Below are 109,452 nucleotides of genomic sequence, written 5' to 3' on the forward strand. Positions count from 1 at the left end.
CGAAAGGACGGAACCTTTTGAAGCGCCGGTTGGCGAACTGGAGACGATGCTGGCTTCCTTGTGGGCTGAAATTCTGCAGCTGCCGAAGGTGGGGCGGAACGTCAGCTTCTTTGATATCGGCGGCGACTCGCTGGCGGTTATGGCTGTCCTGTCACACCTCAAGCTGGACTATTTGAGCCTGCGGATGAATGATCTGTACGAGCATACGACGGTTGAGGCTTTGGCCGCTTATATTTCTACGCTGAGCAGCGACGAGGAAGAAGCGGAGGAGTTGATCAGCGAATACAAGGATCTCGCGGAACTGCCTGTATTGCCTAAAGTACAGCTGCTGAATCGGGACGGTCTCGGCTCGGATATTCTGCTGACGGGAGCGACGGGTTATCTGGGCTCGCATTTGCTGTACGAGCTGCTGACGGCTACTGAAGCCCGCATTCATGTGCTGGTTCGTCCTAAAGCCGGCGAAACTGCACGGAGCAGAATTCAAAAGACGCTGGATTCCTATTTTGGCCGCCGTGTATTTGCGGAGCACCAAAGCCGGATTTTGGTGCTGGAGGGCGACCTGGTTCAGGAGAACCTTGGACTTTCGGGCCCAGACCGCGCCCTGATCGCCTCCAAGATCACCTCCATTATTCATGCGGGGGCGGACGTCAGACATTTTGGCAAATCGGAAGAATTCCAGGCTACGAACGTAACCGGGACAGAATCGCTGATGGATTTTGTCTATGAGAATCCTGAGATTCGTTTCCATTACATTTCGACGATCGGCATTCCGGAGGACATGGCGGCAGCCGGCTTATGGGAGGCTGCCTGCGCAAGTCCGGAGCAGTTCTACAGCGTGAAGCTGGAAAGCGTCTATACGCACAGCAAGCTGCTTGCCGAGAAAGTGGTTGCAGATGCGATTCAGCGTGGTTTGCCCTGCTCGATCTACCGGGCCGGCAACCTGTCCTGCCATAGTGAAACCGGGCATTTCCAGACCAACATCAACGAAAATTTCTTCTACCGGATGATAAAAGCGTTCCTGCTGCTGGGCAAAGCCCCTGCGGTTCAGACACACATTGATATCACGCCGGTCGATTTCGCCAGCCGGTTTATGGTCAAGCTGATGCTTCGTCCGCTGCTGGGCGAAATTTACCACATCTGCAACCCGGATCAGCAGCGGTATGAAAGGCTGATCGCCTCTTTGATGGAGCTGGGCTACTCCATTGATCTGCTGCCACAGAAGCAGTTTGAGCGCTGGGTGCTGACAGAAGGGCGCAGCATCAGCGAAGAAGCCGTACAGCTGGCAGTGGCTCTGCTGGAAGGGGACGGAGTGCGGACTACGCCTTACCGTTATTCGAGCGAAACATCGTTCCGCAAGTCCGAAGGCCTGCAGCGGACGCCGGCGTTGGATGAGCTGCTGCGCAAGCTGGTAGATCATGCCGTGAAGCGGGGATATTTCCCTGAAGCACAGAAGTAGAAAGGATAGGAAAGGAAAGGAAAGGAAAGGAAAGGAAAGGACCCCGATTTGGGGTCCTTTCCTATTGAGCCCGAATGGCGGCAAAAGCCGCTTCTACAAACCGTTTGTGTTTCTTGCGCATGTCCTGCTCTTTGGCAGGTTCAAGTCCCCACGTGGACAGCTTGGACGCTGGCCGCAGGGCCGCGCACAAATCCCAGTAGGGCAAATGATCGTAACGGACATCAGGCATGAGCCTTTTATATTCGGCAGTGAACACATCAAGCGCTTCCTGTCCCCATGCCCACAAAACCTCCAGACGGGCACCGGCCAAATCGGTCAGCGGGTCGCCAAGCGCCGCATCCTCCCAATCAATAACCGCTATCAGCCGGTCTCCGCGCCAAAGCGTGTTGCCCGGCCAGTAGTCTCCGTGAAGCAGGACGGTTTTATTCCATTCCGGCAGCGGCCAAACCGTCTCCAGCACCTGACGGATTCCTGCTTCGCCGAGCGACGTGTCCGGCTTAAGGGGATTTTTGGCGAGCAGCTGTGTATAGAGGCTTTCCTGCCTTGGCAGGAAAGAAAAAGTCCCTGATTGTATCGGCAGCTGATGCAGCAAAGCCAATTGTCCAGCCAGCTGGCGGCTGCAGGCGTTCAGATCGGCAGGGTGCCAATCGGTATCGCTTTCTATGTATTGTATGAGGAGATAGGGAGAATCAAGCAAGTCCCGTGAATCATCTACCGCATAAGGCGCAGGTACCGGAAGCTTAGCTTTACGCAGGAAATCCAGCAGGAGGGACTCGTCTTGGGCGATCCGGGGATTTCGGGCCAAGTCGGCAGCCCCGTGCTGGCGGACGATGACTTTGTTCAACTGGCCGTCTGCCTGCCGGAACTCAAGCGCGGTCACCTCGGCGGAAACGCCGCCCTTAAGCGGCCAATGGCGGAGCAGTGTGGATCCGGGAAAATTTTTTTCGATAACCTGCTGATAGGGAGGGGTCTGCATAGGGATATCTCTCCTGCAATTTGATAGTTAAAGTGCTTTAGTTTAGTTCGCGCAGGAGGGGCGGGAATCCTTGTTTGATCTCCCTGCTTTCCAGGTTTATAGTGTTATCAGCAGCGATTATCATATTTGTATCGTACTTGCAGGGCATCATTCGGCAGCAGAAGGGAGTAATAGAACATGAAATATAAGCAGCTTGGGGCAAGCGGATTAAAGGTTTCGGCTCTCGGATTGGGTACCAATGCGTTCGGCAAACGTGCGGACCAGGAGACATCCGTGAACATCATCCATCAGGCTTTGGATAGCGGCGTCAATTTTGTGGATACGGCCAACATCTATGCGGGAACCGCATCGGAGTCGATTATCGGGGAGGCTCTGGCGGGAAGACGGCAAGAGGTGGTTCTGGCGACTAAAGCCGGTTTGATTCGAAATGAAGGACCAAACGGAAGCGGGTCCTCGCGGTTCCACCTGCAGCAGGAGCTTGAGCAGAGCCTGCGCCGGTTGAAGACCGATTACATCGACCTGTACCAGATTCACACCTTCGATCCGAATACTCCTCTGGAAGAAACGCTCCGCACACTGGATGACATGGTTTCTTCGGGGAAAGTCCGCTACATAGGAGCCTCTAATTATGCGGCATGGGAGCTGATGAAGGCGCTGGGCGTCAGTGAACGCAAAGGTTTTGTTCCTTATGTATCCGTGCAGACGAGCTATTCCCTGGCAGACCGCACACCGGAGCAGGAGCTGGTGCCGTTATGCCTGGATCAGGGTGTCGGAATCATTCCTTATTTCCCTTTGGCCGGAGGTATTCTTACCGGAAAATATACGGCCCCGTCGGATACGCCTGCCGGCTCAAGAGCCCAAACCGACCCGAGCTTCCAGCGGTTTCTGGATGAGAAGACGATCGAGCTTGGTCGTCAAGTGGCCAGGCTTGCGGGAGAACTCGGCTGCTCGCCAAGCGCGCTTTCGATTGCCTGGCTGATGGGCCGTCCGGCCGTATCCACCGTTATTGTCGGGGCTACGCGGACTGGACAGCTTGAAGATAATCTCACCAGCTTAGAACTCGAGTTGCCTGATGAGGTGAGAAAGCAATTGGATGAGCTGAGCGCATCTTTTCGTTACGGGGAGGCTTTTGCCGTTTATCGGCTGACTTGATAAAAGTGCTCTGATTTAAGCAGTTTAACTGCACAAAGAATAAGCGATGTTAGGAATCTGAATCTCCCGCTGCGGCTGGGGGGTTCTTTTTTTAGCAGCCGGGAGCAGGCCATGCGAATAGTAAGCTTATGCACATTTCTTCCAAAAGCATAAACAGATTTGACGAAAATGTAAGGGAAGTCCTTCATTCCGGAAAATCTTCTATTATCATCAGGAACAAGAATTGATAGAATCAGAGCAAAATAGAAACAGAGGGAGAGAAACAAAGTGATTTATGGGTTTTTGCTGCTGCTGCTGGCTTGCGGTTTTCAAGGGAGCTTTGGACTCGGGATGAAGAAATACCGGCCTTTTTCCTGGGAAGCTTTCTGGGTGATCTTCTCGGTTGTGGGCATTCTGCTCGTTCCGCTTGGATGGACCTGGCTTGAGGTGCCTGACTTTATGACTTATGTCCGCGAGACGCCGGGCCACGTACTGGCATCAGCCTCATTCTGCGGCCTGCTGTGGGGCGTCAGCTCCATCCTGTTTGGCAAAGCGATCGATAGGGTAGGAGTCTCCTTGACCTACGGCGTCAACATGGGCATTTCGGCGTCTGTCGGTTCGCTGATTCCGCTGCTCATCTTCGGCAATATCCCGGTAGCCCGCTCTTTTGTGGTCCTGCTGATCGGCATGGCGGTAATGCTGGCTGGCGTTGCGGTGATTACAAAGGCGGGGCTTGCCAAGGAGAAAAGTCTGAAGACCGTGCTGCTTGAACAGGTTGGAGACACGGCAAACGCCGGGAAAAAAACTGTCCAAAGGCCTGCTGCTTGCTTCGCTTGCCGGGCTGGGCTCGGCAGCTATGAATATTGGCTTTGCCTATGCCAATCAGACGCTTGAGATCGCGACCCGGCAAGGTGTTGCGGCTACAAGCGCCAGCTTGATCCCTTGGGTTGTAACGTTGTCCGGCGGTTTTGCCGCCAACTTTATTTATGCGGTCTTTCTGCTGATCCGAAACCGCACTTACCGGGATTTAACGGCCAAAGGAGCCGGCAAAGCTTACGGCAAGGCGATCGTGACTGCCCTAATCTGGTTTTGTGCGCTTGGCTTTTATGCGAAAGCTACCGTGCTGCTTGGACCGCTCGGCTCCAGCGTGGGCTGGCTTGCCTTTAACGGTCTCGCTTTGATCGTAAGCAACGCCTGGGGCCTCAAGGATGGAGAATGGAAGGGATTTGCCCAGCCCCGGAAAATGCTGCTCACCGGCAATGCGATCCTGATTGTTTCGTGGATCGTGGTGGGGATTGCAAACGGGCTGGCTTGATAGAGTAAAGAAGCTCTGGCGCGATCATCATGGCTTTTAGCCAAAAGAAATAGACCGTCCCCCTGCTGGGTTACGGTCTATTTCCAGGCCTTAAACCGGAGCCGACCGTCTTTGAAGCGGTCTACGGTGCGGGAGTTAGGCAGCTTCTCTTGAACTTTCTCCCTCATCCAGCCTTCAAGAAATGCAAGCTTGTCTTCAAAATGCGCATAGAACGTGGAGCGATTAGCGGTCGCCCAAGTCGGAATATCTTGTACGGTAATAGAAGAGACATTCTTTTCTTCTCAAGCAATTCCATAAAAGCTTGCATCAATAATTGAGCGTCCGTTTTACGCGGGGGTCGTTTGTCTGAGCAGGTATTAGCTGAGTACAAGAAGCAGGAACCTGAAAGCACCTATCAGTTAAAGCTTTCAATCGTGTTAATTAATTGAACAAGACAACAAAGCTCTCAAACGCGGCTAAGCCGCTTGAGAGCTTTGTTTATCAGGCAGGTACATTTACCTATTAGGCTTTACTGTGAAGGGTAACCAGGTAACCATCGGGGTCGGCAAATGTAAAAGTTCGTCCGAATGGTCCATCTATTGGGGCAGATGTAATCTTCACGCCTGCTGCAATAAGCTTGTCATGGATTTCCTGCGCATCAGGGGCATGAAGCCACAGAGCGACACCAAGTCCAGGCTGAGTACCTGAACCGAGTTCAGTTCCTGGCATTAAGTCGCGAAGGGCAAATGCAATAGGTTTTGTTTCAAAGACTACAGCATGAGGGGGTCCCGCCTGTGAGCGGACGAGGCCGAGATAGTTTTGATAAAATTCCGCAGAAGCTTCAAGATTGCTAACTTGAAGTGAAATGAAATCGGGTCCAATTACTGGCATAATGTTCTCCTTTATATATGGGATTTCTATTCGTGTCTGGAGCTTTTGGCTAAGCGTTGGCAAATCCTCAGTGCGCCACTCGGTTCATTATAAGCTCATGTATAACCTCACTTTCATTAGAGATGTCTTGATTATACAGGCCCCTTCTTGCCAACAGTATGTCAGTAACGGTTTTTCATTTTTTCGATTTCTTCTCTTATGCGGTTTTTGAAGGATTCCGGTTCAGTTACTATGACATCGGCCCCCCAGCCAAGAATCCAACTCAGCAGTTCCTCAGGTTGACGGACGCGAAAAGTGACATGGTATCCATCTTCTTTAGATTCGGCAGTCTCCATATAATAGTTGTTTGCTTCTTCAACCTTATCGCTGATTTCTGAATTAAAAATTGCGCAGACCCGTATGCTGCGGGTATCCTTCGGACGATAGGATTGAAGGTTGAAGTTATCGGGAATCTGAAACGTATCCTCAGTCACGGTAAGATCACTGATTCGGGAGACCCGGAAATGGCGAATATCCTCCCGCAGGTCACAGAAAGCAACTAATAGCCAGCCATTCTGCTCATCATGTGCCAATCCGAACGGCGATACAGTTCGCACATTTACCCGGTTCCCATCAGTCCCAGCAACCCGCTTGTGATAGGTGAAACGAAGTTTCTTGCCCTTCAGCATGGCTTCACGAATGCTTCCCAAGTTTACTTTCTCTCGCATCATTACGGCCATTTCATCTTTTTGGATCAGACTGATGCTCCCTTGTATTCGGTTTGTCTCCTCACGGATGGGGCGAGACAGAATGGCTTCTATTTTTCTGCGGGAAGAATGAGCACTTTTGCGATAAGTTGGATCAAAACGTTTTTCTACGAATTCTGCTCCAAGAAGAAGGGATACTGCTTCTTGGACTGTAAAACTAATGGGTGGAAGAAAAAAACCTTCCATCAAAGAGTATCCTAATCCTGTCTCACCAACTATGGGGACACCCGCTTCACTCAAAGCCTGCATATCACGATAAATCGTTCTTATACTAACTCCCAAGACCTCTGCTAATTCATCGGCTGTCAGCAATTTACTTCGCTGCAATTCCATCACAATTGCTAAAAGACGTTCTGTTTTATTCAATTGAAGCTGCACTCCCTTGTCGGAATTCAACCATTCATACCTTCAGGTATACGCGGCTCCCAATCACGACTCCCTAACCAACAACACACAGCACTCCACATGGCTTGTCTGCGGGAACATATCCACCGGCTGGACCCATTCGACGCTGTAGCCGCCGTCGGCCAGCACTTTGCAGTCCTTCGCGAGTGTAGAAGGATTGCAGGAGACATACACGAAACGTTTGGGCTTCGTGCGCAGCACGGTTTCGAGGAAGACTTCATCAAGACCCGTGCGCGGCGGGTCGGCAATGATGATGTCCGGCGAGAAACCGGACTTGACCCAACGCGGCAGCAGATCCTCAGCACGCCCCGTGTGGAAGGTGGCGTTGCTGCGGCCGTTGCGCTCCGCGTTGGCTTTGGCATCCTGAACGGCCTCCGCGATGGTTTCGATGCCGCGCACCTCGGCGGCGTTTGGCGCGAGCCACAAGCCGATCGTTCCGGTGCCGCAGTAGGCATCGACAACGGTTTCCCGGCCTGTCAGCGCAGCTGCGGCGCGGACGGATTCGTACAGCTTAACCGTCTGAAGCGGATTAAGCTGGAAGAAAGCGCGAGGCGACAGCGTAAAGTCCAGGTCGCCGAGCGATTCCTCGATCGTATCCGAGCCCCAGAGGATACGGGTGTGATCGCCGAAGATCAGCGAGGTATTCCGCGGATTGGCATTTAAGGCAATGCTGGTTGCCTCAGGCAAAGCCAGCCGGATATGTTTGACAAGCTCAGCTTCATTTGGCAACCGGTCCTTGGCAGCCACCAGCGTAACCTGCAGCTGTTTGGACTGAAAGCCCAGCCGCACGACAATGCTGCGAACCAGCCCTTTATTGCTGCGTTCCTGATAAACCGGAATTTGCAGCTCCTGCAGCACGTTGCGGACTTTATCCACCGCGCGGTTCACCTCGGGGTGCTGGATAGGACAGCCGGTAATGTCGATCAGTTCATGCGAGCCTGCCGCGTACAAACCGGCAATAACCCCCTCCTGACGCATACCGAGCTGAAGCTGGGCTTTGTTGCGGTAATCCCAAGGATGGTCCATGCCAAGCATCGGCTTCATCCGGATATTTTCCAGACCCGAATAACGAGAGAAAGCTTCGCGCACCAAATCCTCTTTCGCTTTCAGCTGGCCTTCATAAGACATGTGCTGAATCTGGCAGCCCCCGCAAATGCCAAACACCGGGCAGGGCGCGTCGATGCGGTAGGGGGACCTTTTTTCAATTTCGCCGATTTTGGCTTGTATGAATCGTTCTTCAACCTTGGTGACCACAGCTTTAATCACTTCACCGGGAATCGCGCCTTCAATAAATACCGCCTTTCTGCGGTAATAGCCGACGCCTTCGCCGTTAATGCCCAGCCGTTTGATTGTAATGATCAGCCGGTCGCCGACTTTGACCTCCTCGGCATGCTCGTGCCGGGCAGGCTGGGTCTGCTTGTCCTTGCGGAATTTGGATAGCGAGGAAGCGGCCTGAGCCGCATTGCGGACTTTAGGCTGGGTTTTGCGTTGCTCGTTTCGCGGATTAGGCTGGCCAGGTTTGCCGGCACTTTCCAATTTAGAGGCTGAAGATCGCGTCCCCCGGCTATCCGGTTTGGGTTTACGGAGTCCTGGAGGGTTGTCACGTCCGGATGATGTACGGTTAGATTTAGCGTTAGCTCCCTTGCCGGAAGCGTCTTTCGGTTTCATGGTTCATTTCTCCGTCCTGCTGGATGCAATAGTTTTATAAAGGAATGATACTTTTTTATGCCTGCCCGGTCAATGTTAAGCCCCGCTTGGAAGCCGCCGGTTGGTTGCCCAATCTGGCAAAGCCCGGTAAACTTAACCTAGAAGAAGATTGGTAAGAAGCATAGTATGAAGAAGAGTAAGAGGAATAGCGACTTTCGGAAGGTATTTATTTCAGTCTTGTTAAATGAGGAGTCTTTATTATTATGAACGTTGAACTGCCAACTTTGGATAAAGCGCGGGAACTGCTGCAGAAATATTACGGTTATCCCGACTTCCGGGAAGGCCAAACCCAAATCGTTGAAAGCCTGCTGACCGGCAAAGACACGCTTGGCATTCTGCCGACCGGCGGCGGCAAGTCGATCTGTTACCAGATTCCGGCGCTGCTTGCGCCTGGATTGACGTTGGTCGTGTCTCCGCTGATCTCCCTGATGAAGGACCAGGTGGACGCGCTTACGGCCATGGGCATTCCTGCTGCTTACATTAACAGTACCTTGTCGGGAAAAGAAGTTAACGATCGCATCCGCGCCGCGCGCCGCGGCGATCTGAAGCTGCTGTATGTTGCGCCGGAGCGGCTGGAGCTGGACTGGTTCCGCCAGGAAATGAGCGAGCTGCCGATTTCCTGCGTGGCCGTGGACGAAGCGCATTGCGTCTCCCAGTGGGGCCACGACTTTCGGACAAGCTACCTGGCGGTTTCGCCGTTTGTAGAGAGCCTGCCGGAGCGTCCGGTGGTGGCGGCTTTTACAGCGACGGCGACGCCGGAGGTGACGGAGGATATGGTCCGCCTGCTGCGGCTGGATGATCCGTCTGTCTTCATTACCGGGCTAGGGCGCGACAATCTGGCTATGTCGGTGCTGCGCGGCGAAAATAAACGCGAGTTTATTCTTGAATATGCCCGCACCCATGAAGCGCAAGCCGGCATTATTTATGCTGCTACCCGAAAGGACGTGGACGACCTGCATGACCGGCTGCGTCAGGCCGGTATTGCCGCAGGACGTTATCATGCCGGGATGGGCGACGAGGAACGGGATGCGATGCAGGAAGCTTTCCTGTACGACGACATTCGGGTGATGGTTGCGACCAACGCCTTCGGAATGGGCATCGACAAATCCAATGTCCGTTATGTCATTCATTACAACATGCCTAAGAACATGGAGGCTTATGTTCAGGAAGCCGGACGTGCGGGCCGGGACGGCGAGCCAAGCGAATGTATTTTGCTGTTCAGCGCGCAGGATATTGTGACCCAGAAATTCCTGATCGAGCAGAACCCGCAGGACGATCTGCGCAAGAAAGGCGATTACCGCAAGCTGCAGCAGATGATCGAATACTGCTATACAAACAAATGCCTGCGCTGGGCGATGCTCGATTATTTTGGAGAGAAACATGACCATAAACCTTGCGGCAACTGCAGCTCCTGCCTCGATGACCGCGAGCTGGTGGATATGACGCGCGACGCGCAGATTATTTTCTCCTGCATCCACCGGATGCGGGAGCGGTTTGGGGTGTCGATGGTGGCGTCGGTACTGAAGGGCTCGCAGAACAGGAAAGTGCTGCAATACGGCTTTGACAAGCTGCCAACCTATGCCATGATGCCGCGCCGTACCGAGAAGGAAATCTCCGAGCTGATCAACGAGTTTGTCGCCGAAGGTTATCTGATGCTGACGGAAGGGCAATATCCGGTGGTGCGGCTGACCGCCAAAGCTGCGGAGGTGCTGAAAGGCCAGCGCGAGGTGATGCAGCGAGCGCCGCGTCCCGTGCAGGAGAGCGCTGCCGGCAGACGGCGCAGCAACCGGTACGACCTCAGTCCGTCGGCAGTCAATGAGACGGTGTTCGAGCAGCTGCGCCTGATTCGGCGCGACTTGGCCCAGAAGGAGCATGTGCCTTCCTACATTATTTTCAACGATGCCACCCTGCGTGAAATGAGCGTGATCCAGCCCCAAACCGAGCAGGAGATGCTGCGGATCAAAGGGGTTGGGGAGCTCAAGTTCGGCAAATACGGCAAGCCGTTCCTGGATTTTTTCAAAAATGGGGGGTTAGGGGCCGTGCCGGATGACGATGCTCCTGATGAGATGGACTATCACGGAACGGATCAAGACGGATTCGATTTCTAAAATGGATTGTTTACCCTTAAGAAGAGGTTGTGACCTATGAAAGTTGTGTTATCCACGCTGAATGCTAAATATATTCATACGAATATGGCGATCCGGCTTCTGAAAGCTTACAGCCAGCACGAATTCGACATTGAACTGGCCGAATATACGATCAAAGACCCGGTGATGAACATCGTTTCGGATTTGTACCGCCGTCAGCCGGATGTGATCGGATTCTCCTGTTATATCTGGAATATCGAAGAAACGCTAAAGGTCGTTGAAATTTTGAAAAAGGTTATGCCGGAAACGGAAATCGTGCTCGGCGGGCCGGAGGTTTCTTACGATACCGATTATTGGATGAAGAGAGTGCCGGCCATTGATTTTATTGTTATGGGCGAAGGTGAAGAGACGTTCCACCATCTGCTCCAGACCATTGCAGGGGACCGCAAATTTCATTTCGTCTACGGCCTTGCTTACCGCAAAGGCGATGAAGTCGTGTTGATGCCGGGCCGGCCGAAAGCGGATCTGAACAGTCTGCCCTCCCCGCACCGTTTCCCGGAGGACATTCCGGAGCTAGGCAAAAGAATTGTTTATTTCGAGACCAGCCGGGGCTGCCCATTCAACTGCCAGTTCTGCTTGTCCAGCATCGAGGTCGGTGTCCGGTATTATGATATCGAGCGGGTGAAGGCGGACATTTTGTACCTGATCGCGAACGGAGCCAAGGTCATCAAATTCCTGGACCGGACGTTTAACATCAACCGCAGCTACGCCATGGAAATGTTCCAATTCCTGATCGAGAACCATCAGGGCTGCGTGTTCCAGTTTGAGATTACAGCGGACATCATGCGGCCAGAAGTGATGGATTATTTGGCAGAGAATGCGCCTCCGGGGATTTTTCGTTTCGAGATCGGCGTCCAGTCCACCAACGACCCGACCAACGAGCTGGTCAAACGCAGACAAAATTTCACGAAGCTGTCGCGCACGGTCATGACGATTAAGAACAGCGGCCGCATCGACCAGCATCTCGATTTGATTGCGGGCCTGCCGCTCGAGGATTACGACACGTTCCGCAAGACGTTTAACGACGTGTTTGCCATGGAGCCGGAGGAGCTGCAGCTCGGCTTCCTGAAAATGCTGCGGGGAACCGGGCTGCGTCACGATGCGGACAAATACAATTATGTCTACATGGACAACGCTCCTTACGAAATTTTGAGCAGCGAATGGCTGCCTTTCTCCGATATTGTCCGCTTGAAACGCCTGGAGGATGTACTTGAAAAATACTGGAACGCCCACCGTATGGACCATACGCTGCGCTATTTGATGAAACACGAATTCGATTCGCCGTTCGACTTCTTCCAGGAGTTCGGGAATTACTGGGAGGAGCAGGGCTGGCAGCGGATCGGGCACCAGCTGGAGGATTTGTTCATCCGGCTGGATGCTTTCCTTAAAGTACGGGGTCTGCGGCATCCACAGATCGTAGCCGGTCTGATGAAAGCTGACTATCTGCTGAACCACAAGTACAAACCGCGTAAAATCTGGTGGGAAGACCGGATGCACAAAGAGGAACGGACGGCCCTGTACCACCGCTTGGCCGAGCTGTCCTTAGCCATTTCGGCGGACGGCGCGGCTGGTGCTTCTGGAGCGGGTGCTGATGACGGTCAACGTTCAGGCTGGCCGGGAAGTCTGCGCTTAACCGAACGGGAGCTGCTCAAATTGGGTGTCCTGGAGCGATTGCCGTTCTCCAGCGTGGAGGAAGCGGTCGAACGGGGGCCGGAAGCTGCCGGTCATGAATCCCTGTTAGTGGTGCTGTATCAGCAAAATGAAGATGAGAAGCCGGTTTATTTCTCAGTAGATGCAGGTCTGCTTGCAGCGCAATCCTAGATTGCAAGGGGACGTGCCGAAAAATAAGGCAAGGCATAAAGCCGCTGGAGCCGCAGCATAAGCTGCCGCCCCCAGCGGCTTTTTTTTTGCAGGTCTGGAGCAGATCCTGCACCCAACGCTCGAACAACTTGAAACCTTTGCGATGGTTGCCGAACTCGAGCGGAGCGCCTAGAGCAATCGTTCGAAAGCTGACGGCGCGTGCCACATGAACTTCTTGAGCGATGTCTACACCTATGACTAAGTGATGAATGGTAAAGTTTTCAATGAGTCGAATTTGCTTGTCTTGCGCCTTAAACTTCCAGGGGTACCGACACCAGACTTTCTAATCCTGCATCACGGTGAACAGCCGGATTCCAGCAGCCTTTCTTATCCTGTGTTTGTGAAACCGGCGCGTTCCGGCTCGTCGTACGGCGTAACGAAAGTAAACGGCCCTGATGAATTGGACTCCGCCATTAAAACCGCAAAACAGTATGACAGCAAAATCTTAATTGAACAGGCTATTTCAGGAATTGAGGTTGGCTGTGCCGTGTTAGGAAATGACTCTGACTTGACAGCCGGTGAAGTAGACCAAATTACGTTATCTCACGGTTTCTTTCGTATTCATCAGGAGAGAGAGCCGGAGAAAGGCTCAGAAAACGCCATTTTTACCGTTCCGGCAGAAATTCCGGCAGAGAAACGCATGGAGCTGCAGGAAACGGCAAAAACGATTTATCAAGTGCTGGGCTGTAAGGGGTTAGCTCGCGTAGATTTATTCTTGCAAGAAAACGGGCGGATTGTCCTTAACGAAGTCAACACATTGCCCGGATTTACGTCATACAGCCGTTATCCCCGCATGATGGCTGCGGCGGGCATAACGCTTACCGAGTTGATTGACCGTTTGGTAGAGTTGGCCTTGGAGGGCTATGGGTATGGAAAAGGGATTTGGGTTTATCGATGAGGTCCTTTCCGGCGTTCGATGGGACGCTAAATATGCTACGTGGGATAGTTTTACTGGAAAGCCAGTTGACGGATATGAAGTCAACCGTATAGCGGGTACGATTGAACTGGCGGCAGCGTTGCGGGAAACCAAGAGGCAAGCCGCCGCTCTTGGATACGGCTTGCTTCTTTGAGATGGCTATCGCCCACAGCGTGCGGTGGACTGCTTTCTTCGATGGTCAGAACAGCCAGAAGATGGTCGTACCAAAGAAAGATATTACCCCAATATAAACCGAAGAGATATGATTACAAAAGGATATGTAGCGTCAAAATCAAGCTATAGTCGAGGAAGTGCCATTGATCTCACGCTCTTTCAATTGGACACCGGCGAGCTTGTGCCTATGGGAACCGGCTTTGATTTTATGGACGAGCGTTCGAATCATACCTCAAAGAACGTATCCATTATTGAAGCGCAAAACCGCTGTACATTGAAAACGATCATGGAAAACAGCGGATTTGAGCCATATCCCTACGAATGGTGCACTATGTGCTCAAAAACGAGCCATACCCTGATAGATATTTCGATTTTCTATTGGGGGATTGAGCTGCGGAGGACTTTATTCCTGCAATTCATTAGCTTTCCTTATTCCCTTGGCGGTAGCTTCAGACAATCAAAGTCGCATAAACTGCGGCTTTTTTTGTGTTTGATGCGGGGAAAATGGAGCATAGGCCGGAAAGAAAGTCAGCAGCGCGGGAGAACTTGCCTTTCTACGAAGGGGCAGCTGCTGACAGCCTGCCGGCCTGCCGGTCCAGCCACTGGAGCACATCGCGTATCACTTCTTCTTTGTTGAATTCATGGAACAGCTCATGCCGGGCTCCGGGATAAAGCTTCAAATCCACATGGCGAAGGCCAAGCCGGTTATAATCGGCTGCCAGCCGCTCCACGCCTTTGCCGTTGTGGCCGACCGGATCTTCGGCTCCAGAGAACAAAAATACCGGTTTGTCGACCGGGATTCTCGCCATGTGTTCTGGCCGGTGGATCTCCCGCAGCAAACGGAAGAAGTCGCAGAAGAAACCGGCGCTGCACAGCTCGCCGCAATAGGGATCGGCTACAAACCGGTCGACCTCAGCCGTGTCCCGGGACAGCCAGTCAAACGGAGTGCGGACCGGCTTGAACTGCCGATTGTAGGGACCAAAGACCAGGGCGTTCAGCAGCAGGCTTGGCTTGCGCTCTCCCTGAAGCCGGCATTGCATCGCGGCGAGCTTCTCGCCAAAGGAAAGAAACGGCTGTCTGCCGCAGCTGCCGGTCAGCAGAAATGCGTTATAACGTTCAGGGCCGGTATACATAACCTTTTGCACCAGAAAAGAACCCATGCTGTGGCCAAGCAGAAACACGGGCAGTCCGGGATGCCGTTTGCCGATTTCCTCGCGGAGCAGCAGGATGTCTTTGACCATGCCGTTATGCCCATCTTTGCCGGCATACCCCAGTCCTTCGTATTGATCGGCCGTCCGTCCGTGACCGCGCAAATCTGCGGCATAAACAAGATAACCGTGCCGGACAAGCTCGGCAGCCGTTTCTTCGTAACGTCTGCCCGTTTCGGCCATGCCGTGAACGATTTGCACGATCCCTTTGATGGAAAGGGGAGGAGCGGGGGCAGCAGCCTGTGCCGGCAGACTGCCAGGCTCGGCGCTTCCGGCTTCGGTTGTGCCGTCTGGAGCTGCACCGGCATCAGGGCCGGAAGCAGCGGAAAAATGCTCAGAATCTCCTGAATGTCCGGGTCCCCAATGATACACATAGACGGACTGCAAATCCTCGTTAATGAATGAGAAGGGCTGTTCAGTCACCATGTCCGACATCCTTTCTTAGGTCCAGATTATGGCTGGGCGGGCTGGAAGAACTCGATGCGTTCCCCGTCCGGACCGTTAAAGAAGAAATAACGGCTGCCGTTCGGGAGCTGGTTGATCTGGCTGTCCAGGCCGGACAAACCCAGCTGGGCGATTCTTTCGTATTCCTGTTCGATCTGGCTGACCGTGAAGGCAATATGGTGGACGCGGCCTTCATTGGCCAGCTCTTCCGGAGCCTTTTTATAGACCAGTTCTACCTCGACATTCGTCTGATTAGGAAAGGACATGAAAGCCAGCCGTACCGGAGCTTCGACATCGCCAAGCGTTCCCGCCAGCTTCAGGCCGATCACCCGGCTGTAAAATTCGATTGAATCCTCAAGGGCCGAAACCCGAATTCCGACATGCTCGATTTTGTGTACACTCATTACTGACTCCCCTTTACGGATAATAGAAGGTTAACAACGGCAGAAATAATAATTTAAAAATAAACGCGACCTTCTTTATTTCTTCTCAATCGCGATCAAATAAGGCGCGGCCGCACGCTGCAGCTGCCGGTACATGATCGTCTGCCCGGCGGCAGACGGAAGTTCCCTGGCCCAAGCCTCGACGCGCTCGGCTTCGGCGGCGCCGCCGTCGTGGCCGGGGTAGACGACGGCGGTGATCAGGCCGCGCGGCCGCAGCAGCCCAAGCGAGGCGTCAAGCGCCTCGATCGTGCTGTCCGGCAGCGTAATGACCGCCTTGTCGGCGTCCTCGCTCGGCAGGTAGCCGAGGTTGAACATCACGGCCCCGACCCGGCCGTGATGCCGCGGGTCCAGCGCAGCCGCCATTTCGGCATGGCTGCGCTCCAGCAGAGAGACCGGCGCAAGCCTGGCGCCGGTCTCCCGCGCTTTGGCGAGCCGCTGGGCCGCCAAAGATAACGCTTCGGCTTGGATATCGAAGCCGAAGACTTGTCCCTTGCGGCCGCAGGCTTCCGCAAGGAACAGGGTGTCCGCGCCGGTGCCGACGGTCGCGTCCACCGCGGTGTCGCCGGGCTGGAGCCGCTGCGACACCAGCTGGCGGGCAAAGCTGAGCACGGAGGGGAAACCCATCAGCGTCCCCTCCAGTATTTGCCCTGCCAGGAATCGCGGCTTCGCAGCTCCTTGTCGATGCCGTTCAGCACTTCCCATTTCTTCAGGCTCCACATCGGGCCGATCAGCAGATCGCGCGGCGCATCGCCGGTCAGCCGGTGCACGATCATTTCCGGCGGCAGGAACTCAAGCGTATCAACGATCAGCTTGATGTATTCGTCCTGCTCCAGGAAGCGGAGCAGGCCTGCTTCATATTGCTTGACCATCGGCGTCTTCCGCATCAGATGGAGCAGATGGATTTTAATGCCCTGCACATCCATCTCCGCAACGGCCCGGCCCGTATCCAGCATCATTTCATGCGTCTCCTGGGGGAGACCATAAATGATATGGGCGCAGACCCTGATGCCGCGTTTGCGCAGCTTCTCGACAGCCTCGAGATAACACCGCGTATCGTGGGCCCGGTTGATGAGCTGGGAAGTGGACTCATGCACCGTCTGCAGTCCCATTTCCACCCAGAGATAAGTCCGTTCGTTCAGCTCGGCCAGATAATCGACGACATCGTCAGGCAGGCAGTCCGGCCGGGTAGCGATGGATAAGCCGACAACACCGGGCTGCTCCAGGATCACTTCATAATATTCGCGCAGCTCCTCAACCGGAGCATACGTATTCGTGTAGGCCTGAAAATAGCCGATGTATTTGGCATTCGGCCATTTCTGATGCTGCCGGTCACGGATCGTATTGAACTGCGTCACCAGGTCGTCGCGCCGCCGACCGGCGAAGTCGCCTGAGCCTCTTGCGCTGCAGAACGTGCAGCCGCCTGTCGCGATGGTGCCATCCCGGTTGGGACAGGTGAAGCCGGCGTCCAGCATGACCTTAAATACTTTTTCGCCAAACTGTTCTTTCATTTCGGTATTCCATGTATGAAATCTTTTATCGCTCCATAAAAGCGGAGAGGAGGAAGATAAAGTGCTCATCCAGAAGGCTCCTTTATAGTTCAAAAAAATGAATTCTCCCTGTTTCGCTTTCCGGCATCGGGGGTAATAATGGGAGAACAACTTTCATTGTATCAAAACTTGTGAAAAAAGGGGAATCAAGCTCCCCCGTACTTTCTTGCTTTGCCTCGTTAATTATGCTATTTTATATAAGCGTATTAAAGAGGACGGCTGCAGAGGGAATGGAATTTCCCGCTCTGCATTGTAAATTTCGCATTTTGCTTCCCGGGCGGCTTGCACACCGTAACCGGGCGAAAAGCGGAACCTGACTTTGTTGGACCCCAATTCCAAATATAGAAAAAGGAATCCTTACAGCTGCTACCCAGCGGCTTTCAGGGTTCCTTTTTCATTAGATTAGCCTTTACTTTTCGTCCATTCTTGGGCAAAATATAGTGTCAGGTACTATTAAGAGGAACAAAGAGGAGATTAAAGATGCGTTTACGCGGCAGAAAAGGAATACGTGAAAATCTGGAGGCCCAGCCTGAACTGATCGTGCTGGACCCTCGCGAGTATAAAGGACGCTGGAAAGAAAGATTCGGCAATGACCGCCCGATTTACGTGGAGCTCGGTATGGGCAAAGGTCAGTTTATCAGCGGCATGAGCGTTCGTTATCCGGACGTGAATTTTATCGGTATGGATATGTACGACGAGTTGATCCGCCGGGCAGGGGAGAAAGGCAAAAAGGCCTGGGCCGAGAAGACCGGTCAAAACGTGGAAGACGTCCGGCCGCCGAATCTCAATCTGGCGCTTGGCAATATCGAGTTTATAGAGGAATTTTTTGCACCGGGAGAAATTGAGCGGATTTATTTGAACTTCAGCGACCCGTGGCCCAAAGCGAAACATGGACGCCGCCGGCTGACGCACCCGCGTTTCCTGAACAAATACAAGCAGCTGCTGAACGAAAAAGGCGAAATTCATTTCAAAACCGATTCGCAGACGCTGTTTGAATTTTCGCTGAACGCATTTGCAGCCGTAGGCCTGCAAATGAGCGACATCTCGCTGAATTTGCACCGTGACGGCATCAACGAAAATCATGTTATGACGGAATACGAAAGCAAATTCCATGCCCAGGGCATGAATATTTACCGCTGCGAAGTGAAGGTAGGACAAGCAGCTTTGCGCAATTACGAAGAACATAAGATGGATAGGTTTTAAACGGCACCACTTGGTGCCGGGCTAGAGGGCCGTCTGCGGGGGAGTCCCAGAGACGGCTTTTTTTGTATGCTTGGAATGCCGTTATACCGGCTCGCAAACCAAAAAAGCTGCCGAATGGATCGGCAGCTTCGTGTGCTGGGTTTTATTATGGCGTTTTCTTATAAGAAAACAAATCTCGGCGCCCCTGATTTTGATCAAGCACTTCGATGATGGCGTGGGCGCTTCCGGTTGGATGGTAGCTGTTGATCTGCTCCAGCACCTGCCGGCGTTTCTCGACTACCTGATCGTAATGGTTGATCAGCCGGTCCATCCAGTCCGTAATATCATCTTTGGAGGTGATCGGCGTCCCCCAGCCCTGTGAGGTGAAATATTCGGAGTTTTCTTCCTCCTGGCCCGGCAGCGGCTGATGAAACAGCATCGGAATCCCTTTGGCGAGTCCTTCCGTACAGGTCATGCCGCCCGGCTTGGTTACCAGAAGGTCGGCAAATTCCATCAGCTTATCCACCTCGCGTGTAAAGCCGAGGAGATGGATGTTCGGATGCTGGAATCTGGGATCCTCCTGCATCTTGTTCAGCTGCTTGGTATTGTTGCCGAAGCAGAAAATAATCTGGACTTGGTCCCGGTAACTGGCCAGCAGCGAGTTGACGGTTTCGTCCTTCATGAATCCCCAGCCGCCGCCCATGACCAGCACGGTTGGCAGGTCATGAAGACCGAAGCTGGCCCGGATTTCCTCTTTGCTGTGACGTTCCCAGAAATTCGGATGAACAGGAATTCCTGTCACGCGGATTTTGGCATCATCAACCCCGCGTTCAATCAGCTTTTCCCGGACCTGGTTTGTCGATACCAGATAGCAGTTCACTTCCCGGCTGACCCAGGCCCCATGCACGTCATAATCCGTAATAACGGTGCAGAGCGGAACCTCCATCCCGAGCCGTTTGATCCTGGAGATAACCGCGCTCGGAATCGGATGGGTACAAACGATAACGTCCGGATGCAGCTGCTTGATCAGCTGGGAGGTGTGAGTATAGAAAATCCGGTGAAGCGCTAGCGTCGTAAATTTATTCAGAGACTTCTTATAATTGCTGCGATACATTAGCCGGACGAGCCGCGGCTGCGATGAGACGGTCTTTTTGTATGCAGTTATAATGAAAGGCGCCATTCTAGGGTTAAGGAAGCTGCCCAGCTCCAGCACTTTGGTCTGAACATTCGGCGCAATTTTCCGCAAATTGCTGGAAAGCGCATATGCGGCTTGCGTATGTCCTGCTCCAAACCCTTCCGATAATAGCAATATTCTTTGTTTATGCACTTTAGTTTCACCTTTTCCCGCAAGGTTTTACCATTATATATACATTATCTGCTTTATGGCCATAATGCAACCGTCCCGAAAGCGGTTAAGGTACCAATAACGCCTCCGGCAAGCACATCCGAAGGGTAATGAAGTCCTAAATAAATCCGGGACAACGCTACGGTCAGCGCGATCGGAAGCAGCGGCAGAATGAGCAGGGGGAAAAGAATCATAAACGGTACGGTAACCGAAAAAATAGCTGTTGTATGGCCCGATGGAAAGGAATGATCTTTAAGCGGATTGCGAAAAGTCCGCGCGTCCGGAAGGGCAAGATAAGGCCGCAGTCTCGGATACGTTTTCTTGGCTATAGCCACGGGAATGTGGCTGGCTGCCAGGGCCGTAAGACTCATAAGGGCCGTAGTCCCCCAAACTCTGGGAAGAAAGTACCAGCTGATCAGACAAGCCGAAATCGTAAAGGTAGCTCCGCCAAGGTGAGTCGCATAATAGAGCAGGAAATTCAGAAATTTCCGGTGCAGCCCGGTGTTGATTTTCATAAATAATTTCCGATCCGCTTGATGGAGCTTGGCAAAAAGTCGCGTCAGCATTCACAGCTCCCCCTTTCGTTAGAGGCATTCATTAGCAAATCCCTTTTGTATTTATTTAGGCATATCTGATTTAAATGTATCATATTTTTTAAACCCGGACGGGCTTTTTACATAAAAAGTCTGCGGGAGCCCGGTTTTATGGGGAAGATTGCAGGGCTGATTCAATGTTAGCTGAGGAGTTTAAAATAAATTGAGTTTAATTGTAAACTTTTTGCGCTTTTGTTTCGTAAATATTATTGGCTTATAAAATGGGGTTCCGCGTGATGTAAATTTTGGCTTTCTGAATTTTTGAAAAAAAAAGGAGGGCCGAAGAAATAAAAAGGATTAAAAATGCTGAAAATAAGAAATAAGCAGGGATGAAACCGTGACTGTGATGTTGTGAGAAGCTGTAGAAGGCCAGTTCGGCTGTATTTTGGCAAAACAGGCGCTAATTTGCTTTTGACAAAAAAATCAAAGTCATAGAGAATCGTAATGGCATCTCACTTGCTATGGAAGTTGAAAACATTTCAGAAAGAACTGTAATGAAGGTGGTCAGCGAAATTCGTTTCGCACGCAGAAACAGTGACAACAAATAAAAAAACACTGGATCTAGAGAGAAAAAAACAAAAAACAATTCAACAGGGTTAAAAAAGGGGGCTGCAGAGAATCATGTTCGATGGCATTTTGATTACCCTCCAGATCATTCTGGCGGTGATTGCCGTTTATCAGTTTGTATTCTCATTATTCGGCATGTACAGGAAAAAGCAAAAAACACAGCACGCGCCGGAGAAATCTTTTGCGGTTTTGGTGGCAGCGCATAACGAGGAGCAGGTCGTTGGCGCTCTGATGGAGAATTTGAAGAAGCTGAACTATCCTCGCGAGCTGTATGATGTTTTTGTCATTTGCGACAACTGCACGGACCGTACGGCCGAAATCGTGCGCGAGCATGGCATGCATGCTTGCGTACGGACCAATACCAACCAGCGCGGCAAAGGGTTTGCAATCGAATGGATGCTCAAGAAGCTCTGGGAAATGCCGCGCCAATATGATGCGGTGGTCATGTTTGACGCCGACAATTTGGCGCATCCGGATTTTCTTAAGGAAATGAATAACGATTTATGCGAAGGCGCACGGGTCATCCAGGGCTACATCGACACCAAGAACCCGGAAGACTCATGGATTACGGCTTCTTACGGGATTTCCTACTGGTACGTGAACCGCTTGTGGCAGCTGTCTCGCCACAACCTGCGTATGGCCAACTTCCTTGGCGGTACCGGGATGTGTTTTGAAACCAGCCTGCTTAAGGAAATGGGCTGGGGCGCAACCAGTCTGGTCGAAGACCTGGAGTTCACCATGCGCTGCGTAGACCGCGGCGTTCATCCGGTGTTTAACTATGACGCCAAATTGTTTGATGAGAAACCGTTGTCCTTTAAAGCATCGGCACGCCAGCGTCTGCGCTGGATGCAGGGCCATTTCACCGTGGCTCGCCGTTATTTCTTCCCGCTGCTCTGGAAGAGCATCAAGGAACGCAGCTTGGTCAAAATGGACATGGCGCTGTACGCGGTTAACGTCTACATCGTGCTGCTTACCTTTTTGCTTGCTGCCCTGATTTGGGCCGATCAATCGCTGTTTAACGGACCGCATTTCTCTACGCTGTATTCGTATCTGCCGGTCTGGGCATCGTTTTTTGCTGTCGGGGCAAACGTTGTGACCTTCCTTCTGGCTATGGCTTTGGAGAAGGTAACATTCAAGAAAGTTTATCTGTACCTGATTTTGTTCCCGATTTATCTGATCTCCTGGTATCCGATTACGTTCTATGCCTTCTTCACGCAGAACAACAAGCAGTGGAGCCATACCCAGCATACCCGGGTAGTGCGGCTTGAAGAGGTGCAGAGCAAACAAGGATAAGCTGCCCACGTTTTTCTGGAAAGTTGTTGACACAAGCTTGGGTCATGTGATATATTAATCAAAGTGTTGTGAATAATCAAAAAAGGATTGCAAGAAGAGGCACTGCTTCTCACCTGTCCGACAATTGTTGGCTGGTCTTGATCCGACCAAACTTATGAATTTACATTCATGATGATATGGACGATCAATATTGGGATGCGGGTGTCTGACCCGCATCCCTTTTCATTTATGAAAGCTTGAAAGGCAATTTTAAGCCGCTGTGCGGCCATCCTTTTTGGAGGTGGAGAACTATCAGTAAGGAACATTTGATCAATGACGAGATTCGGGCGAAAGAAGTACGCTTGGTTGGACCGGACGGCGAGCAGATCGGCATCAAACCGATTCGCGAAGCCCAGCAAATGGCTATCGATTTGAACCTGGATTTGGTGAATATTGCGCCAACGGCCAAACCGCCGGTATGCCGGATCATGGATTACGGCAAATTCCGTTATGAGCAGCAGAAGAAAGAGAAAGAAGCCCGCAAGAATCAGAAGATCGTGGACATCAAAGAAGTTTGGTTCCGTGCCAATATCGAGGAACATGATTATCAAACGAAATTGCGCAACGTTATCAAATTTTTGAACGAAGGCGACAAAGTTAAATGCTCTGTACGCTTCCGTGGACGTGAAATCACTCATGCCGATATCGGTCAGAAAATTTTAGAGCGCGTGAAAGCTGAGGTTGCAGAACTGTCCAGCGTTGAACGCCAGCCTAAACTGGAAGGCCGCAGTATGATTATGATTTTGGCGCCTAAGAATTAAGCGCCATATAAACTATGAGGGGGAAGACCTAATGCCTAAAATGAAAACACACAGCAGCCTTAAAGGCCGCTTCAAAATTACGGGAACTGGTAAAGTAAAACGTTACAAAGCCAACAGAAACCACCTTCTGTCCCACAAATCCAAACGCGCTAAACGCGTTTTGGCTAACAGCCCTGTGATGTATTCCGGCGACGTAAGCCGTTTGAAACAAGGTTTGGCTAACCTGAAGTAGTACATTCTTAAACAATTTATTTGGGAGGTTTATCACTATGGCAAGAGTTAAAGGCGGATTCGTCGTTCGTCGTCGTCATAAGAAAATTCTGAAACTTGCAAAAGGTTATTTCGGTTCCAAACACCGCATTTTTAAAACAGCTAAGGAGCAAGTGAACAAATCCCTGCTCTACGCTTACCGTGACCGTCGTCAGAAAAAACGCGATTTCCGCAAATTGTGGATCGTTCGTATCAACGCTGCTGCACGCCAAAACGGCTTGTCCTACAGCAAATTGATGCATGGCCTGAAGCTGGCTGAAGTCAACATCAACCGCAAGATGCTTGCGGATCTGGCTGTTAACGATATCGCCGCTTTCAACTCTTTGGCTACTGTAGCTAAAGAAAAAATCAACGCTTAATTAAGTCTTAAACCAGAAGACGCCCTTAGCAGGGCGTCTTTTTTTATGTTCCGGCTTTTATTTTTATTTGTTGTTTCCCCCGTCAGCCGGGCGTTTATACAATCACCGGGCCTGGCGAGGGAATACGCTGGATAAGAATACAGCAGGAGGAGGGAAACCTGATGAAAGCAAACGGAATTGAATCTCAGGCTAAAAAGCTGATCGGCAAAAAAATCATTGCCTACAAAAAGGACGGCGGTTTTGTCACGGGGACTTTGGTGAGAATCAGCGGCAAACGCCTTTATGTGAAACCTTCAGCCGGCAAAAAGGTCAGAACCAAAGCGATCTTGCCGCTGGCTTTGTTCGACCTGCTTGCGATCGGCACGGCACCATTTGCCGGCGGATTTTATGGAGGATACCCGGGCTATGGTTACGGCGGATACCCGGGGGGATACGGCTACGGTTACGGAGGTTACGGAGGATACCCCGGCTACGGATATCCGGGCGGATTTTTCCTTTAAGTTCAGGGCAATAACCTAAGGTTAACCAGAGATTTCTCCATCTCGTAACACTGCGTTTGAGCGACAAAACGAACGGTCCGGTATCCCAGTTTGCTGTAAAACAGGTGGGCGTGTGTGTTTCCGGCGTCCACCAATACCTTTGAGCGTGAGCAGCCTCTCGAGGCGGCAAAATTTTCGGCTTTGGCCATCAGGGATTTGCCATAACGCTTGTGCTGATGGTTCCGGTCGACGGCAATCATATCGATGTATAGAAGTTCGCCGTGAATCATGAAATGAATAAAGGCTAGCGGGTCGGAATCATAATTGGAAGCTGCGACCAGGGTGACGCCATGTTTCATGCGGCCAGGCAAATCCCGGCGGATTTTATCAATTTCTTTGCTGGACAAATGGCTGTGCGGGACAAGCTCTTTCTCAATCAATCCATAGATGACGGGGTCATCTTGTTTAGGTCTGCGATAACGGATCATATCGCACCCTCCTTCTGCACCCGGGTGAATGTCTTTGTTATCGTATGTTAATGGCCTGTTCGGGGTGACAAATAAAAAAAATAGGTGAGGAGCCCTTGACTTCGCATGTAAGGTGAACATATAATGTTCCTAACCATTTTAACCATTTAAAGCTATAAACCAATGGCTATGAAGAGGACGAAGCTTAAGGGCTCTATGCTCAGAGAGTGGATGGATTTGCTGAGACCACCACCATTATCCCTTACTGCGCGCTCACCTCGGAGCTGTTTTCCTGAAAGGTGTTTCGGTTTGAACGACATTAACCGGACAGTGATTAGGGAGAATCGAGTTGTCCACGTTACGGATGAAGGGTAAGAAAAGTCCAGGCAAAGAACGGGCTTTTGATTACCCGCCAAGACTTGGCATCGCGAGATGCCTTGTGAATTTGGGTGGTACCGCGTAAGGTAAATCAAACCTTTCGCCCCTCTAGCGTAGTAACGCTGGCAGTGGGCGAAAGGTTTTTTTGTTGCTCTAGCCGCCAAGCCTGAGAGGAGGAAACGTAAAGTGAAAACGGAAACTGAGGAATTGAAGTCGACAGAACAATTACGTGAGAAATGGATGAAACCAGAGGTCATTACCGGCTCGGAAATTTTGCTGAGAAGTCTGCTGCTTGAAGGTGTAGAATGCGTCTTTGGATACCCGGGCGGGGCCGTGCTGTACATCTATGATGCACTTTACGGTTTCAGCGATTTCCGCCATTTGCTTACGAGGCACGAACAGGGAGCGATTCATGCGGCCGACGGATATGCGAGAGCAAGCGGCAAGGTGGGCGTTTGTATCGCCACTTCGGGCCCTGGCGCCACCAACCTGGTTACCGGCATTGCAACGGCCTACATGGACTCGGTTCCATTAGTTGTCATTACAGGCAATGTCATTCAGAGCCTGATCGGAACCGATGCTTTCCAGGAAGCCGACATTACGGGCATCACGATGCCGATCACGAAGCACAGCTACCTGGTGCGCGATGCAAAAGAATTGCCGCGTATCATTCACGAGGCCTTTCATATTGCAAACAGCGGCCGGAAAGGGCCGGTGCTGATCGATATTCCGAAAGACGTATCCGCAGCCACCACCTTGTTCGAACCGGCAAAAACGATGAACCTGCGCGGATATAACCCGACAGTAGCCCCAAACCGGCTGCAGCTGGACAAAGTAGCAGCAGCGATCCAGGAAGCAAGCCGGCCTGTAATTCTTGCAGGCGGCGGGGTCGTCTACTCGGGGGGACATGAAGAGTTGCTCCAGTTCGCCGAAACAACGGAAATTCCGGTGACCACAACGCTGCTTGGACTCGGAGGATTTCCGAGCGGCAACCGGCTCTGGATGGGGATGCCGGGTATGCACGGGACCTACACGGCGAACAACGCGATCCAGCAATCGGATCTGCTGATCTGTATTGGTGCCCGTTTTGACGACCGGGTAACCGGCAAGCTTGACGGCTTTGCTCCTAAAGCCAAAATTGTCCACATCGACATTGATCCAGCCGAGATCGGCAAGAACATCCATACGGATATTCCGGTGGTCGGAGATGTCAAAACGGTGTTGGAACAGCTGAATAAACTGGTTAAACGGGCGGACCAGGCCGATAGCTGGAGAGATCAGATTCAGCAGTGGAAAGCAGAGAAGCCTTTCAAATACAAGGATTCCAACGACAGCCTGAAGCCGCAGTGGGTCATTGAAATGCTCAACGAAACGACCCATGGCGAAGCCATTGTAACCACCGACGTCGGACAACATCAAATGTGGGCGGCCCAGTATTACAAGTTCAATCAGCCCCGTTCCTTGATTACCTCGGGCGGCCTGGGCACGATGGGCTTCGGCTTCCCTTCCGCAATCGGAGCACAGATGGCTCATCCAGACCGGCTGGTTATCTCCATCAACGGCGACGGCGGCATGCAGATGTGTTCGCAGGAGCTTGCGATTTGTGCCATTAACAAAATTCCGGTGAAGATCGTAGTCATTAACAACCAGGTGCTCGGCATGGTCCGACAATGGCAGGAGCTGATTTACGACAACCGCTACAGCCACATCGACCTCTCCGGCAGCCCTGACTTTGTGAAGCTGGCTGAAGCTTATGGCGTCAAAGGGCTGCGGGCCACGAACAAGGAAGATGCCCAGGAGGTTTGGCGCGAAGCTTTGGAGACACCGGGACCGGTATTGGTAGAATTCGTGGTGGATAAGCAGGAAAATGTTTATCCGATGGTGCCTCAAGGTTCTACCATTGATCAAATGCTGATGGGGGACTGTGAATAATGACTACAAAACATGCGATCGCCATTCTAGTGAACGATCAGCCAGGTGTATTGCAGCGCGTGTCCGGCCTTTTTGGCCGGCGCGGCTTCAATATCGAAAGCATTACAGTGGGCCAATCGGAAGAGCAGGGGCTTTCCCGCATGGTCATTGTGACCGAGGGAGACGATCAGACGCTGGAGCAAATCGAGAAACAGCTTTACAAGCTGATCGATGTCATTAAAGTCGTTAATCTGAGCTCCAAACCGATGGTGTCCCGGGAGCTGGCCCTGATCAAGGTCAAAGCGGAACCGGCCGAACGTCCCGAAATCAAATCGCTTGCGGATACCTTCCGGGCTGCGGTAGTAGATATCGGAACCCGAAACATGATGATCCAGGTCGTAGGCGACACCGAGAAGGTCGACGCGCTGCTGGAGCTGCTTAAGCCTTACGGCATTCAGGAGTTGTCCCGCACAGGCGTAACAGCGATGACGAGAGGAAACGCATTGTAGGCAGCTTGCTGGTCTAATTACTTTAAATTATTCCATTTATGAATATCCCTGCTCCATGAGCGGGAATTTGAACCGATCTTATGATAACCGCGGCTGCGGGCCGATGCCGGAGGGCTTGGCTTAGAGAGCTAACTAAGGTCGTTTGAAATACCCGCTCATTAGGTTGAAGGGTTCAGCAATAAGACTTCTGCGCAGCCGCGCAGCAGACTAAAACAAACATCATTTTCTAGGAGGAATCATATCATGGCAGTTACTTTGTACTACGAGCAAGATGCAGAACTCAGCGTTTTGAAAGGCAAAACCATCGCAATCATCGGTTATGGCAGTCAAGGCCATGCCCATGCTCAAAACCTTCGCGAAAGCGGACTGAATGTCGTAATCGGCCTGCGTGAGGGCAAATCCTTTGACAAAGCCAAAGAAGACGGCTTCGAAGTATTGTCGGTAGCGGAAGCAACCAGCCGTGCGGATGTGGTTCAAATCCTGATGCCGGATGAAACTCAGGCGTCTGTATACAATAGCGAAATCGCTCCTAACCTGAAAAAAGGCGCGGCGCTAATGTTCGCCCATGGATTTAACGTTCACTTTGGACAAATCGTTCCTTCCAAGGATAATGACGTTCTGCTTGTTGCTCCTAAGTCCCCGGGTCATATGGTGCGTCGTACCTATGTTGACGGTTTTGGTGTACCGGGCCTCATCGCGGTCCACCAGGATGCAACCGGACAAGCCAAAGCGATTGGCCTGGCTTATGCTAAAGGGATCGGCTGTACACGTGCGGGGGTTATCGAAACTTCCTTCCGCGAAGAAACCGAAACCGATCTGTTCGGCGAACAGGCCGTATTGTGCGGCGGCGTAACGGCCCTGATCAAAGCCGGCTTCGAAACACTGACTGAAGCTGGATATGCGCCGGAAATGGCTTACTTCGAGTGCTTGCATGAAATGAAGCTGATCGTTGACCTGATCTATGAAGGCGGCATGGCTACGATGCGCGATTCCATCAGTAATACAGCCGAATACGGCGATTATGTTACCGGTCCTCGCATCGTAACCGACGAAACAAAGAAAGCGATGAAAGAAGTTCTGGCTGATATCCAGCAAGGTAAATTTGCCCGCGACTTCATCCTGGAAAATCAGTCCAACCGCGCATTCCTGACGGCAACTCGCCGTAATGAAGCTGCTCATCCAATCGAAGTGGTGGGTGCCGAGCTTCGCGGATTGATGCATTGGATCAAGAAATAAGACCGTCCCTGCTGGCTGCATAGCCAGGGATATAAAAGAAATGCGGCTCCGCAGATGATCTGTGGATGCCGTATTTTTTTATGGGCGAATCCAATTCAATTAAGGGCCTCTGTCCAGAAGACCAGTCATTCTTCTCGTATAGGCAAATCCTATTAGCTTGATAGCTTCTATATCTTGGTGCAATCCTGCCTTGCTATGTTACAAATAAAGAAGGTGAAAATAACGTGATGAGGAGTGTTGTTCATGTCAGAGGTTAAGAAAATAGCGGTAATTGCCGGGGATGGAATCGGACCGGAGGTTGTCCGGGAAGCGGAGAAGGTGCTGAAACGGACGGAGGAGCTGTTCGGCTACCGTTTCGAGACGGAACACGCTTTGTTCGGCGGTATCGCCATTGACGAGAAAGGAACACCACTTCCGGAAGAAACACTTGAAGTCTGCAAGAAAGCCGATGCGGTTCTGCTCGGAGCCGTCGGCGGTCCGAAATGGGATAACAACCCGAAAGAGCTGCGCCCGGAGACAGGCCTCCTCGGAATCCGCAAAGCGCTGGGGTTGTTCTCGAACCTGCGCCCGGCTGTTGTGTTCGACTGTCTGAAGGATGCTTCCACCCTCAAGCCTGAAGTGCTTGAAGGCACTGACCTGATTGTCGTTCGCGAGTTGACCGGCGGCATCTACTTTGGGGAGAAGTTTCGCCGTGACAGCGAGCAGGGACAGGAAGCTGTGGATACATGCGCTTATAATGTGAGCGAAGTGGAACGGATTGTGCGCCAAGCCTTTGAGATTGCCGGCAAACGCCGTAAAAAGCTTGCATCCGTTGATAAAGCGAACGTGCTGGAAACCTCCCGTTTGTGGCGTGAAGTCGTTAATCGCGTGGCACCGGAATATCCGGATGTTGAACTCGAGCATGTGCTTGTAGATAACTGCGCCATGCAGCTGCTTAGAAGACCTGCAAGCTTTGACGTCATCGTGACGGAAAATATGTTCGGCGACATTTTGAGCGATGAAGCCGCTATGCTCACCGGTTCGATCGGCATGTTGTCTTCCGCTTCGCTGGGCGAAGGAAGTTTTGGTCTTTATGAGCCTGTACACGGCTCTGCTCCGGACATTGCGGGACAGAACAAAGCGAATCCGATCGCAACTATTCTGTCCGTTGCCCTGATGTTCCGGATGACCTTTGGTTATGAGGATGCTGCCGACGCCATCGAGAAAGCGGTCAAGGACGTGCTTGATGCGGGACATCGCACAGGAGATATTGCGGTAGACAAAACCGCGGCCATCGGCACAGACGCGATGGGCGACTTGATTGTAGCGGCTATGACGAGCAAGGCATCCTCGGCAGTCTAATAGCAAAGTTCACAAAAAGTTCGCTAATTATAATAATTCTAAAAAAGAAATCAATATAATCTTGACTTTAAATATGGAGAAATGATACCATCTTTATTGTAAATGATAAAGATTATCATTCAGAAATAAGGGAGCGGATTAACCCGCGCCTTACATATTCTAAAGGAGGATTTTATTCATGGCACAACGTTTGGTTGGAAGACCTGCACCTGATTTTAACATGGAGACTGTATCCGGAGACGGTAAAGAATTTGGACACGTTAAATTGTCCGACTACCGCGGCAAATGGCTGGTATTCTTCTTCTATCCTCTGGACTTCACTTTTGTATGCCCTACGGAAATTACAGCTCTTAGCGAAGCTTACGAGCAATTCAAAGAGCTTGACACTGAAATTCTTGGCGTAAGTATTGACTCTATTCACAGCCACAAGGCTTGGATCAATACTGCCAAAGAGAACAACGGTTTGGGACAATTGAACTTCCCGCTCGCTTCCGACATCACTAAGAAAGTTGCCGAAGATTACGGCGTACTGATCGAAGAAGAAGGCGTAGCGCTGCGCGGCTTGTTCATCATCGATCCAGAAGGCGAATTGAAATACCAAGTGGTTAACCACAATGACGTTGGCCGCAGCGTAGAAGAAACTCTTCGTGTTCTTCAAGCTCTGCAATCCGGCGGATTGTGCCCAATGAACTGGAAACCAGGCGACAAAACTTTGAACGCCTAATCGTTCCTACTATATCGAAGCCCCCTTTTGACGAAAGTCAACAGGGGGTTTTTCACGCTTTTAAATAAATGGACGCAAATTTGACTTAAACGTGGTAAAATGGGTAAAAATCTAACGTGATGAGAGGAATCGCTTCCTAAGTCCGCGAATAAGTTATAGAAATGAATGAACCGATATCAGGAGGGTGATGGGGAATGAGTTTTTGTTGCGGAGCCAGCATGGTGGGGACGAAAGGAACGCTGAAGCATTACCGTACTCAGGTCCACAATGTTCCCCTTTTATTGTGTCCGGTATGCCATCGGGTTGAGGTTCATTATAAGGTAGAAAATGAATACGAAATATTAGCCGAATATGCTCATGCGGATGGGGCACAGGAAATTGACTTTGCCGATTTCGTGTCCGAAGATGATGAATCCATCTTTGTGAACTGCGTAAACGATGAACGTGAAGACCCGCTGGATATCGTCAAACGTCAAATTGACAGCTCGCTGGATCTGTTGACGGTGGCTAAACATATTGGAGACGAGAAATGGGAAAGTGAACTGAAGCGCAGACTGGCTTTCATGAGCAGAAGGAGAGAACGGCTGCAGCATCGTTAGCAACCTCCGGAGACAGAGACGACAGAATATGGCGAAAACAGCTTCCATCGCGGAAGTTGTTTTTTCTTTTTTATGGAAATATTGGACGTATTGGGTGAAAACCTCTTTTTTCGACAGTTTCTCTGATTGACGGGGTCAGACAACCTCTTTATGATTAAATTGTACCAGGAAAACTTTTGCAGGAGAGGATCGGATGTCGGCCTTTTCAAGCATGAAGTTGTTTGCCTAGATGATGAATTTTTGTCCTCATTGATATCATATTCATAGGTATCAGTGGTTTTTTAGCGCTTGGCTTGAAAAGTGTTAGATGGTCTTTGGAAAATGCTCATTTTCACCCTGCAATTCTCCGTTCTGAGATGGAAAAAGCCAAACCGGCAAGAACATCATTCAAGGGAAAAGGAGGATAACAACTTGTTGAGTGATATCGAAGAAACGCTGCTCCAACCAGTCGAACTTTTTGTAGCTGCCCAGCTTAAAAAAAACAAGTATGAAAATGTACTCCAGCACCTGGACAATGGAATTGTTTTATTTAATTGCGACGGACAAATTACTTTCGCCAATTCTTTAATGGCTTCCCTCCTGGAGCTGCGGGCTCAGGACATGATTGGCTGCAATATCCGTCAATTGATTGCCCTGCCTCAATTAAGGCGAAGCAAATGGAAGTGGATCTTGCAAGTTTATCGCGAGATGATGCATAACCATAAAACCAAATTTGAAATCCGGGATGATTATGGCAAATATTGGATGGTTTTGGTGACTTATGCCGAAGATCTGGATGGGGATCTGCTCATCAGCTTTAAAGATATCTCGGATTATAAACGTATTGAAGAGACAGCTTCTCAAAATGATAAATTAGCGATTTTAGGTAAAATCTCCGCTGCGATTGCCCACGAAATTCGCAATCCTCTAACGGCTATCCGCGGTTTTATTCAATTGCTTCGGCCTCATCTGCTTCAGCTTGGCAAAGATGAATACGCCCGGATCATTTTGATGGAGATCGACAGAACCAACGATATCATTCATGAATTTTTGAATTCCTCGAAACCTTCCGCACCCGAGAAAGCGGTGCTCCGACTGTCCTCTCTGCTGAGGCAGACCGTGCTGTTAACGGAAAGCGAAGCTTTGATGAAGGACTGCGAAATATCTTTGCAGTCGGAACAAGAAGAGATGCTGATTGCCATAGATGCGAAACAAATGAAGCAGGTTTTTCTAAACCTGATCAAAAATGCCCTGGACGCCATCGAAGAGATTGACGGGCGGAAAGGCGAAATTCATATCCGTGCCAAGTCGGAAGGTTCGAATGCGATCATCTCCATTCGGGATAATGGAAGCGGCATGGAGCAAGCTAGTTTGAAACGGCTGGCCGATCCTTTTTTTACAACCAAAGAGAAGGGAACCGGATTAGGTTTATCGGAAAGCTACCGCATTATCAAGAATCACGGCGGCTCCATTCAGGTCGAAAGCAGCATTGGAGTCGGAACAACCTTTATTATTTCGCTGCCGCTGGCGAACTAGGCCAAAAAGCCGTTTCAAATGAAACGGTTTTTTTGTTTAAATAAGTAAAGGAAGAGGCATGAATAAATACAGCCAGGATGACAAAAAGGATGGTGCTGAAATGGACGGTAACGTGGCTGAAGTGTTATGGAACAGCGGGGGAATTCCCAAGGAGGCTGAACGAAAGGTCCTTATTTTGTTAGTCACAAAGAAGGGCGTTAAAAGCGGTGAAGTGGAGCCGTGGCTGAAACCTTTTGCCGGAACGCTGCTGCAAAACCGATTGTTCGAGGGGGAGGTCAATCAGACCTTTGTGCTGCCGATGCCGAAGCCGAATCCGGCGGAAACCGTTATTCTTGTCGGCGCCGGCGAAGATCCTCTTACCGCTGAGGAATTAAGATTAAGCGCTGCGTCGGCCGCTCGTACGGCGTTAACCATGCGGCCGGAACAGGTGCTCTTTAAAGTGCCGGTCTCTCTTGGATCACTTACGGTTGAAGGGCGCAATGAAATCGCCGCCCAGGCCCTGACGGAGGGATTTTTGCTGGGAGCTTATCAAAGGCAGAACTATAAGCGTGAGAAGTCCGCTTATGAAGGCATACGCAAAGTTTTCTTTTTCCATGAGGAAGCAGAAGTGGGCTCTGAACAGGAGGAGTGGCAGCAAGGCATCCGCCTGGGCCGGGCCTTTGCGGCAGGAACGATTACGGCCCGGGATTTGACCAATCTGCCGGCAAATTTGCTGACGCCGGAGGACCTGGGGGATGCGGCTGTCGAACTGGCTCAGCGTTACGGACTTGACGTCGAGGTGCTGGATGAAGCCGATCTCCAGGAGAAAGAGATGGGAGGGCTGCTGGCAGTGGGCCAGGGCAGCGTCCATCCCCCTCGGATGATCATAATCAAATATAAAGGAGGCGAGGAGTGGAATGATGTCACCGGCCTGGTCGGCAAAGGGATTACCTTTGATACCGGCGGGATTTCCCTCAAACGGGCTCCGGGCATGGAAGAGATGATCAGCGATATGGGCGGAGCGGCCTCGGTGCTGGGAGTCATGGAGATTCTTGGCATCCTGCGGCCTAAAACAAACGTGATTGCGGTCATCCCCGCAGCGGAGAACATGCCGTCGGGCAGCGCCATGAAACCTGGGGATATTTTGACTACCCGCAGCGGAAGAACGATTGAGATGCAAAATGCCGATGCGGAAGGGAGAATTGTCCTGGCAGACGGGGTGACTTATGCCAAAGAGCAGGGAGCAGAGCGGATTATAGACATTGCGACTTTAACCGGAGCCATTTTGTTTGCGCTTGGCGACGTGGCCACTGGGGCTGTGACGAATGATGATATTCTTCTGCAAAGCTTCATTATGGCCTCAAAGCAAACTGGGGAGAAAGTGTGGCCGCTGCCCAACTATCCGGAATACTGGAATATGCTGAAGAGCAGCGTGGCGGATCTGAACAATCGTCCGGGCAGAAATGCGGCAGCGATTACAGCGGGACTGTTCATCGGCACCTTTGCTGAAGGTCTGCCGTGGATTCATTTGGATATCGCGGGAACAGCTTATTTGAATAAAGAGCGGGGAGTAGATCCGAAGGGAGCTACGGGGGTGATGGTCCGTACGATGGCACAATGGATCCTGCAAAATGGACAGAAATAAACCGAGTTTCTACTATTATAAATAAATGTCTGTAAATGGAGGTTATCTCCTCGCCATACGCCAAGAAATCAAAATGAGGTCTGATCCAAAAGCTCCGCTGCGGAAGCGGGGCTTTTGGTTTAGGTTCCGCAGCCAAGTTGTCCGCCTACATACTTTAAAGCAGCAAATAAACTTCTTTACTTTAACGTTTTGCTTCAAGTAAGATAGAATGGAATACACCCTTCATTCAGGGCTAAAGAAAGGATTCCCGTCCATGAAAAATAATCCCAGCAAAATTGTAGATTGCACGATCCGCGACGGAGGTCTGGTGAACAACTGGGACTTCAGCGTTGAATTTGTTCAGCAGCTGTATGCCGGCCTTAACGAAGCCGGTGTTGATTATATGGAAGTTGGTTATAAGAATTCCCCCAAGCTGCTTAAAGGCGCGGATGGCGCCGGGCCATGGCGCTTCCTGAACGATGACTTCCTTCGCAAAGTGATTCCGCAAAAGGGCAGTACTAAATTATCCGCACTGGTGGATGTAGGCCGGGTGGATGAAGACGACATTTTGCCCCGCAGCGAAAGTTTGCTTGATCTGATCCGTGTTGCTTGTTATGTGAAGGATGTAGACAAGGCGCTTGACTTGATTCAGAAATTCCATGATCTTGGGTATGAAACGACGATTAATATTATGGCCTTATCCGGTGTAATGGAGAAAGAGCTGGTTGAAGCTTTTGACATGATCCGGGAAAGCGTGGTCGATGTTGTGTATATCGTGGACTCCTATGGCAGCCTTGATCATAACGACATGATGTACCTGGTTGAAAAATTCAAAACGCACCTGCCTAACAAACGGCTGGGCGTTCATGCCCATAACAATATGCAGCTGGCCTTCTCCAATACGCTGATTGCAGCGGATCATGGAGTAGAGCTGCTCGATGCTTCGGTTTACGGCATGGGCCGCGCAGCCGGCAACTGTCCGACCGAGCTGCTGGTAACCCATCTCAAGAATACACACTATGAACTTCGTCCAGTGCTGGAAGTACTGGAGAAGCTGCTGGTGCCGCTTCGGGAGAAAGAAGAATGGGGATATTTGCTCCCATACATGATTACCGGAACCTTGAATGAGCACCCGCGTTCAGCGATGGCGGTTCGGGCATCCGAGAATAAGGATGCGGTCGTAGATTTCTACGATAAACTTACGACTCCGGAAGTCAGCTTTCCCAAGGGCTGATAAGCGTTTTAATTACCTTGATCTTGTTCGCTTGCGAGCGGAAGATCAAGGTTTTTTTATTTTACAAAAAGAGAAATCAATTGAAACGAATGGAAGGAAATTGAGTAAAGGATGTGGAATTGTTACAAATATGGTGGTATATCGCCTTCATTTGACAGCAAGTAGGCTAAATCTGTGATCGTATAAATATACATCCGGGAGTTGAAACCGATGCGATTCAGGAAAGAGGAGAAGAAAGCTTTAACCCCATTATTAAACCTGCTTGCCGTTATGGTTGGGCTAGGCTGCTGTGTTTTACTGACGGTGGATGCCTGGAATCAGGAAGACCTGATCCGTCAAACGGAGTGTTTTTTCCTCCTGGTGTCCTGCCTTGTGTTGAGTGGAAAAATAATACGTTCTGACTCTGAACCAAGTGAGACCAACAAGGTCTCTATCCAGAAAGCCGCTAGCAGCAGCAGTTCGGAGGATCCAATCACAGGACTTCCACAGGTTGATGCCTTTCGCTCCGACCTGCAAGCTGGAACTAAAGGAACAACAGGGCTTTGTATTATACATATCAACCGATATCGGGTGCTGAAAGAAATATTAGGTTTTGAATACGGCGAACATTTGTTGCGGGAAGCAAGCCGGAGGATTGCGCTGGCTTGCAGTGATCAGGGGACGCTTTACCGGATTGGTGTGGATGATTTTGCATTCTTAATGAGAAAATATGCAGGCGAGTCCATTCTATCTCAGCTTGCAGAGCAAATTTCGCAACTGGATTTGTCGATCTCGCTGGGGGTCCGCGAATACCCTGTTCCGCTTAGTCTGGGGTTTGCGATTTATCCCTCCGACGCTTCAAACGATGAAGAGCTTGTCCGTCATGCCGAGCTGGCCGCCTATTATGCGAAGGAGCAGGGGCTCAGCTGCTGCAGGTACGCCGAATATATGAGGACTGTAAATCTGAACCGATTCGAGCTGGAGCATGATATGCGAAAGGGGATAGAGCGCGGGGAATTTTTTGTGGAATACCAGCCTCAGGTGAATTTATACACAGGGAAAATGGTCGGGCTCGAAGCGCTGCTCCGCTGGAATCATCCGGTTCGGGGAATCATTCCCCCTTCCGAATTTATTCCGCTGGCTGAAGAAAGCGGGCTGATCGTTCAGCTTGGGGAATGGGTGCTTCGTACAGCCTGCAGGCAAAACAGAAGATGGCAGGATGAAGGCTTTGAACCGGTATCGATGTCCGTGAACCTGTCGGTCAGACAGTTCCGCGATTCCCGGTTCACTGAAATGGTATCTGAAGTGCTGAAGGAGACGGGAATGGACCCCCGGTTTCTGGATCTGGAAATTACGGAGAGCATGACGGTGGATCGGAACTGGGCAATCAGCCAGATCGTAGAATTGAAGCGGATGGGGATTCTGGTCAGTATTGATGACTTCGGAACCGGGTACAGTTCGCTGCATTATTTAAAGACACTGCCTGTTGACCGGATCAAAATAGACCGCTCCTTTCTGGAGAAAATCGTTCAGGACAGCAGCGATGCGGTAATTGTATCGTCCATAGCCGCCATGGCCAACCAACTCAATTTGAAAGTGACGGCCGAAGGCGTAGAGAATAAAGATCAGCTTGAGTTCCTGAAGCGGCAAAACTGTCATGAGGGGCAGGGATATCTGTTCAGCAAGCCGGTCCCTGCCCTCACCCTGGAACAGGACTTCTTAGTCCGAGCTGCCGGATAAGATTGGCCTTCCGTGAGAACGGAAGGTTTTTTATTTGGGGGAGTTAGACAGGGGAAACGGTGCATAGCGAACAAGCAGGTTGGTAAATAATACAGATACCGTTATAGGGATATACCGAACGTAACATGTCAGGTATGTCAAATGAAGGCGGTTTCAGGAAAAAAAGAGCGAATATTCGAATTATTTTAATGATTATTGTGTGGATTTTGCGCTTTGTTGATTGTATAATCTAGTTTGTCCAAAGGAAGTGCCGAAGCAAAGCAAGAATTGACCATCGGTATTTTCAATTTTATAAGGGGGATCACACTCAATGAAGAAAAGTTTCAAACTATCGATCGTACTGCTGCTCGCTCTTACGGTCGTCCTGGCAGGCTGCGGCAATAACAAAAATAATGCCGGCAACTCTGCAAGCAGCGGGGGTTCCAGCTCCAATACGGCTGCTAACGTTAAAATCGGTCTTGTTACCGACGTAGGCGGCGTAAACGACAAATCTTTTAACCAGTCCGCTTGGGAAGGCCTTTCTTCTTTGAGCGATGTCAAATCCGAATATTTGCAAAGTACGAAACCGGACGATTATCAAACCAACCTGAACAAATTCGTTAAAGGCGGCTACGATTTGACTTGGGGGATCGGGATGGACCTTGGCGACGCCGTTGATCAAGTCGCTTCCGAGAATCCGAATGCCAAGCTGGCTATCATCGACGCTACCGTTGACCAGCCAAACGTTAAATCCGTTACTTTCTCTGAGAATGAAGGTTCTTTCCTGGTTGGCGTAGTAGCCGGTATGATGACGAAAACCAATAAAATCGGTTTCGTCGGCGGGTCCCAAATCCCGGTTATCGAACGTTTTGAAGCTGGTTTCAAAGCAGGTATTGCTGCGGTAAATCCAAACGCTCAGCTGCTTGTAAACTACACTGGCGCATTTGATAAACCTGACCTGGGTAAAACAGCTGCCGCTACTTTCTACGACAACGGCGCGGACATCGTGTTCCAGGCTGCCGGCGGTACAGGTACCGGCGTATTCAACGAAGCGACTGCACGTGTGAAATCCGGTCAGAAAGTATGGGTTATCGGCGTAGACAAAGACCAATCTTTGGAATTTGGCGACGACGTAACTTTGACTTCCATGGTGAAACGTGTTGATGAAGCGGTAAAACGTGTAAGCCAGGAAGTGGTTGACGGTACTTTCAAAGGCGGAAGCGAAGTGCTCGGCCTGAAAGAGAACGGCGTAGGCATTGCAGAGACTTCCGAGAAAAATGTTCCTGCGGACGTATTGGCAAAAGTTGAAGAATATAAACAAAAAATCATCAATGGTGAAATCACAGTTCCAACTGAGCCAACCAAATAGTCCATCTGGATTTATAACGGGTTCACACACAAAGAATGAGGCTTGAATTTTGGGCCTAATTGAATACAAGCAGAATTTTCGACAAGGCTGGTTTTTTTAACTGGCCTTGTTGTTACGTTATCGTGTATATTGTTGTATGGGCCAAAGGATGCCTAATCTAAATGAAGGGTGATCTCATGAACGCAGCGACCCCCGTTGTCGAGCTCAAAGGCATTACGAAACGTTTTCCCGGTGTCGTAGCCAATGACTCGATCAGTTTGAAACTGTATAAAGGCGAAATTCATGCATTGCTTGGTGAGAACGGCGCGGGTAAATCCACCTTGATGAATATTGTGTTCGGGTTATATCAACCGGATGAAGGCAGTATTGAAATCAATGGACAACCCGTTATTATAGATAATCCCAACAAAGCGATTGATCTCGGAATCGGGATGGTGCACCAGCATTTCAAGCTGGTTGAGCCTTTTACAGTTACGGAAAATATTATTTTGGGCATGGAGCCAAAGAAAGGGCTCAACCTGGATCACAAGACAGCGGCGGCCCGCATCCAAGAATTATCCGAGCAGTACGGCCTGCGTGTAGACCCTTATGCCAAAATCCACGATATTTCGGTAGGTATGCAGCAGCGCGTAGAAATCTTGAAGACGCTTTACCGCGGCGCTGACATTTTGATTTTTGACGAACCGACCGCCGTATTAACTCCGCAGGAGATTACAGAATTGATGGAGATTATGCGCAAGCTGGTCGCAGAGGGTAAGTCGATTATTCTGATTACGCATAAATTGAAAGAAATTATGCATATTTCCGACACGGTTACGATTATCCGTAGAGGTAAAGTGATCGATACCGTGAAGACGTCCGAAGCGTCGCCAAGTATTCTCGCAGAAAAGATGGTCGGCCGGAACGTGACGTTTAAAGTGGACAAGCGTTCTGCCACGCCAGGAGCTCCTGTATTGGAAGTGCGGGATCTGTTCGTTAAAAATAAAGATGGAGCTATGGCTCTGAATGGCCTGAACTTGAACGTAAAAGCCGGAGAAATTTTGGGGATAGCCGGCGTAGACGGCAACGGCCAAAGTGAATTAATCGAAGCTTTGACCGGTCTTGGCAAAGTGGAGAGCGGTTCAATTCTGCTGAATGGCAAGGAGTTGGCCAATGCTTCTCCGCGGCGGATTAGCGAAAGCGGCGTGGCCCATATTCCGGAGGACCGTCACAAACACGGTCTGGTGCTTGATTTCTCTATGAGCGAGAACATGGTTCTCGAAACTTATTATAAAGAGCCTTACAGCAAAGGCGGATTTTTGAATTACAAGGCGATTAAGGAGCAGGCTCAAAAGCTGATTAATGCCTTTGACGTCCGCACGCCCAGCATTGAAACCAAAGCCCGTTCTTTGTCCGGCGGTAATCAGCAGAAAGCGATTATAGCCCGGGAAATAGACAAAAATCCGGACCTGCTGATTGCGGCTCAGCCAACGCGTGGTCTGGATGTCGGGGCGATCGAGTTTGTGCAAACTCAGCTGATCGCCCAGCGGGACCAAGGCAAAGCGGTTCTGCTCATCTCGTTTGAGCTGGATGAGATTATTAACGTTTCAGACCGGATTGCGGTCATTTATGAAGGGGAAATCGTAGGCGAAGTTCTTCCTGAAGAAACCAATGACCAGGAGCTTGGCCTCATGATGGCGGGCAGCACGGCTGCCGGAGGTGTAAAACATGAATAAAATTTTGAAGGTATTTTCCGGGAGTACGCTCATTTCACTGGTCGCCATCCTGCTGGGCCTGATTGTCGGCGCCATCGTTATGCTGGCCGGCGGATATGATCCTTTCCTGGCTTATCAATCGCTGTTCTCCCAGGTATTTGGCAACACTTACGACTTTGGCGAGACGCTGCGGGAAGTAACGCCGCTTATTTTAACCGGTTTTGCTTTTGCGTTTGCGGCCCGTACCGGTTTGTTTAATATCGGCGGCGAAGGTCAGTTTATTATCGGTATGACTGCAGCAACCGTTATCGGTATTAAAGTCCACGGGCTGCCGGTTTATATTCATGCACCGCTTGCCGTAATCGCCGGCGGTTTGTTCGGCGGACTTTGGGCGGCCATTGTTGGTTACCTGAAAGCCAAACGCGGGGTTAACGAAGTTATTACAAGTATCATGCTGAACTGGATTGCGCTTTATCTGGCCAATTTTATCGTCCGGCATTTCCTGCTTATGGAAGGCAAACAGCGTTCCGAAAATATTTTGCCGACGGCTTCGATTTCCTTCTCCTGGTTGTCCGGCTTGATGAACAACGCCCGGATCCACTGGGGAATGCTGATCGCTGTGCTTTGCGCGTTTTTCTTCTATTATTTTATGTGGAAAACCAAACAGGGCTACGAGCTTCGCGCGGTCGGCAACAATCCGAATGCTGCCCAGTACGCGGGAATGAATGTAGGCCGCAATGTCGTCAAGGCCATGTTTATCAGCGGTATCTTTGCCGGATTAGCCGGCGCTTTCCAAATTCTTGGCGTCTTCCAATATCAAAGCGTCATGTCGGGTTCTCCGGGAACCGGTTTTGACGGAATCGCTGTCGGTTTGATCGGAATGAACAATCCGTTTGGCATTCTGCTCGGCGCCTTTTTGTTCGGTACACTCACTTATGGTTCTGCGGGCATGAGCTTTGGTGCAGGCGTTCCGCCGGAATTGATCCGGATCGTCATCGGTTCGATCATTTTCTTCATCGCAGCCCAAGGCATCGTACGCTGGGTAATCAAGCCGTTCTACTTTAAACGCAAGAAAGAGAAGGTGTTGTAAATGGATTGGGTAACGACACTGGGGCAGTTAATAAATACAACGCTTGTCTTTTCTACAGCGCTTATCTTTGCCGCGCTTGGCGGTATTTTCTCGGAGCGTTCCGGGGTTACGAACCTGGGGCTCGAAGGTTTTATGATGTTCGGCGCGTTTGCTTCGGCTGTCGGCACTTATTATGCCGAGGAAGCCGGCATGGGCGCCGCGTCCCCTTGGATCGGCATGATCGCTGCGCTTGTGCTCGGCGTCATTACTTCCCTGATTCATGCGGTGGCTTCGATCACCTTTAAAGCCGATCAGACGATCAGCGGTATCGTGATCAACTTTCTGGCGGCCGGAGCCACCTTGTACCTGGTTAAGCTGATCTTCGACGGCAACGGCGAAACGCCGCTGTTGACGGAAGTGTTTAACAAGGTTTCGATACCGGGATTGTCCAAAATCCCGATTATCGGCGAAGGTTTGTTCCACAACTATCCGACCACTTATATCGCGATTATCCTGGTGTTTGTCGGGTATTATGTACTGTTCAAAACACCGTTTGGCCTCCGGCTTCGGGCGGTCGGCGAACACCCAAGCGCTGCGGATACAGCCGGGATCAACGTCAACCGGATGCGTTATATCGGCGTTATGATCAGCGGTGGTTTGGCCGCGCTTGGCGGAGCTACCGTCACGTTGACCACAACCAGTACATTTGCGCATAATACGATCTCCGGCCAAGGCTACATCGCAATCGCAGCGATGATCTTTGGCAAGTGGAACCCGCTGGGTGCTTTTGGCGCAGCCGCGTTCTTCGGCTTATCGCAAGCGGTGCGGACGTATGTCACCCTGTTCGACTGGTCCAAGGATATTCCGCAGGAATTTATTTATATGCTGCCATACCTGCTGACGATCATTGTTCTGGTAGCAGCGGTTGGCCGCTCGGCGGCCCCTTCCGCTTTGGGCCAGCCTTACGATCCAAGCAAACGTTAGCTGCATGATCTGAATTTGACCCGCAAAGGCATTTTGCTTTTGCGGGTTTATTTTTCGGGTCAAAGGGTAATGAAAGGCTACAGCCGGTGTAAATAAGGAGGTTATCCAGATGTCCAAGAAGTGGGTAGGCGTATTTGCTGAACCGAAGGATGTGAGGGCAACTATAGATGAACTCAAACAGCATGGCTTTGCGGATGATCAGCTTTCTGTAGTCACTCATTATCAAACGGGAATTCCGATGGATGAGGAGGTTGCTGGTATTCAGGTCTTTGAAATTGGCGGCAGCAATGCGGATCAGGCCTTGAGTCCTTTTACGGGCCTTGACCTTCCGGACAAGGAAGCGGGAATTTACGAGGAGCATATGAAGCAGGGACGGCTTTTATTAATTGCTGATGATCTCGGCCGGGAGACGGGAGAGGTCTATCAGATTTTCCAGCAGCATCATGCTGTTCATTCGAATTACCATGAAGACGGCGAATTAACGGGGGAAGAACGTTTCTATGGTGCGCAGAGCAATGCCGATACCTATTACGGGGACCAGCATGCCTCATTGGGCCAGCAGACCGGTCAGGAGAACAGGCAGGGCCAGCGCTGAGGGATAATGGCGTCTGTTTCGCCATCGGTCAAAAAAGTAAAAAAGCAGACGCTGTCGTCTGCTTTTTTTGTGCTTATTTAATTCCAGCATAATCAGGCTAATGAATGGGAACGAGGAGGGAAGGTTACTGGCCTTCTATATATATAGCTTTCACTCGTCCAACCTGACCGTCCTGAAGACGGACTTTGATGCCGTGCGGATGATTAGGGGAGTTGGTCAAAATATCTTTGACGATCCCTCGCGTCAGTTTGCCTGTCCGCTGATCCTGTTTGAGGACAATATCCACCGTAAGGCCCGGCGTGATGCTGCTTCGTTGGGTTCCGTCCATAGTTCCTCCTGCCGAATAAACCCCGCATCAAGGATGCGAGCGTTAAGATACCTCTTAAGATAACACAGACGACTACAAAAACCCAAATATCCGGCTGATTCGCACAAATTCAACAAAGTTGGTTTTTGCCTGCAGACAATCCTTGCTATCATGCGGGGCATTGCATATAATAATCTATAGTGTTTTGCCGGGCGTCCGGCCTTTTAACCCTATAAATGCTAAGATGGAGACAAGTAAGCAGTACCTCTATACAGGGAGGGAACGCCTTGGATTGAGAGCGTTCCTACAGAGACAGGCTGGCTGAAATTCACTCCGGAGCAGTTCCTTGAACCTGCCTTTAGGATGGGCATCAATAGAGGATACCGGTCACGAGCCGTTATGTCGAAAAGTGAGAGCAGCAGATTTAGTCCAGTCTTCTGGGCGGGAATGTCGATAGCAGCTCTAACAAGGGTGGTACCACGGTCTTTTCGTCCCTTTTCGGGAGAAAAGGCTTTTTTTTGTTTTTCGACCAGAAATTTATCCATTCAGGAGGTTTGACATGAGAGAACGTTTGGAACAGCTGAAACAGGAGGCGCTTGCCGAGCTGAACGGCGTGTTGGATGCCGGTCAGCTGAACGAGCTGAGAGTCAAGTATCTGGGTAAAAAAGGAGCTTTGACCGAAATTTTGCGCGGTATGGGGGCGCTGAGTGCCGAAGAGCGTCCGGTGATCGGACAGGTGGCCAATGAGGTGCGCGGCGCTATCGAAGCGGTCATTGAGGAGAAGCAGCAGAAATTCGAACAGCAGGAAACGGAGCGCCGTTTGGCAGCCGAGAAGCTGGATGTCACGCTGCCGGGCCGTCCGCTGAAGCAGGGTGGCATTCATCCGCTGAACCGGATTATCCAGGAGATTGAGGATATTTTTATCGGCATGGGTTATCAAATTGCAGAAGGTCCTGAAGTAGAAACCGATTATTTCAACTTCGAGGCGCTGAACCTGCCGAAGAACCATCCGGCCCGTGATATGCAGGATTCCTTCTATTTGACGGAAGATCTGCTGATGCGGACGCAGACTTCTCCGGTTCAGGCCCGTACGATGAAAGCGAAGGAAGGCGAGGTGCCGGTTAAGATCATTTGCCCGGGTAAAGTGTACCGCCGTGACGATGATGATGCGACACACTCCTTCCAGTTCCATCAGATCGAAGGTCTGGTCATCGGTAAAAACATCCGGATGAGCGACCTCAAGGGCACGCTGCTCCAGTTCAGTCAAAAGATGTTTGGACCAAACACGGAAATCCGTCTTCGTCCGAGCTTCTTCCCTTTCACCGAACCAAGTATTGAAGTCGATGTAACGTGCGTGAAATGCGGCGGCAAAGGCTGCCGGGTTTGTAAGCATTCGGGCTGGCTTGAGATTCTGGGCAGTGGAATGGTTCATCCGCGTGTACTTGAAATGGGCGGCTACGATCCGGAGCAATATACCGGTTTTGCGTTTGGTATGGGAGTAGAGCGGATTGCCATGCTGAAATACGGCGTGGACGACATTCGTCATTTCTATAACAACGACATTCGTTTCCTGGAACAATTCGCACGTCATTAATCGTAAAGTCCAAAGCCTAAAGGAGATGTGAACGATGAAAGTATCAACCTCTTGGTTGTCTGATTATATATCGCTTGAAAATGTAGATATCAACGAGCTTGCCGAGCAGATTACACGTTCCGGCATCGAGATCGACAGCGTGGAATCCGTAAATAAAGGCGTTACCAAAGTAGTAGTGGGTTATGTCAAAACCAAAGAGAAACATCCCGACGCGGACAAGTTGAACATTGTAACTGTAGATGCCGGACAGGAAGAAGAACTTCAAATCGTATGCGGGGCTAAAAATATCGACGCCGGTCAGAAAGTGCCGATTGCGCTTGTCGGAGCCAAACTGCCCGGCGGACTGGAGATCAAGAAAGCCAAGCTGCGCGGCGTACCTTCCCAAGGTATGGTTTGCTCGGCCAAGGAACTTGGCCTGAACGACAAGCTCCTGCCGAAAGATCAACAGGAAGGAATTCTGGTGCTGCCTCCGGAGACGCAGATTGGAACTCCGATTGAACAGGTGCTGGATCTGAACAATCAAATTTTGGACTTTGACCTGACACCGAACCGCTCGGACTGCCTCAGTATGCTGGGTGCGGCTTATGAAGTCGGCGCGATTTTGGCCCGTGAGATTAAGCTGCCGGAAGCCAACATTGTAGAGAATTCAGCTAAAGCTGCGGATTCCATTTCCGTAAAAATAAGCAATCCCGAGTTCTGCAGCCATTTTGCGGTTCGTGTCATTTCCAACGTCAAGATCGGCCGTTCCCCGCAGTGGATGCAGAATCGCTTGATGGCGGCCGGCATTCGTCCGATCAACAACGTGGTTGATGTAACCAACTATGTCATGCTGGAATATGGCCAGCCGCTCCATGCTTATGATGCAGACCGTATAGCAGGCAGCCAGATTGAAGTACGCGTATCCCGCGAAGGGGAAACGATTGAAACGTTGGACGGACAAGAACGCAAGCTCCCTGCGGGTGCTCTGCTGATCACCGATGCGGAGAAGCCGATTGGCCTTGCAGGCGTTATGGGCGGAGCCAACTCCGAGGTAACCGAGGACACGGTGAATATCGTGCTCGAAGCGGCCAAATTTGATGGTGGTGTGGTTCGCAAGCTTTCCCGTCTGTTTGGACTTCGTTCTGAAGCCTCCCAGCGTTTTGAGAAGGAAGTGGATCCGAACCGGGTCATTCCTGCACTTAACCGGGCTGCAGCGCTGATCGCCGAGCTTGCCGGCTGTACCGTACAGCATGGCATTGTCGAAAGCGGCGGTGAAGAAGTTAAGCCACTTGTGATTCCTTTGTCCCTGGCGAAATTGAATCAGTTCCTGGGCACTGACATTTCGACCTTGGAAGTGAAAACGATCCTGTCCCGGCTGCATTTCGAATCCGGGGATCTGCCAAATAACACACTTGAGGTGAAGGTGCCGACTCGCCGCGGCGATATTACCCGCGATGTGGATTTGATTGAAGAGGTGGCCCGTTTGTACGGCTACGACAAAATTCCGACAACGTTGATCGAAGGGCCGACCACGCAAGGCGGATATACGAAATCCCAGCTGCTGCGCCGGAGCATCCGTACGATGCTGACGAGCGGCGGCTTGCAGGAGGTTCTTTCTTACTCCTTCGCCAACCGGGAAGCGGAGACTCTGTTCCCGACTTTGCGAGAGAGCCGTCATTCCGTGAAGCTGGCTATGCCGATGAGCGAAGACCGCAGCATCCTGCGCACCAGTCTGATTCCTCAGCTGATGGACGTTGCCAGCTTTAACCGCAACCGCAAGCAGGATAATCTGGCTTTGTTCGAAATCGGCTCGGTGTTCCAAAGTGAAGAAGAAAAGTTGACCGTACAGCCGAAAGAAATCCTAATGCTCGGCTTGCTGATGGCTGGTCTGCGTCAGGAGAAGCAGTGGAACCTGAATCCGGATAAAGTAGACTTCTACGATCTGAAAGGCGCTGTCGAAAGCGTGTTTGCTTATCTGGGGCTGGAAGGAAAGATCTCCTATGAAGCGGATGGTCCTGAAGGCTTCCACCCGGGACGTTCGGCCTCTATTTACCTGGAGAATAATCAGGTTAAAGAACGTATCGGCGTGCTCGGGCAAATTCACCCTGACATTCAGCGCAGCAAGGAACTGGACGATACGTACGTGGCCGAGATCAAGCTTGAACCTCTGTTTGCTGCGGAGAGCCCGGCGATCGAATATCGTGACCTGCCAAGATTTCCTTCCGTTCAGCGCGATATCGCGGTGGTTGTGGATCAAAGCGTGACGGCCGCGGAGCTGCTCAAGTCCATCCAGGATAATACGGGCGAACTGCTTGAGCATGTACACGTCTTTGACATCTTCACCGGCAGCAAGCTTGGAGAGGGGAAAAAGAGCGTTGCCTTGTCCCTGGTCTACCGTCACATGGAGCGTACGCTTACCGATGAGGAGATTGCAGAAGTGCACGGACGAGCGGTAGCCGCGCTGGAGCAAACTTTCGGAGCAGAATTAAGAAAATAGCAGGAATTGGGGAAACCGCATCGAATCCTTTTTAAAGAAGAGATTCATGCGGTTTTTTCTTAGGTTGAATCCTCTTTCGCTAACCTTATAAAATGAGAAGAGACGGCCCGGCCGTTTCCAGTTCTAAATGTGTGCATCAATGACATCAATGAATAAACAGAAGAACGAAGGAGGCACAGCGCATTGGCTAAATCCGAACGAATTAGTGTTGCGGTTGAGATTTATGGAACATCCTATAAAATTGTCGGCAGTAACCCCGAATATATGAAAAAGATCGCCAGTCACGTTGATGATCGTATGCGTGCCTTGGCTAAAGCCCATCAGCATCTTGATATACCCCGTCTGGCTGTGTTAACCGCTGTTCACATGGCGGAAGAAGCGGTTCAGAGCGATGAGATTCAGCTTCAGCTTTCAGAGGTTCTGGAGAGCAGGGAAGCGTTGAAGCAAGAGCTGGCTTCGCTTCAGGAGAATGCGGTCAAACAGCAGGAGCGTTATGTGAATCTGCAGGAGGAACGTTCCCGCCTGAAGGCGGAGGTTTCGGAAGCAGCCGAGCAAATATCCAAGCTGGAAAGCAGCCTGAAGCAGCTTGAAGCTCAGGGAGAGGAGAAGCAGGCAGCCGCCGCGGATGCCGAGAAGCAAATTGGCGACCTTAAGAGTGCCAAAGGACGTGTTGAAGTCCAGTTGAAGGCCGTTCAGGACGAACTGGCGCAAGCCAAAGAGAAGCTGGCTGTGCTGAGCCGCCAGCTCGAGGAGGCCCGCAAGCAGGAGACGCTGGTTCGCAGCGAAGAGAAGCGGCTTAAAGAAGAGTTGGCCAAAGTACAGCAGCAGCACAAGGAGAAGCTGGGCCAGCTCGAGAATCAGCAGAAGGATAAAATCCTGTTGCTTGATAACCAGCATAAGCAGGAACGGGCCAAATTGGAGCAGCAGTACAAAGCCCAACTGGAGAATCTGGAGAAACAGCTTAAGGAAACGGAGGCCCATCTGGCTGCTTCCCAAGAGGAGAAAAGCAAGCTGAAGCAGCAGCTCGAAGGAGCAGGAAGACGTGAAGAGCAGCTGTCGCTGGAATCTGCGCAGGCTGCTAAAGAAGCTGAAACCTGGAAAGCCCGGGCGGAAAGCCGCTCCCAGGAGATTGAACGGCTGGAGCTAAGTTTGCAGCAGGCATCGGAGCATAATGAAACGCTGGAACAAGGTTTGTCTTCTTATCAGGAAGAGATTCAGTCGCTGAAAGAGCAGCTTGCCAAAGGGGAAACCGACCTGGAGCAGGCGCTTGCCGAAATCGAAACGATGATGGACGGCCGCAAAGAGCTGGCAGCCGAGCGGGACCGCCTGGCTGAAGCACAGCTGCAGTTAAAGGCTGAAGCCAATCGGCGGACCGAAGAACTGCAGCAGGTTCTGAAGGACATGGAGTCGCTTAAGGATGACCGGCAGCAGCTCCAAGGCGAACGGGAAGAGCTGCTGGGCAAGCTGGAATCGCTGCAAAAGGATCTGGATCAGCATGCGGATGAGCTGCGCCAGGCATTAAACCAAATTGATTCGATGATGAATGAACGCCGCAAATGGATGGCGGATCAGGAGCAGTGGAAGGAAGAACAGGCAACTCTGGAACTGGCGGCTTCGGAGCGTGAAGAGAAGCTGCAGCAGGTTTACGGGGAAATGAATCGCCTGATGGACGAGCTGGAAGAAGCGAAGCTGGCGGCTGAACGTGTCGGCGAACAAGCGGTAGCAGAACGTCAGCAAGCCGAAGAATACCTCCGCCAGCTCGATGAGCTGCGGGAGGAGATGCAAGTCCTCAAAGACCATCTGCAGGAGCAGAAACGGGAAACGGAAGAATATGCGGCTCTGGTTGATGAACGCGAAGCCGAACTTTCATCGGAGAAGGAGCAGTCCGCACGTCTGCGCGGACTGTATGAGGAAGCCGAGGAAAGAGAACGCCGGCGTGACGAAGCGGAGCAGGAGCTGCGGCGGCAGATTGCGCAGTGGCAGCAGGAAGCCGCTGCAGGGCAGGAGCAAACAGCCGAACTCAGCGAGAAAGCGGCAGCCTCGGAAGCAGAGAAAGTCAAACTTCAGGATCAGCTTGCGATGATTGGCGAACAGTTTGAAGTGATTTCGCACGAATACCGGCTGCTTCTGGCCGAAAGAGAGCTTGATCTGGAACGCTCCAGCAAACGGGAGGAAGAGCTGGAAAGCTTGAAAGTAGAGTATGCGAAGCTGCAAAGAGAATATAACGAGTGGATTGAGCTGCTAGAACAGGATCAGTTGTCTTAAAGGCAAAAGAACCAAGCCTGCAGAGAGAATGCATGTCAGGCTTGGTTCTTTTGTTTCTTATATTTGGTCGTTTCTCTTATTGGTTTATTCGACGATAACTTGGGCTTTCATAGCTTTATGCCCGGGACCGCAGGGTATGGAGCAGGACATTTCATATTCGCCGGCCTTATCAGGCGTAATAACGGTTGATGGTTGGGCCTGATCCAGTTTGACGCCCAGCTCGGGAATACGGAGACCGTGGTTTCCATCTTCATTATCAAGGGTAATTTGCACCGGAACGCCTGCTTTTAAGTGATAGACCTTCTGGTCAAATTCATAATTTACGGCTTTGACGACTAATTGGGTTTCCGCTTCGGGAACCGGCTTGTTCGCTTCCTCGTTATTGGCCTGGCCGGATTCGCGGGTGCAGGCGGCAAGAATCAGCAGCAGAGCTCCCGCAATCAGGGAGAACATCCTTTTTTTCATTTCGTAGAAAACACCTCTTCCGGAATTTGCATCCTCTTTATTTTAGACGTTCTTGGTATAGAAATACACCTCTAATATACGGTATAATAGCGATGGTTCATGTTTGAAAGTTGGATGACGGCACGGTAGCTCGTTAAGAAATCGGGATAGCGGTGCTTTTTTCGTTTATATAGCTGTATTTCTATGGACTTCTACCTATTTCACTAAAAGGTTAAAGTAGGCGATTTATATTCTCGGAATTTCTAAAATTAAATATGATTCTTGGTCGTGGAACCGCAAGATTATGATTTGTTACTGGGTGACCGCGATCCTGCTGTTTGTATCGGAGGGAGTATCCTGGCTTACCCCTTACAATGCTGGTGGAGTCGGGTTATGGGAAACCCGGCATGAGGTATGGATTTATGTGGATTTGTCCATCCTGGTGCTGCTTGGCGCTACGGAGCTGTGGCTTAAGCGCGAGAGAAAGGTATATTTGAAGCGGGCGGTGCTGCTCTGCGGAATTCTGCTCAGCTATGAGCTTTATTTTTTGCTGGATCCGGTGGTGCATGGTTCGGAAATTATTTTGATGATGCCGCTGCTTATTTCTTTGGTTTATTTTGAAAGGAATCTGCTTCGGGCTTTCTCGCTTTTGAATATTCTGATCTACATGCTGATAACGATTGTTCCGGCTGCGATCCGTTTGACGGCTTTTAACACTGCCGATTTCCTGCTTGTTATGACCCTGCTGATTATCGGCACTTTTCTGGGCCAAGGCGTCATTACCCGCTCTATAGAGATGCGTAAAGCGGTTGAAAATCTCGCCAAATCCGAACAGAAGCTGATTGTGGAGAAAGCGATATCCGATAAGCTCCTGAAGATGGATGCATTGACGGGGCTGTACAATCATAAAACCTTTCATGAGTATATGGAGAATTTAATCCATCATTCGGAGGCCAATGGCGTTTCCGTCCACTTGGCGATTCTCGACATTGACAATTTCAAAACCATCAACGATACCTTTGGTCATTGGGTTGGCGATATTGTACTGAAAGAAGTGGCGAGAAATATTACGGAGCTGATCCGTCCGAACGATTTTGCCGCCCGGTACGGGGGAGAAGAATTCGCGTTGATTTTTGCAGATACCACATCCGAGCAGGCTGAAGCCTGTTGTGAAGCGATCAGGGCTGCTGTTGAGCGAATGGCCATTCCTCAACTGGAGGAGCGGAATATAACCATTAGCTCGGGGTTATTCCATTATCTCCCTGGCGATGGCAAAGAGAAGCTGTTCCGAAATGCAGATTCCGCTTTATATCAGGCTAAACGTTCCGGCAAAAACCGGGTAGTGGTTTATCAGGAACAGGTGCAGCTGCTGGTTCCGCAAATCTGATTGGTGCAAAAGAAACCCCTGGCCGAGCGGGCCAGGGGTTTCACCTTGAGGCTTGCAGGTTATTTTCTGTCTCTTGCCGCGTTAAATGGCGTGGCAATCGGAATGAAGAGGTCAATAATCCCGATAACCAGGGCTGCAAGCAATGCGCCGATAAAGGATACGCTAACGTTGGTAACAACGAACTGCGCAAGCCAGATCACAACGGCGCTGACGATGAAACCTACAATTCCTCGTCCAAACGGTGTGACTCTTTTGCCGAAAATCCCTTCAATAATCCAGCCCAGCAGAGCAATAACCAAGGCAAGCAGAAGGGCGCTGCCAAAAGAACCAACAGTAAATTGGGGCACCAGCCAACCTACTACGAGAAGGACCAGTGCGGATACGATAAACCGGACAACGTGTCCAAGGAAATGCATAAGAAAATCGTCTCCTTTCCTGATGTCGTATATCGGTTATAGCATGGTCGAATCACGTAAAAGTTATGTATCGGATGAAATGGTGTTTTAAACCTTGCTTTGTTTATAATAAATATAACCGGAAATAAACCTAAAGCCTTGTTTGGCGGGTTTATTTCCTGTGACGAGAGGAGCTGCAGGTTCTTGAATCCAAAAGTATTGAAGACGATGGAATACCATAAAATTATAGATGCGCTTGCTCATTTTACCGGAACGGAGCTTGGCCGTGATCTGGCCAAGGAACTCGAGCCCTCCATCGATCTGGATCATGTTAAACGTCTGCTTCAAGCAACGGATGAAGCTTTTAAGGTCGACAGGCTGAAGGGAGCCCCGCCGTTTGGCGGCATTGTCAATATGATGCCCGCAGCCAAACGTGCCCGAATCGGCGGGACGCTGAGTCCGCATGAGCTGCATGGAATCGCATCCACCCTGTTCGGGGCACGCCGGGTACGGCGCCATCTGGCCGCCCTGCACGAAGAGGACCCGATTCCGCTGCTGTTTGAATTAACGGAGAATCTGAGCGATCAGAAGCCGCTTGAAGATGCCATCAAACGCTGCATCGACGATAACGCGGAGGTGGTGGATACAGCCAGCCCGGCTTTGGCGCAAATTCGCCGCGAGCTGCGGGGAGGCGAAGGCCGGATCCGCGAGAAGCTGGATTCGATGATCAGGTCCTCCAACGTGTCAAAAATGCTGCAGGATCAGCTGATCACGATCCGGAACGACCGCTTTGTCATCCCGGTCAAAGCGGAATACCGTTCTTATTTTGGCGGGATTGTTCATGATCAATCCGGTTCAGGAGCTACACTGTTTATTGAACCGGAATCCATTGTAGCTATGAACAATAAGCTGCGTGAAACACGGCTGGCCGAGGAACGCGAGATTGAAGTGATTTTGCAGAAGCTGACGGCCCTTGTGGGCGAGCAGTCCGAGCTTTTGTATTACGATTGCGAAGTCTTGGCCGAGCTGGATTTTATTTTTGCCAAAGCCAAACTTGCCCGTGAAATGAAAGCAACCCTGCCGCTGATGAATGACCGGGGATTTCTGAAGCTGAAGAAGGGACGCCACCCGCTGATCGCTATGGATAAGGTGGTTCCGTTAGATGTCGAGCTGGGGAATCAGTACACCTCGATCATTGTTACCGGACCGAATACGGGCGGTAAGACGGTATCCCTGAAGACGATTGGTCTGCTGAGCCTGATGGCCATGTCCGGTCTGTTTATCCCCGCCGAGGATGGAAGCCAGCTGTGTGTCTTTGATGCCATTTATGCGGATATCGGGGACGAGCAGAGTATTGAGCAGAACCTCAGTACCTTCTCCAGCCATATGACGAATATCATCAACATCTTGAATGAAATGTCTCCAAAAAGTCTGGTTCTGCTGGATGAGCTTGGCGCAGGCACGGACCCGGCGGAAGGCTCTGCGCTTGCCATCGCAATCCTGGATTATATTCATTCCTTGGGCTGCCGCATGGTAGCAACAACCCATTACAGCGAACTGAAGGCTTATGCTTATGAACGTAAAGGCGTTATCAATGCCAGCATGGAATTTGATGTGAATACGCTTAGTCCGACTTACCGTCTTCTGATCGGGGTGCCGGGACGAAGCAACGCCTTTGCAATTGCGGAACGGTTGGGCTTGTCGTCCTCTATTCTGGATTTTGCCCGTGGCGAAGTGAAGGAAGACGACCTGCGGGTAGAAAATATGATCGCTTCCCTGGAGCAGAACCGTTTAAGCGCTGAACGGGATCGGGATAAGGCTGAGAAGCTGCGGGCCGAGATGGAAGAGCTGCGTCGCAAATACGAGCAGGAGCTTGAGAAGCTTGAGGAGTCGCGGGATAAACGGATTGAGAAGGCTGAGAACGATGCCAGGGCCATTGTGGAGAAGGCTCGTAATGAAGCCCAAACAATCATTGATGATCTGCGGAAGCTGGCGCTGGAGGAAGGGGCTTCGGTTAAGGAGCATAAGCTGATTGCTGCCCGCAAAGCGCTGGACGACGCAGCCCCTGCGCAGCGCAAGAAAGCCCCGGCAGTACGCAAAGCGCTCAAGCAGCGGCAGATCGGTCCTGGAGATGAAGTTCGGGTATACAGTCTGAATCAGAAGGGTCATGTGGTAGAACTGGCTGGCAAGGAAGCTGTCGTTCAGCTTGGGATCATGAAGATGAAGGTCAGCCTGGACGATCTTGAGCTGGTTCAGCAGGAGCAAACGGCCAAGACGCCTCAGCGCGTCGTAACGAACGTTAAACGGACCAAAGACGATTCGGTGCGGACTGAACTCGATCTTCGCGGAGCCAATCTGGAAGAGGCGCTGATCGAGGTGGACCGTTTCCTGGATGAAGCTTTCCTGGCTAACCTGGGGCAGGTCTACATCATTCACGGCAAAGGAACCGGAGTGCTGCGCAGCGGCATGCAGGAATACTTGCGCAGACATAAGCATATAAAGAGCTATCGGCTGGGCAATTATGGAGAAGGCGGCTCCGGGGTTACGGTTGCCGAGCTTAAATAAGCCGTAAGGGGGGAACTGCGCTGGACACGATCGATCAGCTGCTGGCCTTTCCGTTTGGACATACCGTCGGAATTTTATCGTTATCGATATTGGAGCTGGTTGTGTTCCTGGCTTGTTTCGAGCGGCTGACTTCTTACCGCTGCTGGGGAGAAATAGCTGAAGGCAATATGGCGGCAGCTTTGGCCACTGGCGGTAAAATCGCCGGAATCTGCCTGATTTTGAGGTCGGCAGCCTCCTACCCGGATACTACGGATTTTATGAAATGGTCCTGCTTTGGAGTTTTGTTGTTGTTTGTAGCCTATTTATTATTTGAATTTTGTACACCGGTATTTAAAATCGATGAAGAAATCAAGTCGCGCAATACGGCAGCCGGGATGATCTCTTGTTGTATCTCGGTATCGCTGGCGCTTGTCATAGCGGCGTGTATGGTTTAGATGAAGCAGGAGGAATGAAGATGGAAACAACAATTTGCCCGTGGTGTCAAACCGAAATCGTCTGGGATGAGGAAATCGGGCCGGAGGAAGAATGCCCCCATTGCCATAATGAACTCAAAGGCTACCGGACGCTAAACGTCACATTGAGTGACAATGAGGAGGAGCTGGATAAGGAGCTGGAGCAAGAATCTTACAGCTCCGAAGGCTCCTGGATGGAGGAGGAAGAGAGCAGTCCACGCAACCAAGGGTTAACCAGCCTACCGTCTTTGGGCGGGCAGGATACGGACCTGCTTGCTTACGAGTCCGCTATCGGCAAAATTCTCGAAACGCAGGACCAGATGCCCGAATGCCCGCACTGCCGGGGATATATGATTTTTACTGGGCAAAATAGTGTAGGAGTCGGCGGATATCAACCCGTGATCCCGGCGGGCCTCAAACATTCCCTGCTTGAGGCGCCTATTCGGATGAATGTTTATGTTTGCCCTTCCTGTTTCCACGTCAGCTCCTTTTTGACGGATGAAGACCGGATCCGGTTTGCCGGCCAGGTACAGAAAGCCGGACAAATCAACGAGGATTAAGCTGGATAAAAGGAAATGGTCAAGCCTACGATAAAGCAAGCCGCTCCGGCACGGAGCGGCTTTTTTGGGTTCTCGTGCCGGAGCGCTGTTTGGGTTCTCTCTAGGAGTTCCCGCCGATCAGGATCCAGCAGAAAAGGGATGTGTATCACGTGTTAAAGAGAAGAGCTCGAGATCCCGGCTTTTGCGTCCCTCAATCATGTCAGTAATCAGCTTTGCAGCTATATAACTGTAGACGGCTCCGTTGCCCCCGTATCCCTCCATAAATAAACATCCGGGAAAGCGGGGGTGTTCACCTATGTAGGGAAGTCCATCGCGGGTTTGGCCAAATACGGCTCCCAAGGCGTATTCGGCTTTGAGCCCGGCAGCCATCGGGAACAGCTCGGCCAGCTTCAGCAGCAGGGTTTCGGATTGGCTGAGATACCGGGTTTCATCAAGTCCTCCCGGCCCTAACGGTTCGTCCAGCCCTCCGATGATGATCCGGTTGTCAGGGGTAGTCCGCATATATAAATAAGGACGGGCGGTCTCCCATATCAAACATCGTTGGTCCCATTGGTCCAAAAACGGGGCGGGTTCGGTCGCCAGCGCAAAAGATTGGGTCAAATAAGCTCCACGGTCCTTCTTCAATTCCTGGGTTTCATAGCCTGCAGCAATGATGACCCGACCGGCTGTAATTTCATATTCGCCCACTCTGCCGTGAACCCGGCGGCCATCAAAATGAAAGCCATGGACAGGGCTGTCCTCATAAACCGTTGCTCCGCCGCGAACGGCTGCCTCCAGCAGGGCGTGTACGAAATGGTAAGGGTTCACTTCGGCATCCCCCGTGGTGTAGATTGCGCCGGGTTTGGCGAAGGGGAAACGTCCGCGGATGTCCTGCTCGGACAGCCATTCGGCCGGGAAGCCGTATTTGCGCAGCGTCTCATATTCTTCCCGCAGCAGCTGTTTATCCTCAAGCGAGCTTGCAAAATAAAGACTGCTGCGCAGCGCCATGCCTTCTTCCGTGTCGCCAGCTTCCTTATAGAGACGGGTTAAGCCGATGACGGCTTCCCGGCATAATTCGTAAAATCGAACGCCTTTCTCCTCCCCAAAGCTGTTGATGCAGGAGGTTAATGTTTTATCGCTGGTATACTGAATCAGTCCGGTATTGGCACCGGAGCTTCCGGAACCGGCCTTATGTTTCTCCAGCAAGGTGACCTTTATGCCCGCTCTGGAGAGCATATAAGCTAATAATGAGCCGCTCAGCCCCCCTCCAACAATCAGAATGTCACATTGAATCGACGCTGAAAGAGCCGGGTACTTCTGCGGTTTATGATACAGAGTCGGCCAATATAAGCGGCCGGAATGAAGATTCATCGTCATCGACATCCTTTCTGCAAATGAGACCTGGTTATTATGGCCCTAAAACGGGGGTTCCTATTTAATCCTTCACATAATGAGCGGTCCGAGGGACATAATAGTTGTGTTCATTTTTATGAAGGAGGAGAATTCTGGTGAACAACCAACAAATGCAAGCTTTGACCTGCAAAGAGCTCGAGTACATTTCCGACTGTATCTCCAATGAAAGCATGCAAATCAAGTTATGCAGCACCATTGCTGCGCAAACGCAAAACCAATCCATCCGCCAGGCTTGCCAGCAGTATGTACAAACGCATGAGCAGCATATGCAGATGCTCGCAGACTGCCTGCGCCAGCATGAGCAATTAGCTCCCGCACAACTTCAATAAGGGCTTAAGGAGAGATGATCATGACACAAAATCAAATGCTTCCCGACAAAGACCTCCTGACTACCACCCTTGCGGATCTTCGCCGCTCTGTCCGTGAATATGCTACGGCAGCGACAGAAGCCTCCTGTCCGACTGTCCGCCAGATGTTCACCCAGCTGACAGACAGCACCTTGAAAATGCAAGGGGAGATGTACCAGCTGATGTCCAGCAACAACATGTACAATGCGCCTTCACAAGCCGCACGCCAGGAAGTGTCGAAACGGCTGCAATCCGCTCAGCAGACGCAAACCCAGGATCAGCAGTTTGTACAGCAGCATTTGTCCGGCGGCATGGGCATGTCTATGGGCTCAGGCGATAACCAAAGCCATCCGGGCAGCACCTCACAATATAGCTAACCTGAATGTGCAGATAAGAATCCATTTCAAGGAAAAAAGCACGAATGAACCGCCTTTCCAGACAATCTGTCATGGGATGGCGGTTTTTCTTTGCAGGAACCGTTAATTCATGTAATATAGTTAATAAAACTCAGCAGGCATAGGAGGGACACATGAAGGTATTAAGCGATCTTAAACAAAAGCTGATTGAGCTTCTTAGAGAGGATGCAAGGTATACCCCTGAGCTGCTAGCAACCATGCTTGGAGTCACCCAAGAGGAAGTCAAAACCGCCATCCAGGAGCTGGAGCAGGAGCATATTATCGTCAAATACGCCACCGTCGTGAACAGCAGCAAGCTGGATGACGAGAAAGTGACCGCCCTGATCGAAGTGCAGATTACGCCTGAACGGGGCAGAGGTTTTGACAGCATTGCTGAGCGGGTCTACTTGTATCCGCAGGTAAAATCCGTTTATCTGATGTCGGGAGCCTACGATCTGCTTGTTGAAGTTGAAGGACGGAACTTGAAGGATGTAGCCAGCTTCGTTTCCGAGAAACTCTCTACCTTGGAATCGGTGTTATCTACCAAAACGCATTTTATCTTAAAGAAATACAAACAAGACGGCGTTATTTTTGAAGACCATGAAGAAGATCACCGCCTTATGATTTCTCCGTAAAGGAAGTAATGAGATGATAGTGAATTCTGACAAACAAACAGACGGCAGCGACAAAAATAAATCCATGCACGGCTATCTGGCCCCGCATGTTCAGCAGATTCAGCCTTCCGGCATCCGCAAGTTCTTTGATCTGGTCAGCGGGAACAAGGACATCATCACGCTTGGCGTTGGCGAACCCGACTTTGTAACGCCTTGGCATGTCAGGGAAGCCTGCGTTTATTCGCTGGAGCGCGGATTTACCCGCTACACCTCGAATTCGGGAACACCCGAGCTGCGCGAAGCCATTGGCCAGTATTTATACGACAATTTCAATGTTGCTTACGAGCCTAAAGATGAAATCCTCGTTACCGTGGGAGGCAGCGAAGCGATTGATTTGGCTCTGCGGGCTTTAATTACGCCGGGAGATGAAATTTTGATCCCGGAACCAAGTTATATCTCCTACTCTCCAATTACAACGATCGGCGGCGGCATTCCAGTCGGCATTGAGACCTTTGCGAAAGATCAATTCAAGCTGACGGCCGAGCAGCTGGAAGCCGCTATTACGCCTAAGTCGAAGGTGCTGGTACTCAGCTATCCGAGCAACCCGACCGGCGGCATTATGACTTATGAGGATTGGCTGCCGATTGCCAAGATTGTAGAGAAACATGATCTGATTGTCATTTCGGATGAAATATATGCGGAGCTTTCATACGCCGGCAAGCATGTCAGCTTTGCTTCGGTGCCCGGGATGAAGGACCGTACCATTCTGGTCAGCGGCTTCTCCAAAGCATTTGCCATGACCGGCTGGCGGATGGGGTATGCCTGCGGACATCCTGACCTGATTGCGGCCATGCTGAAGATTCACCAATACACGGTGATGTGTGCTCCGGCTATGGGACAGGTGGCTGCGCTTGAAGCCTTGACGAACGGAATGGAAGAGAAAGACCGGATGGTTGATTCTTATAACCAGCGCCGCCGCCTTGTAGTACAAGGCCTGCGTGACATTGGTCTGGAATGCCATGAACCGCAGGGGGCATTTTATGCTTTCCCGAGCATCAAGTCGACCGGTCTGACCTCGGATGAATTTGCACAGCGCCTGCTCGTAGAAGCCAAGGTGGCCGCCGTGCCGGGCAACGTATTTGGTTTGGGCGGGGAAGGTTATCTGCGCTGCTCCTATGCGACTTCCGTAGCTCAGTTAAACGAAGCGATTCACCGGATGGGCGAATTTATCCGCAAGCTCTCCTGATTAGAGCCGGCTTGATGCGGGAAACAGGAACCAAAATTGAAAATTTTTCATATTTATTTACATTTATTTCATTTTCGAATTGAATACGGGATATCCGGCATGTTATAATTTGACTCCGAAGGCTTTGCTGGTATTATCCGGCTGCCCTAAGGTAGGGCTGGCTTATCAGTCAAGGAGGAGTGGACTATGAGTTGCGGTGAATACAATTTGCCAAGTTATAACGGGATGATGATTGCTGAGGACAACAATCATCATTGGATGTTCGAGGGTCGAAGCATTCCCGCTCTAAACCGCAGGCTCTCCTTGGAGGATGAAATCAGAATGCTGCGAAGCAGGATGGAGAAGATCTTTATGGAAGAGCAATCTTTTACCTCCGACATCGTTGTAGAAATCAGCACCCTGCTTGACCTGAAGATCAATGAATATATGAAGGTCAGAAGCCAGGATTGCAAACAATAATGTGTTTGGAAATCTTATGTTAAAATAAGGGGAGATCCTGAACCGTCAGGGTCTCCTTTTTGCATGAACGAAGGAACGGAAAGGAAGGGCTGCTATCGATGAAAATATATACTAGAACCGGTGACCAGGGCAGTACAGCTTTGATTGGCGGGCAGGTCCGCAAGGATGATCCCCGGGTGGAGGCTTATGGTTCCCTGGATGAACTGAACAGCTTTGTCGGACAGGCAGCAGCGCTGGCGGATGGGGAGCTGTTCGCCGAATTAAAGCTCCAGCTTGTGCGGATCCAGCATGAATTGTTTGATTGCGGTTCGGATTTGGCTTACGCCCGCCCTAAAGAGCAGGGATATAAGGTCCATGCGGAATTAACCGCAAATCTGGAAGCCTGGATTGACGCCTGGGAGCAGGAGCTTCCGCCGCTGGAGCGCTTTATTCTGCCCGGAGGCTCGCCGCTGGCTGCAGCCCTGCATGTCTGCCGCACGGTTTGCCGGAGAGCGGAGCGCCGAGTGGTCAGCCTGGCCGCTGAAATGGAAATTCACACAGAGGTGCTCCGGTACGTGAACCGGCTTTCGGATTATTTCTTTACGGCTTCCCGGCTGGCGAACGTGAAAGCGGGAGCAGCGGAAACCGAATATAAGCGGAGCGGAAAGGTGTTTCGTTGATTTCTATGAAAGATTATTACAATCCGATTGCCTATCAAGTCACAGCTGCCGAGGAAGGCTGGCTGCTCAAGACGGTGCTGAGCCGGAGGCTGGGCGTTTCCCGCAAGCTGATGTCGCGATTGAAGCTGACCGAGCAGGGAATTACACTGAACGGCGAACGTGTCTACATCAGCCATTACGTCAAGGAAGGCGATCTGGTAGAAGTCCGGCTTGAGCGGGAAACGTCGGAGGATATCTTGCCGCAGCCGATTGCTTTCGACATTCTCTACGAAGACGAAGCGTTGCTAATCGTCAATAAAGCGCCGGGCATCATTGTGCACCCCACACACGGTCATTATACGGACACGCTGGCCAACGGCGTCGTGTATTACTGGCAGGAAAAGGGGGAGCAATACCGCTTTCGTCCGGTTCACCGGCTGGACCAGGAGACGAGCGGCGTGCTGGCCATTGCCAAAAATGCCTACGTCCACCAGCATATTTCCGAGCAGATGATTGCCGGTAGCGTGCTCAAAAAATATACGGCGCTGGTTCACGGAACCCCGCCGGCCGCAGAGGGCCGGATCGACGGTCCGATCGACCGCGATCCGCTGGAGCCGCACCGCCGCATCATTACGGAAAGCGGGTATCCCGCTTTAACGTTCTACCGGGTGCGGGAGGTTTTTGCTGCCGGCTCGCTTGTTGAGCTGCAGCTGGGAAGCGGGCGGACCCACCAGATCCGGGTCCACATGACCTCCATCGGCTGTCCGCTGATCGGCGACAAGATGTACAGCTACGAGGCGCTGGATCTCCCGGCGCCCGATCCCGAAGCAGCCGTGCGGCTGAACGCGGCTATTGGCCGGCAGGCGCTGCATGCCGCGCAGCTGGGTTTTGTCCACCCTCTTTCCAAAGAAGAGGTGGTATTCGAGGCGCCGCTGCCGGCGGATATGGCCGAGCTGCGCAGGGAAATGGCGGCCAATCGGCTTTAGTTAGTGCCAGCGTATATAAACTATTTTTAATAGACCGGAGGATTCCTATTATGAGCAAATTGACGGTTTACCAATATCCTAAATGCAGCACCTGCCGCAATGCAGTAAAGTGGCTGCAGGCCAGCGGACATGAGCTGGAGCTTCACCACATTGTCGAAGCCCCGCCGACTGCGGACGAATTAGGACGGCTGGCCGAGCTGAGCGGCCTGGAGCTGAAGAAGTTCTTTAACACAAGCGGCGAGGTATACCGCGGCCTGGGGTTGAAGGACAAGCTGCCTTCCCTTTCGCGCGAGGAACAGCTGGCGCTGCTGGCTTCGAACGGGATGCTGATCAAACGTCCGATCGTTACGGACGGCCAGCGGGTGACGTTAGGTTTTAAAGAGGATGAATTTGCCTCCGTATGGAGCTGAAGAATATAGTAAAATAAATAGATTCAGAATGGTTTGCCTGAGAATCAAACATTAAGGGGAGAGAGAGTTGAACGAAAGCAAGGAAGAAACACTATTGCTGGTCGATGGCATGGCTCTGATGTTCCGGGCTTATTATGCCTCTGCCGTTACCGGCTACATCCGCCGTACGAAGGCGGGGCTGCCGACGAATGCCATTTATGGCTTCATGCGTTATTTCTGGGACGCCGTCGAGAAATTTGGGCCTACGCATGTGGCCTGCTGCTGGGACCTGGGCAGCAAAACTTTCCGGACCGAGCAGTACCCGGCCTATAAAGGGAACCGTTCGGAGGCGCCGGACGAATTGGTCCCGCAGTTTAGCGTGATCCGTGAGGTAATGGATAGTCTGGGCGTTCCGAATATCAGCTCCCAGGGCTATGAAGCGGACGATTGCATCGGCACCCTGGCCGCCCAGTTCAGCAGGGAGATGAATGTAATTGTGCTGACCGGTGACCATGATATGCTGCAGCTGGTGAACGAGCGGACAAGCATTGCCATTATGAAGAAAGGGCACGGCAATTATTTTGTCTATACGCCGCAAACGCTGCTGGAGGAACGGCAGCTGACACCCGCCCAAATCATTGATGTCAAAGGGCTGATGGGTGATCCTAGCGACAATTATCCGGGGGTTCGCGGCATCGGGGAGAAAACGGCGTTAAAGCTGGTCCAGGAATATGAAAACGTAGAGGGCATTCTCGCCAATCTCGACAAGCTGTCCAAAGGTATTCGAGCCAAAATCGAAACCGATCTGGAGATGCTGCATCTGTCCCGGGACTTGGCTTCGATCCGCTGCGACATAGAGCTGGAGTGCGATTTGAACGCCTGCCGCTGGGAGCTGAACCATCCGGCGGTCGTAGCCAAATTTGAAGAGCTGGAGATGAAGAGCGTCTGTTCCTGGATGGGGGTTGAGGCGTTATGAGTTTGTCCTTAAGCGGCGGGCTTGGGAAAAAGGTGCGGCGAGGCCTGCTGCTGGCATCGGCCCTGCTGCTGCTCCTTCCGACCGCCCCCGGACTGCGCCCGGCGGCGGCGGCCGGTTCGATTCAGGCTGCGGTCAAGACGGTCAAGGTGTCCGGCAAAAACTTTACGGTCCGTACCGTGCGGATTCCAAAAGGCACACCTGTAACGGTGGGGCTGGCCAAACATCAGGTCGGCCAAACAGAAGCTTTTGCTTCGATGATTAAGTCCTACAAGGCGGAAGCCGCAATAAACGGCGCTTTCTTTAATTCTTATGGCGGTCCGGCCGATCCCTACGGCACGCTGATTGTCAAAGGCCAGATCGCCCACATCGGCCGTTATGGCACGACCATCGGTTTCCGGAAGGACGGTACGGCGGTTATGGATACGCTGCGGCCTTCCTTGACCGGTAAAGTGACCGGAGCGGATGGCAAGCCGCGCAGCTGGTACGCCACTTTCGTTAACCGTACGCCTGATGCTGGCGCGAACAACAGCATTTTGTTTACGCCGGACCGAGGCTCCAAAGTGGGCTTCAGCGGCGGCATTGCCGTGACGGTGGACGGCGGGGTGGTGACGCATAAGGGTGTTAATGCTGATGCAGCTATTCCGAAGCAAGGATTTGTCCTGGTGTTCAGCGGCAAGGAGAAGGGAATGGCAGATCGGTTTGAGATCGGCAGCAGTGTCCAGTGGAGCGTGACTTACACGAACCAGGCCGGCAAGCAGCTGGATTGGTCGGGGGTACAGACGGCGGTTGGCGCAGGTCCGAGACTTGTTACCGATGGCAAGGTGACTCTGAACGCGAAAGCGGAAGGTTTTAACGATCAGAAGATTCTGACGGCTTCGGCAGCGCGCAGCGGCATTGCGATTCTGCCGGATGGTTCCCTCCTGCTTGCAACGGTCAACGGAGCAACGATGTCCCAGTGGGCTTCGATCATGAAGGCGCTTGGAGCCAAACAAGCGATGAATCTGGACGGAGGCGCTTCCTCGGGGTTATACGGGGGCGGTAAAATGCTGACCCCTGCGGGGCGGCTGCTCAGCAACACGCTTGTGTTCGGCAGCCAGGTTTTGAAATAAAGCAGAGACCAGAGACGGGCGAATCAGTCTGTAAAATGAGGTTCGCCGAGTACCTGATGCAGGAAGCTTTCGAGCTCGGCGCCTTCTTCCTCGGAGAGTCCGTAAATGGAAGCCAAATAACCTTCCTGTTCCAGGTCGTCGGAGCCGAGGATGGCTGTTTTGCCATTTTGCAGATCGGTGACCAGCTTTTTGCCGTAAAAGCGGTTGGTTGTGGTAACGGCCAGATCAAAACGTTTCAGCGAAGGACCGATAAAGGTCACGAAACGGGTAGAGGTCTGTTCGGTGCTGTCCGACAGGAAATCAAGATCGTGTTCAGGCAATGTCATGATAATAAGTCCTCCTCAGATGCGTTCTTGTCGTTTATTATAACGGAAAAAAGCGCTTTCGGAAAACGGCTGCTTCGTCCTATTGACTGGAATACAGATTATGGTATTATAGTTAACAACAGTATACGTCTATCGGGGAAGCACCTCTCTTGCATGCAGGAGGGGTGCTTTTTTGTGTTTTCAGGAAGACACGTTCCAGAGAAGTATGCTGAATACAAGGAGGTGCCAAGAATGCGCATCGTATTTTTGAACAGTATGGAGAGAAGGCTGCAGGAAAGGGCGGGACATGCCGATCTGGCTCAGGTCTGGATTGGGGAAGAAGGCGGTGTATGGCGAATTGGCTGGGACGAAGAAGGAAGTGCCGGGACTAAAGGCCAAATCTGGTTCGAAGGAGAGTCATGGTCCGAGATGCTGAGCCATTACCGCTATCAGCTGGCAGTCAAGCTGGCCGACGGATTCCGGCCGGTGATCAGCGGGATTTTTCATGAAGAGGAAGGGTCAAGGGGGATGTCTACCCAGAAGCTGTACTGCTACAGCGAGTTCAATGGGAACGAGGAGCTGTATGCCGGGCTTTCCGCTTGGCGGCGCCAGAAAGCGGCTGCCGCGGGCAAAGCGCCTTATTTGATCGCAAGCAACCGGCTGCTGCGTTTGATCAGCGCTTTTGTGCCCAAGTCGCTCGAGGAGCTGACCCAGCTGCCGGGGGTTGGAGAGGTCAAGGCGGCCGAATACGGAGAGGAGATGCTTGCGATCACGGCCCAGGTGGAGCGAGATTGGCATTTTCCGCTGGATTGGGTCGAGCAGGAGCTGGATGAGGAGCTCTTCCGCTCCTGGACGTACAAGCAGAAGGAAACCCGGTTTAAAGCGGAAATCGAACGGTCAAGTCTCCGCAGACAGCTGCTGGCAGCGATCCGGGAGGGGCGGAATCTCGAGCAGATTCAGGAGGCAGCCGGGTTGTCCAGGCGGGAAGCGATTGAACAGCTCGAGCAGCTGGAGAAAGAGGGTTATGATACCGAAGCGCTGGTGGAGCAGGAATTAACCGGGCTGGCCCAGGAGGAACAGACGGCGATCTGGAACGCTTATCTGGAGCTGGGCGATGTGCTGCTGAAGCCGGTCATGCAGAAGGTATATGGCGCGGATACGGTTCAATCGGGGAATGGGGAGCTTGAACGGCGTTATGAATGGCTGCGGCTGATCCGCTTGCGTTACCGGAGAGCAGCCAAAGGAGAAGCGGCAGGCAAACCGCAAAGCGCGTAAGCGGACGGACAAGGTCCTGCTCCTCTCCAAGGAAATGATAAAGGCGAAGTCCCGCCGCCGGAATTCCGGGGTCTGACTTCGCCCTTGACTTAATCCTATAGGCAGTTTGAAGCTTTCAAATCCAATCTTTCTTCCGGAACAGATAGAACATGCCGAGGCCTAAAGTGAGCATGATGCCGAGCACAATGAAATACCCATATTGCGTATGCACTTCCGGCATATTATCAAAGTTCATTCCGTAAATGCCCGTAATGAGGGTCAGCGGTATAAAGATTGTGGTTATGGCTGTAAATACACGCATGATTTCATTCGCCCGGTTGGCGATACTGGACTGATAAGCTTCTCGCAAGTTGCCCATCAGCTCTCGGAACGTATCAAAGTTCTCAGAGATTTTGACCGCATTTTCATAAATATCGCTAAAATATTTCTGCAGCTGATCGTCGATCAGACGCAGGTCTTTTTTATTCAGGACGTTGATTACTTCCTTCTGCGGCCCAAGCATTTTCTTCAGCCACAGAATTTCGCTTCGCAGCCCGATAATTTCATTCAAATGGGAACGTTTCGTGTGAACGAGAATGTCTTCTTCCAGCTTCTCGATTTTGTCCTCGATCCGGTCGCCGACCAGGAAATAGTTATCCACCACAAGGTCGATAAGCAGATACAGGAAACGGTCCGGCTCGCTGACCTCCTGCTCCCATAATATAGGTTTAATGGCTCGCAGCTCATTTAGCTTTTGTTTGGTAACCGTAATAATGAAATGCCGGCCCAGAAAGACATTCAGGGCACGCAGGAAAATTTCCTCATCATCAAAACGAATGCTGTTTACGACAATAAAATAATGGCTTTCATAGATTTCAATCTTCGGCCGCTGCTCCTCTTCGCTGAGACAGTCCTCAACTGCCAGATCATGCAGTCCAAATACAGGCTGAAGCAGCTCCAGATCTTCAGTATCCGCATCAATCCAGTAAAAGCCTTCGGCCGGTGCAGTCAGCGTATCCTCCAGGTTCTCGACCGTGGTGAAGACGCCGGCATTGACATGACGGATTTTCATCTGATTCACTCCTTTGTTGTTCAACACAGGAGACATCAGCATTCGGCTATTTTAAACAGCACGAATAAAATGCCGGTAAACGAAAGAACCCCCTACTTCCGTGAGCATTCTGCCGAATGAATCCTGTGCGGTTGTATGTTGCCCTTGGGGATTTGCTCTGCGGACTAGAGTCGCCTTCCATTACCGGTTCACCTCTTCTTCAATCCAGACTTGTAGCACTTGTCTAGTATAACGCCGGGTTATGAAAATTTTCAAGCGAAATCATAAGTGCTTGTGCTACAGGTCAGCATATGGCGGACAATGCCGAAAGGTGCCGTGTTTATTAGTCTTCACGGCTTATTATTTGCTTGACGAAAGGCGGCCGATGCTATACAGTAAGGGCATAGTCATGTTACATTTTCATGAACGAATACCTGAAGCACGACAACTAATTAAATAAGGCGAAATCTTATCAAGAGTAGGTGGAGGGACTGGCCCGATGAAACCCGGCAACCGGCGAGCGATCGCACGGTGCTAATTCTTGCGGAACTTTAGGAACCCGTATGGTACGGGGCTTTCTAAGGTCTCTGAGAGATGAGAGAGGCGCATACACCATGACATGATATGACCTTTCTCGATTTTGCGAGGAAGGTCATTTTTGTTATACGCGTTCGTCTTTCTACCATAAGATTGCCGCTCAAAGACTGCAGAGGAGTGAAGATCTATGCCAATCAAGGTTCCCGACTCTTTGCCGGCCAAAGAAGTGCTGGCGAACGAAAACATTTTCATTATGGATGAAAGCCAGGCTTATCATCAGGACATCCGTCCGCTGCGGGTGGCCATTCTGAATCTGATGCCGACCAAAGAAACGACGGAAGAGCAGCTGCTCAGACTGCTAGCCAATACGCCGCTTCAAGTAGAATTTACTTTGCTTCATCCAAGCTCGCATACTTCGAAGAACACTTCAGCCGAGCATTTGAAGCAGTTCTATAAGACGTTCAGCGAAATTCGCCATCTCCGTTTCGACGGCATGATCATTACCGGAGCGCCGGTAGAACAACTGGAATTCGAGGACGTGACCTATTGGAGCGAAATCCAGGAGATCTTCGACTGGACGGAGACGCATGTGACCTCCACGATGCATATTTGCTGGGCTGCCCAAGCCGGATTGTTCCATCATTTCGGTGTGCCTAAAGTTTCGCTTTCGCAAAAATGTTTTGGCGTATTCGCCCACCACATCAACGTTCCGAATACCAAGCTGCTGCGCGGCTTCGATGAACAGTTCCTCGTTCCGCATTCCCGCCACACCGAAGTGCTTAAAGCGGATATCGAGAAGGTCGACGGCCTGGATGTTCTTGCCGAATCGGACGAAGCCGGGGTTTACATTGCTTCGACTTATGACGGGAAACAAATTTTTGTCACCGGTCATCCGGAATACGATCCATTGTCCCTGAAGTGGGAATATGACCGTGATGCGGCTAAAGGTTTGGATGTGGCGCTGCCGGTCAATTATTTTCCGAAGGACGATCCGGCCCAAACGCCAAGATCCACCTGGCGGGCCCATGCCAACTTATTGTTTGCCAATTGGCTGAATTACTATGTGTACCAGGAAACGCCTTACGATATCGATTCAGCGGTCAGTTACGAATATCATATTTAGGAGGAAGAGCAGACATGGCAGAACATAACGCAGATCACAAGGCAGATAACCAAAAAGGCGAGAAACTTCGCATAGAAAGCAGACTGGCCCAAATCGGTTCCATGGAGGAGCCGGTAACCGGTGCCGTTACCTACCCGATCTACCAGGCCACGGCTTACCGTCATCCGCGGCTTGGCCAGAGCACAGGCTTTGATTATACCCGTACCAAAAATCCCACCCGGGCTGTTCTGGAAAAGGCGGCCGCCGAGCTGGAATCCGGCGATGCCGGTTTTGCCTGCAGCTCAGGCATGGCCGCCCTGCAGACCTTGTTTATGCTGTTCAGCTCCGGCGATCATCTGATCGTCTCTCTGGATTTATATGGCGGTACTTACCGGCTGTTTGAGAAAATATTGTCCCGCTACGGCATAACCGCAACTTACGTGGATACCAATGACCTGGATGCGCTGGAATCCTCCCGCCGTCCAGAGACCAAAGCCGTATTCATCGAGACTCCTACCAACCCGCTGATGATGGTAACGGATATCGCCGCCGTCTCCGCATGGGGCCGCCAGCACGGACTGCTGACGATTGTGGATAATACGCTGCTGACGCCGTATTACCAGCGTCCAATCGAACTGGGAGCAGACATCGTGGTGCACAGCGCCACCAAATATTTGGGCGGACATAACGATGTGCTGGCCGGATTGATTGTCACTAAAGGCCAAAAGCTGTCTGAAGAAGTCGCCTTCCTGCACAACTCGATCGGTGCGGTACTAAGCCCAAATGACAGTTACCAGCTCATGCGCGGCATGAAGACGCTGGCGCTGCGGATGGAGCGGCACCAAAGCAATGCCACAGCGATCGCTACTTTCCTGAGCACGCATCCGCAAATCGCTGAGGTCTATTACCCTGGGCTTCCGGCACATCCAGGGTATGAAACCCAGAACCGACAGTCTTCCGGGAATACAGGCATTTTCTCGTTCAAAGTGACAGATGCCCGTTATGTAGAGCCGATTCTACGCCACTTGAAGCTGATTGCTTTCGCAGAAAGCCTCGGCGGCGTAGAATCGCTGCTGACTTATCCAGCGGTGCAAACCCATGCCGATATCCCGCTTGAAATCCGGGAAGCGGTCGGCGTCGACGAGAGATTGCTGCGTTTCTCCGTAGGGATCGAGCATCCGGACGATTTGATTGACGATCTGTCGCAGGCGCTTGAAGCGGCCCGCGCGGAAGTGGAAGGAGTACGCTGAACATGAGTCATGAAGAGGGGAAACAAGTCACAGGGAAACAGCAGGAGAAGAAGCTGAGCTTTGACACACGGCTGCTTCATTTCGGCTCCGAAGTGGATGCCGCTACAGGCGCTTCCAGCGTTCCGCTTTATCAGGCCTCAACATTTCATCATACGGATGTCTTTAACCCTCCCCTGCATGATTACACCCGGTCAGGCAATCCTACCCGGCAGGCGCTCGAAGATTACATCGCGCTTCTCGAAGGCGGTACAAACGGGTACGCTTTTCCGAGCGGCATGGCAGCGATTTCCGCGACCTTTATGCTGTTCTCGTCCGGCGACCACCTGATCGTTACCGAAGATGTTTACGGGGGAACCTATCGTCTGCTGACGGGTATTCTAAACCGGTTCGGGCTGGAAGCGACTTTCGTGGATATGACAAACGTTGAAGCGGTAAAAGCGGCGCTGCGCCCGAACACCAAAGGCATTTATATCGAAACGCCGTCCAACCCGACGCTCAAAGTCACGGATATCTCAGCTCTCGCAGCCTGGTCCAGGGAACAGGGCTTGATCAGCATGGTGGACAACACTTTTATGACGCCGTATTACCAGCGCCCGATTGAGCTTGGCGTGGATATCGTGCTCCATAGCGCGACCAAATTCCTCGGCGGGCACAGCGATGTGCTGGCCGGTCTGGCTGTAACGGCTAATGAAACGCTGGGACGGCAGCTGAAGTATCTGCAGAATGGGCTGGGTACCGTGCTTGGCGTTCAGGATTCCTGGCTGCTGATGCGTGGGATGAAAACGTTGTCCGCACGGATGGCGCACAGCGAGCTCAGCGCCCGCAGACTGGCAGCTTGGTTAAGCGGCCGCAAGGATATTGCCGCCGTGTATTATCCGGGTCTCGATAATCATCCGGGTCATGACATTCAGAATCGCCAGTCCACCGGCTATGGAGCGGTGATTTCCTTTGACGTAGGCTCCGGCGAACGGGCCAAGCAGGTGCTGAACGCCGTCAAGCTGCCTATTGTCGCTGTAAGTCTTGGGGCGGTGGAGAGCATTCTTTCTTATCCGGCCATGATGTCCCATGCCTCGATGCCGCCTGAAGTTCGGCTTGAGCGCGGCATTACCGACGGGCTGCTGCGTTTCTCGGTCGGACTTGAAGATATCGAAGATCTGATTGTCGATCTGGAACAGGCGCTCGAACAATAACTTGTTCCCAAATTCGTAAAATAATAAGTCAATTTTTAAATATGCGAACTGAATGAGACTTTTTTCACAATTTTCCCGCATCCGGCTCCCCGGGTGCTTCTTTTCTTTGGGCTAGTATGTTAGGATGAAAGAAAGGAACGCCCCGAGTGACGATCCAGAACGCTTGAAAGTTTATGATATGGAAGGGGGCTGCTTCAAAGTGGCTATTGATTTTATCCTGGATAAAGCTTTGCGCGGGGAACGTGTAACGCTTGAGGAAGCGACCGCTTTGTTTGAGTCTAACGAGATTGAGAAAATGGGCCATACGGCCAACATTTTGATGGAAAGACGTTACCCTGAGAAGATTACGACATTTGTTATCGGTCGTAACGTCAACTATACCAACGTTTGCGACGTGTACTGCCGTTTCTGCGCCTTCTATCGCAGACCGGGATCCGAGGAAGGATATGTGCTGTCGGACGAAACGATTTTTCAGAAGATACAGGAAACCATTGACGTAGGCGGTACGGAAATTCTGATGCAGGGCGGCACCAACCCGAACCTGCCGTTCAGCTATTATACGGATCTGCTTCGCAATATTAAGAAAAGATTCCCGGATATTACGATGCACTCGTTCTCTCCGGCGGAAATTCAGAAGATGAAGGTCGTATCTGACGGCTTGTCTCTGGAAGAAGTGATCCGTCAGATTCATGAAGCCGGGCTGGACTCTCTCCCTGGCGGCGGAGCCGAAATTCTGGACGACCGGACCCGGCGGAAGATCAGCCGCTTGAAGGGTTCCTGGACGGACTGGATGGACGTCATGAAGACCGCTCACAAGATCGGCATGAACACGACGGCCACCATGGTCATCGGTCTCGGTGAAACGATGGAGGAACGGGCGCTTCATTTGATGCGTGTCCGCGATGCTCAAGATGAATGCATTCAGAACGGCTACAAATCCGAAGGATTTCTGGCTTTCATTCCTTGGACCTTCCAGCCGGATAATACCAACCTAAAGCTGGAACGCCAAACGCCGGAAGAATATTTGAAGACCGTGGCGATCAGCCGGATCGTGCTGGATAACATCAAACACTTTCAGTCCTCCTGGGTAACGATGGGACCGGAGATCGGCAAGCTTTCCCTGCAGTACGGCTGCGATGATTTCGGCAGCACCATGATCGAAGAAAACGTGGTTTCTTCCGCGGGAGCTACTCATAAAGTTAATATTTCGTCTACGCTGGATATTATCCGGCAGGCCGGCAAAATTCCAGCCCAGCGGAATACGCGATATGAAATTTTGCGTGTCTTTGATGACGTGAACGCCAAGGTTGAGAACGACTTTATTATGCAGAACTAATTCATTCTTGATCCATTTGAATTAAATCGACTTAGGAAGGCTCCCGCTTGCGGGGGCCTTTTGCTGTATCCCCTCAAGCTTCCATCCATTACATGCTCCATCTTCGTATACATGCTCCCTGGTCACCATATACTTGTTTGGAGGACTCGAGGAAGGGGCGATAAGATGCAGCTGTTTAACCTTACAACATCGGTTGATTCCCGCCGTACCGCCGAACAGTTATGCACCCTGTTTGAGGCAGAAGGCGAAAAATTGAGTCATGGACGCAGCAATGCCGTCCGTTTCCGGTATTGTTATGCACACCACAGGATTACGGTTGAATGTATCAGTGATCAAGCGGCAATCCCGGCGCGGACGATAAAAGGTTTAAAAGCCAAAGCGGCCGAATGGATGACGGAACATGTTTTACGGGACAAGGAACCGGTATTGCTCCGCAAGCTTTTGGGCAAATATTACTCCCTACATAAACATGAAGATATTCCGGAGATCGTAAGCATGGCCATCCAAATTTTGGACGGATTATCCGAATATGAAGTGCATATGAAGGGAAGGGAACGAAGAGTAGCGGAAATTTACACCGCCATTCTTGATGGACTGGTTTCCACGGGAACGGTGGATGTTGACGGCTGGCTGTCGTTCCGCATGCCTGCTTATCTGGATGAGCTAAAGGACGCATTGGATTTGGCGGTGGACGAATATGTGCTGGACAAGCAGTATGAGGAGTTTATTGGTTTGCTTAAATATTTTGTCCAGTTTCAGGATATCCGTATCCCGCTGATTCATCTGAAACATGTCGAAGGCATGGAGTTTGAACTGCTGGATGATCAAATGCATCCGCTTGGACCGCTTCCTTATGACGATGGGATCACGATCAAGATGGCCGATCTGGAGCTTCAAATGGAGGATGCAGTGGTCAGCTCCCTGATTTCCTTATCTCCGGCCCGCATTATGATCCATACGCGGGAGCCTGAGCTTCGGATGATTGCGACTATTCAGGAAATATTTGGGGAGCGTGCACAGCTTTGCAGCGACTGACAAAGGCTTGACGAGCCTTGGAAATAAAGCTTATAATACTTGCAGAAATTCAAAAGGAACAGCGAAGACAAAGACATGGACCAAATGTCCAGGAGCCGTACAGAGAGAGGAAACAACAGGCTGCAATTTCCTCCGGACATCCGATTTGGTTTACCCCTTTGGAGCTGCAATTCTGAACCGGAGAGTTCCCTTTGGGGAGCTTTGCAGATGAGTAGGAATTGCCGGAACCATTCCCGTTATGAATGGCTTAATGAAGGGCTCTGACTTTATAAGCATGAGCGGCGGTTCGCTGCTATGATTTAAAGCTCAGGCTGAATTAGGGTGGAACCACGGGTATAACACTCGTCCCTTTCCGGGGGCGGGTGTTTTTTGATTTGTTCTCCGCTTCCGGCATAACCATGAATAGTGAAACAGGAGGAGAACAGCATGGCAGTATCCATTAAATTGCCTGACGGCTCTGTCAGAGAGTACGCGGAAGGCAGCACTTTGGAAGATGTAGCGGCTTCAATCAGCAGCGGTCTGCGCAAGAATGCAGTAGGCGGCAAGCTGGACGGGAAATTGGTGGACCTGAATACGCCTATCGTGGATGGAGCATTGGTGGAGCTGGTGACCTTAGACTCCAAGGAAGGTCTGGAAATGATGCGCCACAGCACGGCGCATTTGCTGGCCCAAGCCGTAAAACGGCTCTATGGCAACAAAGAAGTCAAACTTGGGATCGGACCTGTAATTGAAGATGGCTTCTATTACGACATGGATCTGGATCATCCCCTGAATCCGGAGGATCTGCAGAAGATCGAGAAGGAAATGGAGCGGATCGTTGGTGAGAATCTCCCTATTACCCGCCGCGAAGTGAGCCGCGAAGAAGCGCTGGCGATCTTCACTGAACTCGGCGATCCTTACAAGCTGGAGCTGATCCGCGATTTGCCTGAAGACAGCGTGCTGTCCATCTACGATCAAGGCGAGTTCTTTGACCTGTGCCGCGGACCTCACGTTCCATCAACCGGCAAGATCAAAGTGTTCAAGCTGCTCAGCGTTGCCGGCGCATACTGGCGCGGGAACAGCGACAACAAAATGCTCCAGCGCGTATACGGGACTGCTTTTGTCAAAAAAGCGGAGCTCGATGAGCATTTGCGCCTGCTTGAAGAAGCGAAGAAACGCGATCACCGCAAGCTGGGCAAAGAGCTGAAGATCTTCACCTTCTCCAACCTGGTTGGCCAAGGTTTGCCGATCTGGCTGCCCAACGGGGCGAAGCTGCGCCGCACTTTGGAGCGTTATATCGTGGACCTGGAGGAGCGTTTGGGTTACCAGCATGTCTATACTCCAGTAATGGGCAACGTGGATCTGTACAAAACATCCGGACACTGGGAGCATTATCAGGAAGACATGTTCCCGGTGATGGAGCTCGATAATGAGAGCTTTGTGCTTCGTCCGATGAACTGTCCGCATCACATGATGGTGTACAAAAGCGAAATGCACAGCTATCGCGACCTGCCGATCCGGATCGGCGAGCTTGGCTTGATGCACCGTTATGAAATGTCCGGCGCATTAACCGGCCTGCACCGCGTCCGTTCCATGACACTGAACGATGCGCATATTTTCTGCCGTCCGGACCAGATTAAAGAAGAATTCTCGCGCGTAATCCAGCTGATTCAGCGTGTTTATGAAGACTTCGGCATTAAGGAATACCGGTTCCGGTTGTCTTACCGCGATCCTGCGGACACCGAGAAATATTTCCCTGACGATGAAATGTGGGAAATGTCACAGCGTATGCTGCGTGAGGTTGTGGAGTCGCTTGACATTCCTTATTTTGAGGCGGAAGGCGAGGCGGCCTTCTACGGACCTAAACTAGACGTCCAAATCAAAACCGCGTTAGGCAAGGAAGAAACACTGTCGACCTGCCAGCTCGACTTCCTGCTGCCGCAGCGCTTTGAACTGGAATATGTGGGCGATGACGGACAGAAACATCGTCCGGTCGTTATTCACCGCGGCATTATCTCCACGATGGAGCGTATGACTGCATTCCTGCTTGAGAACTTTGCCGGCGCCCTGCCGCTCTGGTTGTCTCCTGTACAAGCCAAGATTATTCCGGTTTCCGGCGCTTTCGAGGCTTATGCCAAAGAAGTAACCGAGAAGCTGCAGGAAGCGGGCATCCGCGTGGAAGCTGACCTTCGCAATGAGAAGCTGGGCTACAAAATTCGGGAAGGCCAGCTGGAGAAAGTTCCTTATATGTTTATCGTCGGCGAGAACGAAATGAACGAAGGCTCGGTATCTGTCCGCAAACGCGGCGAAGGCGACATTGGAGCCAAAGCATTGGCTGATGCCATTCTCCTGCTTCAGGAAGAAATTAAGAGCCATACGATCTAAGCTTTCATAGGGCTGCATTTAATAGAGCATAATAGAGTATGAAATAAGGTATAAAATTTGGCGTATGTGGACATCCTTGCGATTAAGGGGGAGGATTTCACATGCGCCATTTTAAATTTTGGAAAAAATTAACTTTGGTTTTGATAGGAGCCGGATTGGTTTTTAATAGTTTTGAAGGCAAAGAGATCGCTGCCGCTTTCGGCGGGTTCAAGTATAGTCAGGAGCCTTACAACGATGTGGCTGTCAATCTTTTTGATCTCGATTTAAGTGATTTCACCGTGATGAACTTTGGCTTAAATGAGGATGATCTCTATGATTCGTACAGCGACTATGAAACCAGAGCGTTTGATCAAGACTTTACATTTAATAGCGACTTTAGGGGAAATGAAACCCAAGCTGGGAACCCCGTACGCAGTGCAGGTAGCGTCATTGGCAAAGCGATGTCCGATGCCGGGAAGGTAGCACGGACCGTAGCCGGCCTGCAGAAACAAAACATGTTGCCTAAACAGTCCGAGATCGTAACGGTTCTGGCTACCGGATATACGGCAGGTTACGAATCTACCGGCAAACGGCCAAATCATCCGCAATACGGAATCACGTATTCAGGCGTGAAGGTCAGAAGGGATAAAGCAGCTCTTTCGACGATTGCCGCAGATTTGAACGTGTTTCCGCTTGGAACAATCCTGTACATTCCAGGTTACGGCTACGGAGTAGTAGCGGACAAAGGCGGCGCGATAAAAGGCAACCACCTGGATCTGTATTTCTCGACAACCAAGCAGGTATTCAAGGAATGGGGCAAGAAAAAGGTTAACGTTCGCGTCATTAAGTGGGGCAGCGGAAAGCTGACCGAGCAGATGCTGCAGAAGTTTGGAGAATCCATTGAGGTAAATGAAGATTTAATTGATCCGAACTGGGAAAATTCCATCTAAACTTTACCTGCATAGCGGCATTTAAACCTCCACATAATACATTTCGGCTAGTCGTTAAGACAGCCTAAAATATTAGCGGAGGTGCTTTACCCATGGCTAAAAACCGAGGCTACAAAACACCAAACGAAAAATTTAATGCAGAATTTGCAGAACTGGACAGCAGCCCTGTTCAACAAAAAGTAAAATCTGCGGGTGCTTCGGGTACGGCTAAAAGCACAGGCTACAAAACACCGAATGAAAAATTCGACGAGGAATTCGCGGATTTGAGCGGTCAGCCGGTCAAAAAGAAAGTTCAGCAAGCGAAAGCTCAGAAACAAACGAAATAAGGCGACAGCCGAAACAAATGAAGATGCCCTCAGCGGCATCTTCTTTGTTTTTACATCATGGAATCATGCCCAAATTTGACAGTTGTATCGGTCTGGAGACCGAGGAGTTTTTCAATCTGCCGCCGCTATGCAGCTTGACGCCAGTCCGTTAAACTAGAAGCATGATCTAACAAGTATAGGAAGACGGGGGATACAATATGTTTAGAGGATGGACTGGCAGAATGTTTGGAGGGCTATTGCTGCTTGCGGCTGGGGTGTTGCTTCTCTTAAACATGATGGGTTATATACACGTTAGCCCTGGCGAATTGTTTGCGACTTACTGGCCGGTATTCGTCATTCTGGCTGGATTATCGCAGCTTACGAACAGCGCTCGTCAGTACGGTTCTATATTCGGCGGCTTGGTCGTAACGGTCGTGGGTGCTTTTTTCCTGGCAAGAAATCTGGATTTCATCACTTTGTCTGTCGGTGATTTCTTCAGATATGCCGTGCCTGTTGTGCTGATAGCGGCGGGGTTGTCGGTGATGTTTCGGCCGTCCAGACGGCAGCGTTCGGATTTGGGTTCCGGTTCCGGAAGTTATGAAGAGCCGGTCATTCCGCCTCCGCCTCCTTTGGATCCTTCTTTGGATCCTCATTTCGGGTCAACCCTGGATGAAGCGTTTGAGCAGGCTTTTCCGGATGAAAGCAAGAAGCGGAGAGAGCAGGAAGAGAAGCATAAGCAGCCTAAACATGAATATAGGAATGCGGATCCGGACGACAAAATCAACCGGTCGGGTTTTATTGGCGACGTGCGGCTTGGGGATCAGTATTTCGAACTGAAGCCGGCAAATATTTCCCATTTTATCGGAGACACGATCATCGACTTGACGAAAGCGCAAATTCCTTACGGGGAGACCAAAATTAATGTGTCTGCTTTTATCGGGGATGTGAAGGTATTTGTGCCAGCCGATGCGGATCTGGGCATTTCGGTTGCTTCCAATTCCCTCATTGGAGATATGAAGGTGCTACAGGAGAAGTCGGGCGGCTTTATGAGCAACATCAATTCCAAAACGCCGAATTATAACGAAACAAGCAAAAGGATCAAATTGAACGTCAGTGTGTTCGTTGGGGATATCCGGATCAACAGGGTGGGCTGAAAATGATGATGAAGGTGCTGAAAAGCACGAAGTGGGAGCTTCTCTTCTACTTCCTGCTTACGGGCGTATTGACGGCAGGAGTTCTATATGCGGGAAATACTACGGATTACATCGTGGTGTCCGACCCGAGAGTGTGGATTTATTACGTGGCGGGAATCGTGATTTTCACCGTCGTAATTGGTTATATAGCGGGCCAGCGCATCCAGCGCCGGCTCGACTTGCTTCATTTAAGCATGCTGCAGGTGGCCAAAGGAAATTTATCGGTCCGGATTCCCGAGACTACGGATATGACCTTTGCCGGCATATATGGCGAATTTAACCGGATGACCGAGGCGGTAGAGAAGAAGATGCACCTGCTGCAGGTTCTTGGGGAGCAGGAAGTGACCAATAAGGAACAAGCCGCTGAGAAGGCGGTGCTGGAAGAACGGCGGCGGCTCGCCCGTGATCTGCATGACACGGTGAGCCAGCAGCTTTTTGCTGTTCATATGGCCGCTTCGTCTTTGCCCAAGATTCTGGAAAGCAGACCGGAGCAGGGCGGCAAGGTTATGGACCAGCTGATTCAAATGTCCAATACAGCCCAGAAGCAAATGAGGGCGCTTATTGCGCAGCTTCGTCCCATGGAGCTGGTCGACAAATCGTTATCGCAGGCGCTGGATCAATGGTTCCCGGATTACTGCCGTCAGAACGGGCTTAAAGGGGTAATCGACCTGGATTTGAAAGGGCAGCTGTCAGAGGCGATTGAGCACCAGCTGTTTCTGATCATTCAGGAGGCCATGGCTAACATCGTCAAGCATTCGGGAGCCAAGCTGGTCAGTTTGGCGCTGCAGGAATCCAAACGGCAGGTGGCGCTCAGTGTGAGTGATGATGGCCAAGGCTTTAGTTCCACCGTGCAGAAGCAGGGTTCTTATGGACTATCAACGATGCGGGAGCGTGCGGAGAAGCTAGGAGGTACTGCCGAGATTATCAGCAAGCCGGGCGCGGGAACTACGATCCGCATACATATTCCGAAGTTTGAGGATGTAAGGAAAGGGGAAGAATCATGAGTAACGGGTCAATTAAAGTGATGATTGTGGATGATCATGATATGGTAAGAATGGGGTTAAAAACCTATTTATCGCTTGAACCCCAGTTTGAAGTGATAGCTGAGGCCTGTGATGGCCAGCAGGCAGTTAAAAGGATAGACGAAATGCAGGCGGGGGAAAGACCCGACATTATTTTAATGGATTTGATGATGCCGAACATGAACGGCGCTGAAGCAACCCGCCACATTCTTGCCCGTCATACGGATATGAAAATCATTATTTTAACCAGCTTTCTGGAAGACGATCTGGTGGTAGAAGCTATAGAGGCGGGGGCCGTCAGTTATGTGCTGAAGACGGTATCGGCTGAAGAGCTGATTTATGCGCTGCAAGGCGCTTACCGCGGCATGCCTGTGATGACCGGAGATGTAGCCCAGGCGCTGACACGCGGGATCCGTCAGAAGACGGTTCAGGGAGATACAGCCGGTTTGACTGACCGGGAGAAGGAAGTGCTTCTTCTAATCGCGGAAGGCAAAAGCAACAAAGAGATTGGCGAGGAGCTGCATATCAGTATCAAGACGGTCAAAACCCATGTCAGCAATCTGCTGATGAAATGCGAGCTGGAAGACCGCACGCAGCTTGCCATTTATGCTCACCGCCAGGGATGGGTATCTTAAGCCGCAAGCCGTCAACAAGGAGATGAGAGTTGTTCTGATCGGTTATGTTTGCTCCGAATCCTTGGGAAAAGGAATGTTATTTAGGGATTTATCTTCTTTTTAATTGTTTTTAAGGTATGCTTAAGGTTTATAGTACAAAATAAAAACATCAAGAACATAACCCCTAATCAATCAGGGATGAGGAGGATATAAACGATGGACGATCAAAACAACAAATCCAACCAAGGTTTCGGTTTCGGTACAGACTCCGATCATAACCATAAAGATGAAATGAATCCTAGCAGCGGCTTTAACAAAGAGGACAGAAGCACGGCCGATACCAATACGCCTTACTACTATTCCTATGGTCCATATCAATCCCAAGACCGAAACCGTGAAGAGCAAAGCAGCGGAGGTTACGACAGCAGCAGCTATGAGGCTAGAAATCAAGAGGATGTGGAGATAACTCCTCCGCAGCCTGTTCGCCAAGTTCCAACCGGCAGCTATCCGGCACGTTCGACCTTTGAAGGAGCTTCAAACGGCGGGAATTCGGATTCCGGCGGTCCGGGCGGACGAAATCAGCCGAATTGGCAGTACAGCCACAAGAAACCAAAGTCGCCGATCAAATCGGTGGTAGCCGGCGTGCTGGCGGGTATGGTTCTAATGGGTGGGGCGATGTACTACGCCGACTCCGAGAACCTGTTCACCGGCGGCAAACAGGCCTTGTCCGATGCTCCGGCAGCGGCGGCGGCTTCGAACGCGGTTACGGATTCGGCAGCTACAAACGTGAAGCTGCCGGTAAGCAGCGGCGGTGATGTAACTTCGGTTGTCAAACAGGCTGGTCCTGCGGTCGTACAGATCGAAACGCTGGTGAAAGCCAATAAAAACAACGGCGGAGGCAACTCCTTTAACAACGATCCGTTCTTTAACTACTTCTTCGGAGATCCGTTCGGCGGAGGAAGTGGTAACGGAGGCAGCGGTGGAAGCGGTGGAAGCGGAAACGGCAGCAACGGCACGGATGACGGTCTGGTTGCTTCCGGTTTGGGCTCCGGATTTTTCTTCGATAAATCCGGTTACATTCTTACCAACGAACACGTTGTCCACGGTGCCGATGTAGTGCAGGTAACGGTTCAAGGCACAACCAAACCGTACGAAGCCAAAGTGCTCGGCACAAGCTATGACCTTGACCTGGCCGTACTGAAAATTGATGGCGACGGCAACTTCCCGTCTATCTCCCTTGCAGACTCCAGCAAAGAAGAAGTAGGGGAAAGCGTCGTAGCGATCGGTAACCCTCAAGGCTTTGACCATACGGTAACGGCCGGGGTACTTAGTGCAACAGGACGTGAAATCTCCATTGCCGGCGAGAATGGGGAGAAGGACCGCAAATACCAGAACCTGCTGCAAACGGACGCATCCATCAACCCTGGTAACTCCGGCGGACCACTGCTCAATCTGAACGGTGAAGTTATCGGCATCAACGTGGCCGTAAGCTCGGATTCCCAAGGCATCGGCTTCGCGATTCCTACCAGCACGATTACCGAAGTGCTCGACAAACTGAAAAATAACGAAGAAATTCCGGCCACACCTGAGCCATTTATCGGCGCAAGCCTGCAAACCGTAACCCCTCAGGTTGCGAAGCAAATGGGAACCAACGTGACCGAGGGTTCACTAGTTATGGAAGTGCTGTACAAATCGCCTGCTTATCAAGCCGATCTTCGCCCATATGATATTATCTCCGGCGCAGACGGCACGAATTACGGTACAGCTGATGATTTGATCGCTTATATTCAGAAGAAAAAAGTCGGCGATAAAATAACGCTGAACATCGTTCGCGACGGCAAAAAAATCGACCTGCCGGTTACGATCGGCAACAAAAATGATTTCCAGACCTCTACAAGCGGCACAACCAATCCTTAATCTTGACGTGCGGCAGCAAGACGGGCTTTAATGAGGAAGCGGCAGGGTGATGTCCCTACCGCTTCTATTCATATTCGGAATATGAAAGTCATTGGGGGATGTTTTAGGTGAGAAACGGCATTTTGGTTATTGACGATGATGAGAAAATTACCTCCATGCTGCGGCGTGGACTGGCTTTCGAGGGTTATGACGTATATACGGCCAACAATGGACTGGAAGGATTAAAAATGATGTTGTCCACCGATCCGGATCTAATTATTCTGGACGTGATGATGCCGCAGCTTGACGGGTTTGAGGTATGCCGCAGACTGCGGGAAGGCGGAAGCACCGTGCCGGTTCTGATGCTGACAGCCAAAGACGAAGTGGAGAACCGCGTGAAAGGCTTGGATACCGGTGCGGACGACTATTTGGTCAAGCCATTTGCGCTGGAAGAGCTGCTGGCCCGGGTCCGCGCCCTGCTCAGACGCAAGGAGCCTACTGGTGAAGGCGGCGGACAGCGGCTGATCTTTGAAGATATTATTATGGATTTGGATGCCAGGGAAGTGGTTCGTTCCGGGAACCGTTTGGAGCTTACGGCGAAGGAATTTGATCTGCTGCATTTGTTTATGCAGAATCCAAAACGGCTGCTTACGCGCGATCTGATCATGGATAAAATCTGGGGTTATGATTACAGCGGGGAATCGAATGTCCTCGAAGTATACATTGCCATGCTGCGGCAGAAAACGGAGGAACATGGAGGGAAGCGGGTTATTCAAACCATTCGCGGAGCCGGATATATTCTGAGAGGAGACAACTAAAGATGTCCATCAGGCTCCGACTTACAGCCTGGTATACAGGCATCTTGGCGGTTACGCTCCTTGTGTTCTGTGCTTCGATTTACGGGATTGTCCGTTATAACATTTTTACGGAAGTGAAGAACAAGATTCTCGATCAGGCTAATCCGACTCTCGCTTCGCTGAATGTGACCACGATCCAGGGCTTCGACCTGACCCCGGATATTTCGCAGCGGATCAGACTGGAGGATGCGCAAATCTTCTGGCAGACGCACAGCTATGTTTCGGGTTTGACTCAAGTTTCGACCGGGCTTAAGAACCGGGCCATGCAGTTTCCGGTGCCGGATCTGGAGGCGCTCGGGAGCAGCCCGAAAGCGCATTTCGAGAACGTGACGGTAGGCGGGAACTTTTACAGCGTTCTGCTCGTCCCGATTACGGCATCTGTGAATGGAAAAGCCGGGGTCATTGGCCTTGTTCAGCTTGCAGCCAACACAGCGTCCGAGAACCGGATCATGGATCAGCTTTGGCGTGTGCTGTTAATCGGATCGATCATCACCATTGTTGTGGCCTCTACCTTCGGATTATTCCTGGCCCGCACGTCGATGAAACCGATTGGCAAGGTGATCGAAGCTGCCAACCAGATCCAGACTGGCAATGACCTCAGTGTGCGAATCGATTACGATGGGCCACAGGATGAGATCGGTCGGCTGATCGGAACGGTCAATCGAATGCTTGAACGAACGGAAACCTTCTACAATGAGCTGGATCAAGCTTACGCGGCGCAGCGACGTTTTGTATCGGATGCTTCACATGAGCTGCGGACGCCGCTCACCACCATTCGCGGCAATGTCGATCTGCTGAAGAAGGTTTGGACGCAGGAGGACAGCGCAGGCGGCAAGCTCAGCCCAGCTGATTTGCATCAGATGTCCGTCGAGGCTGTCAGCGATATCGCCGATGAAGCAAGCCGGATGAGCCGTCTGGTTAATGATATGCTGTCGCTTGCCCGTGCGGATGCAGGGCAGACGATTGAGAAGACCATGGTGGACATGGAACCTTTGGTAACGGAAGTGATTCGCCGTGCCCAATTCCTGCCCCGCAAGGCGGACTGGCTTCAGGGTGATCTTGGCGCGCTGGAAGGAGCGGTCGTGGAAGGGGACCGCGATTATTTGCAGCAAATGCTGTTTATTTTTATCGAAAACGCCTTTAAATACACCCCTTCAGGCAGCGTGGTGATCGATACGCTCAAAAATGACGGCCAGCTTGGCATTCGTATTGCCGATACCGGAATCGGGATGGAGCGCTCGGAGGTCGAGCATATCTTTGACCGCTTCTACCGGGCTGATCAGTCGCGCGGCGTAACGCCCGGAACGGGACTGGGCTTGTCTATCGGCAAATGGATTATTGATGAGCACCGCGGTTCTGTCGAGGTCTTCACCCGCAAAGGAGAAGGCACAACTTTCCTCATCTGGCTGCCGGCCGTCTTTAATGCTGCCGAAGAATAAGGTATAATGAGGATTGATCCCTGCACGGTTTGCCTAACATTCTGCAAGCAGGGTAAGGAAAGGCGGGTTAAAGGCCATGGAAATTGTAAAAATATCGCCGCGCGGCTACTGCTATGGGGTTGTTGATGCAATGGTGCTGGCGCGCCAGGCTGCCAAGAACCTCGATCTGCCGCGGCCGATCTATATATTGGGCATGATTGTGCATAACAGTCATGTCACCAAGTCGTTTGAAGACGAAGGCATCATTACGCTGGACGGGGCTAATCGCCTGGATATTTTGGATCAGGTGGATTCGGGAACCGTTATTTTTACCGCGCATGGGGTTTCGCCCGAAGTTCGCCGCAGAGCCCGGGAGAAAGGGCTGACAACAATTGACGCTACCTGCCCGGATGTGACCAAAACCCACGTCCTGATCGAAGAGAAGGCTGCGGAAGGTTTTGATATTATTTACATCGGGAAGAAAGGGCACCCGGAGCCGGAAGGCGCCTTGGGTGTTGCGCCCGGCAAAGTCCATCTCATCGAAAAAGAAGAGGAGATCGAGCAGCTTGACCTCCATGCCGACAAAATTCTGATCACCAATCAGACAACGATGAGCCAATGGGACATCAAACATATCATGAAGAAGCTGCTTGAGAAATTCCCTGGGGCAGAAGTACACAATGAAATATGCCTCGCTACGCAGGTACGTCAGGAAGCGGTTGCAGAGCAAGCCGGGCAAGCCGAGCTTGTGATTGTGGTCGGGGATCCCCGCAGCAACAATTCCAATCGTCTGGCCCAGGTATCCGAAGAGATTGCCGGCGTTAAAGCCTACCGGATTGCCGATCTTTCGGAGCTGAAGCGCGAATGGCTGATCGGCAAGCAGCGGGTGGCCGTAACATCCGGTGCCTCAACGCCGACGCCGATTACGAAGGAGGTAATTTCTTACCTCGAGCAATATGAGGATGATAAACCGGAGACTTGGCCGCTTGTAAGAACGGTGAATATGAAAAAGCTGCTGCCGCCGGTGAAAGCCAAGGCTTCTGCGGCTGCAGAAGCCTGATTTCCCCTGCTGCTGTTTCTGCAATGCAGGGAACAACCCGCCGGCTGGCGGGTTTTTTAATTTTATATAAACGCTTATAATGGAAAATAGAACTTAGAAATGGAAATGAAAGATGCACCAAGGAGGATACGGAAATGACAGACAAGCTCCTTCTGATCGACGCCGAGCCTGAGGGAAACAAATCGCTTTGGGCTCAGCTGGAACGGTTAAACACGGCAGACATTGATACAGCTACCGACTGCAAGCAGGCAAAAGAAGCTTTATCGCTACAACGTTACCCTGTGATCCTCATCGACCGCCGCACAGTGGCGCAGGCAGCTGCCTGGACGGCCGAAATCCGCCGGCTTGAAAGGGAGGAAGGCTGGCCGCCAGCCGTGGTGCTGTTGATTACTGACCGTTTCGAGCCGGAAAAACAAGCGGCACGGGCAGACTGCCGATCTATCGGCATAAACGATATCATCGCCGCTCCCGTGCGGTCAAATGAGCTGAAAGAGACCTTGCTTCGCTGGCTGCCAGAGGCGGACGCCGAGAAGGGCTTGCTGAACAAGGATACCGTTGAGGAACTCCTTGAGCTGGATGACGGGCGCCATGAAATGGTATGTACTTTGCTCGAGATGTTTCGGCAGGACACACCGCTGAAGATCGAACAGATTCGCGCCTTGCGGGAGAAGGGCGATTTACGGCTGGCCTCCGAGGTTGCCCACAGTCTGAAATCGGCCAGCCTGAGCATGGGAATGGCTTGGTTTGCCAAATGGTGCGAAGAGCTTGAACAGGCGTGCCTGGAGGATGGAACACGGGAAGCCGATTATGCCTTCGGACAGTTGGAAACTGCTTACAAAGCGTCTTGTGCCGCCTGGGAGAATCTCCTTCCCGGGAGGAAAGTGAGAAATCTTTGAATGCGTCCGAGAGGGCGCTTTTTTGTATAGGATTCTAAAGTAAGCTTTGGATAACACGAGGAAGTGGACTGGGAAATGTTCTTGACGAAAAGGGATTCTTCGGCTATAGTTACTTTAGCGATTAAAAGCTTAAAAGCAAACAAGCGTTTAAGTGTAAAAGAATAGGAACAGGATCAGGAGTTGTGAAGGATCCTTTTTGGCTAAATACAAGAGAGGAAGTGTAAATATGATTGTCATTACTTCTGCACATACACCGGAAGACCGCGTGAAAGAAATTGTTCAATTCATAGAGAAAGAGGGCATACAAACTCATGTGTCCCAAGGCAATGACCGGACGATTATCGGTTTGATTGGCCGGATCGAACCTCAGCTGGCCGAACATTTAAGACAAATGAAAGATGTGGAGAATGTGGTGAAGATCACGAAATCCTATAAACTAGCGAGCCGTGATTTCCATCCGGAGGATACGGTTATTCAAATTGGAGACGTGAAGATCGGCGGCGAGGAGCTGGTCATTATGGGCGGTCCATGTGCGGTGGAATCCGTCTCTCAGATTGACGAGATTGCCGGGCTCGTCAAAGCAGCCGGAGCCCAGGTCCTGCGGGGGGGAGCGTTTAAGCCTCGCACAGGCCCTTACAGCTTCCAGGGAGTTGGAGTAGAGGGGCTGGTTATGATGGCGGAAGCCGGCAAGAAACATGGGCTGCTGACGATTACAGAGGTCATGACGCCGGAGTACGTGGATATTTGCGCTGAATATGCGGATATTCTGCAGGTTGGCACGCGGAATATGCAAAATTTTGATTTGCTGCGCAAGCTGGGCGAATGCCGCAAGCCGGTCCTGCTCAAAAGAGGATTCAGCGCCACTTATGACGAGCTGCTGAATGCAGCCGAGTACATTCTGGCGGGCGGAAATCCGAATGTCATGTTATGTGAACGCGGAATCCGTACTTTTGAAACTTACACCCGGAATACGCTGGATCTAGCCGCTATCCCGTCTTTGAAGCAGCTTACCCATCTGCCGATTATCTCTGATCCTAGCCACGGAACCGGCCGCCGAGAGCTGGTAGAGCCGATGTCCAAAGCCTCCGTGGCCGCAGGAGCGGACGGCTTGATCGTTGAGATGCATAGCGATCCTGACAATTCAATGACCGGAGACGGTGTACAGTCTCTATTCCCGGATCAATTTGCAGCCCTGCTTCAGGATTTGAGCAAGCTGGCTCCGCTTGTGGGCCGAAGCTTTCAGGTGCCCGATCTGGCAGCAGTAAAGTAAACACGTCCGTATGACGAGAGAAAAATAACCGTTTTCCGGCTTAAAGCATCAGGATAACAAGGTGTTCTGCAATAGCCCTTCGGCTTGCCGAAGGGCTATTAAAATTTTGTGCTTTACAGCAGCGGGGTAAATGTGATAATACCTGACATAATCATCGAAAATACCTTACATAGCTATTGACGGCTAACCTGTTTGAGATTTATAATGACCACAACAAAAATAAATAAAAATGAACGTTAATCGTTGGTTCGCGCTTTAATGTTCGTGATTGGGAGGAAAAAAGGATGTCAGCACAGGATGTTTTGAAATTAATCGAAGAACAACAGATTGAGTGGGTGGATTTCCGTTTTACGGATTTGGCAGGTCGTTCACATCACATCTCTCTGCCGGCTACTGCAGTAGATGAAGATACATTCGTAAACGGCGTTGCGTTTGACGGTTCTTCTATTCCTGGTTTCCGTGGAATTGAAGAATCCGATATGGTTATGATGCCTGACAGCGGTTCTGTATTCGTAGATCCTTTCACGGCTCATCCAACGCTTAACGTATTGTGCGATATTTATACACCTGAAGGCGAACGTTACGAGCGCGATCCGCGCAGCATTGCAGCCCGTGCCGAACAGTATCTGCAGGATAGCGGCATCGGTACACATGCCAACTTTGCTCCGGAGTCCGAGTTCTTTATCTTTGACGACGTTCGATTCGAAAGCGGCATGAATAAGTCCTATTACTCCGTAGATTCCGAAGAAGCAAGCTGGAACAGCGGACGTAATGAAGAAGGTTCAAACCAGTCCTTCAAAGTGCCTGTTAAAGGCGGATATGTCCCTGTAGCTCCTACAGACAAAGGTCAAGACCTGCGCAGCGAAATGTGCCGTTTGCTTGAAGAAGCCGGTCTTAGCGTAGAGCGTCATCACCATGAAGTGGCGACAGCAGGCCAAGCGGAAATCAACTTCCGTTTCGATACTTTGCTCAAAACAGCAGACAACCTGATGAAATATAAATACATTGTTCAAAACACGGCTTATAAAGCAGGTAAAGTAGCAACGTTTATGCCTAAACCACTGTTTGGCGATAACGGTAGCGGCATGCACGTTCACCAATCGATCTTTAACGGCAGTGAGCCATTGTTCTATGAAAAAGGCGCTTATGCAAACCTGAGCGAAACAGCTTTGCATTACATCGGCGGCATCCTGTACCATGCACCGGCACTGATCGCTTTCACGAATCCGAGCACCAACTCGTTTAAACGCCTGGTTCCTGGCTACGAAGCCCCGGTCAACCTGGTATTCTCCAAAGGCAACCGTTCCGCGGCCGTGCGTATTCCGGTTGCAGCTGTTACGCCTAAAGGCTGCCGGATCGAGTTCCGTACACCGGACTCCACAGCGAACCCGTACCTGGCGTTCTCCGCTATGCTGATGGCCGGACTGGACGGCATCAAAAATAAAATCGACCCTAGAGCTCAAGGTTATGGTCCTTTCGATACAAATATCTATGAGCTGTCCGATGCCGAGAAAGAGAACATCCGCAGCGTTCCAGGTTCCCTGGACGAAGCGCTTGACGCTTTGGTTGCCGACCATGAGTTCCTGACTGAAGGCGGCGTATTCACCAAAGAATTTATCGAGAATTTTGTAGACTTCAAACGCCATGAAGCAAGAGCGGTTTCCACTCGTGTTCATCCGCATGAGTTCAGCCTTTACTTTGACCTGTAAGGTCAAAGTCTTGCCAAGTAGAACAAGGAACCTTCCGGATTGCCGGAAGGTTCTCTTTATTTTTGAACAAATGATTACTTTAATGCGTTATCCCTTTAAAATAATAAAAAAAGTTTGGGGTTAACTCTTGATGGAATATTTGAGAGTTGCTATGATAATTCGTAAATGAAGTGACAGAAAATGAGAGGATGGGAGTCTTTTGAACAAGAGAGCCTACAATTTTAATGCGGGTCCTGCTGCTTTGCCGCTGGAGGTGCTGCAGCGTGCGCAAGCCGAGTTCGTGGATTACAAGGAGACTGGAATGTCGATTATGGAAATGTCTCACCGCGGAGCGGTTTATGAGTCCGTGCACCATGAAGCGCAGAGCAGATTGTTGAACTTATTCGGCAGTCCTTCCGGTTACAAGGTGTTATTTCTACAGGGCGGGGCTTCTACGCAGTTTGCCATGATTCCGCTAAACTTCCTGTCCGAAGGGAAAGCAGCCGGTTACGTTAGAACAGGCAGCTGGGCCGATAAAGCGCTGAAGGAAGCCAAGCTGGTCGGCGAGGCGTTTGTGGCCGCTTCCTCTGAATCTGAAGGTTTCCGGAAAGTCCCGGATCTCCGTAATCTTGAACTGCCTGAGCAGACGGCTTATGTCCATTTAACTTCAAATGAGACGATTGAAGGCACTTCTTTCCTTAACTATCCGGATACCGGCAGCGTACCTCTGATCGCCGACATGTCCAGCGATATTCTGTCTCGTCCTTTCGATTTAGAGTCCTTTGGCATGGTTTATGCAGGGGCGCAAAAGAATCTGGGGCCTTCCGGAGTAACGGTCGTAATTGCCCGGGAAGAGCTGCTGGAGCAGTCGCCTAAGCATCTGCCGACGATTCTTCGTTATGATACCCATTATAAAAATGACTCCTTGTATAATACGCCGCCGTCCTTCTCGATTTATATGGTGAACGAGGTACTGAAATGGATTGAGGAGCAGGGCGGGTTAACCGGCATCGAACAGCTTAATCGCAAAAAAGCGGGTCTGCTGTATGAAGCTATCGACCAGAGCGAAGGCTTCTATAACGGCTTTGCCCAGCCGGACAGCCGTTCTTTGATGAACGTAACCTTCCGCCTCGGCACTGAAGAACTGGAGAAGAAGTTTGTGAAAGAGTCTGAGGCCGCAGGATTTGTTGGCCTTAAAGGACATCGCAGTGTTGGCGGGCTCCGTGCTTCCATTTATAACGCTGTGCCTTATGATGCAATTGCTGCTTTGGTGCAGTTCATGGAAGATTTCCGCAATAAAAATCGTTAAAAGCGGCTATGCGGCAGGACCCCATTTTTCGTGGAAAAGTGGGGTCCTGCCGTTTTGTCTGCTGTTTTGGTATAATATAAAAACTGCGAACAAAAGCCGTAGTCACAGAATTTGATAAAGAGGTGTCTTCTAACATGGCTTTACATATTGTACTTGTTGAACCGGAGATTCCGGCTAATACCGGCAATATTGCCCGAACCTGCGCAGCAACAGGCGCACACCTGCATCTGGTTCGTCCGCTTGGATTCCGTACGGATGATGCGACTCTTAAACGGGCCGGTTTGGATTACTGGTATGCTGTTCATATTGAATATCACGATTCGTTTGAGGAGCTGCAGGCTGCTTATCCGGATGGACGGTATTTCTACGCTACAACCAAAGCAAAGCAATATTATCATCAATTCAAATTCCAGGACGGAGACTTTCTGGTGTTCGGCAAAGAAACAAAAGGCCTTCCGCCGGAGCTGATTGAGAAGAATCGGGAGACGGCAATGAAAATGCCGATGACGGATAAGGTTCGTTCGCTGAATTTATCCAACTCGGCAGCGATCATTGTGTATGAGGCGCTCCGTCAGCTTGATTTTCCGGGAATGGGATAAGTCAGAAATGGGAACCGGCAGTTTAAACTGCCGGTTTTTTGCTGAGGTCCCTTTAAGCTTAAAAAAAAGATCATATAAAAAATAAATTTCGGCAGGATTCGATCTTTTTCTGTCGAATTATATATACAAATGCTATCCGCAAATCTTATCTATTGAAAGAGGTGCCAAATGAAACCAGCCGGTGTTGTACGCAAAGTAGACCAATTGGGAAGAATCGTGTTGCCGAAGTCTCTTCGCAAACGTTATCAAATGAACGAGGGAGATCCTGTCGAAATTTTGGTCCAAGGGGATCACATTATCCTGGAACGCTATCGTCCTAAATGTGTATTTTGCGGTTCGATGGAAGAGGTTACAGAATTTAAAGAACGTACGATTTGCAAACAGTGCCTGACGGAAATGAACGGACTTCGCAGATTGGGCTAATACATACAACCAGCGCTGACAGCTTTGTACGAGTACGAGCCGATTCAGCAGAAGGTTTTAAAATGAAGCCGATAAATGGACAAGCGCCTCCTTGGGGAAGGAGACGCTTGTTTTTTTGTTATATGAACATGGCTTAAGGATGTTATTTAAAGAATAAAAAATGCGTGGGAACTGGCCGGAGGGCTTTGTCGGAAGGATTGTTAATGACTTTCCCGGCGAAGATCAGCGAAGAAGATCCGCCTCCGTCGAGGTTATACGCGTCCTTGACGCCCAGGTTGATCAATTTGTTTTGCAGCTCCTCTAACGTAGCTCCGGAGGCTCCGCTTTCGTTATAGCCGTCAACCACAACGATCAGGAGCTGATCATCTTTAAAATTGCCGATGACCGTCCGGGGCGCCCGGTACGGGGAGGTTTTCCACTTGTCCGGAATCGCCTGCTTTACGCCGTTTTTGAGCAGAACAGGCACAAAGGTGGCGCCAAACAACGGCTGCAGCTGGTCAAGCTGCTGCTGAGAATAGAACTTGCCGCCGATCAGCTTGCCGGAACTGCTTAGGCCGACAAAAGCCAGATCTTTGAAGCTGGGTTCAAAGCCGGTCAAATATTTTCCGTTCAAGACGGTGGTGCTGAGCGGGTACCTGCGGCCGCCGGCGTCGGCAAATCCGCCGGCGTTAATGCCGGCAATTGCACCGTACCGGTTCACCGCGTGCAGGGTAGTTTCTGCACCCCCCAGCGAATCGTTGCCCAAGACCATCTTCATGGCGGCCGAATCCTTAAGCTTCACTTTCATGGCATAACCTCTGTAGGTGCCGGAGTTCAGCTTGTACAGCTCAAGCCGGATCCGATCCGATTGAGCGGTCTGGAAGGGGACGCCGAGCCGGGAAACAATACGTTTGTTGTAAATGGTTTCCGGACGGGCGGCCTGCTGTTTTGTAGTTTTGACGATGTCGTTCATCGCTTTGGTGGTTTGCGTGTATAGGTTGGCCGTCTTCTTGATCGTGGAGACCGTGTATTGGGCCGTATCCTCGGCCTGCGACAGACCTGCTGCTATCGAGCGGGTTTTTTCGACAATTGCCGTATCCTCCTGGCTTTCAAGCAACGTGCCGCCGGTATTCCAGTCCAAGGAATGGCTGCTGATCCAAAGCGTCAGCAGCAAACCGAAAAACGGGGCGGTAGCCAGCAGAAAAAAACGGTTAACCTGCTTGACCTGAATGTTCATTTCAGCAGATCCATTTTCTTCTGCAGCTCGCTCAGCTGCTTTTTCACTTCATTTAATTGGGTGTAAAGCTGGTTGCTGTTATCCGTTTTATTGCTGGCGTTATCTTTGGTGAAAGTAAGCAGTTCATTAAAAGCCTGGACCTTGGTCTGCAGTTCGGCAACTTCCCCGTCCAGCGTCTTTAAGCGGGATTGGTAATCCGACTGCATGTGCGAGATCTGACTTTGCCATTTGGCGTCTAGTTCCTCAACCATCTGTTTCTTCATATGATTGCTGTACATTACGGTGGCTGCAACTCCGGCTCCTATCAGCAAAATCCATACGGCTAAAAAGACTGTTACGGAAGGTCCCCGTTTTCTCTGGTTGCGCGGCGATGGAGAGTTGGAAACTTGCTCCGCAGCGTATGGCATTCTATCACCTCTGAAATCTATTAATTTTTTGACAGGTCTTATTCTAGCATGCCGACATTTCTTTCGCAAAAATATGACAATCTTTTCATGGCATTCCAGAAAAACGTCAGCTTGCTGTTCAGGATTGTCCGGCGTTACAATCTCCGTTAATCACATATGCTTCGGGAAAGTCTGATTCCATGGGGATAAAAGGTAATGGCGAAGGAGGAAATCAAAAATGGTGGAAAGGCTGGATGGGGAGCTGGCAAATTGGAAAGCGCATATTCGGAAGCTTGAAGAGGAGGAGGGGCTGATTAACCTGGCCTGGGACCAGCTGGGGGACAGTCTGATTGAAAATAGGATGGCCGAAGCGGAGGAGCAGGCCGAGCAGACCTGCGGGGAAGAGACCTGTGGGGAAGAAGCCGGGCTGGAGGCGGCCGAGCGGGCAGTGCGCAGCTGGATGCAACAAGACGATACCTGTCCGATTGAAGGGGAAGGGGAAGGCCCAGCCGAAGCTGAACCGAAACAGACAGAGACGCTGCGGCAGGCCTGCGCCGAGCGGCGGGAGCTGGCGCTGTCGAAGCTTGCCGGACCGTCCTGGCACGGGACGGTCCTCATCGCCGCCGGCCGCCGCCATATCTGGCTGCGCCTGCCGAAAGGCCTCGGCAGCACGGCTTTGCTCCGTGCCGCCCTGCTCGAAGGCGCCGCGTTCCTGCCCGGCCCGCTGGCCTTCGCCGAGCCGACCGCCGGCAGCGAGCGGCTGATCCGGCTCAGCTATACCGGCTGCGGCATCGCTCAGCTCGCCGAAGGGCTGGACCGGGTTGCGGCCGCCCTTGGCGCCTTCACGGCCCGGCTGGATCAAGGACGCTCCTGAACGGGCTTGAACAGCCTGATGCAGTCTGGTGCAGCCTGGTGCAGCCTGAACGCCCGTTTAGCCCTCTGCGAATCTCGCTACCTCACTCGATTCAGCGATCTAAACTTCCTCCAGCCCCGGAGCCGCTTCCGCCCGCTCCAGGTTTCGCAGCATCTCCTCATATTCGGCGAGAGCCGCCGTTCCTGCCTCCGTCAACACATAACTTCCACGGGCAATCCGTTGAAACCAGCCGTAATAATTATGCTGCATGATAGAGGCAGCGGCGGATACGCCGGAATGTTCTTTCGCTTTGCTGGGCGAAATCTGCCCGCCCGCTTGAACGGCAGCCGCCACCTTCAGCGCTTTCTCCCGGTAGGCCGTATACAGCTTTCGGCCGGTGCTGCCGCCGACGTTATAGTCGCCGGAACGTTCGTGAAATTCGTTAATGAGCCTGCTGGTGCGCAGCTTGGACACCCGGCGGGCGGTTTCGTAGCCGGACGGCGTGCAAAGCACCTCAACGAACGGAGACTTTGTTTTATAAAAGGTTACTGTGATCAGCCCAAGGCCAAGACGCTGGCAAAGAGCGGTCAAATCGCCCCAGCGCTGGTTATGGGCTCCTTTTTTGGCGCGGTTGCGCTCTACCGCTAAATAAACCTCGCGTGTCATTTTCTGCCGTTCCAGCCCTTGCAGCAGCAGGGCTAGATTAAACGTTTTTTTGATTTCAACGATAAGCGGTTCGGTTTGATCGGGACGGATGCCGACCAGGTCACAGTGCCGGACCTCGCTTTTTACCAAATATCCGGACTGCTCGAAATAATGTTTTAAAGGCTTGTATAATTCCGTTTCATGCTGGACAGCCATGAATAACTTCTCCTTTGCTTGTCGCGGGGTCAAATCTATTTTAACATAAGCCCTCCATCCGTTTCGGGATGACCTTGTGTGGCAGCTATTTTTTCTGGCTGAAACCCCTTGTGCCTGTTTAAAAAACAGCAATAATCCGTCCGTCCTCCGCATAGTTATGTAATAATCTTTTCTTAAAAAATTCAGTGCAGCACCTTAGTAAAGGGCGGCGGGAGGATGCGAATACTAAAAGCGGAGCACAGGAGGTACCGATCATGGATATTTTCGAACGAATAGCAGCCTATCGGGCAGAACATGACTCATTAGCATGGAGCGGCACGTTTAAGGAATATATCGAACTTTTGCGCAAAGATCCCAGACCGGCTATGACTGCGCATGCCCGGGTATATGAAATGATTCGTTCTTACGGGGTGGAGGAAGAGGGGGGACATAAAACCTACAAGTTTTTCGAGCAGGAGCTTTATGGGCTGAACCGTCCGCTGGAAAAGCTGGTAGAGGAATACTTCCATTCGGCGGCCAGAAGGCTCGACGTCCGCAAACGGATCCTCCTGCTGATGGGACCGGTCAGCGGCGGCAAATCGACGCTGGTTACGCTGCTCAAACGCGGTTTGGAGCAATTTTCGAAGACGGACGCAGGGGCGGTTTATGCGATTGAAGGCTGCCCGATGCACGAAGATCCGCTGCACCTGATTCCCCACGAGCTGCGTCCGGAATTCGAGAAGGAATTTGGCATCCGGATTGAAGGCGAGCTTTGCCCGGTATGCCGCTTGAAGCTTGATACGGAATACGGCGGGGACATCGAGAAGGTCCGCGTAGAACGCGTTATTTTGTCCGAATCCGCCCGGGTCGGCATCGGCACGTTCAGTCCGTCGGACCCGAAATCTCAAGATATCGCTGACTTGACGGGCAGCATCGACTTTTCGACAATTACCGAATACGGCTCGGAATCCGATCCGCGCGCCTACCGGTTCGACGGCGAACTTAACAAAGCGAATCGCGGCCTGATGGAATTCCAGGAGATGCTGAAATGCGACGAGAAATTCCTTTGGAATTTGCTGTCGCTGACCCAGGAGGGGAACTTCAAAGCGGGCCGGTTTGCGCTGATCAGCGCGGATGAGCTCATTGTTGCCCATACGAATGAAGCGGAGTACAAAACATTTATAGCGAATAAAAAGAACGAGGCCCTGCAATCGCGGATGATTGTCATGCCGATTCCTTATAACCTTAAGGTGTCAGAAGAGGAAAAAATCTACGCCAAGCTCATCTCGCAAAGCGATATGAAACATATTCATATTGCCCCCCATGCGCTCAGAGCGGCAGCTACCTTCTCTATCCTAACCCGTCTGAAGGAGAGCAAAAAGCAGGGCATTGACCTGTACAAAAAAATGCGCCTGTACGACGGCGAAGAGCTGGAAGGCTTCAAGGAAGCCGATTTGAAGGAGCTGCAGAACGAATATTTGGATGAAGGCATGTCCGGCGTCGATCCGCGGTATGTCATCAACCGGATTTCCAGCGCTCTGATCAAACAAAATCTGGATTCGATCAATGCGCTGGATATTTTACGGGCGATCAAGGACGGCCTCGACCAGCATGCTTCCATTACCAAAGAGGAACGCGAGCGTTATTTGAACTTTATTTCGATTGCCCGCAAGGAATACGACGAGCTGGCCAAAAAAGAAGTCCAGAAGGCGTTTGTTTATTCCTTTGAAGAGTCGGCCAAAACGCTGTTTGAGAATTACCTGGATAACATCGAAGCCTTCTGCAGCTGGACCAAAATCCGTGATCCGCTGACCGACGAGGAGCTTGATCCGGATGAACGCCTGATGCGTTCCATCGAGGAGCAAATCGGCATTTCCGAAAATGCCAAAAAGGCGTTCCGCGAAGAAATCATGATCCGCATCTCGACCTATTCCAGAAAAAACAGAAAATTCGAATACCATCACCATGACCGGCTGCGTGAAGCGATCGAAAAAAAGCTGTTTGCCGACCTGAAAGACATCGTCAAAATTACGACCTCGACCAAAACGCCGGATGAGACGCAGCTTAAGCGGATTAACGAGGTGATCAAACGGCTGGTTGATGAACACGGTTATTCTACGGTTTCCGCCAATGAACTGCTTCGTTATGTAGGTTCGCTGCTGAACCGTTGATTTCCAGGCAAGAGATTGGAAGGCAAGGAGGCCGGGGCAACCCGGTCTTTTTTTTTGTGCCAGGCCAGAGTTAGGGATGGTGGTTTAGTCAAAAAAATAAACCTTGAGCTCCGGCTGGCACCGGTTCAAGGTTTTGAGGCTGGAGGCATCGAGTTGGAGGGTATATTAAGAGGTTTGAATAACTGAACTGTATTTTGTGTCAAGTCGTGCCGGATTGTCCCTATCGGCGCCTTTATGGCGAGTTGTGCAGAACATATTCTTTCAGCGCCCGTTTGAATACATACTGCCGGGTTACAGGTTTCCGGTCATAAAGCAGCACGCCGCTGCTGACGATTTGCGCTTTGTGGGCAGGCAGCGCCTTGTTGAAATCGACGATCATGACCTCTCTGTCCAGAAATAAGGACAGCTCCCGGACGGCCTGGGCATGGGCTTCGGATGAAAGCGAGGAGTCGGATAAATAAGCAACGTTGACATTGCTGTCCTTCCAAAGCGACTGATTGGCTGCGGAACCGAACAGGACAACGGAATAAGCTTGAAAATGACGGGCAAGACAGCGGACAATCTGAACTTTCTGTTCCTCGGTTAACCCGGCCATAATTTCCACTCCTTCGTTTTCATCATTTCTTGCTTCTACCATATATAATTCCGGCTTCAATGTAAATAAATTTAACACAAAAAAGCGATTTGAATAATCTTTCACGGTCTAAATTACATTTATTAGAAAATAAAAGTGTTGATCGCTCTATTCTGTAATGAAAACAACTGAATTGTGAGAGGTTCGTGTCAGATAAAGGAGGATCTATGAACACAAAAAAGCTGCAAGCTAAGCCTTGCAGCGTGCGAGCGATTTTGTATCCTAACGTGGTTCTCCTTCGTTAACTTCCCCTTACAGGAAAGTTTTTCTCCATTCCTCCAGCTGAGGCAAGTCCACTTCGTTCATAACGCAGTTCAGGTAAAGGGGTTCCCGCAAATCGAGATAATCGTCGTCATAGCCGGCTTCGATCAATTTGGCTATAACCGGGATGCTTTGCTTGGAGCCCATAAAGCACAGGCTGGCCGCCAGCTTAGTAGCATGCGTTAAGTTCCGTTCTTTCTTTAGGAGGGAAAGGACGGCGGATTCGGCGGAAGGGTCGCTTATTCGCCCAAGGCAGTCCGCAGCATACAGCTTGAAATAATCGTCCTGCTCTTTGGCGTAGCGTTCGGCAAGCCGGCTCACGACGTCCTCTGATCCGATGCGGACCAAGGCGTCACACGCCTGCTCCGCCAGCAGGTCGTTGGTCGAGCCCAGATAGTCGATGAGCAGCGGCATGGCGGAAGCCAGCTTCATTTTCCCGGCCGCCTGCGTGTAATAAACCGACTCATAATTGGCCGTGTCCTCCGGATCGGCTTGCTCAAGCTTGCCGAGTACGTATTCGGAAGCCAATGCTTGTTTGGCGACGGCTTCATTCACCAGATAATCTAGATAGTCGTATTCCAGATCGTCGTATTCCAGTCCTCGGCTGGCCTCAATCATCTGCTGCAGCGTTTCGCGCAGCTGCTCAGGCTCCATCTGTCCGATGCGGACATGCTCTTCGGCTTTCACACCGGTTTCGTCCTGCAACGCCTGCAGCTCGCTCAGCACTTGCTCCAGAAGCGAAGGAGGGCTGCTTAGCAGGGCCTGCTGAATATGTAGGCGGCTGCTTCCCTTGAGGGAGCTTTTGGTCAGCAGCTTGGCCATTCGTCCAACCGTTTCGGCGGTTTGGGGAAATGCGGAGACCAGGTGAAGATAAATCCGGTCCGGTGTTAGGGAACCGGCGAGCTTGTCCAGCACACGTTCCATAATGCCATCCGTATAATTGAAGCTTTCGGCAAAATATTGGATTGCGCCGTTGCTGACAATATCGTCTTTATGCGTCAGGTAAGTTTTGACCTGTTCGGCTGTGTACATATCGTTTATATTCCTTTCTTATAAACAAGAGTAGGCCTATATTATATCACACAAAAAATCCTCCGGCTCAAACCGAAACGGAGGTGAGCTGAAGGATGGAGGAGGGGGAATGAGGTTTACCGCTTGGCTAAAAAAACTACAGCATTTTGCGGTAATGTTTTTTGCCGTCGTAGCTGAACATGGCTTTCTGACCTTCGACAACCGTCTCCAAATGGATCGGACGGCCCCACAGCGTATAGACATAGGGCAGGGTTCGCTCCAGGTATTTCAGGTCCAGCTCGATGCCCTCATAACGGTGCTGCAGCATCAGCTCGCCGGTGCGTTTGAAGTCGCCGTCTGTAACGACGATATAAGGACTGCCGCCGTTAACGCGGGAATATACGAGCTGATCGCGGATATTTTCCCAGGTTTTGTCGGTGATTTTCCACTCCGGCCCCTGCTTCTCAAACACATAAAGATCCAGATCTCTGACAAGCTCCTTGGTCAGATAATTGCGGAGGAAGGAGGTATCCATATCCAGTTCCCGCACCTCAAAAATTTTCTCCCGCCCTTTGCCCGGCTTGCGGCCAAGCCGGCTTTGCTCCTCTTCGGTCGGTTTATCCCAGCGCCGCTCGATATCCTCGAAGATTTTCAGACCTAAATAATAGGGATTTAAACTTTGGGTGGACGGCTGGACGACAGACGAATTCAGCTTGGCGTATTCGATCGTCTCCTCGCTTGTCAGATCCAGCTCGCGCATGATCCGCTGATGCCAATACGAAGCCCAGCCTTCGTTCATGATTTTGGTCTCCATTTGCGGCCAGAAATACAGCATTTCATCGCGCAGCATCGTCATGATGTCACGCTGCCAATCCTCAAGCACCTCGGAATATTCCTGAATGAACCACATCAAATCCTTTTCAGGCTCGGGCGGGAAAGGAATACGAGCTGTTTCAGGGTCATCGGCAGCCGCTTGGGAGGCTTTGCGTTCATCCAGCGACCATAAATCATGGTATTCGCCTTCAAAGGCCGGTTCTTTGCTTTCCTGTTTGGCTTCTTTGATCTTCTGTTCCATATAACGGCGTTTATCTAGCTTGCGTGGTTTGATGATTTGGGGGTCAACATGCTCCTGAATCGACAGGACGGCATCAATAAATTTTTCAACATTTTCGGCCCCGTAGGCTAATTCGTATTTGGCGATTCTCTCTGCCGTAGCGGACATGCTTTCTACCATGTCTCGATTGGAAGCGGAGAAGCGGACATTGTTCTTGAAGAAGTCGCAGTGTGCAAGCACATGGGCCACGATCAGTTTATTTTGAACGAGCGAATTGCCGTCGAGCAGAAAGGCATAACAGGGGTTTGAATTGATGACGAGTTCATAAATTTTGCTTAAGCCAAGATCGTATTGCATCTTCATTTTATTGAAGCTTTTGCCGAAGCTCCAGTGGCTGAAACGTGTCGGCATGCCATAAGCGCCAAAGGTGTATATGATGTCAGCGGGGCAGATCTCATAACGCATAGGGTAGAAATCAAGACCGAAGCCTTCGGCTATTTCGGTGATTTGATCGATCGCCCGTTCCAACAGGTTGATGTCATCCTGAATCATTTTTGATCCCTCCGTAAGGACTTATTTGGTCTATTTATGTTTATGGACGGGAAGCCTTGATCATGACAAAGCCTTTGCTCCCATTCGGTGTAAATGAGGAAATGTAGTATAATCGTGAAGTCAAAGACTGCCTGACCGGCAGCAAACAGGAGAGAAGGAAGCGAAGGATATGGAGCGGACCCGAAAGTTCGTAAGAGAAACCCGCTGTTTTAAAACGGCGAGAGTGTTTCCAAGTGACGTTAACAATCACAATACTTTGTTTGGCGGAAAATTAATGGCTTATATCGACGACATTGCTTCGATTGCGGCGGCTAAATTTTGCAGGGCGAACACGGTGACAGCCTCGACCGACTCGGTCGACTTTCTGCACCCCATCGCTCCGGAGGATTCGGTGCTGCTGGAGGCGTTTGTGACCTGGTCAGGGCACAGCTCGATGGAGATTTTTGTGAAGGTCATTCGCGAGAATTTGAGAACCGGTGACAAAAGAATTGCCGCAACGGCATTTCTGACGTTTGTGGCGTTTGACGAGCAGGATCAAAAAATGCAGGTGCCGCTCATCGTTCCGGAGACGGAAGAAGAGGTCAAGCTGCACCAGACCGCTCCGGACCGGGCGGAGCAGCGCCGTTACCGCCGCGAGGCCAGCCGGGAGCTGGCTTCATTTCTGACAACGGATTATCCTTGGGAATAAACAGCTCCAGCAGGAAACAGGAGAAAGTTGAAAATGTCAGGCAGGTGAAGTTTTTTTGTCATACGAAATCGCAATTTCCGTCAGGCCATTGGTCGAGTATGTCTACCGGAGCGGCAGCATCACGGGCGGCTTCCGGACTAATGCCACGATGCAGGAAGGCACCCGGATTCATCAGAGCATTCAGAAGACCTATGCCGAGACGGATCAGAAGGAACTGTTTCTGTCCGCTGAAATTCCTTATGGGGATTTGCTGTTCAAGATAGAGGGACGCTGCGATGGCCTTATCCAGCTTGATGGTCAATGGACGATTGACGAGATCAAATCTACGGCAGTGCCGCTGCAGGAATTGGAGGACGGTCTTCCGGTACATTGGGCCCAAGGGAAAATGTATGCCTACATGTATGCCAAGGCGGAGGGTCTGGCGTCCATGCAGGTTCAGCTCACTTACGTGCGGACCGGAAGCGGAGAACAGAAGAAGCTGCTCGTTTCACAGGCTTTTGAGGAGCTGGAGGCTTATGCGTTTGAGGTCATTGCTGCTTATGCGCCATATGCGGAAATGCTGAGACGGCATGAAGAGGAACGGAACGGATCGATTGAGACGCTTCCTTTCCCGTTTCCGTCTTATCGTGCCGGCCAGCGAAAGCTTGCGGGGGCGGTGTACAAGACGATCCAGGAGGGTGCAGGGCTGATGGCCAAAGCGCCGACAGGCATCGGGAAGACAATGTCGACTTTGTTCCCGGCCGTTAAAGCCATGGGAGCAGGCCATATTCGTAAAATTTTCTATTTAACAGCCCGAACCACAACGCGGGCGACGGCCGAAGAGGCTTTTGCCAGGATGCAGGCTCAAGGTCTTCATCTGAACTCGGTTACGATCACGGCCAAAGACAAGATTTGCTTTAAAGAAGAGGAAGCTTGTGATGCCGGACATTGCAGCTTATGCGAAGGTTATTATGACCGGATCAATGAAGCGGTGCTGGATATTCTGGAGAATGAGACGATGATGACCCGGCCTGTCATTGAGGCTTACGCCCGGAAGCACCGGGTTTGTCCGTTCGAATATTCGCTTGATATCGCTTACGCCGCTGACGCGGTCGTTTGTGATTACAACTATATCTTTGATCCGCGTGTTTCCCTCAAGCGGCTGTTCGAGGAGCAGAAGAAACAAACGGCCGTGCTGGTGGACGAGGCCCATAATCTGGTTGACAGAGGCCGCAGCATGTTTTCCGCAGAGCTGATCAAATCGGTGTTCCTGAGCATCAAAAGCGAATATAAGGCGGCAAATGAGGGCCTTTCCCGAGCGGCCGGGGAGGTCAACTCCTTCCTGGCTGCGGTCAAGAACAACTGCAGCAGCGAAGGCCGCATCATTCAGGCCGAGCTGCCCGAGGAATTGATCACAAAGCTCGAGAAATTTGTGGAGACTGCTGAACTAGAACTGGCTGCAAACGGGGCGGGGGCGGCTTCCCAGGTTAGTCTTGAAGCTCAGGAAGAGCTGCTCAGCACGTATTTTATGGCGCAAAATTTTATCCGCATGGCCAAGCTGTATGATGACCATTATTTAACTTATGCCGAAATCATTCGTACCGAATTCCGAATCAAGCTGTTTTGCCTCGATCCTTCTGAGCTGCTCCGCCAGGCCGGCAAAGGTTACCGCTCGATCATTTATTTCTCGGCCACTTTGTCTCCGATGAGCTATTACCGGGACATGCTTGGCGCGGATCAAGAAGATTACACGCTCAGCATCCCTTCGCCGTTCCGTAAAGAACAGCTGGATGTGCGGCTTGTTCCGCTGTCGGTCAGATACAATGACCGGGAGAGCTCCAAAAGGGCGATCGCCAGACTGCTCCAGCAGGTTTGCGAGGAGAGGAGCGGCGGCAATTTGCTTGTCTTCTTCCCTTCTTATTCATTTATGCAGGAAGTATACGATACGTATGTACAGGAAGAAGGGAAAGGCGTGGACGTCGTTCTGCAGCAGTCCTCCATGTCGGAGGAGGAGCGGGAAACGTTTCTGTCGGGATTCCAGCCGAACCCTGAGCGGACGCGCCTTGGTTTTGCCGTACTGGGCGGCGTCTTCTCGGAAGGCGTGGATCTTCCCGGTGACCGGCTCGGAGGCGTAATCGTGGTCGGCACCGGTCTGCCGCAAATTGGGCTTGAGAACAATATGCTGCGGGATTATTTTAATCAGACGGGACGCAACGGGTTTAATTATGCTTATATCTTTCCGGGAATGAACAAGGTGCTTCAGGCCGGAGGAAGGCTGATCCGGACCGAGCAGGACGAAGGGGTGCTGGTGCTGGTGGATGACCGGTTTGCCCAAGAGCCTTACCGTTCTCTGCTGCCTGAGGAGTGGCGGGAATATAAGCGGGTTCATCCGGCTTCGATTTGAAGCTGAAGCGGATACTGGACCGGATGCTGCCGGTGTCTGATGGGATCTAATTGGATTCGCCATGCTTCCTAATGCTCCTGATATAAAACAAAAACCATGGCCCTGTTCATCAGGGCCATGGTTGGTTTTGCTGCATTTCAAAGCGGTATTTTTTAATAGAGGGGCTGCTTTTATGCTTTTATTTGATGCCTTTCATTGCTCTTTGAATAATCGGAGAGATGGCGAACAGCACCAAGCCAAGTCCAATCGAGATAACCCCGATAATACCGAAATAGGCCATTTCAGATTCCGGCGAATACAGCTTGACGACCTGGGCATTGATTGCCTGAGCGGCTGCGTTGGTCAGGAACCATAAGCTCATCGTTTGGGCAGAGAACGCTGCCGGAGCCAGTTTGGTCGTAGCCGACAAACCTACCGGCGACAAGCAAAGCTCGCCAATCACGACGATCAGGTAGCTGAGCACGAGCCACAGCGGATTTACCAGGCTGTCGCTTCCGCCGAAATAAGCCGGGAGCAGGATAACCAGGAAAGATAATCCCGCGAACAAAAGCCCGAGAGAAAATTTCTTAGCCACAGAGGGCTGCCGGTTGCCGAGTTTGACCCAGATCCAGGCAAATACAGGTGCCAGAATGATAATGAACAGCGGGTTCAGCGATTGGAACCAGGCAGGGGTAAGCGTAATGCCTGCAAACTCCAGCTGGGTCCTTTCTTTGGCGTAAGCCGCCAGAATGGTAGAACCTTGTTCCTGAATGGCCCAGAACATAACGGCTGCGATAAAGAGCGGGATATAAGCCAATATCCGGGAACGCTCTACACGCGAAGTTTTGGGACTATGATACATAACCAGGAAATAAAGGGCCGGAATAATAATCCCCAGGATGCCGACCAGCAGAATGAACCGGTCAAAGGTGAGAAGTTTCGTCACAATTCCGATGTAAGCCAAAATCGCCACAATAAGAACTCCAACGACGATCCATGTATATACTTTCTTTTTCTCGCCTGCTGCAAGCGGGTTGGCTACAACGGTTCCTGCCAAGCCGAGGAATTTTTTCTTGGTTAAAGCAAAGACCACAAGTCCAAGGAACATCCCTACGGCCGCTACTCCGAAACCGAGGTGATAGTTGTATTCGCCAAGCGTACCTACAATAAGTGGTGACAAGAAGCCGCCAAGGTTGATGCCCATGTAAAAAATACTGAAGCCTGCGTCCCGGCGCTGATCTTCCGGCGTATAAATTTCTCCGACTACACTGGAGACGTTTGGTTTGAGCAGGCCTGTGCCAAGCACGATCAGCACCATCGAAACAAAGAAAAGGGCAACGCTGCCCGGTATGGCGAGCACGATATGTCCAAACATGATAAGCACACCGCCATAGAAGACTGCTTTTGAGGTGCCAAGTACACGGTCAGCAAGCCAGCCGCCAATAATACCAGACATATAGACGAGAGAGCCATAAATCGACATGATGGATAAGGCGGTAGTTTGGTCTATGCCGAGACCGCCGTTTATAACGGTGTCGTACATATAATACAAGAGGATTGCTCTCATTCCGTAATAAGAGAACCGTTCCCAGAACTCAGTGAAGAAGAGAGTGAACAACCCTTTAGGATGTCCAAAAAAACCTTTCTGCGGGACACTTTCGGCAATGTCCTTTTTAGTGATTTCTGCCATGAATTAACCTCCTGATGCTTTTGTTGAGACATAGATGGATTTGCCCCTAAATATAGAAGGCAGTAAAGAATGAAATTATACCGCTTATAAGCCGGTTTGACCAGTATGTATATGTTGGATAAACTCCTGAAGGCCTTTCCGTATTTATACCCATCTTTTGTAGGAAATAACAACATCCTTCGAATTCATGATAAAAAAGGCCCGCCTTGTTGGCGAACCTTGGCCTAACCCAACTGTTCCTTAAAGAAGTCCTTCTTAAACCCCGACCTCCTGCTTCTGAAAAAAATGCTTCAGCGCGCCATAAACCTCGCCGCGCTCCTTGATGATATAGTGCATAAATTCCGGCTTTTTGATGTTCCGGTACGCCGACATCAGCGTGCTGCTGCGGTTGTACTGATTCACTTCGCCATAGCCGAACATGTTGCTTCGCTTCAGCAGCTCGCCAATCAGCTTGACGCAGCGTTCGTTGTCGGAAGTCAGATTGTCGCCGTCGGAGAAATGAAACGGGTAAATGTTGTAGCTCGACGTCGGGAACCGGCTGTCGATGATCTCCAGCGCTTTGAGATAAGCGGAGGAACAAATTGTGCCGCCGCTTTCGCCGCGGTTGAAGAAATCCTCCTCCGACACTTCTTTGGCTTCCGTATGATGAGCGATAAAGACGATTTCCACTTTCTCGTATTGCTTCCGCAGGAAGCGGGTCATCCAGAAGAAGAAGCTGCGGGCGCAGTATTTTTCGAAAGAACCCATTGATCCCGAGGTATCCATCATAGCGATAATAACCGCATTGGAGCGGGGAACAACAATTTCTTCCCAGGTCTTATAGCGCAGGTCATCCGGCGATATGCCGTGAATGCCCGGCTGGCCTTGTCTGGCGTTGCGCCGGAGATTTTCGAGAATCGTCCGTTTCTTGTCGATATTGGACATGATGCCTTTCTTGCGGATGTCGTTGAAGCGGATAGCCTCGGTTTCGACCTCTTGTTTGTCTTTCTCCTTCAGGTGGGGAAGCTCCAGCTCGCTGAATAAAATCTCTTCCAGATCCTCGATGTTAACCTCGGCCTCTACGACATCGTCACCCGGCTGATCGCCGGCTTCTCCGCCTTTGCCGGGCTTGCCCGCTTTTCCCGGGCGTTCTCGGGCCAGCACATCCCCAACCTCGGAGCTGCCATCCCCTTGACCGACATGTTTCTGTTTGTTGAAGTTATGGACAAACCGGTATTCCTCCAGGTTGCGAAGCGGAATTTTCACGATCTGCTTGCCGTCGGACATGATAATATTTTCTTCGGACACTAGATCGGAAAGGTTCTCTTTGATCGCTTCTTTAATCTTTTGCTGATGGCGCTGCTGATCCTGGTATCCTTTCCGGTGTAAAGACCAATCCTCGCGGGAAACAACAAAGTTGCGAGATGAAGACGACACTTGCGGCACCTCCCCGGTTGAAGTCAACAGCCTATGACAATCAAACGATTGTAAATAAAGTATATTCGCGAGAGTGTCTGATATGTGAGGGAGTTCGCCGCGGGGACCGGATGAATTTTGTCTTTCTTCATTAATAGGAGAGCGCAGGACAGCTGATGACATGCGTGTAGGTATGTTGTTATGTATAGAAGCTGCCTTTCTGTTTGAGGGGGCCGGAGGTATAATCAAGGAAGGCTCTTGGCGTATGAGAATGATAAGGGAGAGGTGGAACTTATGACGGCCATTTTATTCAAGAACGGAATGTTTCCATTTGCGGCTGATTATCCGTCTGCAGATGCTATATATGTGGAGAATGGAAGGATTAAAGCAATCGGACAGGCTTCCGATTTGCAGCTTCAGCTGTCCGGTCAAGACTATCAAACCGTAGACTGGGAAGGCGCTTACGTGCTGCCGGGGCTTGTTGACTCGCATTTGCACCTGGGAATGCACGGCATGAAGCTGAGCATGCTTGATTTCACCGGCGTTGCTTCCAAAGAAGAGATGCTGGGCTTGATTCGGGAGCGTGCAGCGGTTACACCTCCAGGAGAATGGATCACGGGCCTCAACTGGAACGAAAATGAATTCACGCCGCCTGCGGCTCCGAGCCGGGAGGAGCTGGATGAGGTGACGGACCGCCATCCGGTCTTCCTGACGAGAACCTGCTTCCATGCTTTTTTGGGCAACTCGGAGGCTTTTCGCCGTGCGGGGATTCCGGAGGGAGCGCCTGACCCGGCTTCAGGAGCGTTTGGCCGTCATGAGGACGGGAGCTTTAACGGCTGGATTTATGAAGAAGCCTGTTATCCGTTTGAGAAGGCCCAGCCGGAAGCTGATTATGAGACGAAAAAAGCCGCTATCCGCCGGGCCAGTCTCGATGCGCTTAGCCTTGGTTTGACCGGTGTGCATACAGAGGACCTGAGATTCCTTGGCAGCGTAGAGACGATGCTGAGAATTCATCGCGAGCTCCGGGAGGAAGGTTTGGCGCTGCGCTCCCATCAGCTGATGTTTCATGCATATATGGATGAAGCAAGGGAGCTTGGCGTGAAGGCGGGCAGCGGGGATGAATGGACAAGGATCGGCGCGATGAAAATATTTGCGGACGGCGCTATCGGCGGCCGAACGGCTCTTCTGCAGGAGCCGTACAGCGATGCTCCTGATACCAAAGGCATGGCAATCCAGACGCCCGAGCAGCTGCACGAACTGGTAGCGAAGGCCCGCAGACACGGCTACCCCATCGCCGTCCATGCGATTGGTGATGGGGCAGCTGATCTGACTCTCGGCGCGATGGAGAAACTTCCGCTCGGCAGGGCCTCCGGCCTGCCTGACCGCTTCATTCATGCCCAGGTGCTGGATCGTTCCCTGCTTCAACGGATGAAGCGGCTGCCGCTGATTGCGGATATCCAGCCGCGCTTCGTGGCCAGTGATTTTCCTTGGGTGTTTGAACGGGTGGGGCCGGATCGTCAGGACGTCCTGTATGCGTGGAGAACGCTGCTGGAAGCCGGTATTGTATGTGCAGGAGGCAGCGATGCGCCGATTGAGCCGCTGAATCCGTTCCTCGGCATCCATGCCGCTGTAACGAGACGCAGACCCGGACAGCAGGGAGAAGGTTATCTGCCGCATGAGCGGCTTACGCTTCAGCAAGCCCTGGAGCTTTTTACATGGGGAAGTGCAGCTGCTGTAGCTGAAGAGAAGGAACGGGGAAGCATAGAGATTGGCAAATTTGCGGATTTTACAGTTATTCAAACTGACCTGACTGAAGATGTGGATGCCCTCCTGGAAGTGAAGGTAAAAATGTCCGTCGTCAATGGACAAATTGCCTATTCAGCCAACCTTTAAAAAGCTATAATAAGGGGGACGGCTGGAGGATTTCCAGCATATTTTAAGAAAAAGGCATACTGCAAAGAATGATTGTTTACGACCCATGGGCAGTATTGTCGCGGAGGCTTGGAGAATATGCGTTTTAAAGATGTTTTTTCAATTATCGGGCCCGTTATGGTCGGTCCATCCAGCTCGCATACTGCCGGCGCTGCCCGTATTGGCCGTTCGGCCCGCCATTTGTACGGCAAACAGCCGGAGAAGGCGGTAGTAGTCTTTTACGGATCGTTTGCGGCGACCTATCAGGGACATGGAACGGACCGGGCGATCGTCGGCGGTCTGCTGGATTATGATACCGATGATCCACGGATTCCGATGGCGCTTGATTATGCCAAGCAGTCAGGGCTGGAAGTCTCCTTTGAAGAAGGCAGAGGTGTTGTCCGGCACCCGAATACGGCTAAATTGATTTTGTCGGATCGTAATGGCGGAAACGAAGTTACGATGACCGGAATTTCCATCGGCGGCGGCAATATTGAAATTATAGAAATCAACGGATTCAATATCAAAATGACAGGCATCTATCCGACTCTTGTCATTCAGCATTATGATTCGCCGGGTGTGCTTGCTTATGTTACTCAGGCTTTAAGTTTAGAAGGCACCAATATCGCACATATGTCGGTAGATCGTAAAAATAGAAGCGGCAACGCCATGACGGTTGTCGAAATTGACGGCGAAATCAAGAAAGGAATCCTGGCGAGGATTTCCCAAATGGACGCTTTGATTTCGCTTGGTATCATCGATTTGTCTCAGGAGACCCAAACGGAGGAACAGAAATGAATTTTACAACCTTAAATGAGCTGGCAGTTTTATGTGAAACCCAAAATATGACCATCGGCCAATTGATGCTGGAAGAGCAAAGCCGGGAATCCGGACGTACGCCTGAAGCTGAATTTGCGACTATGGCTCAATATTATGAAGTTATGAAGGAAGCCGTGCATAAAGGCTTAAATGAAGATACAACTTCGCCGAGCGGCTTGACCGGCCTGGACGCGCAGCGAGTAGTCAATTACGGGAAACAGTCGGAAATGAACCTTGGCGGAGCGGCGGGAGAAGTGATGGCTTACGCGCTGGCCGTTTCCGAGGTGAACGCTTCTATGGGACGAATTGTAGCTACGCCAACCGCCGGCTCCTGCGGAGTTATACCTGGTGTCTTTGTCAGCAGTCAACAAAGGTTCGGCTGGACCGACGAGCATATGGTCTACGGGCTGTTCGCCGCCGGTGCCATCGGTTACGTGATTGCCAACAACTCGTTTATTTCCGGCGCCGAAGGCGGCTGCCAGGCGGAAATTGGCTCCGCTATTGGTATGGCGGCGGGGGCTTTGGTGGAACTGCGGGGCGGAACACCAGCC

General features: G+C 51.2%; 98 protein-coding genes, 3 pseudogenes, 1 riboswitch and 1 other annotated feature (2 of these 103 only partly in view). Of the genes and pseudogenes, 75 read left to right on the forward strand and 26 right to left on the reverse strand.

Annotation, left to right across the window (positions count from 1 at the left end):
* On the forward strand, positions 1 to 1,456 hold the 3' end of the coding sequence (locus AWM70_RS02560; protein ID WP_068694091.1) for a non-ribosomal peptide synthetase. Its footprint begins 1,607 nt before the window's first position; only the last 1,456 of its 3,063 coding nucleotides appear in the window; its start codon lies beyond the left edge, outside the window; it ends in the stop codon at positions 1,454 to 1,456.
* A gap of 61 nt (positions 1,457 to 1,517) precedes the next feature.
* Here AWM70_RS02560 and AWM70_RS02565 read toward each other — a convergent pair whose 3' ends face one another.
* Positions 1,518 to 2,432: a phosphotransferase family protein gene (locus tag AWM70_RS02565; RefSeq protein ID WP_068694093.1), complete on the reverse strand. Its 915-nt coding sequence runs from the start codon at positions 2,430 to 2,432 to the stop codon at positions 1,518 to 1,520.
* Between the two features lie 177 nt (positions 2,433 to 2,609).
* Here AWM70_RS02565 and AWM70_RS02570 point away from each other — a divergent pair, with 177 nt between their 5' ends.
* The 3 genes from AWM70_RS02570 (at position 2,610) to AWM70_RS24040 (ending at position 4,878) form a co-directional block, all read left to right on the forward strand.
* Positions 2,610 to 3,584: an aldo/keto reductase gene (locus AWM70_RS02570; RefSeq protein WP_068694095.1), complete on the forward strand. Its 975-nt coding sequence runs from the start codon at positions 2,610 to 2,612 to the stop codon at positions 3,582 to 3,584.
* Between the two features lie 267 nt (positions 3,585 to 3,851).
* Entirely contained in the window at positions 3,852 to 4,457 is a 606-nt protein-coding gene (locus tag AWM70_RS24035; protein ID WP_250637504.1) for an L-rhamnose/proton symporter RhaT, read from the forward strand.
* The gene (locus AWM70_RS24040) at positions 4,420 to 4,878 is read left to right on the forward strand and encodes an L-rhamnose-proton symporter family protein (RefSeq protein ID WP_250637505.1); all 459 of its coding nucleotides are present in this window, start codon (positions 4,420 to 4,422) and stop codon (positions 4,876 to 4,878) included. Before AWM70_RS24035 ends, AWM70_RS24040 begins: the two co-directional genes overlap by 38 nt.
* 501 nt (positions 4,879 to 5,379) lie before the next feature.
* Here AWM70_RS24040 and AWM70_RS02580 read toward each other — a convergent pair.
* The 3 genes from AWM70_RS02580 to rlmD form a co-directional block, all read right to left on the reverse strand.
* Entirely contained in the window at positions 5,380 to 5,748 is a 369-nt protein-coding gene (locus AWM70_RS02580; protein ID WP_068694097.1) for a VOC family protein, read from the reverse strand.
* A gap of 161 nt (positions 5,749 to 5,909) precedes the next feature.
* Entirely contained in the window at positions 5,910 to 6,860 is a 951-nt protein-coding gene (locus AWM70_RS02585) for a helix-turn-helix transcriptional regulator (RefSeq protein WP_068700308.1), read from the reverse strand.
* A gap of 63 nt (positions 6,861 to 6,923) precedes the next feature.
* Positions 6,924 to 8,567: a 23S rRNA (uracil(1939)-C(5))-methyltransferase RlmD gene (gene rlmD / locus AWM70_RS02590; protein ID WP_068694099.1), complete on the reverse strand. Its 1,644-nt coding sequence runs from the start codon at positions 8,565 to 8,567 to the stop codon at positions 6,924 to 6,926.
* Positions 8,568 to 8,809: 242 nt separating this feature from the next.
* Here rlmD and recQ point away from each other — a divergent pair, with 242 nt between their 5' ends.
* Positions 8,810 to 10,714, forward strand: coding sequence for a DNA helicase RecQ (gene recQ, locus AWM70_RS02595; protein ID WP_068694101.1), 1,905 nt, complete (start codon positions 8,810 to 8,812; stop codon positions 10,712 to 10,714).
* 36 nt (positions 10,715 to 10,750) lie between these two features.
* A complete protein-coding gene (locus AWM70_RS02600; protein WP_068694103.1) occupies positions 10,751 to 12,574 on the forward strand; it encodes a B12-binding domain-containing radical SAM protein in 1,824 nt (607 codons plus the stop codon).
* A 91-nt stretch (positions 12,575 to 12,665) separates the two neighbouring features.
* Here AWM70_RS02600 and AWM70_RS24370 read toward each other — a convergent pair.
* A pseudogene (locus tag AWM70_RS24370) lies at positions 12,666 to 12,848 on the reverse strand (IS110 family RNA-guided transposase); the annotation flags it as partial.
* A 27-nt stretch (positions 12,849 to 12,875) separates the two neighbouring features.
* On the opposite strand from AWM70_RS24370, the pseudogene AWM70_RS02605 reads away from it, so the two are divergent.
* Positions 12,876 to 13,511: pseudogene (locus AWM70_RS02605) on the forward strand (D-alanine--D-alanine ligase family protein); the annotation flags it as partial.
* Positions 13,483 to 14,093: pseudogene (gene vanX, locus AWM70_RS02610) on the forward strand (D-Ala-D-Ala dipeptidase VanX). The pseudogenes AWM70_RS02605 and vanX, both read left to right, overlap by 29 nt.
* Positions 14,094 to 14,257: 164 nt before the next feature.
* Here the strand turns inward: vanX and AWM70_RS02615 are convergent.
* The 4 genes from AWM70_RS02615 to mnmL form a co-directional block, all read right to left on the reverse strand.
* Positions 14,258 to 15,337 (reverse strand): alpha/beta hydrolase, encoded by a 1,080-nt coding sequence (locus AWM70_RS02615; protein WP_083180104.1) that lies wholly within the window; start codon positions 15,335 to 15,337, stop codon positions 14,258 to 14,260.
* A gap of 26 nt (positions 15,338 to 15,363) precedes the next feature.
* On the reverse strand, positions 15,364 to 15,759 hold the full coding sequence (locus tag AWM70_RS02620; protein WP_068694105.1) for a VOC family protein: 396 nt from the start codon (positions 15,757 to 15,759) through the stop codon (positions 15,364 to 15,366).
* A gap of 75 nt (positions 15,760 to 15,834) precedes the next feature.
* Positions 15,835 to 16,422: a tRNA 5-(aminomethyl)-2-thiouridylate-methyltransferase MnmM gene (mnmM, locus tag AWM70_RS02625; protein WP_068694107.1), complete on the reverse strand. Its 588-nt coding sequence runs from the start codon at positions 16,420 to 16,422 to the stop codon at positions 15,835 to 15,837.
* Positions 16,422 to 17,375 carry a tRNA modification radical SAM protein MnmL/YtqA gene (gene mnmL / locus AWM70_RS02630; protein ID WP_068694109.1) on the reverse strand — a complete coding sequence of 318 codons (954 nt, stop codon included), beginning with the start codon at positions 17,373 to 17,375 and terminating at the stop codon, positions 16,422 to 16,424. Before mnmL ends, mnmM begins: the two co-directional genes overlap by 1 nt.
* A gap of 450 nt (positions 17,376 to 17,825) precedes the next feature.
* On the opposite strand from mnmL, the gene trmB reads away from it, so the two are divergent.
* The gene (gene trmB, locus AWM70_RS02635) at positions 17,826 to 18,548 is read left to right on the forward strand and encodes a tRNA (guanosine(46)-N7)-methyltransferase TrmB (RefSeq protein ID WP_068694111.1); all 723 of its coding nucleotides are present in this window, start codon (positions 17,826 to 17,828) and stop codon (positions 18,546 to 18,548) included.
* A gap of 145 nt (positions 18,549 to 18,693) precedes the next feature.
* Here trmB and AWM70_RS02640 read toward each other — a convergent pair whose 3' ends face one another.
* Both AWM70_RS02640 and AWM70_RS02645 read right to left on the reverse strand, forming a co-directional pair.
* Positions 18,694 to 19,854, reverse strand: coding sequence for an MGDG synthase family glycosyltransferase (locus AWM70_RS02640; RefSeq protein ID WP_068694113.1), 1,161 nt, complete (start codon positions 19,852 to 19,854; stop codon positions 18,694 to 18,696).
* Between the two features lie 53 nt (positions 19,855 to 19,907).
* The gene (locus AWM70_RS02645; RefSeq protein WP_068700311.1) at positions 19,908 to 20,435 is read right to left on the reverse strand and encodes a phosphatase PAP2 family protein; all 528 of its coding nucleotides are present in this window, start codon (positions 20,433 to 20,435) and stop codon (positions 19,908 to 19,910) included.
* Positions 20,436 to 21,086: 651 nt separating this feature from the next.
* Here AWM70_RS02645 and AWM70_RS02650 point away from each other — a divergent pair.
* The 5 genes from AWM70_RS02650 to AWM70_RS02670 all read left to right on the forward strand — a co-directional run bounded on the left by AWM70_RS02650 (position 21,087) and on the right by AWM70_RS02670 (position 24,254).
* Complete coding sequence (locus tag AWM70_RS02650) at positions 21,087 to 22,325, forward strand: glycosyltransferase family 2 protein (protein ID WP_068694115.1); 1,239 nt, start codon at positions 21,087 to 21,089, stop codon at positions 22,323 to 22,325.
* Positions 22,326 to 22,630: 305 nt separating this feature from the next.
* On the forward strand, positions 22,631 to 23,125 hold the full coding sequence (infC, locus tag AWM70_RS02655; RefSeq protein ID WP_068694117.1) for a translation initiation factor IF-3: 495 nt from the start codon (positions 22,631 to 22,633) through the stop codon (positions 23,123 to 23,125).
* A 31-nt stretch (positions 23,126 to 23,156) separates the two neighbouring features.
* Entirely contained in the window at positions 23,157 to 23,357 is a 201-nt protein-coding gene (rpmI, locus tag AWM70_RS02660) for a 50S ribosomal protein L35 (RefSeq protein WP_068694119.1), read from the forward strand.
* 37 nt (positions 23,358 to 23,394) lie between these two features.
* A complete protein-coding gene (rplT, locus tag AWM70_RS02665; protein ID WP_068694121.1) occupies positions 23,395 to 23,754 on the forward strand; it encodes a 50S ribosomal protein L20 in 360 nt (119 codons plus the stop codon).
* Between the two features lie 161 nt (positions 23,755 to 23,915).
* Positions 23,916 to 24,254: a hypothetical protein gene (locus tag AWM70_RS02670; RefSeq protein ID WP_068694124.1), complete on the forward strand. Its 339-nt coding sequence runs from the start codon at positions 23,916 to 23,918 to the stop codon at positions 24,252 to 24,254.
* Between the two features lie 2 nt (positions 24,255 to 24,256).
* On the opposite strand, the gene AWM70_RS02675 is transcribed toward AWM70_RS02670, so the two are convergent.
* Complete coding sequence (locus AWM70_RS02675) at positions 24,257 to 24,721, reverse strand: GNAT family N-acetyltransferase (RefSeq protein WP_068694126.1); 465 nt, start codon at positions 24,719 to 24,721, stop codon at positions 24,257 to 24,259.
* Positions 24,722 to 25,318: 597 nt separating this feature from the next.
* Between AWM70_RS02675 and ilvB the strand changes: the two genes are divergently transcribed.
* The 15 genes from ilvB (at position 25,319) to AWM70_RS02750 (ending at position 43,159) form a co-directional block, all read left to right on the forward strand.
* On the forward strand, positions 25,319 to 27,010 hold the full coding sequence (ilvB, locus tag AWM70_RS02680; RefSeq protein ID WP_068700313.1) for a biosynthetic-type acetolactate synthase large subunit: 1,692 nt from the start codon (positions 25,319 to 25,321) through the stop codon (positions 27,008 to 27,010).
* Positions 27,010 to 27,498, forward strand: a complete 489-nt coding sequence (ilvN, locus tag AWM70_RS02685) for an acetolactate synthase small subunit (protein WP_068694128.1) — start codon at positions 27,010 to 27,012, stop codon at positions 27,496 to 27,498. Before ilvB ends, ilvN begins: the two co-directional genes overlap by 1 nt.
* Before the next feature lie 243 nt (positions 27,499 to 27,741).
* A complete protein-coding gene (gene ilvC, locus AWM70_RS02690; RefSeq protein WP_068694130.1) occupies positions 27,742 to 28,734 on the forward strand; it encodes a ketol-acid reductoisomerase in 993 nt (330 codons plus the stop codon).
* 243 nt (positions 28,735 to 28,977) lie between these two features.
* Positions 28,978 to 30,075 (forward strand): 3-isopropylmalate dehydrogenase, encoded by a 1,098-nt coding sequence (leuB, locus tag AWM70_RS02695; RefSeq protein ID WP_068694132.1) that lies wholly within the window; start codon positions 28,978 to 28,980, stop codon positions 30,073 to 30,075.
* Between the two features lie 178 nt (positions 30,076 to 30,253).
* Entirely contained in the window at positions 30,254 to 30,799 is a 546-nt protein-coding gene (locus AWM70_RS02700; RefSeq protein ID WP_068694134.1) for a peroxiredoxin, read from the forward strand.
* A gap of 194 nt (positions 30,800 to 30,993) precedes the next feature.
* Positions 30,994 to 31,398 (forward strand): hypothetical protein, encoded by a 405-nt coding sequence (locus tag AWM70_RS02705; protein ID WP_068694136.1) that lies wholly within the window; start codon positions 30,994 to 30,996, stop codon positions 31,396 to 31,398.
* 411 nt (positions 31,399 to 31,809) lie between these two features.
* Complete coding sequence (locus tag AWM70_RS02710) at positions 31,810 to 32,913, forward strand: ATP-binding protein (protein WP_068694138.1); 1,104 nt, start codon at positions 31,810 to 31,812, stop codon at positions 32,911 to 32,913.
* A 58-nt stretch (positions 32,914 to 32,971) separates the two neighbouring features.
* The gene (locus AWM70_RS02715; protein ID WP_237167810.1) at positions 32,972 to 34,537 is read left to right on the forward strand and encodes a leucyl aminopeptidase; all 1,566 of its coding nucleotides are present in this window, start codon (positions 32,972 to 32,974) and stop codon (positions 34,535 to 34,537) included.
* A 253-nt stretch (positions 34,538 to 34,790) separates the two neighbouring features.
* Entirely contained in the window at positions 34,791 to 35,750 is a 960-nt protein-coding gene (locus AWM70_RS02720) for an aldolase catalytic domain-containing protein (RefSeq protein WP_068694140.1), read from the forward strand.
* A gap of 210 nt (positions 35,751 to 35,960) precedes the next feature.
* Positions 35,961 to 37,469: a putative bifunctional diguanylate cyclase/phosphodiesterase gene (locus tag AWM70_RS02725; RefSeq protein ID WP_068694142.1), complete on the forward strand. Its 1,509-nt coding sequence runs from the start codon at positions 35,961 to 35,963 to the stop codon at positions 37,467 to 37,469.
* 310 nt (positions 37,470 to 37,779) lie between these two features.
* Positions 37,780 to 38,817 carry a BMP family lipoprotein gene (locus AWM70_RS02730; RefSeq protein ID WP_068694144.1) on the forward strand — a complete coding sequence of 346 codons (1,038 nt, stop codon included), beginning with the start codon at positions 37,780 to 37,782 and terminating at the stop codon, positions 38,815 to 38,817.
* Between the two features lie 176 nt (positions 38,818 to 38,993).
* Complete coding sequence (locus AWM70_RS02735; RefSeq protein ID WP_068700317.1) at positions 38,994 to 40,532, forward strand: ABC transporter ATP-binding protein; 1,539 nt, start codon at positions 38,994 to 38,996, stop codon at positions 40,530 to 40,532.
* On the forward strand, positions 40,525 to 41,601 hold the full coding sequence (locus tag AWM70_RS02740; RefSeq protein WP_068694146.1) for an ABC transporter permease: 1,077 nt from the start codon (positions 40,525 to 40,527) through the stop codon (positions 41,599 to 41,601). The genes AWM70_RS02735 and AWM70_RS02740 overlap by 8 nt, the downstream gene beginning before the upstream one ends.
* Positions 41,602 to 42,564 (forward strand): ABC transporter permease, encoded by a 963-nt coding sequence (locus AWM70_RS02745; protein ID WP_068694148.1) that lies wholly within the window; start codon positions 41,602 to 41,604, stop codon positions 42,562 to 42,564.
* A gap of 109 nt (positions 42,565 to 42,673) precedes the next feature.
* The gene (locus AWM70_RS02750) at positions 42,674 to 43,159 is read left to right on the forward strand and encodes a general stress protein (protein ID WP_068694150.1); all 486 of its coding nucleotides are present in this window, start codon (positions 42,674 to 42,676) and stop codon (positions 43,157 to 43,159) included.
* A gap of 124 nt (positions 43,160 to 43,283) precedes the next feature.
* On the opposite strand, the gene AWM70_RS02755 is transcribed toward AWM70_RS02750, so the two are convergent.
* Positions 43,284 to 43,487, reverse strand: a complete 204-nt coding sequence (locus AWM70_RS02755; RefSeq protein WP_068694152.1) for a YwbE family protein — start codon at positions 43,485 to 43,487, stop codon at positions 43,284 to 43,286.
* Positions 43,488 to 43,698: 211 nt separating this feature from the next.
* Positions 43,699 to 43,965: a binding site (T-box leader), on the forward strand.
* 60 nt (positions 43,966 to 44,025) lie between these two features.
* Here AWM70_RS02755 and pheS point away from each other — a divergent pair.
* The 3 genes from pheS to zapA all read left to right on the forward strand — a co-directional run bounded on the left by pheS (position 44,026) and on the right by zapA (position 49,801).
* Positions 44,026 to 45,060, forward strand: a complete 1,035-nt coding sequence (gene pheS / locus AWM70_RS02760) for a phenylalanine--tRNA ligase subunit alpha (protein WP_068694154.1) — start codon at positions 44,026 to 44,028, stop codon at positions 45,058 to 45,060.
* Positions 45,061 to 45,094: 34 nt separating this feature from the next.
* On the forward strand, positions 45,095 to 47,536 hold the full coding sequence (pheT, locus tag AWM70_RS02765) for a phenylalanine--tRNA ligase subunit beta (RefSeq protein ID WP_068694156.1): 2,442 nt from the start codon (positions 45,095 to 45,097) through the stop codon (positions 47,534 to 47,536).
* A gap of 183 nt (positions 47,537 to 47,719) precedes the next feature.
* Positions 47,720 to 49,801 carry a cell division protein ZapA gene (zapA, locus tag AWM70_RS02770; RefSeq protein ID WP_068694158.1) on the forward strand — a complete coding sequence of 694 codons (2,082 nt, stop codon included), beginning with the start codon at positions 47,720 to 47,722 and terminating at the stop codon, positions 49,799 to 49,801.
* Positions 49,802 to 49,885: 84 nt separating this feature from the next.
* Here the strand turns inward: zapA and AWM70_RS02775 are convergent, their stop codons facing one another.
* Entirely contained in the window at positions 49,886 to 50,266 is a 381-nt protein-coding gene (locus AWM70_RS02775) for a cupredoxin domain-containing protein (protein ID WP_068694160.1), read from the reverse strand.
* 283 nt (positions 50,267 to 50,549) lie between these two features.
* On the opposite strand from AWM70_RS02775, the gene AWM70_RS02780 reads away from it, so the two are divergent.
* The gene (locus AWM70_RS02780; protein ID WP_068694162.1) at positions 50,550 to 51,632 is read left to right on the forward strand and encodes a GGDEF domain-containing protein; all 1,083 of its coding nucleotides are present in this window, start codon (positions 50,550 to 50,552) and stop codon (positions 51,630 to 51,632) included.
* A 59-nt stretch (positions 51,633 to 51,691) separates the two neighbouring features.
* Here AWM70_RS02780 and AWM70_RS02785 read toward each other — a convergent pair whose 3' ends face one another.
* Entirely contained in the window at positions 51,692 to 52,048 is a 357-nt protein-coding gene (locus AWM70_RS02785; protein ID WP_068694164.1) for a phage holin family protein, read from the reverse strand.
* A gap of 183 nt (positions 52,049 to 52,231) precedes the next feature.
* Here AWM70_RS02785 and AWM70_RS02790 point away from each other — a divergent pair, with 183 nt between their 5' ends.
* The 3 genes from AWM70_RS02790 (at position 52,232) to AWM70_RS02800 (ending at position 55,604) form a co-directional block, all read left to right on the forward strand.
* On the forward strand, positions 52,232 to 54,592 hold the full coding sequence (locus AWM70_RS02790; protein ID WP_068694166.1) for an endonuclease MutS2: 2,361 nt from the start codon (positions 52,232 to 52,234) through the stop codon (positions 54,590 to 54,592).
* A gap of 89 nt (positions 54,593 to 54,681) precedes the next feature.
* Positions 54,682 to 55,026, forward strand: coding sequence for a DUF350 domain-containing protein (locus AWM70_RS02795; RefSeq protein ID WP_237167811.1), 345 nt, complete (start codon positions 54,682 to 54,684; stop codon positions 55,024 to 55,026).
* A 20-nt stretch (positions 55,027 to 55,046) separates the two neighbouring features.
* Positions 55,047 to 55,604, forward strand: a complete 558-nt coding sequence (locus AWM70_RS02800; RefSeq protein ID WP_068694170.1) for a hypothetical protein — start codon at positions 55,047 to 55,049, stop codon at positions 55,602 to 55,604.
* Between the two features lie 117 nt (positions 55,605 to 55,721).
* Here AWM70_RS02800 and AWM70_RS02805 read toward each other — a convergent pair whose 3' ends face one another.
* Complete coding sequence (locus AWM70_RS02805; protein WP_068694171.1) at positions 55,722 to 56,954, reverse strand: NAD(P)/FAD-dependent oxidoreductase; 1,233 nt, start codon at positions 56,952 to 56,954, stop codon at positions 55,722 to 55,724.
* Between the two features lie 137 nt (positions 56,955 to 57,091).
* Between AWM70_RS02805 and AWM70_RS02810 the strand changes: the two genes are divergently transcribed.
* The 10 genes from AWM70_RS02810 to AWM70_RS02855 all read left to right on the forward strand — a co-directional run bounded on the left by AWM70_RS02810 (position 57,092) and on the right by AWM70_RS02855 (position 64,155).
* A complete protein-coding gene (locus AWM70_RS02810) occupies positions 57,092 to 57,325 on the forward strand; it encodes a hypothetical protein (RefSeq protein ID WP_068694174.1) in 234 nt (77 codons plus the stop codon).
* A 20-nt stretch (positions 57,326 to 57,345) separates the two neighbouring features.
* Complete coding sequence (locus AWM70_RS02815; protein ID WP_237167812.1) at positions 57,346 to 57,720, forward strand: spore coat protein; 375 nt, start codon at positions 57,346 to 57,348, stop codon at positions 57,718 to 57,720.
* Positions 57,721 to 57,872: 152 nt separating this feature from the next.
* Positions 57,873 to 58,373, forward strand: a complete 501-nt coding sequence (locus tag AWM70_RS02820) for an Lrp/AsnC family transcriptional regulator (RefSeq protein WP_068694176.1) — start codon at positions 57,873 to 57,875, stop codon at positions 58,371 to 58,373.
* A 13-nt stretch (positions 58,374 to 58,386) separates the two neighbouring features.
* The gene (locus tag AWM70_RS02825; RefSeq protein WP_068694178.1) at positions 58,387 to 59,598 is read left to right on the forward strand and encodes an aminotransferase class I/II-fold pyridoxal phosphate-dependent enzyme; all 1,212 of its coding nucleotides are present in this window, start codon (positions 58,387 to 58,389) and stop codon (positions 59,596 to 59,598) included.
* Positions 59,599 to 59,784: 186 nt separating this feature from the next.
* Positions 59,785 to 60,057, forward strand: coding sequence for an aspartyl-phosphate phosphatase Spo0E family protein (locus AWM70_RS02830; RefSeq protein ID WP_068694180.1), 273 nt, complete (start codon positions 59,785 to 59,787; stop codon positions 60,055 to 60,057).
* A gap of 98 nt (positions 60,058 to 60,155) precedes the next feature.
* Positions 60,156 to 60,716: a cob(I)yrinic acid a,c-diamide adenosyltransferase gene (locus tag AWM70_RS02835; RefSeq protein ID WP_068694181.1), complete on the forward strand. Its 561-nt coding sequence runs from the start codon at positions 60,156 to 60,158 to the stop codon at positions 60,714 to 60,716.
* 5 nt (positions 60,717 to 60,721) lie between these two features.
* Positions 60,722 to 61,681 carry an RluA family pseudouridine synthase gene (locus AWM70_RS02840; protein ID WP_068694182.1) on the forward strand — a complete coding sequence of 320 codons (960 nt, stop codon included), beginning with the start codon at positions 60,722 to 60,724 and terminating at the stop codon, positions 61,679 to 61,681.
* A gap of 50 nt (positions 61,682 to 61,731) precedes the next feature.
* Positions 61,732 to 62,091, forward strand: a complete 360-nt coding sequence (locus AWM70_RS02845) for an arsenate reductase family protein (protein WP_068694183.1) — start codon at positions 61,732 to 61,734, stop codon at positions 62,089 to 62,091.
* A gap of 67 nt (positions 62,092 to 62,158) precedes the next feature.
* The gene (locus AWM70_RS02850) at positions 62,159 to 63,046 is read left to right on the forward strand and encodes a 5'-3' exonuclease (RefSeq protein WP_083180106.1); all 888 of its coding nucleotides are present in this window, start codon (positions 62,159 to 62,161) and stop codon (positions 63,044 to 63,046) included.
* On the forward strand, positions 63,043 to 64,155 hold the full coding sequence (locus AWM70_RS02855) for a phosphodiester glycosidase family protein (protein WP_068694184.1): 1,113 nt from the start codon (positions 63,043 to 63,045) through the stop codon (positions 64,153 to 64,155). Before AWM70_RS02850 ends, AWM70_RS02855 begins: the two co-directional genes overlap by 4 nt.
* Positions 64,156 to 64,178: 23 nt before the next feature.
* On the opposite strand, the gene AWM70_RS02860 is transcribed toward AWM70_RS02855, so the two are convergent.
* Positions 64,179 to 64,481 carry a DUF3055 domain-containing protein gene (locus AWM70_RS02860; RefSeq protein WP_068694185.1) on the reverse strand — a complete coding sequence of 101 codons (303 nt, stop codon included), beginning with the start codon at positions 64,479 to 64,481 and terminating at the stop codon, positions 64,179 to 64,181.
* A gap of 231 nt (positions 64,482 to 64,712) precedes the next feature.
* Here AWM70_RS02860 and AWM70_RS02865 point away from each other — a divergent pair, with 231 nt between their 5' ends.
* Entirely contained in the window at positions 64,713 to 65,735 is a 1,023-nt protein-coding gene (locus tag AWM70_RS02865; RefSeq protein WP_068694186.1) for an HRDC domain-containing protein, read from the forward strand.
* Positions 65,736 to 65,850: 115 nt separating this feature from the next.
* On the opposite strand, the gene corA is transcribed toward AWM70_RS02865, so the two are convergent.
* Entirely contained in the window at positions 65,851 to 66,786 is a 936-nt protein-coding gene (corA, locus tag AWM70_RS02870; RefSeq protein WP_068694188.1) for a magnesium/cobalt transporter CorA, read from the reverse strand.
* 445 nt (positions 66,787 to 67,231) lie between these two features.
* Positions 67,232 to 67,366: riboswitch (SAM riboswitch) on the forward strand.
* A gap of 123 nt (positions 67,367 to 67,489) precedes the next feature.
* Between corA and metA the strand changes: the two genes are divergently transcribed.
* The 21 genes from metA (at position 67,490) to AWM70_RS02975 (ending at position 91,058) form a co-directional block, all read left to right on the forward strand.
* Positions 67,490 to 68,425 carry a homoserine O-acetyltransferase MetA gene (gene metA, locus AWM70_RS02875; protein WP_068694191.1) on the forward strand — a complete coding sequence of 312 codons (936 nt, stop codon included), beginning with the start codon at positions 67,490 to 67,492 and terminating at the stop codon, positions 68,423 to 68,425.
* 14 nt (positions 68,426 to 68,439) lie between these two features.
* Positions 68,440 to 69,654 (forward strand): aminotransferase class I/II-fold pyridoxal phosphate-dependent enzyme, encoded by a 1,215-nt coding sequence (locus tag AWM70_RS02880; protein WP_068694193.1) that lies wholly within the window; start codon positions 68,440 to 68,442, stop codon positions 69,652 to 69,654.
* Between the two features lie 2 nt (positions 69,655 to 69,656).
* Complete coding sequence (locus tag AWM70_RS02885) at positions 69,657 to 70,844, forward strand: trans-sulfuration enzyme family protein (protein ID WP_068694195.1); 1,188 nt, start codon at positions 69,657 to 69,659, stop codon at positions 70,842 to 70,844.
* A gap of 199 nt (positions 70,845 to 71,043) precedes the next feature.
* Positions 71,044 to 72,180 carry a cyclic dehypoxanthinyl futalosine synthase gene (gene mqnC, locus AWM70_RS02890; RefSeq protein ID WP_237167813.1) on the forward strand — a complete coding sequence of 379 codons (1,137 nt, stop codon included), beginning with the start codon at positions 71,044 to 71,046 and terminating at the stop codon, positions 72,178 to 72,180.
* Positions 72,181 to 72,345: 165 nt separating this feature from the next.
* Positions 72,346 to 73,215, forward strand: a complete 870-nt coding sequence (locus tag AWM70_RS02895) for a putative sporulation protein YtxC (RefSeq protein ID WP_068694199.1) — start codon at positions 72,346 to 72,348, stop codon at positions 73,213 to 73,215.
* A 426-nt stretch (positions 73,216 to 73,641) separates the two neighbouring features.
* Positions 73,642 to 75,579 (forward strand): threonine--tRNA ligase, encoded by a 1,938-nt coding sequence (gene thrS / locus AWM70_RS02900; protein ID WP_068694201.1) that lies wholly within the window; start codon positions 73,642 to 73,644, stop codon positions 75,577 to 75,579.
* A gap of 101 nt (positions 75,580 to 75,680) precedes the next feature.
* Entirely contained in the window at positions 75,681 to 76,508 is an 828-nt protein-coding gene (locus AWM70_RS02905) for a 3D domain-containing protein (RefSeq protein ID WP_237167814.1), read from the forward strand.
* A gap of 92 nt (positions 76,509 to 76,600) precedes the next feature.
* Positions 76,601 to 76,834: a hypothetical protein gene (locus tag AWM70_RS02910; protein WP_068694203.1), complete on the forward strand. Its 234-nt coding sequence runs from the start codon at positions 76,601 to 76,603 to the stop codon at positions 76,832 to 76,834.
* Between the two features lie 221 nt (positions 76,835 to 77,055).
* Positions 77,056 to 77,967, forward strand: a complete 912-nt coding sequence (liaF, locus tag AWM70_RS02915; RefSeq protein ID WP_237167815.1) for a cell wall-active antibiotics response protein LiaF — start codon at positions 77,056 to 77,058, stop codon at positions 77,965 to 77,967.
* 5 nt (positions 77,968 to 77,972) lie between these two features.
* The gene (locus tag AWM70_RS02920; protein WP_083180519.1) at positions 77,973 to 79,010 is read left to right on the forward strand and encodes a sensor histidine kinase; all 1,038 of its coding nucleotides are present in this window, start codon (positions 77,973 to 77,975) and stop codon (positions 79,008 to 79,010) included.
* Positions 79,007 to 79,663: a response regulator gene (locus tag AWM70_RS02925; protein ID WP_068694209.1), complete on the forward strand. Its 657-nt coding sequence runs from the start codon at positions 79,007 to 79,009 to the stop codon at positions 79,661 to 79,663. Before AWM70_RS02920 ends, AWM70_RS02925 begins: the two co-directional genes overlap by 4 nt.
* A 195-nt stretch (positions 79,664 to 79,858) precedes the next feature.
* Positions 79,859 to 81,559, forward strand: coding sequence for a S1C family serine protease (locus AWM70_RS02930; protein WP_068694211.1), 1,701 nt, complete (start codon positions 79,859 to 79,861; stop codon positions 81,557 to 81,559).
* Between the two features lie 107 nt (positions 81,560 to 81,666).
* On the forward strand, positions 81,667 to 82,356 hold the full coding sequence (locus AWM70_RS02935; RefSeq protein WP_068694212.1) for a response regulator transcription factor: 690 nt from the start codon (positions 81,667 to 81,669) through the stop codon (positions 82,354 to 82,356).
* Between the two features lie 2 nt (positions 82,357 to 82,358).
* The gene (locus tag AWM70_RS02940; protein ID WP_068694214.1) at positions 82,359 to 83,834 is read left to right on the forward strand and encodes a sensor histidine kinase; all 1,476 of its coding nucleotides are present in this window, start codon (positions 82,359 to 82,361) and stop codon (positions 83,832 to 83,834) included.
* A 76-nt stretch (positions 83,835 to 83,910) separates the two neighbouring features.
* Positions 83,911 to 84,873: a 4-hydroxy-3-methylbut-2-enyl diphosphate reductase gene (locus tag AWM70_RS02945; protein WP_068694216.1), complete on the forward strand. Its 963-nt coding sequence runs from the start codon at positions 83,911 to 83,913 to the stop codon at positions 84,871 to 84,873.
* 134 nt (positions 84,874 to 85,007) lie between these two features.
* Positions 85,008 to 85,769, forward strand: a complete 762-nt coding sequence (locus tag AWM70_RS02950; RefSeq protein WP_068694218.1) for an Hpt domain-containing protein — start codon at positions 85,008 to 85,010, stop codon at positions 85,767 to 85,769.
* Positions 85,770 to 85,995: 226 nt separating this feature from the next.
* Entirely contained in the window at positions 85,996 to 87,039 is a 1,044-nt protein-coding gene (gene aroF / locus AWM70_RS02955; protein ID WP_068694221.1) for a 3-deoxy-7-phosphoheptulonate synthase, read from the forward strand.
* Between the two features lie 284 nt (positions 87,040 to 87,323).
* The gene (glnA, locus tag AWM70_RS02960) at positions 87,324 to 88,748 is read left to right on the forward strand and encodes a type I glutamate--ammonia ligase (RefSeq protein WP_068694223.1); all 1,425 of its coding nucleotides are present in this window, start codon (positions 87,324 to 87,326) and stop codon (positions 88,746 to 88,748) included.
* A 199-nt stretch (positions 88,749 to 88,947) separates the two neighbouring features.
* A complete protein-coding gene (gene serC, locus AWM70_RS02965; RefSeq protein WP_068694225.1) occupies positions 88,948 to 90,036 on the forward strand; it encodes a 3-phosphoserine/phosphohydroxythreonine transaminase in 1,089 nt (362 codons plus the stop codon).
* A gap of 134 nt (positions 90,037 to 90,170) precedes the next feature.
* Positions 90,171 to 90,635 (forward strand): tRNA (uridine(34)/cytosine(34)/5-carboxymethylaminomethyluridine(34)-2'-O)-methyltransferase TrmL, encoded by a 465-nt coding sequence (gene trmL, locus AWM70_RS02970; protein WP_068694227.1) that lies wholly within the window; start codon positions 90,171 to 90,173, stop codon positions 90,633 to 90,635.
* A gap of 168 nt (positions 90,636 to 90,803) precedes the next feature.
* Positions 90,804 to 91,058, forward strand: coding sequence for an AbrB/MazE/SpoVT family DNA-binding domain-containing protein (locus AWM70_RS02975; protein ID WP_068694229.1), 255 nt, complete (start codon positions 90,804 to 90,806; stop codon positions 91,056 to 91,058).
* A 142-nt stretch (positions 91,059 to 91,200) separates the two neighbouring features.
* On the opposite strand, the gene AWM70_RS02980 is transcribed toward AWM70_RS02975, so the two are convergent.
* Together AWM70_RS02980 and AWM70_RS02985 are read right to left on the reverse strand one after the other, a co-directional pair.
* Positions 91,201 to 92,274: a phosphodiester glycosidase family protein gene (locus tag AWM70_RS02980; RefSeq protein WP_068694231.1), complete on the reverse strand. Its 1,074-nt coding sequence runs from the start codon at positions 92,272 to 92,274 to the stop codon at positions 91,201 to 91,203.
* Positions 92,271 to 92,681, reverse strand: a complete 411-nt coding sequence (locus AWM70_RS02985; RefSeq protein ID WP_068694233.1) for a hypothetical protein — start codon at positions 92,679 to 92,681, stop codon at positions 92,271 to 92,273. Before AWM70_RS02985 ends, AWM70_RS02980 begins: the two co-directional genes overlap by 4 nt.
* 217 nt (positions 92,682 to 92,898) lie before the next feature.
* Between AWM70_RS02985 and AWM70_RS02990 the strand changes: the two genes are divergently transcribed.
* Positions 92,899 to 93,534: an aminotransferase-like domain-containing protein gene (locus AWM70_RS02990; protein ID WP_068694235.1), complete on the forward strand. Its 636-nt coding sequence runs from the start codon at positions 92,899 to 92,901 to the stop codon at positions 93,532 to 93,534.
* 99 nt (positions 93,535 to 93,633) lie between these two features.
* Here AWM70_RS02990 and AWM70_RS02995 read toward each other — a convergent pair whose 3' ends face one another.
* Positions 93,634 to 94,374 carry a DUF2161 domain-containing phosphodiesterase gene (locus tag AWM70_RS02995; RefSeq protein WP_068694237.1) on the reverse strand — a complete coding sequence of 247 codons (741 nt, stop codon included), beginning with the start codon at positions 94,372 to 94,374 and terminating at the stop codon, positions 93,634 to 93,636.
* A gap of 254 nt (positions 94,375 to 94,628) precedes the next feature.
* Here AWM70_RS02995 and AWM70_RS03000 point away from each other — a divergent pair, with 254 nt between their 5' ends.
* Positions 94,629 to 96,524 (forward strand): PrkA family serine protein kinase, encoded by a 1,896-nt coding sequence (locus AWM70_RS03000; protein WP_068694239.1) that lies wholly within the window; start codon positions 94,629 to 94,631, stop codon positions 96,522 to 96,524.
* A 232-nt stretch (positions 96,525 to 96,756) separates the two neighbouring features.
* Here the strand turns inward: AWM70_RS03000 and AWM70_RS03005 are convergent, their stop codons facing one another.
* The 3 genes from AWM70_RS03005 to AWM70_RS03015 form a co-directional block, all read right to left on the reverse strand.
* Entirely contained in the window at positions 96,757 to 97,119 is a 363-nt protein-coding gene (locus tag AWM70_RS03005; protein WP_068694242.1) for a nucleotidyltransferase domain-containing protein, read from the reverse strand.
* 291 nt (positions 97,120 to 97,410) lie between these two features.
* On the reverse strand, positions 97,411 to 98,451 hold the full coding sequence (locus tag AWM70_RS03010; protein WP_068694244.1) for a HEAT repeat domain-containing protein: 1,041 nt from the start codon (positions 98,449 to 98,451) through the stop codon (positions 97,411 to 97,413).
* 136 nt (positions 98,452 to 98,587) lie between these two features.
* Complete coding sequence (locus tag AWM70_RS03015; protein ID WP_068694246.1) at positions 98,588 to 100,036, reverse strand: SpoVR family protein; 1,449 nt, start codon at positions 100,034 to 100,036, stop codon at positions 98,588 to 98,590.
* A 169-nt stretch (positions 100,037 to 100,205) separates the two neighbouring features.
* Here AWM70_RS03015 and AWM70_RS03020 point away from each other — a divergent pair, with 169 nt between their 5' ends.
* Positions 100,206 to 100,724, forward strand: a complete 519-nt coding sequence (locus AWM70_RS03020) for an acyl-CoA thioesterase (protein ID WP_068694248.1) — start codon at positions 100,206 to 100,208, stop codon at positions 100,722 to 100,724.
* Positions 100,725 to 100,779: 55 nt separating this feature from the next.
* A complete protein-coding gene (locus AWM70_RS03025; RefSeq protein WP_068694250.1) occupies positions 100,780 to 103,107 on the forward strand; it encodes a helicase C-terminal domain-containing protein in 2,328 nt (775 codons plus the stop codon).
* 178 nt (positions 103,108 to 103,285) lie between these two features.
* Here the strand turns inward: AWM70_RS03025 and AWM70_RS03030 are convergent, their stop codons facing one another.
* The gene (locus tag AWM70_RS03030) at positions 103,286 to 104,776 is read right to left on the reverse strand and encodes a peptide MFS transporter (protein ID WP_068694252.1); all 1,491 of its coding nucleotides are present in this window, start codon (positions 104,774 to 104,776) and stop codon (positions 103,286 to 103,288) included.
* A gap of 255 nt (positions 104,777 to 105,031) precedes the next feature.
* Complete coding sequence (gene yhbH, locus AWM70_RS03035; protein ID WP_099093060.1) at positions 105,032 to 106,192, reverse strand: sporulation protein YhbH; 1,161 nt, start codon at positions 106,190 to 106,192, stop codon at positions 105,032 to 105,034.
* A 273-nt stretch (positions 106,193 to 106,465) separates the two neighbouring features.
* Between yhbH and AWM70_RS03040 the strand changes: the two genes are divergently transcribed.
* The 3 genes from AWM70_RS03040 to sdaAA all read left to right on the forward strand — a co-directional run.
* Positions 106,466 to 108,064: an amidohydrolase gene (locus tag AWM70_RS03040; RefSeq protein ID WP_068694256.1), complete on the forward strand. Its 1,599-nt coding sequence runs from the start codon at positions 106,466 to 106,468 to the stop codon at positions 108,062 to 108,064.
* Between the two features lie 117 nt (positions 108,065 to 108,181).
* A complete protein-coding gene (gene sdaAB / locus AWM70_RS03045) occupies positions 108,182 to 108,880 on the forward strand; it encodes an L-serine ammonia-lyase, iron-sulfur-dependent subunit beta (RefSeq protein WP_068694258.1) in 699 nt (232 codons plus the stop codon).
* Positions 108,877 to 109,452, forward strand: the 5' portion of a protein-coding gene (sdaAA, locus tag AWM70_RS03050; protein ID WP_068694260.1) for an L-serine ammonia-lyase, iron-sulfur-dependent, subunit alpha. 291 nt of this gene lie beyond the right edge of the window; the window shows 576 of its 867 coding nt (coding positions 1-576); it begins with the start codon at positions 108,877 to 108,879; the stop codon falls past the right edge of the window. The genes sdaAB and sdaAA overlap by 4 nt, the downstream gene beginning before the upstream one ends.

The organism is Paenibacillus yonginensis (genome assembly GCF_001685395.1).
In the GTDB taxonomy this organism is placed as follows: domain Bacteria; phylum Bacillota; class Bacilli; order Paenibacillales; family Paenibacillaceae; genus Fontibacillus; species Fontibacillus yonginensis.

Bases quoted from the DNA above. Each gene is read 5' to 3' on its own strand.
- AWM70_RS02565 (WP_068694093.1), bottom strand. From the start codon at position 2,432: ATGCAGACCCCTCCCTATCAGCAGGTTATCGAAAAAAATTTTCCCGGA.
- AWM70_RS02570 (WP_068694095.1), top strand. From the start codon at position 2,610: ATGAAATATAAGCAGCTTGGGGCAAGCGGATTAAAGGTTTCGGCTCTC.
- AWM70_RS24040 (WP_250637505.1), top strand. From the start codon at position 4,420: ATGAATATTGGCTTTGCCTATGCCAATCAGACGCTTGAGATCGCGACC.
- AWM70_RS02580 (WP_068694097.1), bottom strand. From the start codon at position 5,748: ATGCCAGTAATTGGACCCGATTTCATTTCACTTCAAGTTAGCAATCTT.
- rlmD (WP_068694099.1), bottom strand. From the start codon at position 8,567: ATGAAACCGAAAGACGCTTCCGGCAAGGGAGCTAACGCTAAATCTAAC.
- recQ (WP_068694101.1), top strand. From the start codon at position 8,810: ATGAACGTTGAACTGCCAACTTTGGATAAAGCGCGGGAACTGCTGCAG.
- AWM70_RS02600 (WP_068694103.1), top strand. From the start codon at position 10,751: ATGAAAGTTGTGTTATCCACGCTGAATGCTAAATATATTCATACGAAT.
- AWM70_RS02615 (WP_083180104.1), bottom strand. From the start codon at position 15,337: ATGGTGACTGAACAGCCCTTCTCATTCATTAACGAGGATTTGCAGTCC.
- AWM70_RS02620 (WP_068694105.1), bottom strand. From the start codon at position 15,759: ATGAGTGTACACAAAATCGAGCATGTCGGAATTCGGGTTTCGGCCCTT.
- mnmM (WP_068694107.1), bottom strand. From the start codon at position 16,422: ATGGGTTTCCCCTCCGTGCTCAGCTTTGCCCGCCAGCTGGTGTCGCAG.
- mnmL (WP_068694109.1), bottom strand. From the start codon at position 17,375: ATGAGCACTTTATCTTCCTCCTCTCCGCTTTTATGGAGCGATAAAAGA.
- trmB (WP_068694111.1), top strand. From the start codon at position 17,826: ATGCGTTTACGCGGCAGAAAAGGAATACGTGAAAATCTGGAGGCCCAG.
- AWM70_RS02650 (WP_068694115.1), top strand. From the start codon at position 21,087: ATGTTCGATGGCATTTTGATTACCCTCCAGATCATTCTGGCGGTGATT.
- rpmI (WP_068694119.1), top strand. From the start codon at position 23,157: ATGCCTAAAATGAAAACACACAGCAGCCTTAAAGGCCGCTTCAAAATT.
- rplT (WP_068694121.1), top strand. From the start codon at position 23,395: ATGGCAAGAGTTAAAGGCGGATTCGTCGTTCGTCGTCGTCATAAGAAA.
- AWM70_RS02670 (WP_068694124.1), top strand. From the start codon at position 23,916: ATGAAAGCAAACGGAATTGAATCTCAGGCTAAAAAGCTGATCGGCAAA.
- AWM70_RS02675 (WP_068694126.1), bottom strand. From the start codon at position 24,721: ATGATCCGTTATCGCAGACCTAAACAAGATGACCCCGTCATCTATGGA.
- ilvB (WP_068700313.1), top strand. From the start codon at position 25,319: ATGAAACCAGAGGTCATTACCGGCTCGGAAATTTTGCTGAGAAGTCTG.
- ilvN (WP_068694128.1), top strand. From the start codon at position 27,010: ATGACTACAAAACATGCGATCGCCATTCTAGTGAACGATCAGCCAGGT.
- ilvC (WP_068694130.1), top strand. From the start codon at position 27,742: ATGGCAGTTACTTTGTACTACGAGCAAGATGCAGAACTCAGCGTTTTG.
- leuB (WP_068694132.1), top strand. From the start codon at position 28,978: ATGTCAGAGGTTAAGAAAATAGCGGTAATTGCCGGGGATGGAATCGGA.
- AWM70_RS02700 (WP_068694134.1), top strand. From the start codon at position 30,254: ATGGCACAACGTTTGGTTGGAAGACCTGCACCTGATTTTAACATGGAG.
- AWM70_RS02705 (WP_068694136.1), top strand. From the start codon at position 30,994: ATGAGTTTTTGTTGCGGAGCCAGCATGGTGGGGACGAAAGGAACGCTG.
- AWM70_RS02715 (WP_237167810.1), top strand. From the start codon at position 32,972: ATGAATAAATACAGCCAGGATGACAAAAAGGATGGTGCTGAAATGGAC.
- AWM70_RS02720 (WP_068694140.1), top strand. From the start codon at position 34,791: ATGAAAAATAATCCCAGCAAAATTGTAGATTGCACGATCCGCGACGGA.
- AWM70_RS02725 (WP_068694142.1), top strand. From the start codon at position 35,961: ATGCGATTCAGGAAAGAGGAGAAGAAAGCTTTAACCCCATTATTAAAC.
- AWM70_RS02730 (WP_068694144.1), top strand. From the start codon at position 37,780: ATGAAGAAAAGTTTCAAACTATCGATCGTACTGCTGCTCGCTCTTACG.
- AWM70_RS02735 (WP_068700317.1), top strand. From the start codon at position 38,994: ATGAACGCAGCGACCCCCGTTGTCGAGCTCAAAGGCATTACGAAACGT.
- AWM70_RS02740 (WP_068694146.1), top strand. From the start codon at position 40,525: ATGAATAAAATTTTGAAGGTATTTTCCGGGAGTACGCTCATTTCACTG.
- AWM70_RS02745 (WP_068694148.1), top strand. From the start codon at position 41,602: ATGGATTGGGTAACGACACTGGGGCAGTTAATAAATACAACGCTTGTC.
- AWM70_RS02750 (WP_068694150.1), top strand. From the start codon at position 42,674: ATGTCCAAGAAGTGGGTAGGCGTATTTGCTGAACCGAAGGATGTGAGG.
- AWM70_RS02755 (WP_068694152.1), bottom strand. From the start codon at position 43,487: ATGGACGGAACCCAACGAAGCAGCATCACGCCGGGCCTTACGGTGGAT.
- pheS (WP_068694154.1), top strand. From the start codon at position 44,026: ATGAGAGAACGTTTGGAACAGCTGAAACAGGAGGCGCTTGCCGAGCTG.
- pheT (WP_068694156.1), top strand. From the start codon at position 45,095: ATGAAAGTATCAACCTCTTGGTTGTCTGATTATATATCGCTTGAAAAT.
- AWM70_RS02775 (WP_068694160.1), bottom strand. From the start codon at position 50,266: ATGAAAAAAAGGATGTTCTCCCTGATTGCGGGAGCTCTGCTGCTGATT.
- AWM70_RS02780 (WP_068694162.1), top strand. From the start codon at position 50,550: ATGATTTGTTACTGGGTGACCGCGATCCTGCTGTTTGTATCGGAGGGA.
- AWM70_RS02785 (WP_068694164.1), bottom strand. From the start codon at position 52,048: ATGCATTTCCTTGGACACGTTGTCCGGTTTATCGTATCCGCACTGGTC.
- AWM70_RS02800 (WP_068694170.1), top strand. From the start codon at position 55,047: ATGGAAACAACAATTTGCCCGTGGTGTCAAACCGAAATCGTCTGGGAT.
- AWM70_RS02805 (WP_068694171.1), bottom strand. From the start codon at position 56,954: ATGAATCTTCATTCCGGCCGCTTATATTGGCCGACTCTGTATCATAAA.
- AWM70_RS02815 (WP_237167812.1), top strand. From the start codon at position 57,346: ATGACACAAAATCAAATGCTTCCCGACAAAGACCTCCTGACTACCACC.
- AWM70_RS02820 (WP_068694176.1), top strand. From the start codon at position 57,873: ATGAAGGTATTAAGCGATCTTAAACAAAAGCTGATTGAGCTTCTTAGA.
- AWM70_RS02825 (WP_068694178.1), top strand. From the start codon at position 58,387: ATGATAGTGAATTCTGACAAACAAACAGACGGCAGCGACAAAAATAAA.
- AWM70_RS02830 (WP_068694180.1), top strand. From the start codon at position 59,785: ATGAGTTGCGGTGAATACAATTTGCCAAGTTATAACGGGATGATGATT.
- AWM70_RS02835 (WP_068694181.1), top strand. From the start codon at position 60,156: ATGAAAATATATACTAGAACCGGTGACCAGGGCAGTACAGCTTTGATT.
- AWM70_RS02840 (WP_068694182.1), top strand. From the start codon at position 60,722: ATGAAAGATTATTACAATCCGATTGCCTATCAAGTCACAGCTGCCGAG.
- AWM70_RS02845 (WP_068694183.1), top strand. From the start codon at position 61,732: ATGAGCAAATTGACGGTTTACCAATATCCTAAATGCAGCACCTGCCGC.
- AWM70_RS02855 (WP_068694184.1), top strand. From the start codon at position 63,043: ATGAGTTTGTCCTTAAGCGGCGGGCTTGGGAAAAAGGTGCGGCGAGGC.
- AWM70_RS02860 (WP_068694185.1), bottom strand. From the start codon at position 64,481: ATGACATTGCCTGAACACGATCTTGATTTCCTGTCGGACAGCACCGAA.
- AWM70_RS02865 (WP_068694186.1), top strand. From the start codon at position 64,713: ATGCGCATCGTATTTTTGAACAGTATGGAGAGAAGGCTGCAGGAAAGG.
- corA (WP_068694188.1), bottom strand. From the start codon at position 66,786: ATGAAAATCCGTCATGTCAATGCCGGCGTCTTCACCACGGTCGAGAAC.
- metA (WP_068694191.1), top strand. From the start codon at position 67,490: ATGCCAATCAAGGTTCCCGACTCTTTGCCGGCCAAAGAAGTGCTGGCG.
- AWM70_RS02880 (WP_068694193.1), top strand. From the start codon at position 68,440: ATGGCAGAACATAACGCAGATCACAAGGCAGATAACCAAAAAGGCGAG.
- AWM70_RS02885 (WP_068694195.1), top strand. From the start codon at position 69,657: ATGAGTCATGAAGAGGGGAAACAAGTCACAGGGAAACAGCAGGAGAAG.
- AWM70_RS02895 (WP_068694199.1), top strand. From the start codon at position 72,346: ATGCAGCTGTTTAACCTTACAACATCGGTTGATTCCCGCCGTACCGCC.
- thrS (WP_068694201.1), top strand. From the start codon at position 73,642: ATGGCAGTATCCATTAAATTGCCTGACGGCTCTGTCAGAGAGTACGCG.
- AWM70_RS02905 (WP_237167814.1), top strand. From the start codon at position 75,681: ATGCGCCATTTTAAATTTTGGAAAAAATTAACTTTGGTTTTGATAGGA.
- AWM70_RS02910 (WP_068694203.1), top strand. From the start codon at position 76,601: ATGGCTAAAAACCGAGGCTACAAAACACCAAACGAAAAATTTAATGCA.
- liaF (WP_237167815.1), top strand. From the start codon at position 77,056: ATGTTTGGAGGGCTATTGCTGCTTGCGGCTGGGGTGTTGCTTCTCTTA.
- AWM70_RS02920 (WP_083180519.1), top strand. From the start codon at position 77,973: ATGATGAAGGTGCTGAAAAGCACGAAGTGGGAGCTTCTCTTCTACTTC.
- AWM70_RS02925 (WP_068694209.1), top strand. From the start codon at position 79,007: ATGAGTAACGGGTCAATTAAAGTGATGATTGTGGATGATCATGATATG.
- AWM70_RS02930 (WP_068694211.1), top strand. From the start codon at position 79,859: ATGGACGATCAAAACAACAAATCCAACCAAGGTTTCGGTTTCGGTACA.
- AWM70_RS02940 (WP_068694214.1), top strand. From the start codon at position 82,359: ATGTCCATCAGGCTCCGACTTACAGCCTGGTATACAGGCATCTTGGCG.
- AWM70_RS02945 (WP_068694216.1), top strand. From the start codon at position 83,911: ATGGAAATTGTAAAAATATCGCCGCGCGGCTACTGCTATGGGGTTGTT.
- AWM70_RS02950 (WP_068694218.1), top strand. From the start codon at position 85,008: ATGACAGACAAGCTCCTTCTGATCGACGCCGAGCCTGAGGGAAACAAA.
- aroF (WP_068694221.1), top strand. From the start codon at position 85,996: ATGATTGTCATTACTTCTGCACATACACCGGAAGACCGCGTGAAAGAA.
- glnA (WP_068694223.1), top strand. From the start codon at position 87,324: ATGTCAGCACAGGATGTTTTGAAATTAATCGAAGAACAACAGATTGAG.
- trmL (WP_068694227.1), top strand. From the start codon at position 90,171: ATGGCTTTACATATTGTACTTGTTGAACCGGAGATTCCGGCTAATACC.
- AWM70_RS02975 (WP_068694229.1), top strand. From the start codon at position 90,804: ATGAAACCAGCCGGTGTTGTACGCAAAGTAGACCAATTGGGAAGAATC.
- AWM70_RS02980 (WP_068694231.1), bottom strand. From the start codon at position 92,274: ATGAACATTCAGGTCAAGCAGGTTAACCGTTTTTTTCTGCTGGCTACC.
- AWM70_RS02985 (WP_068694233.1), bottom strand. From the start codon at position 92,681: ATGCCATACGCTGCGGAGCAAGTTTCCAACTCTCCATCGCCGCGCAAC.
- AWM70_RS02990 (WP_068694235.1), top strand. From the start codon at position 92,899: ATGGTGGAAAGGCTGGATGGGGAGCTGGCAAATTGGAAAGCGCATATT.
- AWM70_RS02995 (WP_068694237.1), bottom strand. From the start codon at position 94,374: ATGGCTGTCCAGCATGAAACGGAATTATACAAGCCTTTAAAACATTAT.
- AWM70_RS03000 (WP_068694239.1), top strand. From the start codon at position 94,629: ATGGATATTTTCGAACGAATAGCAGCCTATCGGGCAGAACATGACTCA.
- AWM70_RS03005 (WP_068694242.1), bottom strand. From the start codon at position 97,119: ATGGCCGGGTTAACCGAGGAACAGAAAGTTCAGATTGTCCGCTGTCTT.
- AWM70_RS03010 (WP_068694244.1), bottom strand. From the start codon at position 98,451: ATGTACACAGCCGAACAGGTCAAAACTTACCTGACGCATAAAGACGAT.
- AWM70_RS03015 (WP_068694246.1), bottom strand. From the start codon at position 100,036: ATGATTCAGGATGACATCAACCTGTTGGAACGGGCGATCGATCAAATC.
- AWM70_RS03020 (WP_068694248.1), top strand. From the start codon at position 100,206: ATGGAGCGGACCCGAAAGTTCGTAAGAGAAACCCGCTGTTTTAAAACG.
- AWM70_RS03030 (WP_068694252.1), bottom strand. From the start codon at position 104,776: ATGGCAGAAATCACTAAAAAGGACATTGCCGAAAGTGTCCCGCAGAAA.
- AWM70_RS03040 (WP_068694256.1), top strand. From the start codon at position 106,466: ATGACGGCCATTTTATTCAAGAACGGAATGTTTCCATTTGCGGCTGAT.
- sdaAB (WP_068694258.1), top strand. From the start codon at position 108,182: ATGCGTTTTAAAGATGTTTTTTCAATTATCGGGCCCGTTATGGTCGGT.